The sequence below is a fragment of the Glycomyces rhizosphaerae genome, from assembly GCF_042647865.1.
GTDB lineage: Bacteria > Actinomycetota > Actinomycetes > Mycobacteriales > Micromonosporaceae > Glycomyces > Glycomyces rhizosphaerae.
Map to the genome: position 1 here is coordinate 114,484 of NZ_JBHRWO010000005.1, position 103,118 is coordinate 217,601.

The 103,118-nt window shown below is 68.8% G+C and carries 82 protein-coding genes, 4 tRNA genes and 2 pseudogenes (1 of these 88 running past the window's edge); 33 read left to right on the forward strand and 55 right to left on the reverse strand.

Going from position 1 to position 103,118, the window contains the following annotated elements:
- The 3 genes from ACFO8M_RS05125 to ACFO8M_RS05135 form a co-directional block, all read right to left on the reverse strand.
- On the reverse strand, positions 1-411 hold the beginning of the coding sequence (locus ACFO8M_RS05125) for a Gfo/Idh/MocA family protein (protein WP_387971463.1). Its footprint begins 744 nt before the window's first position; the window shows 411 of its 1,155 coding nt (coding positions 1-411); the start codon lies at positions 409-411; the stop codon falls past the left edge of the window.
- A gap of 220 nt (positions 412-631) precedes the next feature.
- A complete protein-coding gene (locus ACFO8M_RS05130) occupies positions 632-997 on the reverse strand; it encodes a hypothetical protein (RefSeq protein WP_387971692.1) in 366 nt (121 codons plus the stop codon).
- Entirely contained in the window at positions 994-3,528 is a 2,535-nt protein-coding gene (locus ACFO8M_RS05135) for an SseB family protein (protein ID WP_387971466.1), read from the reverse strand. The genes ACFO8M_RS05130 and ACFO8M_RS05135 overlap by 4 nt, the downstream gene beginning before the upstream one ends.
- A gap of 249 nt (positions 3,529-3,777) precedes the next feature.
- Between ACFO8M_RS05135 and ACFO8M_RS05140 the strand changes: the two genes are divergently transcribed.
- From ACFO8M_RS05140 to ACFO8M_RS05180, 9 genes are all read left to right on the forward strand, one after another.
- Entirely contained in the window at positions 3,778-4,875 is a 1,098-nt protein-coding gene (locus ACFO8M_RS05140; RefSeq protein ID WP_387971469.1) for a S8 family serine peptidase, read from the forward strand.
- Positions 4,872-5,636: an endonuclease III gene (gene nth / locus ACFO8M_RS05145; RefSeq protein ID WP_387971472.1), complete on the forward strand. Its 765-nt coding sequence runs from the start codon at positions 4,872-4,874 to the stop codon at positions 5,634-5,636. Before ACFO8M_RS05140 ends, nth begins: the two co-directional genes overlap by 4 nt.
- On the forward strand, positions 5,633-6,193 hold the full coding sequence (locus ACFO8M_RS05150) for a TlpA family protein disulfide reductase (protein ID WP_387971475.1): 561 nt from the start codon (positions 5,633-5,635) through the stop codon (positions 6,191-6,193). The genes nth and ACFO8M_RS05150 overlap by 4 nt, the downstream gene beginning before the upstream one ends.
- Complete coding sequence (locus ACFO8M_RS05155) at positions 6,190-6,849, forward strand: NUDIX hydrolase (RefSeq protein WP_387971478.1); 660 nt, start codon at positions 6,190-6,192, stop codon at positions 6,847-6,849. Before ACFO8M_RS05150 ends, ACFO8M_RS05155 begins: the two co-directional genes overlap by 4 nt.
- 24 nt (positions 6,850-6,873) lie before the next feature.
- Positions 6,874-8,070: a MarP family serine protease gene (locus ACFO8M_RS05160; RefSeq protein WP_387971480.1), complete on the forward strand. Its 1,197-nt coding sequence runs from the start codon at positions 6,874-6,876 to the stop codon at positions 8,068-8,070.
- A gap of 306 nt (positions 8,071-8,376) precedes the next feature.
- Positions 8,377-9,054 (forward strand): Crp/Fnr family transcriptional regulator, encoded by a 678-nt coding sequence (locus tag ACFO8M_RS05165; protein WP_026924818.1) that lies wholly within the window; start codon positions 8,377-8,379, stop codon positions 9,052-9,054.
- 165 nt (positions 9,055-9,219) lie between these two features.
- A complete protein-coding gene (locus ACFO8M_RS05170; protein WP_387971484.1) occupies positions 9,220-9,501 on the forward strand; it encodes a F0F1 ATP synthase subunit epsilon in 282 nt (93 codons plus the stop codon).
- A gap of 2 nt (positions 9,502-9,503) precedes the next feature.
- Positions 9,504-9,941, forward strand: a complete 438-nt coding sequence (locus ACFO8M_RS05175; protein WP_387971487.1) for a DUF2550 domain-containing protein — start codon at positions 9,504-9,506, stop codon at positions 9,939-9,941.
- Positions 9,942-10,062: 121 nt separating this feature from the next.
- Positions 10,063-11,316, forward strand: a complete 1,254-nt coding sequence (locus ACFO8M_RS05180) for a serine hydrolase domain-containing protein (protein ID WP_387971490.1) — start codon at positions 10,063-10,065, stop codon at positions 11,314-11,316.
- A 48-nt stretch (positions 11,317-11,364) separates the two neighbouring features.
- Here the strand turns inward: ACFO8M_RS05180 and ACFO8M_RS05185 are convergent, their stop codons facing one another.
- The 9 genes from ACFO8M_RS05185 to ACFO8M_RS05225 form a co-directional block, all read right to left on the reverse strand.
- Positions 11,365-12,873, reverse strand: coding sequence for an alkaline phosphatase D family protein (locus ACFO8M_RS05185; RefSeq protein WP_387971493.1), 1,509 nt, complete (start codon positions 12,871-12,873; stop codon positions 11,365-11,367).
- A 168-nt stretch (positions 12,874-13,041) separates the two neighbouring features.
- Positions 13,042-13,236: a helix-turn-helix transcriptional regulator gene (locus ACFO8M_RS05190; RefSeq protein ID WP_205324374.1), complete on the reverse strand. Its 195-nt coding sequence runs from the start codon at positions 13,234-13,236 to the stop codon at positions 13,042-13,044.
- 37 nt (positions 13,237-13,273) lie between these two features.
- Complete coding sequence (locus tag ACFO8M_RS05195; protein WP_387971496.1) at positions 13,274-14,125, reverse strand: ABC transporter permease; 852 nt, start codon at positions 14,123-14,125, stop codon at positions 13,274-13,276.
- Positions 14,122-15,039, reverse strand: coding sequence for an ABC transporter ATP-binding protein (locus ACFO8M_RS05200; RefSeq protein WP_387971499.1), 918 nt, complete (start codon positions 15,037-15,039; stop codon positions 14,122-14,124). Before ACFO8M_RS05200 ends, ACFO8M_RS05195 begins: the two co-directional genes overlap by 4 nt.
- 120 nt (positions 15,040-15,159) lie before the next feature.
- Complete coding sequence (locus ACFO8M_RS05205; protein ID WP_387971502.1) at positions 15,160-16,188, reverse strand: ABC transporter permease subunit; 1,029 nt, start codon at positions 16,186-16,188, stop codon at positions 15,160-15,162.
- The gene (locus ACFO8M_RS05210) at positions 16,185-17,210 is read right to left on the reverse strand and encodes an ABC transporter permease (protein WP_387971695.1); all 1,026 of its coding nucleotides are present in this window, start codon (positions 17,208-17,210) and stop codon (positions 16,185-16,187) included. The genes ACFO8M_RS05205 and ACFO8M_RS05210 overlap by 4 nt, the downstream gene beginning before the upstream one ends.
- A 16-nt stretch (positions 17,211-17,226) precedes the next feature.
- Positions 17,227-18,750: a sugar ABC transporter ATP-binding protein gene (locus ACFO8M_RS05215; RefSeq protein ID WP_387971506.1), complete on the reverse strand. Its 1,524-nt coding sequence runs from the start codon at positions 18,748-18,750 to the stop codon at positions 17,227-17,229.
- A gap of 93 nt (positions 18,751-18,843) precedes the next feature.
- Complete coding sequence (locus ACFO8M_RS05220) at positions 18,844-19,833, reverse strand: ABC transporter substrate-binding protein (RefSeq protein ID WP_387971509.1); 990 nt, start codon at positions 19,831-19,833, stop codon at positions 18,844-18,846.
- A gap of 168 nt (positions 19,834-20,001) precedes the next feature.
- Positions 20,002-20,583 carry a cob(I)yrinic acid a,c-diamide adenosyltransferase gene (locus tag ACFO8M_RS05225; RefSeq protein WP_387971512.1) on the reverse strand — a complete coding sequence of 194 codons (582 nt, stop codon included), beginning with the start codon at positions 20,581-20,583 and terminating at the stop codon, positions 20,002-20,004.
- A gap of 24 nt (positions 20,584-20,607) precedes the next feature.
- On the opposite strand from ACFO8M_RS05225, the pseudogene ACFO8M_RS05230 reads away from it, so the two are divergent.
- Positions 20,608-21,450 (forward strand): annotated as a pseudogene (locus ACFO8M_RS05230) (3-hydroxyacyl-CoA dehydrogenase family protein); the annotation flags it as partial.
- A 75-nt stretch (positions 21,451-21,525) separates the two neighbouring features.
- On the opposite strand, the gene ACFO8M_RS05235 reads toward ACFO8M_RS05230, so the two are convergent.
- The 7 genes from ACFO8M_RS05235 to ACFO8M_RS05265 all read right to left on the reverse strand — a co-directional run bounded on the left by ACFO8M_RS05235 (position 21,526) and on the right by ACFO8M_RS05265 (position 25,725).
- A complete protein-coding gene (locus ACFO8M_RS05235) occupies positions 21,526-21,945 on the reverse strand; it encodes a MaoC/PaaZ C-terminal domain-containing protein (RefSeq protein ID WP_387971515.1) in 420 nt (139 codons plus the stop codon).
- A complete protein-coding gene (locus ACFO8M_RS05240; protein ID WP_387971518.1) occupies positions 21,942-22,310 on the reverse strand; it encodes an FAS1-like dehydratase domain-containing protein in 369 nt (122 codons plus the stop codon). The genes ACFO8M_RS05235 and ACFO8M_RS05240 overlap by 4 nt, the downstream gene beginning before the upstream one ends.
- Positions 22,311-22,357: 47 nt before the next feature.
- Positions 22,358-22,528 carry a 50S ribosomal protein L33 gene (gene rpmG / locus ACFO8M_RS05245; protein ID WP_387971698.1) on the reverse strand — a complete coding sequence of 57 codons (171 nt, stop codon included), beginning with the start codon at positions 22,526-22,528 and terminating at the stop codon, positions 22,358-22,360.
- A 98-nt stretch (positions 22,529-22,626) separates the two neighbouring features.
- A tRNA-Met gene (locus ACFO8M_RS05250) sits at positions 22,627-22,698 on the reverse strand.
- Positions 22,699-22,788: 90 nt separating this feature from the next.
- A tRNA-Thr gene (locus ACFO8M_RS05255) sits at positions 22,789-22,861 on the reverse strand.
- Positions 22,862-22,959: 98 nt separating this feature from the next.
- Positions 22,960-25,470, reverse strand: coding sequence for an EAL domain-containing protein (locus ACFO8M_RS05260; RefSeq protein ID WP_387971521.1), 2,511 nt, complete (start codon positions 25,468-25,470; stop codon positions 22,960-22,962).
- 33 nt (positions 25,471-25,503) lie between these two features.
- Positions 25,504-25,725 (reverse strand): hypothetical protein, encoded by a 222-nt coding sequence (locus ACFO8M_RS05265; protein WP_387971524.1) that lies wholly within the window; start codon positions 25,723-25,725, stop codon positions 25,504-25,506.
- 273 nt (positions 25,726-25,998) lie between these two features.
- On the opposite strand from ACFO8M_RS05265, the gene ACFO8M_RS05270 reads away from it, so the two are divergent.
- Complete coding sequence (locus ACFO8M_RS05270) at positions 25,999-26,994, forward strand: biliverdin-producing heme oxygenase (RefSeq protein WP_387971527.1); 996 nt, start codon at positions 25,999-26,001, stop codon at positions 26,992-26,994.
- Positions 26,995-27,192: 198 nt separating this feature from the next.
- A complete protein-coding gene (locus tag ACFO8M_RS05275) occupies positions 27,193-27,975 on the forward strand; it encodes a M23 family metallopeptidase (protein ID WP_387971530.1) in 783 nt (260 codons plus the stop codon).
- On the opposite strand, the gene pcrA is transcribed toward ACFO8M_RS05275, so the two are convergent.
- The 4 genes from pcrA to ACFO8M_RS05295 all read right to left on the reverse strand — a co-directional run bounded on the left by pcrA (position 27,972) and on the right by ACFO8M_RS05295 (position 33,434).
- Positions 27,972-30,200, reverse strand: coding sequence for a DNA helicase PcrA (gene pcrA / locus ACFO8M_RS05280; protein ID WP_387971533.1), 2,229 nt, complete (start codon positions 30,198-30,200; stop codon positions 27,972-27,974). The genes ACFO8M_RS05275 and pcrA overlap by 4 nt on opposite strands.
- A 76-nt stretch (positions 30,201-30,276) precedes the next feature.
- Complete coding sequence (locus tag ACFO8M_RS05285; RefSeq protein WP_363526824.1) at positions 30,277-30,555, reverse strand: chorismate mutase; 279 nt, start codon at positions 30,553-30,555, stop codon at positions 30,277-30,279.
- Positions 30,556-30,795: 240 nt separating this feature from the next.
- Positions 30,796-31,896, reverse strand: a complete 1,101-nt coding sequence (locus ACFO8M_RS05290; protein ID WP_387971536.1) for a thioester domain-containing protein — start codon at positions 31,894-31,896, stop codon at positions 30,796-30,798.
- Between the two features lie 428 nt (positions 31,897-32,324).
- Positions 32,325-33,434, reverse strand: a complete 1,110-nt coding sequence (locus ACFO8M_RS05295; protein ID WP_387971539.1) for a Cys-Gln thioester bond-forming surface protein — start codon at positions 33,432-33,434, stop codon at positions 32,325-32,327.
- A gap of 238 nt (positions 33,435-33,672) precedes the next feature.
- On the opposite strand from ACFO8M_RS05295, the gene ACFO8M_RS05300 reads away from it, so the two are divergent.
- Positions 33,673-34,923, forward strand: coding sequence for a phosphatidylserine decarboxylase (locus ACFO8M_RS05300; protein WP_387971542.1), 1,251 nt, complete (start codon positions 33,673-33,675; stop codon positions 34,921-34,923).
- Here the strand turns inward: ACFO8M_RS05300 and ACFO8M_RS05305 are convergent.
- The 3 genes and pseudogenes from ACFO8M_RS05305 to guaA all read right to left on the reverse strand — a co-directional run bounded on the left by ACFO8M_RS05305 (position 34,920) and on the right by guaA (position 38,512).
- A complete protein-coding gene (locus ACFO8M_RS05305) occupies positions 34,920-35,837 on the reverse strand; it encodes an NUDIX hydrolase (RefSeq protein ID WP_387971544.1) in 918 nt (305 codons plus the stop codon). The two genes, ACFO8M_RS05300 and ACFO8M_RS05305, sit on opposite strands and share 4 nt — an antisense overlap.
- Before the next feature lie 149 nt (positions 35,838-35,986).
- Positions 35,987-36,874: pseudogene (locus ACFO8M_RS05310) on the reverse strand (RNA-guided endonuclease InsQ/TnpB family protein); the annotation flags it as partial.
- Between the two features lie 66 nt (positions 36,875-36,940).
- Positions 36,941-38,512 carry a glutamine-hydrolyzing GMP synthase gene (gene guaA, locus ACFO8M_RS05315; RefSeq protein WP_387971547.1) on the reverse strand — a complete coding sequence of 524 codons (1,572 nt, stop codon included), beginning with the start codon at positions 38,510-38,512 and terminating at the stop codon, positions 36,941-36,943.
- 57 nt (positions 38,513-38,569) lie between these two features.
- On the opposite strand from guaA, the gene ACFO8M_RS05320 reads away from it, so the two are divergent.
- Positions 38,570-40,648 (forward strand): FUSC family protein, encoded by a 2,079-nt coding sequence (locus ACFO8M_RS05320; RefSeq protein ID WP_387971550.1) that lies wholly within the window; start codon positions 38,570-38,572, stop codon positions 40,646-40,648.
- On the opposite strand, the gene ACFO8M_RS05325 is transcribed toward ACFO8M_RS05320, so the two are convergent.
- From ACFO8M_RS05325 to ACFO8M_RS05335, 3 genes are all read right to left on the reverse strand, one after another.
- Entirely contained in the window at positions 40,645-40,941 is a 297-nt protein-coding gene (locus ACFO8M_RS05325; protein ID WP_387971553.1) for a hypothetical protein, read from the reverse strand. The two genes, ACFO8M_RS05320 and ACFO8M_RS05325, sit on opposite strands and share 4 nt — an antisense overlap.
- Positions 40,942-40,945: 4 nt before the next feature.
- Positions 40,946-41,731: a Bax inhibitor-1/YccA family protein gene (locus ACFO8M_RS05330; RefSeq protein ID WP_387971556.1), complete on the reverse strand. Its 786-nt coding sequence runs from the start codon at positions 41,729-41,731 to the stop codon at positions 40,946-40,948.
- Between the two features lie 153 nt (positions 41,732-41,884).
- Positions 41,885-43,615 carry a bifunctional metallophosphatase/5'-nucleotidase gene (locus ACFO8M_RS05335; RefSeq protein ID WP_387971558.1) on the reverse strand — a complete coding sequence of 577 codons (1,731 nt, stop codon included), beginning with the start codon at positions 43,613-43,615 and terminating at the stop codon, positions 41,885-41,887.
- Positions 43,616-43,997: 382 nt separating this feature from the next.
- On the opposite strand from ACFO8M_RS05335, the gene ACFO8M_RS05340 reads away from it, so the two are divergent.
- Positions 43,998-45,194, forward strand: a complete 1,197-nt coding sequence (locus tag ACFO8M_RS05340; RefSeq protein WP_387971561.1) for an acyl-CoA dehydrogenase family protein — start codon at positions 43,998-44,000, stop codon at positions 45,192-45,194.
- A 75-nt stretch (positions 45,195-45,269) separates the two neighbouring features.
- Here the strand turns inward: ACFO8M_RS05340 and ACFO8M_RS05345 are convergent, their stop codons facing one another.
- The 6 genes from ACFO8M_RS05345 to ACFO8M_RS05370 all read right to left on the reverse strand — a co-directional run bounded on the left by ACFO8M_RS05345 (position 45,270) and on the right by ACFO8M_RS05370 (position 49,508).
- Positions 45,270-45,863, reverse strand: coding sequence for a GAF domain-containing protein (locus ACFO8M_RS05345; RefSeq protein ID WP_387971564.1), 594 nt, complete (start codon positions 45,861-45,863; stop codon positions 45,270-45,272).
- Between the two features lie 11 nt (positions 45,864-45,874).
- Positions 45,875-46,474 carry a GTP-binding protein gene (locus ACFO8M_RS05350; protein ID WP_387971567.1) on the reverse strand — a complete coding sequence of 200 codons (600 nt, stop codon included), beginning with the start codon at positions 46,472-46,474 and terminating at the stop codon, positions 45,875-45,877.
- Positions 46,452-46,823 (reverse strand): DUF742 domain-containing protein, encoded by a 372-nt coding sequence (locus tag ACFO8M_RS05355; RefSeq protein WP_387971570.1) that lies wholly within the window; start codon positions 46,821-46,823, stop codon positions 46,452-46,454. Before ACFO8M_RS05355 ends, ACFO8M_RS05350 begins: the two co-directional genes overlap by 23 nt.
- Positions 46,823-47,272, reverse strand: a complete 450-nt coding sequence (locus ACFO8M_RS05360) for a roadblock/LC7 domain-containing protein (protein WP_387971573.1) — start codon at positions 47,270-47,272, stop codon at positions 46,823-46,825. Before ACFO8M_RS05360 ends, ACFO8M_RS05355 begins: the two co-directional genes overlap by 1 nt.
- Positions 47,272-49,062, reverse strand: coding sequence for an ATP-binding protein (locus ACFO8M_RS05365; protein ID WP_387971576.1), 1,791 nt, complete (start codon positions 49,060-49,062; stop codon positions 47,272-47,274). Before ACFO8M_RS05365 ends, ACFO8M_RS05360 begins: the two co-directional genes overlap by 1 nt.
- Positions 49,063-49,425: 363 nt before the next feature.
- Positions 49,426-49,508 (reverse strand) — tRNA-Leu (locus ACFO8M_RS05370).
- A 405-nt stretch (positions 49,509-49,913) separates the two neighbouring features.
- Between ACFO8M_RS05370 and ACFO8M_RS05375 the strand changes: the two genes are divergently transcribed.
- The 3 genes from ACFO8M_RS05375 (at position 49,914) to ACFO8M_RS05385 (ending at position 53,024) form a co-directional block, all read left to right on the forward strand.
- Positions 49,914-51,557 (forward strand): HNH endonuclease signature motif containing protein, encoded by a 1,644-nt coding sequence (locus ACFO8M_RS05375; protein WP_387971579.1) that lies wholly within the window; start codon positions 49,914-49,916, stop codon positions 51,555-51,557.
- 189 nt (positions 51,558-51,746) lie between these two features.
- Positions 51,747-52,502, forward strand: a complete 756-nt coding sequence (locus tag ACFO8M_RS05380) for a DinB family protein (protein WP_387971582.1) — start codon at positions 51,747-51,749, stop codon at positions 52,500-52,502.
- Positions 52,503-52,652: 150 nt separating this feature from the next.
- On the forward strand, positions 52,653-53,024 hold the full coding sequence (locus tag ACFO8M_RS05385) for a hypothetical protein (RefSeq protein ID WP_387971585.1): 372 nt from the start codon (positions 52,653-52,655) through the stop codon (positions 53,022-53,024).
- Positions 53,025-53,056: 32 nt separating this feature from the next.
- Here the strand turns inward: ACFO8M_RS05385 and ACFO8M_RS05390 are convergent, their stop codons facing one another.
- From ACFO8M_RS05390 to ACFO8M_RS05455, 14 genes are all read right to left on the reverse strand, one after another.
- Positions 53,057-53,578, reverse strand: a complete 522-nt coding sequence (locus tag ACFO8M_RS05390; RefSeq protein ID WP_387971588.1) for a hypothetical protein — start codon at positions 53,576-53,578, stop codon at positions 53,057-53,059.
- Between the two features lie 115 nt (positions 53,579-53,693).
- A complete protein-coding gene (locus ACFO8M_RS05395) occupies positions 53,694-54,728 on the reverse strand; it encodes an ABC transporter ATP-binding protein (protein ID WP_387971700.1) in 1,035 nt (344 codons plus the stop codon).
- A 5-nt stretch (positions 54,729-54,733) separates the two neighbouring features.
- Positions 54,734-55,861, reverse strand: coding sequence for an ABC transporter ATP-binding protein (locus ACFO8M_RS05400; RefSeq protein WP_387971591.1), 1,128 nt, complete (start codon positions 55,859-55,861; stop codon positions 54,734-54,736).
- A gap of 17 nt (positions 55,862-55,878) precedes the next feature.
- Positions 55,879-56,790: an ABC transporter permease gene (locus tag ACFO8M_RS05405; RefSeq protein WP_387971594.1), complete on the reverse strand. Its 912-nt coding sequence runs from the start codon at positions 56,788-56,790 to the stop codon at positions 55,879-55,881.
- Positions 56,783-57,808 carry an ABC transporter permease gene (locus tag ACFO8M_RS05410; protein WP_387971596.1) on the reverse strand — a complete coding sequence of 342 codons (1,026 nt, stop codon included), beginning with the start codon at positions 57,806-57,808 and terminating at the stop codon, positions 56,783-56,785. The genes ACFO8M_RS05405 and ACFO8M_RS05410 overlap by 8 nt, the downstream gene beginning before the upstream one ends.
- A gap of 197 nt (positions 57,809-58,005) precedes the next feature.
- Positions 58,006-59,739, reverse strand: coding sequence for an ABC transporter family substrate-binding protein (locus tag ACFO8M_RS05415; protein WP_387971599.1), 1,734 nt, complete (start codon positions 59,737-59,739; stop codon positions 58,006-58,008).
- A 525-nt stretch (positions 59,740-60,264) separates the two neighbouring features.
- Positions 60,265-61,965: an ABC transporter substrate-binding protein gene (locus ACFO8M_RS05420; protein WP_387971602.1), complete on the reverse strand. Its 1,701-nt coding sequence runs from the start codon at positions 61,963-61,965 to the stop codon at positions 60,265-60,267.
- A gap of 329 nt (positions 61,966-62,294) precedes the next feature.
- The gene (locus ACFO8M_RS05425) at positions 62,295-64,013 is read right to left on the reverse strand and encodes an ABC transporter substrate-binding protein (protein WP_387971604.1); all 1,719 of its coding nucleotides are present in this window, start codon (positions 64,011-64,013) and stop codon (positions 62,295-62,297) included.
- A gap of 254 nt (positions 64,014-64,267) precedes the next feature.
- A complete protein-coding gene (locus tag ACFO8M_RS05430; RefSeq protein WP_387971607.1) occupies positions 64,268-65,950 on the reverse strand; it encodes an ABC transporter family substrate-binding protein in 1,683 nt (560 codons plus the stop codon).
- Positions 65,951-66,068: 118 nt separating this feature from the next.
- Complete coding sequence (locus ACFO8M_RS05435) at positions 66,069-68,033, reverse strand: HelD family protein (RefSeq protein WP_387971703.1); 1,965 nt, start codon at positions 68,031-68,033, stop codon at positions 66,069-66,071.
- Positions 68,034-68,192: 159 nt separating this feature from the next.
- On the reverse strand, positions 68,193-68,705 hold the full coding sequence (locus ACFO8M_RS05440) for a hypothetical protein (RefSeq protein ID WP_387971609.1): 513 nt from the start codon (positions 68,703-68,705) through the stop codon (positions 68,193-68,195).
- 136 nt (positions 68,706-68,841) lie between these two features.
- A complete protein-coding gene (locus ACFO8M_RS05445) occupies positions 68,842-69,132 on the reverse strand; it encodes a GNAT family N-acetyltransferase (protein ID WP_387971612.1) in 291 nt (96 codons plus the stop codon).
- A gap of 18 nt (positions 69,133-69,150) precedes the next feature.
- The gene (locus ACFO8M_RS05450; RefSeq protein ID WP_387971615.1) at positions 69,151-70,638 is read right to left on the reverse strand and encodes an MFS transporter; all 1,488 of its coding nucleotides are present in this window, start codon (positions 70,636-70,638) and stop codon (positions 69,151-69,153) included.
- Positions 70,625-71,281 carry an LppX_LprAFG lipoprotein gene (locus ACFO8M_RS05455; RefSeq protein WP_387971618.1) on the reverse strand — a complete coding sequence of 219 codons (657 nt, stop codon included), beginning with the start codon at positions 71,279-71,281 and terminating at the stop codon, positions 70,625-70,627. The genes ACFO8M_RS05450 and ACFO8M_RS05455 overlap by 14 nt, the downstream gene beginning before the upstream one ends.
- Before the next feature lie 170 nt (positions 71,282-71,451).
- On the opposite strand from ACFO8M_RS05455, the gene ACFO8M_RS05460 reads away from it, so the two are divergent.
- The 9 genes from ACFO8M_RS05460 (at position 71,452) to ACFO8M_RS05500 (ending at position 86,919) form a co-directional block, all read left to right on the forward strand.
- Complete coding sequence (locus ACFO8M_RS05460) at positions 71,452-71,769, forward strand: DUF3817 domain-containing protein (RefSeq protein ID WP_387971621.1); 318 nt, start codon at positions 71,452-71,454, stop codon at positions 71,767-71,769.
- 195 nt (positions 71,770-71,964) lie between these two features.
- Complete coding sequence (locus ACFO8M_RS05465) at positions 71,965-72,414, forward strand: hypothetical protein (protein ID WP_387971624.1); 450 nt, start codon at positions 71,965-71,967, stop codon at positions 72,412-72,414.
- A 114-nt stretch (positions 72,415-72,528) separates the two neighbouring features.
- The gene (locus tag ACFO8M_RS05470) at positions 72,529-75,348 is read left to right on the forward strand and encodes a CHAT domain-containing protein (RefSeq protein WP_387971626.1); all 2,820 of its coding nucleotides are present in this window, start codon (positions 72,529-72,531) and stop codon (positions 75,346-75,348) included.
- A 1-nt stretch (position 75,349) separates the two neighbouring features.
- Positions 75,350-80,713 carry a CHAT domain-containing protein gene (locus tag ACFO8M_RS05475; protein WP_387971629.1) on the forward strand — a complete coding sequence of 1,788 codons (5,364 nt, stop codon included), beginning with the start codon at positions 75,350-75,352 and terminating at the stop codon, positions 80,711-80,713.
- Positions 80,710-81,159 (forward strand): hypothetical protein, encoded by a 450-nt coding sequence (locus tag ACFO8M_RS05480; protein ID WP_387971632.1) that lies wholly within the window; start codon positions 80,710-80,712, stop codon positions 81,157-81,159. Before ACFO8M_RS05475 ends, ACFO8M_RS05480 begins: the two co-directional genes overlap by 4 nt.
- Before the next feature lie 19 nt (positions 81,160-81,178).
- The gene (locus ACFO8M_RS05485) at positions 81,179-81,739 is read left to right on the forward strand and encodes a nucleotide exchange factor GrpE (protein ID WP_387971635.1); all 561 of its coding nucleotides are present in this window, start codon (positions 81,179-81,181) and stop codon (positions 81,737-81,739) included.
- Complete coding sequence (locus ACFO8M_RS05490) at positions 81,736-83,862, forward strand: Hsp70 family protein (RefSeq protein WP_387971638.1); 2,127 nt, start codon at positions 81,736-81,738, stop codon at positions 83,860-83,862. Before ACFO8M_RS05485 ends, ACFO8M_RS05490 begins: the two co-directional genes overlap by 4 nt.
- An 8-nt stretch (positions 83,863-83,870) precedes the next feature.
- Positions 83,871-85,568 (forward strand): Hsp70 family protein, encoded by a 1,698-nt coding sequence (locus ACFO8M_RS05495; RefSeq protein ID WP_387971641.1) that lies wholly within the window; start codon positions 83,871-83,873, stop codon positions 85,566-85,568.
- A 157-nt stretch (positions 85,569-85,725) separates the two neighbouring features.
- The gene (locus ACFO8M_RS05500) at positions 85,726-86,919 is read left to right on the forward strand and encodes an IS481 family transposase (protein ID WP_387971644.1); all 1,194 of its coding nucleotides are present in this window, start codon (positions 85,726-85,728) and stop codon (positions 86,917-86,919) included.
- 60 nt (positions 86,920-86,979) lie between these two features.
- On the opposite strand, the gene ACFO8M_RS05505 is transcribed toward ACFO8M_RS05500, so the two are convergent.
- Positions 86,980-87,052 (reverse strand) — tRNA-Arg (locus tag ACFO8M_RS05505).
- A gap of 362 nt (positions 87,053-87,414) precedes the next feature.
- Here ACFO8M_RS05505 and ACFO8M_RS05510 point away from each other — a divergent pair.
- Both ACFO8M_RS05510 and ACFO8M_RS05515 read left to right on the forward strand, forming a co-directional pair.
- The gene (locus ACFO8M_RS05510) at positions 87,415-89,787 is read left to right on the forward strand and encodes a ribonucleoside-diphosphate reductase subunit alpha (RefSeq protein WP_387971647.1); all 2,373 of its coding nucleotides are present in this window, start codon (positions 87,415-87,417) and stop codon (positions 89,785-89,787) included.
- Between the two features lie 111 nt (positions 89,788-89,898).
- On the forward strand, positions 89,899-90,894 hold the full coding sequence (locus ACFO8M_RS05515) for a ribonucleotide-diphosphate reductase subunit beta (protein WP_387971651.1): 996 nt from the start codon (positions 89,899-89,901) through the stop codon (positions 90,892-90,894).
- A 91-nt stretch (positions 90,895-90,985) separates the two neighbouring features.
- Here ACFO8M_RS05515 and ACFO8M_RS05520 read toward each other — a convergent pair whose 3' ends face one another.
- Positions 90,986-92,857, reverse strand: coding sequence for a serine/threonine-protein kinase (locus tag ACFO8M_RS05520; protein ID WP_387971654.1), 1,872 nt, complete (start codon positions 92,855-92,857; stop codon positions 90,986-90,988).
- 505 nt (positions 92,858-93,362) lie between these two features.
- Positions 93,363-96,749, reverse strand: a complete 3,387-nt coding sequence (locus tag ACFO8M_RS05525; RefSeq protein ID WP_449267467.1) for an adenylate/guanylate cyclase domain-containing protein — start codon at positions 96,747-96,749, stop codon at positions 93,363-93,365.
- A gap of 759 nt (positions 96,750-97,508) precedes the next feature.
- Here ACFO8M_RS05525 and ACFO8M_RS05530 point away from each other — a divergent pair.
- The 3 genes from ACFO8M_RS05530 to ACFO8M_RS05540 all read left to right on the forward strand — a co-directional run bounded on the left by ACFO8M_RS05530 (position 97,509) and on the right by ACFO8M_RS05540 (position 99,404).
- Complete coding sequence (locus ACFO8M_RS05530) at positions 97,509-98,075, forward strand: hypothetical protein (protein WP_387971660.1); 567 nt, start codon at positions 97,509-97,511, stop codon at positions 98,073-98,075.
- Positions 98,076-98,544: 469 nt separating this feature from the next.
- Complete coding sequence (locus ACFO8M_RS05535; RefSeq protein WP_387971663.1) at positions 98,545-99,093, forward strand: hypothetical protein; 549 nt, start codon at positions 98,545-98,547, stop codon at positions 99,091-99,093.
- Between the two features lie 98 nt (positions 99,094-99,191).
- Entirely contained in the window at positions 99,192-99,404 is a 213-nt protein-coding gene (locus ACFO8M_RS05540; RefSeq protein ID WP_387971665.1) for a hypothetical protein, read from the forward strand.
- A 55-nt stretch (positions 99,405-99,459) separates the two neighbouring features.
- Here the strand turns inward: ACFO8M_RS05540 and ACFO8M_RS05545 are convergent, their stop codons facing one another.
- From ACFO8M_RS05545 to ACFO8M_RS05555, 3 genes are all read right to left on the reverse strand, one after another.
- A complete protein-coding gene (locus ACFO8M_RS05545; RefSeq protein WP_387971667.1) occupies positions 99,460-100,581 on the reverse strand; it encodes a GuaB3 family IMP dehydrogenase-related protein in 1,122 nt (373 codons plus the stop codon).
- A 23-nt stretch (positions 100,582-100,604) separates the two neighbouring features.
- Positions 100,605-102,095: an IMP dehydrogenase gene (gene guaB / locus ACFO8M_RS05550; RefSeq protein ID WP_387971706.1), complete on the reverse strand. Its 1,491-nt coding sequence runs from the start codon at positions 102,093-102,095 to the stop codon at positions 100,605-100,607.
- A 230-nt stretch (positions 102,096-102,325) separates the two neighbouring features.
- Positions 102,326-102,517 (reverse strand): hypothetical protein, encoded by a 192-nt coding sequence (locus ACFO8M_RS05555; RefSeq protein WP_387971670.1) that lies wholly within the window; start codon positions 102,515-102,517, stop codon positions 102,326-102,328.
- Positions 102,518-102,674: 157 nt separating this feature from the next.
- On the opposite strand from ACFO8M_RS05555, the gene ACFO8M_RS05560 reads away from it, so the two are divergent.
- A complete protein-coding gene (locus tag ACFO8M_RS05560) occupies positions 102,675-103,046 on the forward strand; it encodes a DUF5319 family protein (RefSeq protein ID WP_387971673.1) in 372 nt (123 codons plus the stop codon).
- The last annotated feature ends 72 nt before the right edge of the window (positions 103,047-103,118 follow it).

Below are 103,118 nucleotides of genomic sequence, written 5' to 3' on the forward strand. Positions count from 1 at the left end.
GTTCTTGACGCCGGCGTCGCGCGCGGCGCGGGCCAGGCCCAGGGCGTCGTCGAGGTTCGTGGCGATGGGCTTCTCGGTGTACACGTGCTTGCCGGCCTTGATGGCGGCGTTGACGGCGGCGAGGCGGTGCTGGGTGGTGAGGGCGTCGAAGTAGACGTCGATCTTGTCGTCGCCCAGGGCCTCGTCAAGGCTGGTGGTGTACTTGTCCAGACCGTGGCGGCCGGCGATCTCGGCGAGCTTGTCGGCGCTGCGGCCGACCAGGGTGAGCTCGGGCCAGATCACGCTGCCGTCGGCGCGCTCCACGCCGCCCTGCTCGCGGATGGCGAGAAGGGAGCGCACGAGGTGCTGCCGGTAGCCCATGCGACCGGTCACCCCGTTGAGGGCGATGCCGACGGTGATTCTCTCTGCCATAGGGATGTGCTCCAGACCTTGCCAGGTAACGGCTCCGCAAGCGTTCACCGAAAGGCGACAGGCAAACGCTTTCTTAGTTTCCTGAACTATACATCAAACGACACCTATGTGAAAGCGGTCTCCTGACAGATTTCTCCGAACGATCATTTCCCGTTCGGAGGCTTGCGGAACGCGCAATGAAAAAGCCCCGACCGCGCGGTCGGGGCTCAATCACGTCGTTCTAGAGGTACTGCTCGCTGATGTCGGTGACCTCTTCAGCGGGTGCCCAGATCTGGTACACGCCGTTGTCGTAGGGCTCGAGTCCGAGCGAGCGGGCCACGTCGCTGCGCCCGCCGCGGTACTCCAGGCGCAGCCATTCGCCGGAGGAGCCGAGCACCAGGAACGGCTCGCCCCGCCAGGTGGCGACGGTCCGCACGTAGAAGAAGTCCTCGAGCTCGCCGATCGGCACGCCGCGCCGGAACCGGCCGTCGGCGACCTCGACGAAGCCGTCGCCGCCCGTGGGCGAGTAGAGCCGCACGTGGGCCCCGTCCGGGCTGGAGTCGTATTCGGCGCCCTTCCAGCGGGCGATGTAGCCGTCGCGCATCAGGCGTCCTTCCATTCGCGGTCGCGGTGGTCCAGGACGTGGGCCGCGCGTTCCTCGGGCTTGGGCCGCACCAGGTCGTAGTGGCCGTCGGCGTCGCCCCAGGCCTCGCCCAGCGCGCTGTCGTAGCCGGGGGCCGCGTCGTAGCCGTAGGCCTCGCCCATCGGGCCGCTCGGCGGCGGCGCGTCGCTGGAGGGCCCGGCCGGCAGCGCCGGCGTCGAAGGCGCCTCGATGGCCGCCGGTCCACCCTCGGCGAACGCTTGCGGAGCCGTAAATCCGCTCAAGTACGCGCCGTCGATCGGGGACCATTCGCGCGTGTCCGAGTCGTAGAGCGCGATCTCGGTGACCTCGCCGCGCGAGTCGATCCGCAGGATCTTCGCGCCGTGCGGCAGCCGCACGGAGTCGACCTTGTGCTCGGGGATGCGCTCGTCGCCTTCGGAGGGCGCGAAGCCGTCGCCGCGGAACGGGCCGGGCTCGACGACGGTGCCGCCGCGCGACTCGGCCGTCGCGAAGTCGTTGCCGCCGATGGCGGTCGGGTACAGGTCGGTGCGGTAGCCGATCCAGCGGAGCACGTGCACCGAGTCGTCGGCGGGGTTGAACTCCTCGCTCAAGCGGAGGAGCCCGAGCGCGAGGTACAGCTGCGCGGGCGTCCGCAGGTGGTCCACGGCCTCGGCGGGGTGGATGAAGCCGCCGACGCGGTCGTAGCCGCGTTCGAGGTAGAACGGCACCTGGTGGTGCGGGATGGTCTTCTGCCACAGGATCGGCTGCACGCGGTGCGACGGCGAGGCCGCGCGCGCGGCGGCGGCCTGGCGCTTCTCCATCTCGGTCGCGAACGTGAGCAGGTCCTTCGCCTCGGCCCACTTGAGGAGCGGCTCGATCTCGGGACCGGACATGTTGGCGCCGACCGAGGTGCCGGGGTTGACGTAGAGCGCGTAGTCCTGCGCGGGCCAGTGCTGGATGAGCCAGCCGAAGGGCACCGTGGTGTGCGGGGTGTCCTCTCCCGCGCGCTCGGCCATCCGCTCGAGCGTGGTGTAGACCGTGATCCCGATGATGCCGTCGACGATGTCGCTGGCCCAGCGGAACGAGGGGTCGCCGACCCGCAGGTGCGCGGCGGCGGGGTCCCCGACCGGGAGGATCACGCTGGCGCACAGCAGGGTCTGGAGGAACGCGGCGGTGTCGCCGGTGGACGCGGCCTCGGCCAGGAGCGGCTCGGCGTCGTCGCCGGTGAGCTCCGTCGGCCGCGCCTGCGATTGCGACTGCGGCTGCGCGCTCGGCTGCGGTTCGTCGGCCGGGCGGCGGCCGAAGGCGCTCGACATGGACGCGAACGACTCGGCGGACCGCGGCGGCTCGGAGCCGAAGGGGTCGCTGCCGAAGGCGTCGTCGCCGTTGAACGAGTCGGCCTTGCCGGGAGCGCCGAACGGGTCGTTCTGCGGACCGAACGAGTTCGGGCTCGCGAACGAATCGGCGTTGCCGGCGGGCGCGGCGTTCCCGAAGGACTCGCCGCCGAAGGACTGCCCGGCCGGGAACGGTTCCGGCGTGGCGGCCGGCGGCGCGGGTGCGCGCGTCGGCAGCGTCGTCGGGTCCGGCTGCTGGTCGCGCAGCCAGTCGGGTGCGTCGGGCCACTGGTCCTGCTGGTTCTGCCACTGCGGGTCGGCCGGGAACGCGGCTTCCTGCGGCGCGGGCGGGCTCGGCGGCTGCGAGAAGTGCTGCGGCTGGGACCCCACGTCGCGCGGCTGCGAGCCGAGGCCCCTGGACTGCGAGCCGAAGCCCGGCGGCCGGGACTGGTACGACTCGGGCTCGGGCGGCGGCTGCGAGGCGAACGAGTGACCGTTGAACGGGTCGGCCTCGGCCGCTTCGGGATCGCGCGGCGGCTGGCGCAGCGGGAGTCCCGCCTGGGTGGTACCGCCGACGGTGGACTGCTGGCCGGAGGAGCCGTTCAGACTCGAGGAGCCGTTGAGGTCCGAGGAGCGGCGCGGCGCGGGCGGCACCTCGGGCACCGGCGGGGCGGGGGGCATGAAGCTCCCCTGCCGCGGCTCGGGTGCGGGCGCCATCGGGTTCGCGAACGGGTCGGATTGCGCCACAGAAGAGAAGGTGTCGTTCTGCTGCTGCCCGTATGGGTCAGGAGCGGGTTCCGGTTCAGGTGCCGGGTCGGCCGGAACGGTCGTCATGCCCTGCGCGACCTGGGAGACGAACCAGGCCGGGAGGTAGCCCTCGATCGGCAGACCGGGGTTGACGGCGAGCCACCACTCCTCGTCGGGCCACGACTCGGCGAGCGACGCGAAGGACACGCGGCGGGACGCGCCGGCGTTGTCGCGCAAGCACACCTGCAGAGCGGCCTCGGAAGTGAAGGCGAGAATATGGGTGCGGTCGTCGGTGGTCCAGGTGGCCCAAGTGTCGGCGCCAGAGCTGCTCGCGTCCTCATAGGACAGTGGGAGGACGAGTTCGATCTGCGCCAGGATGCGGAAGTATCCGTCCTGGTCCTCGGCCCGCAGTGCCTCCCGGAGTCGGTGCTCGATCTCGTTACTGGGTTCCCACATCGATCCCACTCAGCCCTTCCCCCCTACCGGTCTTGGATGGGGCGGTGTCGAGCGAACGCGGCGTCCCCTCGCGATCGTCACCGTAACGCGAGGGCGTTGTCAAGTTTCCGTCAGTAGGGCGAGAATAACGAATTCATAAAGGAGAACGTGTGTCATTCCCACGCTGTGGGCATGCCCCTGTGTAACGATCCGGTTCTCATGGGGGACCGCTCTGCACGATACGTTCTCGCCTGCTTGTGCTCGACGCTGTTGGCGCTCTTGCTCTCCGCGCACACGGGCCGCGCCTCCGCGCCCGTCGCCTGGCACCTCTCCGCCGTCGCCGCTCCCGAGGCCTGGCCGACGGCCACCGGCGAGGGCGTCACCGTCGCCGTCGTCGACTCGGGAGTGGACGCCGACCATCCCGATCTCGAGGACGCCGTGCTGCCGGGCCGCAGCTACGTCGACGTCGACCCCGGCGCCGAGCCGCGGCTCCTCGTCCTCGGCTCCGATCCCGGCCCGGTCTACGAGCGGGCCTTCGGCCAGGCCGACCCGGTCGGCCACGGCACCGCCGTCGCCGGGCTCATCGCCGGGCGCGCCGACTCCCTTCACCCCGGGGTCGCCCCCGACGCCGCGATCCTGCCGATCCGCGTCCTCGACGACGAGAACCGCTACCACGATTCGGCGATGGTCGGCGCGGCCGTCGAATGGGCCGTCGACAACGGCGCCGACGTCGTGAACCTCTCCCTCGGCGGCCACTACGACTCCGCGCGGTTCGCCGAGGCCATCGCCTACGCCGAACGCCATGACGTGCTCATCGTGGCCTGCACCGGGAACCAGCACAGGGACGGGCCGAGCGAGGACGTCTGGTTCCCCGCCCGCATGCCCGAGGTGCTCGCCGTGACCGGTTCCGACCAGCGCGGCGAGCGCTGGAGGACCGCCGTCACCGGCGAGGCGACCGATCTCGCCGCGCCGGGCGCGAACCTGACCGCGCTCAAGGCCGGCGGCGGGTACAAGACCGTGACCGGCACGTCGTTCGCCTCGGCGGTCGTCTCGGGCGCGGCGGCCGTGGTGCGCTCGGCGCACCCGGAGTGGACCGCCGACCAGGTCCGCCGGGCGCTCACCGAGACGGCCGTCGCCGCTGACCCGGACCTCGGCGAAGGGATTCTCGACGTCGCGGCCGCGGTCGAGGCCGACGTGTCGCCGCGGTCGGCCGAGGAGTCGGAGGCCGAGGTCTCACCGGTCTGGAGCGCGGTCGCGACCGCCGCCGGTGGCGGCCTGATCGGCATGTCCGCGCTGCTCCTGCGCGGCGGGCGCGGCAATCGGGGAAGCAGCGGTTTGCCGGGCCGCCCGCGTACCATGGCCGGGTGACCGCCGCCGACGCCCGGAAGGGCACAGAAAGCGAGCTGGCGAAGAAGCGCCGGGCCCGCGTGATCGACCGCCTTCTCGCCGCGGCCCACCCGGACGCCCACTGCGAGCTCGACTACGGCAACCCGCTCGAACTCGCGATCGCCACGATCCTCTCGGCGCAGTGCACCGATGTGCGGGTCAACCTGACCACCCCGGCGCTCTTCAAGCGGTACCGCGACGCCGCCGACTACGCCGAGGCGAACCCCGAGGACGTCGAGGCGATCATCCGTCCGACGGGCTTCTACCGCAACAAGACCAAGTCGATCATCGGCCTCGGCAAGGCCCTGGTCGAGCACCACGGCGGCAGGCTCCCCGAGGACATGGACTCCCTCGTGAAGCTCCCGGGCATCGGCCGCAAGACGGCGAACGTCATTCGCGGCAACGCCTTCGGCGTACCGGGCATCACCGTCGACACGCACATGATCCGCATCACGAACCGCCTCGGCCTGGTCGACGGCAACGACCCCGTGAAACTGGAGTTCCAGCTCCAGAAGCTCGTCGAGCCCCGCGAGTGGACCATGTTCTCGCACCGGATCATCTTCCACGGCCGCCGCGTCTGCATCGCCCGCAAACCCGCGTGCGGGGCCTGCACGCTCGCCGCGCATTGCCCGTCCTACGGCGAGGGCCCGACGGACCCGGCCGAGGCCGCGAAGCTTCTCAAGGGCGACAACGTGGACGAGCTCATTCGTCTCGCGGGCATCGAACACGCGGTGGGCGCGTGAAGCGGGTCCTGACCGCCGCGGCGGCACTGTTCTTCTCGGCCGCCTGCACGGCCGAGTCCCCCGAGCCCGGCGTCGCCTCCGCGGACGCGGGCGAACCGACCTGGTCGGTCGCGTGCGCCTCGGGCTCGGCCCCGATCGACGGGGTCGGCGACCTCGAACTCGACTGCCTCGGCGACGAAGCGGCCACCGCTGTCGGCGCGGGCGACAAGCCGCTCGTCATCGTCCTGTGGGCCAGCTGGTGCGTGCCGTGCCAGGCCGAAGCCCCTGAGGTCGAGGCCTTCTACCAAGCGCACGGCAACGCGGTGGACGTCCTCGGCGTCGACACCGCCGACACGCGGGACCAGGGCCGCTGGTTCGCCGAGGAGTTCGCCATGACCTTTCCCTCCGTCTCCGATCCCGAAGAGGCGATCCGCATCGGCCTCGGCGTCCCGGCCCTGCCCGGCGTCGCGTTCGTGAACCCGGACGGCACGGTCGCCGAGCTCGTCGTCGAACCGGGCGTCACCGCCGAGAGCCTCACCGCGGCCGCCGAATCGGCGTTCGGAATGGAGCTGTCGTGACGCCCGATCCCCGCCCCGACTGGTGGCGCCCGCTGATGAAGGCCGCGGCGGAAGCCGAGCCGCCCAAGGTCATGCGCGTCATCGCCGACCACTTCCACCCGCACGCCGAGGAGAACGCCCGCTCGGCCTCGGTCCTGGTGCTCCTCCGGGACGACCCCGACGACGGCCCCTCGGTCCTGCTGCAGCAGCGGGCCGCGACGCTGCGCAACCATCCCGGCGAGGTCGCCTTCCCCGGCGGCGCCGCCGACCCCGGCGATGCCGACGCGGTGGCGACGGCGCTGCGCGAGGCCGCCGAGGAACTCGCGGTCGAACCCGACTCGGTCGCGGTCGGCGGCACCCTGCCGGCGCTGTGGATCCCGGTCTCGGGCTTCGCGGTCACCCCGGTCCTCGCACTGTGGACGAGGCCGCACCTGGTCGCGCCGCAGGCGGCCTCCGAAGTCGCTGCGGCCCACCAGGTCCCGCTGCCGCTGCTGGCCGATCCGGACTCGCGCGGCATGGTCACCTACCCTTCGGGCCGCGCCGGACCGGGCTTCCAGGTCACGGGCGTACCCCTGATTTGGGGCTTCACCGCCGGGGTACTGTCGTGGCTCCTGGACCTGGGCGGCTGGGCCCGCCCGTGGGACACCGGCCGGACGATGGAGCTCGAGAAGCACTGAGGGGCATCCAGAAAGAGGTGGCGTATGGAGCCGACCACTGCGGGACTCCTCGTGGACGTCGTCATCGTGCTGCTGGCGCTCCTGTTCGCGATCAACGGTTACCGCGAGGGGTTCATCGCCTCCGCGACCACTTTCCTGGGCTTCCTCGGCGGGGCGCTCATCGGGATCCAGATCGCGCCGTTCGCCGCCGACTTCTACACCGAGGCGCTCGCGAAGCTCATCGCCGCGCTCGTGGTCGTCTTCGCGCTCTCTTTGGGCGGCATGGCCCTCGCGACCTCCCTCGGCTACAAGCTCCGCAAACGCCTGCGCTCCAACGGCTCCAAGCGCATCGACCATCTCGCCGGCCCGGTGGTCTCGGTGGCCGCCGTGCTGCTCGTGACCTGGGTCGCCGCCGCACCGCTGGCGAACTCCTCGATGCCCGCGGTCGCCTCGGCGATCCGCAACTCCAGTCTCGTGAGCGGCATCGACGAGTACATGCCGGAGGCCGTGAAGGGCGTCTACGAGTCGATGCGGGAGTCCTTGAACACCTCGGGGATGCCCGACGTCTTCTCCGGGCTCGACCCGACCGAGGCCCGCTCGGTAGAGGCGCCCGACCCCGAACTCGCCGCCTCCGGAGTCGTCCAGAACGCGGAGGACTCGGTGCTCAAGGTGCACGGTTCGGCGCCGTCCTGCGACCGGCAGATCGAGGGCTCGAGCTTCGTCTACGAGGACGACCTCGTGGTGACGAACGCGCACGTCGTGGCCGGCACCGATGACGTGCAGGTCGAATCGGACGGCGACCTGCTCGACGCCGACGTGATCGTGTTCGAGCCCGAGAAGGACCTGGCGATCCTGTCGGTCCCGGGCCTGGACGCCGAGCCCCTGCCGCTGCAGGGCGAGACGGCGGGCTCGGGCGACGACGCGATCGTCCTGGGCTATCCGGCCGGCGGCCCGTACACCGCGACCGCCGCTCGCGTGCGCGAGGCGCGGGTGGTCACGGGCCCCGACATCTACGACGACGGGACCGTGACGCGCGAGGTCTACCAGCTGTACGCGCACATCATCGGCGGCAATTCGGGCGGTCCGCTGCTCAACCCGAACGGCGAGGTGATCGGGGTCATCTTCGCCGCCGCGGTGGACGATCCGGAGACCGGCTACGCGCTGACGATGGACGAGTCGGCGCCTGTCCTGGACGCCGGGAGGACCGCTTCGGACCCCGTCGGCACGGGATCGTGCACGTGACCTTGTGGGTTCCTGTGGGATTACGCCATTGCCTGGTACTGGGCGTGGCGTCACAATGCGGGTAGGCTGTACCGGTCGCTGTCGACGCTTTCCGTTTTCCGGAACGTAACTCCAGCTGAGACGGCGTGGTGAGTCTCTCGGGGTGACGCTCGGAACGGACGGAACGCATTCATTCGGATACGAATGTCGATTTCGGCTTCCAAGGTGCGCATGTGGATTTACGGGGGTCTCGCTCCCGCAATGCGGACAAGAGGCATAGACTCAGTACTTGCACTAGCGGTGCGTTGAAGAAAGGTGCGAACGGGTATGGAAGATGTATTGGCCAGGGCCGCCCTGTTCAAGGGGGTCGACCCCGAAGCTGTCGAGTCACTCATCAAAGAGATGGAGTACGTCGACGTCAACAAGGGCCAGACCGTCTTCACGGAGAACGAACCGGGTGACAGTCTGTACATCGTCATGTCCGGGAAGGTGAAGCTCGGGCGCCGCTCCGCCGACGGCCGCCAGAACCTGATCGCGGTCATGGGCCCGTCCGACATGGTCGGCGAGCTCGCGCTGTTCGACCCCGGACCCCGCACCGCCACCGCCACCGCTCTGACCGACACCCGCATGGCCCGCCTCTCGAAGACGGCCCTGCGCCCTTGGCTGGCGAACCGACCCGAGATCGCCGAGCAGCTCCTGCGCGTCATAGCGCGCCGGCTTCGCCGCACGAACGACTCGATGGCGGACCTCATCTTCACCGACGTGCCCGGTCGCGTCGCGAAGGCCCTGCTGCACATGGCGAGCCGCTTCGGCACCCGTGACGGCGGCGTCCTGCGCGTCACCCACGACCTCACGCAGGAGGAGCTGGCCCAGCTCGTCGGCGCTTCGCGCGAGACTGTGAACAAGGCGCTTGCCGATTTCGCCGGGCGCGGTTGGCTGCGTCTGGACGGCAAGAGCGTGATCATCATGGACCCCGAGCGTTTGGCTCGGCGCGCCCGCGTGTAACACGCAAGGATGACTCTGAAGGCCCCCGGCTCTGCCGGGGGCCTTCGTCCTTTTCCCAGCAAGTGCGGGTGATCACCCGGGCCTCCGCCCTTGGGCGATTCGACGTTCGCGCCCGCGTCCGTCTAGACTTCCCGTAATCATCCCGGAGTCTGCTGAAGGAGCGTTGTGGCAGGGCAACTGAACGTCGAAGTGGTAGCAGTCGACTCGAAGGTGTGGTCCGGTGCGGCCAAGGCCGTGTACGCGCGCACCACTGAGGGCGAACTGGGCATCCTCCCCGGACACCAGCCGCTGCTGGGCGAGCTGAAGATCGACAGCACCGTACGGGTGCAGCCGGTCGACGGCGGCGAACTGGCCTGGCAGATCGAGGGCGGCTTCCTGTCGGTGACTACCGACGGGGCCACCATCCTCGCCGAGACCGCCGAGGCGGTCGCCCCCGCTTCGGCATAGCCATGCTGAAGGCACTGCTCGTCGTCGCCGCACTGGCGGCGGCCGTCGCGGTGTTCTTGGTGCTGACCTACGTCCGGCGCTCCTTCGTGTCCCGTTCGGGCTCGGTGGCCATGGCCGCCCGGCTCTCCCGGCACATGGAGGGGCGCGGCTGGGCACCCGGTTTCGCGGTGTACGAGAGCGGCACGCTGCGCTGGTACCGGATGTTCTCGCTGGCGTTCGGGCCGCGCTACCTGCTCTCGCGCCATGACCTCCAGGTCTCGGAGCGCCGCAAGCCGGTCGGTCCGGAGGCCCAGATCTTCCCCCCGGAAGTCGCGATCCTGCGCTGCAAGAGCGCCGCGGGCGAAGTCGAGCTCGCGATGACCACTTCGGCGGTCACCGGCTTCCTCTCCTGGCTCGAAGCGGCCCCGCCCGGGGCCGAGTTCTACTCGGGCCGGGACTAGAACGAAACGCCTCCTCCGTCGATCGGAGGAGGCGTCGTCGTTTCCGGTCCTCCTTGCGGCCCATGCGCAGTTCCGCCGTTTCGGGGTGGACTCGCCCGGTATCGACCTATAGCGTCGGGACATGGGCAAACACCTCCCGATCGCGGGCGCTCTCGCGCTCGCGATCATCGCGATCCCTTCCACCGCAACCGCACAACCCTCCACCGCAGGCCTCGACGAGGACCTGCTCGACCAGAAGCTCAACGCGCTCTACGAGGTCGCCGACCACTCCATCGTGGCCGACGTCCGCCTCGGCGACGACACCTGGTCCGAGGCCGTCGGCACGCGCGAGATCGACGGCGGCGGCGGCAACGTCGACGAGGACGACCGCGTCCGCATCGCCAGCCTCACCAAGTCGATGGTCGCCGCGAGCCTGCTCCAACTCCAGTCCGAAGGCGAGGTCGACCTCGACCGGCCCCTCAGCGACTACCTCCCCGGGCTCCTCCCCTACGAGGAGGAGCCGACGATCCGGCAGGTCATGCAGCACACCAGCGGCCTGTTCGACTACTTCTACTACCTGTACGTCTCGCTGTGGCAGGAAGGCGACCTCGCCGACGTCCGCGCGAACTACCGGACCCATTACAGCCCTGAGGAACTCATCGAGATCGGCACGCAGGACCCGCTCCTGTTCGCGCCCGGCACGGACTGGTCGTACTCCAACACCGGCTACATGGCGCTCGGCCTGCTCGTCGAGGAGCTCACCGGCGACGAGCTGCACGAGGTGCTCGACGACCGCATCTTCGACCCGGCCGACCTGGGCGACACGTACCTGCCGAAGGACGACACCTCCGGCATCAGGGGCGCGAATCCCGTGCCGTACCTGACCACCGGCGACCCGGCGGACCCGTACTTCGACACGACGAAGCTCTCGAACAACCAGATGTGGGCGGCGGGCGGCGTCATGTCCACCATGGGCGACGTGAACGACTTCTACGACGCCCTGACGGACGGCACGCTCCTCGACGAGGCGCAGCTGACCGAGATGCGCCGGTACACCGACACCGGCCAGGGCTACCAGTACGGTCTCGGCCTCATGGGACTCACCGTCGGGTGCCCCGGCGACCCCGAGGAGGTCTTCATCGGCCACACCGGCGGCGGCCTGGGCCACCAGACCTACTCGTTCCACTCGCTCGACGGCGAGACGCAGACGACGTTCACGTGGAACATCGACGACCGGCACAGCGCCGCCGACCCGGCCGAACTGGACTGGGCGATCGCCGGACTCCTCATCGCGGGCCTGTGCGGCGAGGACATCGGCGAGCGGCCCGAGGAGCCCGCGCTGCGCTCGCAGCAGCCGGCCGTTCCCCCGATCGCGGACCTGCTGCTCCGCGGCTGATCCACCGAAAAGGCCCGCGGGAGTCGCCTCCCGCGGGCCTTCGCGGTCTTAGACGACCGGTTCGAGGGCCTTGCTGAACAGCACGGCGCCGTCGAGGTCCTTGAGCGACACCGTGAACGTCTCAGTCTCGGCGTCGATGTCGACCTCGCCGAAGAACTGGTAGCCCTGCGCCGGAGACGTGTTCGCCGCCGGAGGCGCCTTGACGAACACCGCCTCGGGTCCGAAGGTCGCGTCGAGTCTGTTGGGCCCGAAGCCGCCCGCGTTCAGCGGCCCGGACACGAACTCCCAGAACGGGTCGAAGTCCTGGAACGTCGCCCGCTCGGGGCTGTAGTGGTGCGCCGCGGTGTAGTGCACGTCCGCGGTCAGCCACACCATGTTCCTCACGCCCTCGCTCTTGCAGTACGAGAGCAGGTTCGCGATCTCCGTCTCGCGGCCGCCGGGAGCGCCGCCAGTGCCGTTCGAGACGCCTTCCTGCGCACCGGTGCCGTCGCCCACGATCAGGCCGATCGGCAGGTCCGCCGCGATCGCCTTCCACGTCGCGTTGGAGCGGCGCAGCTCCCGCTTGAGCCACGCGAGTTGGGCGGCTCCGAGGATCTCGCCGGGCGCCGTGTCGGCGTCCGGGTTGGCGCTCTTGAAGGTCCGCATGTCGAGCACGAACACCTCCAGCAGCGGGCCGTACGAGATCTTGCGGTAGATCCGGCCTTCCGCATCGGTCGCGCCGAAACCGCCCGGCGTGTACTCGGCGAAGGCCTGGCGGGCCCTGGCGGCGAGGACGTCGACGTTCTTCTCGGTGTACTGCGGCAGGTCGAGGATCTCGCCGGGGTACCAGTTGTTGACGACCTCGTGGTCGTCCCACTGGTTCACCATCGGCACCCGCGCGAGGTACGCGCGGAGGTTCTCGTCGAGCAGGTTGTACTTGAACTGGCCGCGATACTCGTCCAGGGTCTCGGCGACCTTGAGCTTCTCGTCGGCGAGGGTGTTCTTCCACGTCGTGCCGTCCGGCAGCGCCACGGACTCGACGAGCGGGCCGTCCGAGTAGACGAAGTCGCCCGAGCAGAGGAAGAAGTCCGGTTCGGCGTCGGCCATGGCCTGGAAGATCCGGTAGCCGCCGAAGTCGGGGTTGATGCCCCAGCCCTGCCCGGCGAGGTCACCGGACCACTGGAACTTGACGTCCTTCGGTTCGCATGCGGCCGTGGTGAACGAGCCTTCGAGCGCCTCGGACTGCTGCTCGCCCTCGGCCTGGATCCGGTAGTGGTACCGCTGGCCGGGGCGCAGGCCCTGGAGCTTCACCTTCCCGGTGAAGTCGGTGGCCTCGGTGAGCGCCGGGCCGTCGATGCGGCGGGCGTGCTTGAAGTCCGGGCGCGTCGCGAGCTCCACGCGCATCTGCGAGCCGCGGTCGGCGCGCGTCCACAGGATCGCGCCGCGGTCGCTGACGTCGCCGGACTGGACGCCGTGGGTGAGCTGGGGGCGTGAGGAGGCGTACGAGATCCCGGGAGTCCCGAGAAGGATCGCACTGCCGGCCCCGGCGGCCAGCAGCCGCCGACGAGCAATCTGCACTGTTGTCTCCAATGAACCGTGGGGATGGAGTGAACTGTCCTCACCCTCCCAGCCGAGGACGACTTGAAGGTATCGCAAAGGTGAACAAAGAGGACCCGCGCTCGGGTCGGCCAGAGGCCGTGGTGTTGCCGGAGCGCGGGACCCGTGTTGCCGGAATGAAGTTCGAGTTCACGCGCCGATGCGCGGGAAGGGCTTGGTGGAGAAGACGACTTCCACCGGGACTTCGAAGTACTCGGCGAGCTTCAGCGCCAGATGGAGACTCGGCGAGTACTCGCCGCGTTCGAGGTAGCCGACCGTCTGGTAGTGGACGCCGAGCGCGTCGGCCAGCTGCCGCCTGGAGACGCCGCGTTCGGCGCGCAGCATCGCGATCCGGTTGTAGACCTCGTCTCCGGCCACGGCCCTAACCCCACTGCCTCTGCATCTCGGCGCGGCGCTCGGCCACCGCCGAACCCGACTCCCGCTGCGCCATCCGCCGCAGCAGCTTCGGCGCCAGCGCCATCGAGACGACGGCCCACAGCGCGAGCACGGCGAACATCATAAGCGTCCGCCACGAGCCGCCGATCTCCACCGCCGCCATCGAATCCGGCAGCAGCGAGTGCCGCATCCCCAGGCCCATCCAGTACATCGGGAAGATCTGCCCGATCCCCTGGAGCCAGCCGGGGAGCGCGGTGATCGGGTAGAAGATCCCCGAGATCGCCACCGAGCCCATCACCGGGAGCATCACGAGCCCCATGTTCTTGGGGTTGTTGATGGCCGCGCCGAGCACGGCCCCCAGCGGGAGGGTCGTCACGATGCCCATGAGGACGACTGCGAGGAACAGCAGCCACCGGTCGGGTGAGTCGAATTCGAGGCCCTCGAACAGGATCAGGCCGGCCGCGAGCATCACCACGACGGTGGCGACGACGAACAGCGCGGTCGAGACCACATGGCCCACCAGGTAACCGGTCATGCCGCCGGGCATCGACTTGGCGCGCAGGAGGGTGCCGTTGGTGCGGTCCATCGAGAGGGTGCCGACGATGCCCATGATGCCGCCGAAGACGACGTTCATGCCGATGAGGCTCGGCATGTTCATGGAGCCCAAGGAGACCGGGGCCCCTTCGAATTCGGCGCCGCGCATGAAGAACAGGACGCCGATGGCGATGGCCATGGGCATCAGGTAGCCCATAAGGTCGCTGATGGTGGTCAGGGAGATGCGGGTCTCGATGAGCCCGCGCTTCCATCCGGTCTTGTACGCGTGCAGGGTGGTGTTCACGCCGTGACCTCCTTAAAGGCATCGACGGCCGTCTCGGCTTCGCCGGCTTCGAATTTCGCGACGAGGGTCAGGTACGCGTCCTCCAGGCTGGCCCGGTGGACTTCCAGGTCGGTGACCGTCCCGTTGTCGGTGGCGAGCAGTTGGCGGACGAAGTCGGTCGCGTCGTCGGTGGCGTGGATCTGCAGCCGGCCGTCCTGGATCCATTTGACCTCGGCGGTGGTGGCCGCGGATCGGGCGAGCTTGTCGGGCGAGCCGTCGGCGATGATGCGGCCTCCGGCGAGGATCAGGATGCGCTCGGCGAGCTTCTCGGCTTCGTCGAGGTCGTGCGTGGTCAGGAGGATCGTGGTGCCGTTGAGGTCGGTGAGCCGGTGGATCAGCTCGTGGAACTCGCGCCTGGCGTGCGGGTCGAAGCCGGTGGTCGGCTCGTCCAGGAACAGCAGCGCCGGGCGGCCGATGATGCCGAGGGCCACGTCGAGGCGGCGGCGCTGGCCGCCCGAGAGCGTCTGGACCCGCTGTCCGGCTTGGGGGGTGAGGCCGACCAGGCCGAGCAGCTCGTCGGCGTCCCACGGCTCCGCGAAGGGCTTGTAGTACTCGCCGAAGTGCTGCAGCAGTTCGCGGACCCGCCATTTGCCGTTGTCGCGCCATTCCTGGAGGACGACGCCGAGTCCGGCCCGCCAGCGTTCGTCGCCGTGCTCGGGGTCGACGCCGAGCACCTCGACCTCGCCGCCGCTGCGGGCGCGGAAGCCTTCGAGGATTTCGATCGTGGTGGTCTTGCCGGCGCCGTTGGGGCCGAGCAGGGCGGTGACGCCGCCGGGCTCGATCTCGAGGTCGAGTCCGGTGAGCACGGCCTTGCTGCCGTAGCTCATCCGTAGGTCGGTCACGGCGATCGCGGGCCCGTCAGGGGGGTGTCCCATCTTCTTCTCCGTCGCAGAAGTTCATTCATTGATAGCAGAGATACTACATCCTGCCGAAGGAGTACGCAACGAGGGCCGCCGACCAGCAGGTCGACGGCCCTCGCGGTGCGAAGAGTGAAGCTAGGTGCGCCGCTTCTCGCCCGAGCGGGCGAGCACGCGCTGCAGGAGGATGAACGCGAGCAGGAGGATGCCCATCACGATCCGCGCCCACCACGAGGAGAGGTTCCCCTGGAAGGCGATGAGCGTGTTGAGCATGCCCCAGACCATGACGCCCGCGACGGTGCCGAGGACGAACCCGGCCCCGCCGGTGAGCAGCGTCCCGCCGATGACCACGGCGGCGATCGCGTCGAGTTCGGCGCCCACGTTCGCGAGCGGGTTGGCGCTCTTGGTCGCGAACGCGGCCAGCACGCCGGCCAGGGCCGCGCAGAACCCGCTGATCGCGTACACGCCGATCTTGGTGCGCGCCACCGGAAGGCCCATCAGCAGAGCGGACTGCTCGGAGCCGCCGATGGCGTACACGCCGCGCCCGAAGCGCGTGTAGTGCAGCACCACGAACGACACGATGACCACCGCGAACGCGACGAACGACAGGTTCGGCAGCCAGAAGCCGCCGTCGCGGATCTTGCCGACGTCCACGGCGTGGACCATGCCCCACTGCCAGAAGTCGACCTCGCGCATGGACACGTCGGTGTCGGAGATCTGGAGGGTCAGGCCCCGGAACAGGAAGAGCCCCACCAGGGTCGCGATGAACGGCTGGACGTTGAAGTAGTGGATCACCGCGCCGATGAGCAGGCCCCAGCCCGTCCCGAAGGCGAGGACCAGGGCGACCGCGAGCGGCGCGCCGATCCCTGCGTCGACGGTGAGCCAGGCGCAGGCCATGGTCGAGAACGCCATCACCGAGCCGACCGAGAGGTCGATGCCGCCCGAGAGGATCACGAAGGTCATGCCGAGGGCGATGATCAGGAGCGGGGCGTTGTCGATGAACAGCTTGGCGATGACCTGCGGGCTGTCGAACTTCGGATAGTTCGCGATCCCGCCGACGTACAGCGCGATCAGGAGCGCGACGGTGGCGCCGATCGGGATGTACCGGGTGAGGCCGTCGAAGAGCGTCGAGCGCGCGGGGCGCTCGGTCAGCGTTTGCGTGCTCATTTCGCCAGGACCTCCTCGGCGGGGGCGGGCGCCGGCGTCGCCGGTTTCCGCTTGAACGGCTTCAGGATCCAGGCCCGGAACTCGGGGCTCTGGAGCAGCGCCACGATGAAGACCACGATGGCCTTGGCCGTGAACTGCCACTGGCTGGAGAGGCCGATGTTGATGATGGTGTCCTCGAGGACCTCGATGATGACGACGCCGATCGTGGTGCCCAGCAGGTAGAACCGGCCGCCGAGCAGGGCGGTGCCGCCGATGACGACGGCGAGGATCGCGTCGAGCTCGATCCACAGGCCGCCGTTGTTGGCGTCGGCGCTGCCGAGGTTGGACGCGCCGATGAGGCCGGCGAGCCCCGCGCACAGGCCGCACACGAGGTACACCAGGACGGTGATGCCCTTGGAGCGGATGCCCGCGAGGCGGCTGGCCTCGGGGTTGCCGCCGACCGATTCGAGCAGCATGCCCAATGCGGTGCGGCGCGTGAGCAGCGCGAGCGCCAGGAGCGCGAGGGCGGCGATCCAGATCGGCAGCGGGATCGTGAGGAACGAGCCGCGTCCGAGTTCGGTGAACGGACTGGAGTCGTCGACCTTCGGGATCTGGCCGCCGGTGATGAGCTGCGCGATGCCGCGCCCGGCGATCATGAGGATCAAGGTGGCGACGATCGGCTGGATGCCGAAGTACGCCACCATGGTCCCGTTCCACGCGCCGATGACGGCGGTGACCACGAGTGCGAGGGCGATCGCGGAGAAGATCAGGCTGCCCGCGGACTGGTCGGGGGCGTCGATGATCATCTGGCAGGCGATGGCCGCGCCGATCGCGTACACGGCGCCGACCGACAGGTCGATGCCCTTGGTGGCGATGACGAGCGTCATGCCGAGTGCGATCAGCAGCAGCGGCGCGGAGCGGCGCAGGATGTTGACGAACGCGCCGCCGAGGCGGCCGTCGTTGACGTTCGGCACGATGAAGTCGATGCCGGTGGCGATGATGTTGACGACGAGCAGCGCCACCAGGATCAGCACCGGCCACATGAGGCGCTTCGCGTAGCTATTCACTGCTGTGCCCTCCTGCCACGATGGTGTCGACGATGCGTTCGGTGGTCATGTCGGCCTCGGATTCGAGCACGGCGATGAGTTCCCGGTCGCGCAGGACGGCGATCCGGTCGGACAGGCGCGTGACCTCGTCGAGTTCGGCCGAGACGAACAGGACGGCCATGCCGTCCGCGGAGAGCTCGGCGACGAGCTTCTGGATGTCGGCCTTGGCGCCGACGTCGATGCCGCGGGTCGGCTCGTCGAGGATGAGCAGCTTCGGTTCGATGAGCATCCAGCGGGCCAGGAGGACCTTCTGCTGGTTGCCGCCCGAGAGGTTCTTGACGGGCATGTCGGGGTTCGCCGGGCGGATGTCGAGCTTCTCGATGAACTCGGCGACGAGCTTGTCGCGGCGGGCCACCGGAATGGACCGGGCCCATCCGCGCGAGGCCTGCATCGCCAGGATCATGTTCTCCGCGACGGTGAGATCCCCTACGAGCCCTTCGGTCTTGCGGTTCTCCGGGCAGTACGCGATGCCGCGCGCGGCGGCCGTGCGCGGGTTGTGGCCGCCCGTCTTCGCGCCTTCGAAGCGCAGCTCACCGGAGTCGGCGCGGTCGGCGCCGGCGATGAGCCGGACGGTCTCGGTGCGCCCGGACCCGAGCAGCCCGGCCAGGCCGACGACTTCGCCGCGGCGGACCGAGAGGTCGTACGGGGCGATGGAGCCCTTGCGGCCCAAGCCGACGGCTTCGATCAGCGGTTCCTCGTCCCCCACGTGGTGCGCGGCGGCGGTGCGTTCGATCTGCTCCAGGGTGGCGGCCTCGCGCCCGAGCATGTGCCCGATGAGCGCGTTCTGCGGGAGTTCCGCGGTGGGCCATTCGCCGACGAGCGTCCCGTTGCGCAGCACCGTCATCCGGTCGCAGATCTCGTAGACCTGGTCGAGGAAGTGGGAGATGAACACCATCGCGGTGCCCTTGGCGGCCAGCCGGCGCATGACGCCGAGGAGGACGGCCACCTCGTCGCGGTCGAGCGAGGAGGTCGGCTCGTCGAGGATGAGGACCTTCGCCTCGATGTCGACGGCCCGGGCGATCGCGACCAGCTGCTGCATGGCGATCGAGTAGGAGGACAGCGGCGCGGCGACGTTGAGGTCGATTCCGATGTCGTCCAGGAGCGCCTTCGCCTTGCGGCGCATGGCGCGGAAGTTGATGAACGGGCCGACGCGCGGTTCGCGCCCGGCGAAGAGGTTCTCGGCCACCGACAGGTTGTCGGTGAGGTTGACCTCCTGGTAGACCGTGGAGATGCCGGCGGCCTGGGCCGCTCCCGGGGAATGGAAGCGAACGCTCTTCCCGTCGAGCAGGATATCGCCGGCGTCCGGAGTGTGGACGCCCGTCAGAACCTTGATCAGCGTGGACTTACCGGCGCCGTTCTCCCCCATGACGGCGTGGATCTCTCCTGGCCTGAGGGTGAAGTCCACGCCGTCGAGGGCGCGGACACCGGTGAAGTCCTTCCTGATCCCGGTCATCTGGACGATCGGGTCGTCAGACATGGGATTCGACCTTCGCTGTGGGGTTGGTGCACTGCGGGATTGGAAGCGTCCGGGCGGACTTGGCGGCCCGCCCGGACGAAAAGGTGATATCGATTAGAACTGGCGGTTCGGGAGCTCGGCCTCGAACTGGGTGGCGTCGAAGACGCCCTCCTCGACCGGGGTGAACTTCTCGACCTCGTCGCCGTTCACGACCGACTCGACGACCTCCATGAGCTGGTCGCCGAAGACCGGGTTGCACTCGACGATGTAGTTGAGCTTCCCGGCGACGCCGGCCTCGAAGCCGGCCTTGGAGCCGTCAACGATGATGATCTGGATGTCCTTGCCCGGGACCTTGCCGGCCTCTTCGATGGCCTGAATCGCGCCGAGGCCCATCTCGTCGTTGTGGGCGTAGAGCAGGTCGATGCCGTCAAGACCGTGGGTGGTGATGAAGGTTTCCATGACCGCCTTGCCCTCTTCGGCGGTGAAGTTGCCCGACTGGGAGTCGACGATCTCGTAGTTCAGGCCTTCGGAGTCGAGGACCTCGAAGAACCCGGCCTTGCGGTCGTTGGCGGGAGCGGAACCGGTCGTGCCCTGGAGCTCGAGGATCTTGGTGCCGTCGGCGTCCGCGGCGAACGTCTCGGCGGCCCAGGCGCCGGCCTTGCGGCCTTCCTCGGCGAAGTCCGAGCCCAGACGGGTCACGTAGAGGTCCTCGTCAGCGGCCTCGACGCCGCGGTCGGCCAGGATGACCGGAATGCCGGCGTCCTCGGCTTCCTGCAGCACGTCGGTCCAACCGGTCTCCACCACCGGTGCCAGGACGATGGCGTCCACCTGCTGGGTGATGAAGTCGCGGACCGCGGAGATCTGCGTTTCCTGTTCCTGCTGCCCGTCGACGAACTTCAGCGTGTGGCCGGCGGCCTCGGCCGCGGCCTTCACCGAGTCGGAGTTGGCGGTGCGCCAAGCGGATTCGGCACCGACCTGGGCGAAGCCGATGACGAGGCCGTTGCCGGACCCGCCGTCGCCGCTGTCGTCACCGCCGCCGCCGCAGGCAGTCAGACCGAAGAGGAGCGCGCCGGCGCCGATGCCGGCCAGAGCTTTTTTGAACACTTTGGGGGTCGCCTTTCAAAGGTGCGGATATGAGGGTTTTCGATATTTGCGAGATCGCATGTTACCGATCATATCCTCACCTGTGTTATCGGTCTCGTCAAGGAAAGCCCACCATAACGCCGTAACGATTTCACAACACGCTGGTTACGACCCAGCTTGGCAACCGCTTCACAATTGCGAGGCGCCGGGCTTCCACAGCACGTCGCCGCCCGGATTCGCCTTGCGCGCCAGCACGAACAGCAGGTCGGAGAGCCGGTTGAGGTAGGTGACCGGCGCGGCGTGCGTCGTTTCGGGCTCCGCGTCGAGGAGCGCCCACACCGAGCGCTCGGCCCGCCGCGCGACAGTGCACGCCTGGTGCAGCAGCGCCGCCCCGGGCGTGCCGCCGCGCAGGATGAACGAGCGGAGCGCCTCGAGGTCGGCGTTGCACTCGTCGATCCAGCCCTCCAGACGGGTCACGTACGACTCGTCGATGCGCAGAGGCGGATACTTGGGACTCTCGGACACCGGGGTCGAAAGGTCGGCGCCGACGTCGAACAGGTCGTTCTGGACCGCGAGCAGGATCTCCCGCTCGCGCTCGCCGATCTCCCCCGTCTGGAGGGCGAGTGCCGCGCCGATGACCGCGTTCGTCTCGTCCACGTCCCCGTAGGCCGCGAGCCGGACATGCGTCTTGGGGACGCGTGAGAAGTCGGCGAGACCGGTCGTGCCGTCGTCGCCCGTCTTCGTATAAATCCTGGTGAGATTGACCGCCATGCACCGACCATATAGCCTCGCCCCATGGCAAAAGTCACGGTAATCGGTTCGGGACTCATGGGTTCCGGGATCGCGCAGGTCACGAGCCTGGGCGGTTGGGACGTCACGTTGATCGACACTGACGCGAGCGCGCTCGAACGCGCTCAGGCGGCGATTCGGAGCTCACTTGACCGCTTCGTCGCCAAGGAGAAGGTCACCGCCGAGGACGCCGAAGCGGCGCAGGCCCGGATCACGGTGGCCACCGACATCGAAGCTGCGGCCGGCTCCAAGATCGCCGTCGAGGCCGTCTTCGAGCGCCTCGCGGTGAAGCAGGAGGTGTTCCGGAAGCTCTCGGCGGTCTGCTCCCCCGAGACCGTCCTCGCGACGAACACCTCGGCCATCCCGATCACGGAGATCGCCGCTGCCGCAACGCATCCCGAACGCGTGGTCGGCACCCACTTCTTCTCGCCGGTCCCGATGATGAAGCTCTGCGAGCTCGTGCGCGGCATCCACACCAGCGACGAGGCCCTCGACACCGCCCGCCGCTTCGCCGAGACGGCCGGCAAGACCTGCGTGGTCGTCAACCGCGATGTCGCCGGCTTCGCCACCACACGGCTCATCTGCGCCCTCGTGAACGAGGCCGCCCGGCTCGTGGAGGACGGCGTGATCTCCGCCGAGGACCTCGACACCGCCTGCCGGCTCGGCTTCGGCCACCCGATGGGCCCGCTCGCGACCGCCGACCTCACCGGCATCGACGTGATCACCCACGCGACCGAGAACATCTACGAGGACACGGCCGACCCGCAGTTCTTCCCGCCCGCACTGCTGCGCCGCCTCGTCGCCGCGGGCGAGATCGGCCGCAAGAGCGGCAAGGGATTCTTCGACTACACGGAGTTATCCACAGGCCTGTGGATAACCGAAGACGGCGCGGACCCGCAGGTCCGCGCCGTTTTCCGTAAGTCTTTACTTCGCGACGAGCGTCGCACGCGCCGGAGCGAGCACCTTCTCACCGGCGCTGCTGACGGTCATCGCCAGCTCGACCGAGACGTCGTCGAGCTTGCGCACCTTGCCTTCGACTTCGATCTGGGCTCCGCCTTCGGCGGGCACGATCACGGGCTTGGCGAAGCGGGCGGAGAACTCAGTGAGGCGGGCGTCGATCCCGGCGTTCGCGACCCATTCGAGCACGGCGCGGGAGACCAGGCCCATCGTGTACATGCCGTGGGCGATCACGTCGGGCAACCCGGCGGCCTTCGCGGCGGCCTCGTCCTGGTGGATCGGGTTCTGGTCCCCGGAGGCATCGGCGTAGGCGACGAGGTCGGCGCGCGTGACGGGGAAGGCCACGCTGAACACGGTCTCGCCGACGGCCAGTTCGCTCAGGCTCATGCGGGGTCTCCAGCGACGAACAGCGTGGTCCACACCTCGGCGGCGACACCCTCGGCGTCGGTCACTTCGGTGCGCAGGGCGAGGAGGTCGTTCCCGGCGACGGTCTTGATCGACTCGATCTGCACGGTGCACGCCACTTCGGCGCCCGACCGCAGCTCGCGGTGGTACGCGAAACGCTGCTCGCGGTGCAGGACGCGGCTCCAGTCGAGCCCGAAGTCGGGATCGTCGATGAGCCGCTCCGCCGCGGGCAGCGTGAGCGAGATCAAGAAGGTAGGCGGAACAGCACCGGTGTCGTCGAGGCCGAGGGCCTGGGCGAAACGGGTCACCGACTCAGCGGTGATCGTCACCGGGGGTGTGGTCGGCAAGGACCGGCCTACATACGAAGCGTTGAGCACGTGCTGCTTGCGAAGGACTAGCGGGTCTCTTTGTGGACTCGCGAAACCTTGCAACGCGGGCAGTACTTCTTGAGCTCGAGCCGGTCGGGGTGGTTCCGCCGGTTCTTCTTCGTGATGTAGTTGCGCTCCTTGCACTCCACGCACGCCATGGTGATCTTCGGGCGGACGTCAGTAGCCTTGGCCACGATGAGTGCCTTCCTCTAACTCGGCCCGCCGGTTTGCGGACCGTTACTTGAACAGAAAAAACGTCGACCAGCATATCTCGGTGGTCGACGCTGAACAAAAGTAGCGATGGGCAGGATCGAACTGCCGACACAACGATTATGAGTCGTTTGCTCTACCACTGAGCTACACCGCCGTGCGCTCACTGCCGCCAGATGGCTCTGCGATATCCACAGACCTGTGAGCAGTACAGCACCTCGCTGAAGTCTAGCTCGAAGTGCTTCCGAGCCCCCATGCGGAATCGAACCGCAGACCTTCTCCTTACCATGGAGACGCTCTACCGACTGAGCTATAGGGGCGATCGCGAGGCTTCCCTCGCGGCCTTGACAAGAGTACATGACGAGCCGCCCAGAACGAACGCGGGGCCTGCCTTGCGGTGCGGGCCACAGCCTTGGCGCTAGACGACCCGCAGGCGGGTGCGGCCCTGGCCACCGGGCTGGTTGTCGAGCCATGCGGCGAAGCGGTCGGCCGGCAGCGGGCGCGAGAAGTAGTAGCCCTGACCGGCCTCGCAGTGGAGCTCGCGGAGCTGCTCCACGGTCTGGTGGGCCTCGATGCCCTCGGCGACGACGTCGATCGCGAAGTGCCGGGCGAGGCCCAGGACCGCCTCCACGATCGCGCGGTCGTCGGCGTCGGTGGCCATGCCCTGCACGAACCGCAGGTCGATCTTGATCTCCTGGACCGGGAGGCGGCGCAGGTACGCCAGCGAGGAGTACCCGGTGCCGAAGTCGTCCACCGAGAGCCTCACGCCCATCTCGTGGAGCCGGTCGAGCGCGGGGGTGAGCCGCGGCTCGCCCGAGACCACGTCGTCCTCGGTGATCTCGAACGTCAACCGGTCGGCCGGGACCCCGTGCCGCTCCAGGAAGGCGGCGACCTTGTCGGGGAAGTCGGCGTCCGCGAGCGTGCGCGGCGAGAGGTTCACCGCCATCGGCAGCGGCCCGTCATCGCCGGCCCATTCGGCCGAGAGCCGCAGCGCCTCGTCCAGGACCATCTCGGTGAGCTGACCGAGCTGACCGGTGGACCCGGCGATCGGGATGAACTCCTCGGGTGCGACCGGTCCGAACGTCGGGTGCGGCCAGCGCACGAGCGCTTCAGCGCCGAGCACCGCCCCGGAATCGAGCCGGACCTTCGGCTGGAAGTGCACCTCGAGCTGGCCTCGGTCGAGGGCCCTGCGCAGGTCGGCGGCGAGGCCGATGCGTCGCAGGCTCTCGGATTCGAGGCCGGAGTGGTACAGCTGCACGCCGTCGGCGGCGTTCTTGGCCTGCCGGGTCGCGGCGTCGGCCCTTTTCAGCAGCTCGTCGGCGTCCGCCGCGAAGTCGGGGTGCGTGACCACACCTGCAGCGGCGGAGAGGCTCACGGCGACGCCGCCGACCTCGAACGGCCCATGGACCGCGGCCCGGAGCCGCCGGGCGGTCTCGAGGGCCGCGTCGGTGGAGGCGAGCCGGGTCTGGAGGATGAACTCGTCGGAGTCGATGCGGCCGAGGAAGGACGCGGGGGGCGCGTGTTCTTTGAGCCGTCGGGCGAACTCGACGAGGATGGTGTCGCCGGCTTCGTGACCGAGGGCGTCGTTGAATTCGTGCAGTGCGTCCACATCGAACATCATGAGCGCGACAACTTCACCGGGGACGGTGATGGAGAGGGCCTCCTGGAGGGCCTCGAGCGAGCGGCGGCGGCTCGGGAGGCCGGTGAGCGGGTCGTGGTAGGCGTCGTAGCGGAGCTGGTCGACCAGGCGCGAATTGTCGACGGCGATGCTCACGTGCGCGGCGACGGTCTCCAGCAGTTGCAGGTCGACGGGGAGGAAGTGCGACATCTCGCCACCGATCCGGTCGGCCACGGAGAGGCAGCCGTAGACGTCGTCTCCCGAGTGGAGCGGGACGAGCATGGCGTTGCGGACGCCTGCTGCGGCGAGCACGCCGCGGTGCTCGGCGCTGCCGGTCTTGGGGGTGATGAGCAGTGGGGCTTTGGCGCTGATCACCTCGCGTTGCAGCGCTTCGGGGATGGGGTCGAGGTCGGTGAGCCCCTTGTCGTCCACAGAGGAGGCGAGGCGGATCTCGGGGTATCGGCCGTCGGCCGGAACCCAGACGGTGGCGGACTCGGCCGCGAGGATTTCCCGGAGGCGCCCGAGGGTGGCGTCGATGAGGCGGTTGGAGCGGACCGAGTCGGCGACGAGCTGCGTGAAGTTGTTGAGCTCGTTGAGAATGTGGCGCTGCCGGCGCAGTTTCATGTAGCTCGCGGCGAGGGCCACGATCGTGAGCAGCAGGAAGATGATCGGAATCCACGCCCAGGGGGTGGCTTCCAGGAGGATGAGGAAGATCAGGCCGACGCAGGCGGCCATGATCGGCCCGGCAAGGGTGACGGTGAAGCCTGACCAGGCCCGGACGACGCTGCTCCATCCGTTGAGCACCAGCATGAGCGCGGAGATGAGGACCGTGGTGGCCAATCCCGCGAAGACGACGGCGCCGACGATGACCAGCCAGGTCAGCGGGTCATTCGCGCTGCCGATGCCGATGAGCTGCACGAAGGCCGCCGAGAGGCCCGCGCCGAAGGGCGAGAGCCCGATGTTGAACAGCGACTTGAGCGGTCCGACCGAGGTGCGGAAGTAGCGCCCGCCGTAGAACAGCGCGGACGAGAGCAGCCGCACCACGATGACCCAGTACGGCGGCAGGTAGAACAGTGCCAGGACGAGCGGAATGTCGGCCAGGTTGAAGGAGATGCGGTGTCCGCGGACGTCCTGCTGCACCAGGAGGTTCTGGGCGAGTACGAACGCGGCCAGGAAGCACGCGAGCTGGCCCAGCGGGACCGTCTCGGGCAGCCCGAAGGCACCGAGCATCACCGCGACGGCCGCGAAGACCGCCCCGGTCAGGGCCCACGGAAGGACCCTGAACAGGAGTTTGAACCGTTCACGGACCATCAGCGGACCCTACAAGGACCGGCCGAGGGGCCGTCAGGTGATCTCGCTCGAGTTGCCCTGGATCGTGAACTGGGCGGCGGTGATCTCGCTGGAGTTGCCGGGGTTGGCGGTGATCTCGCTGGAGTTGCCGGGGTTGGCGGTGATCTCGCTGGAGTTCGCCGGGCTGGCGGTTGCGGCGCCGGCGGCGATGCCGACCGCGATGAGGCCCGCAGCCATGGCAGCGCCGAGCCGCTTGAAGAGTCTGACCGGTTTCACGAGGCCTCCCGTGAGGTGTGGGAATGTGCTGTCAAGGGGACCAGATGAGCCCATGGTGCCACAGTCGGCTCGCCCTGGGGAAGGCTTGCGACCGTGATTCTCGTGCTCTTTCTGGTTCAGTCGTACGGGTGAGTACGGCTCATCTCATTGTCTCCGATGCTCTGAGGACGTTCGCTGACGGGTCCGTCGTTCGCATGCCTGGCCCTGCTCGATCCTGTAGGTTAGGCTCGCCTTACTCAAGAATACGATCGTTGTTCGATAAGGAATGCGCACATGCCTGCAGAAACCGCCGCGAATGGACCGGCCGACGCCGGGACGGCCCTCTTCTCGGCCCGGATCCGGGAAGCCTCCTGGTCGCGCCATCAAGGGCTCGACCCGTCGGCCGACCCGGACGCAGCGAAGGCACCTGGCGTGTTCGACCGTCTCTTCGACGGTTCGCTGAGTGTGGACGACTACACGCGCTGGCACGCCCAGCAGTACTTCGTCTACGAGGCGATCGAGGCCGCGGCCGTGCGCTTCGCGGACGACCCGGTGGCGGGGCCGTTCGTGTTCCCCGAGCTCGCGCGCGTGCCCGCGATCGAGGCGGACCTGAAGTTCCTCATGGGTCCGAAGTGGCGCTCCGGGATCGAGCCGCTCCCGGCGACGAAGGCCTACGTGGACCGGATCGACGAGGTCAGCGCCGACTGGCCCGGCGGCTACATCGCCCACGCGTACACCCGCTACCTCGGCGACCTCTCGGGCGGCCAGGCCTTCGGCAAGGCGGCCCGCAGGAACTTCGGTTTCGAAGACGATGGCGCGTCCTTCTACGTGTTCGCGGACATCAAGAGCCCCAAGGTCTTCAAGGAGGAGTACCGCGCCCGCCTCGACGCGGTCGACCTGCCCGAGGCCGACAAGGTCCGCGTCATCGAGGAGATCCTCCTCGCCTACGACCACAACGGCGCGGTCCTCGACGCCCTCGGCAAAGTCTTGGGCCGCAACCCCTTCGAGCCCAAAGTGATCGCCGCGATCTGCCACCACATGAACACCGACCACGCGGCCGACACGCTCGTGATCTGCCAGGGTGTGGGCGGCCAGAGCGGCGCCGAGACGGCCCGCATGACCGGCTTCGACGGCGACGGCGCCGATTTCGCCGCGGTCGTGGACGGCACCGAGGTCCCGATCCGAGTCGACTGGGCCGCGCCGCTCTCCGAGCGCGCCGAGGTCCGACCCGAGATCGTGCGCCTCTTCACCGAATCCAAAAGTTCACTTAGCCTCGGCGACGCTCGCTAGCCGTAAATGTGCACAGCCGCGTAACCACTACCTTCCGGGATCGTCCTGATCGCCGCGACACGCCGGGCGGTGATGAATCTCGCCCGCCCGACGTTCGCGGGGCTACCGTGTGGCGATTGCCAAGCCCACGGCCGGCCCCCCAGAACTGACCCAGTTCCAAGCGCCGCCGATGGACACCGCCACGATCTCGGAGTGTCAATGTCCGATTCCGGACCGGTAGCCGCCTCAGCAATCAGGCGTCACGCCGCCCGGCCGCACCGCACGAGGGGCCAGCACCGCGCCTCGTGGGCCGCAGAACTCTCCCCGCTGCTGGCGGGGACCCAACGCCGCTACACCGCCGTCGTCGGCTCGGCCGTCGCCGGAGCGTCCATCGTCGCCATGGCGACCGGCGCCGGACTCCCTTCAGAGGAGCGGGAACCGGGGACCTCCCGCGCGGTAGCCGACATCGCCGCACTCGCCTCCGAGGCCAACGCCCCGGTGACCGTCGCCGACGGCGAGGCTCCTGTCGGCGCCGCCCCGATCGGGACCGCCACCGCTGACGAGGTCGCGCGGACTGAGCGGACCTCCCCGGTCACCGGGCAGGACGCGCAGATCGAGTGGACGCCGATGCTCGACGACATCACCATCACGTCCCTGTTCGGACAACGCTGGGGCCGCAACCACAACGGGGTCGACTTCGACGCCGAGACGGGCGACCCGGTGTACGCCGCCTACCCGGGCACGGTCACGCACGCCGGGTGGGAGACGGGTTTCGGGAACCTCGTGATCATCGACCACGGCGACGGCATCGAGACCTACTACGCCCACAACTCCGAAGTGCTGGTGAGCGAAGGGGACTGGGTCGACGCGGGCAGCCGGATCGCGAACGCGGGCAACACCGGCCGCTCCTTCGGCTCCCACGTCCACTTCGAGGTGCACGTGAACGGCGAGCCGGTCGAGCCCTTGAGCTACCTGTCGGAAGTAGGGCTCGACCTGCGCTAGATCTTCGAGATCGGTGCGAGCCTCAGGATCACCCATTTGGGTTCGCCGTCGCCGAAGTCGATGCGGGCCTGGGCCCTCGGGCCGGAGCCCTTGAGTTCGACGACGCGGCCGAGTCCCCACTTGTCGTGCGTGACCCGGTCCCCCACATCGAGGGACGGGATGTCGGCGGCGCTGCGCATCACGATCGGCGAGCCGAAGTTCGCCGCGGTCTTCGACTTCACGACGCGGGGCGGCGGCGCCGACTCGCTCCATTCGATGAGGTCGCCGGGGATCTCGGAAAGGAACCGGCTGGCGGCGTAGTACTGGGGCTGCCCGAAGATGTTGCGGGTTCCCGCGCGCGTCAGGTGCAGGTGCTTGCGCGCCCGCGTGAGCCCCACATAGGCGAGCCGCCGCTCCTCCTCCATGTCGCCGGGCTTGTTCATGGACCGCTCGTGCGGGAACAGGCCGTCGTCGAGTCCGGTGAGGAACACCGTGTCGAACTCCAGGCCCTTCGCGGTGTGCAGGGTCATGAGCGTGACGACCCCGCCCTCTTCGGCCTCGGGGTCCGGGATCGAGTCGGCGTCGGAGACGAGCGCGACGTGCTCCAGGAACGAAGGCACGTCGGCGACGAGGTCGGCTTCGTCGTCGTCGGTCGTGCCGCGCACGACCTGCTCGGTGAACTCGTGGGCGACCGCGACGAGCTCCTGCAGGTTCTCCACGCGGCCTTCGTCGCGCGGGTCGTTCGACTGCTTGAGGCCTTCGAGGTACCCGGTGTCGGCGATGAGCTTGTCGAGCACTTCCTCGGGCGGCGCGGTCTTGGCGAGTTCCGTTGCCTCGTCGAGGATCTCGCAGAACCGCTTGATCCCGGTGCGGGCCCTCCCCGAGACCCCGGGGGCTTCGTCGATGCGGTGCAGCGCCGCCGGGAACGACAGCCGCAGCCTGGCCGCGAGCGCTTCGACCTCGGCCACGGCCCGGTCCCCCACGCCGCGCTTGGGCACGTTGACCACGCGCATCGCCGAGACCGTGTCGTCCGGGTTCGCGGTGAGCTTGAGGTACGCGAGCATGTCGCGGACCTCCTTGCGCTCGTAGAAGCGCACGCCGCCGACGACCTTGTACGGGATGCCGCGGCGCACGAAGACCTCTTCGAACGCACGGGACTGGGCGTTGGTGCGGTAGAAGATCGCGGAGTCGCCGAAGCTCGTGTCCCCGGAGTCGACCAGCTCGTCGATCCGGCCCGCGACCCACGCGGCCTCATCGTGCTCGTTGTCGCCGGTGTGCCCGAGGATGCGACCGCCGGGGCCCTCGTCGCTCCACAGTCGCTTCTCGCGGCCGCGCTCGGTGTTGTTGCGGATGACCCCGTTCGCGGCGTCGAGGATCGTCTGGGTCGAGCGGTAGTTCTGCTCGAGCAGGATCGTCTTGGCGTCCGGGAAGTCCCGCTCGAACTCGATGATGTTGCGGATGGTCGCGCCGCGGAACGCGTAGATCGACTGGTCGGCGTCGCCGACCACGCACAGCTCGGCCCGGTCGTCGCCGGTGCCCACGAGCTCGCGCACGAGGGTGTACTGGGCGTGGTTGGTGTCCTGGTACTCGTCGACCATGACGTGCCGGAACCGCAGCCGGTAGGACTTCGCGACGTCCGGGAACTGCTGGAACAGTTGCACGGTGGACCCGATGATGTCGTCGAAGTCGACGGCCTGGGCCAGGCGCAGGCGCTCGGTGTACTGCGCGTAGACGTCGGCGACCAGCTTCGTGCGGGCGTCGTCGGCGCTCGCGGCGGCCTTCTCAGGCCCGATGAGCTCGTTCTTGAGCCGCGAGATCTCGGCGGCGAACCAGCGCGGCGACTGCTTCTTGGAGTCGAGGCCGAGGTCCTTGACGATCTGGGTCAGGAGCCGGCGCGCGTCGTCGGTGTCGTAGATCGTGAAGCTCGACTTCCAGCCGAGGCGGTGCGCCTCGCGGCGCAGGATCCGCAGGCACGCGGAGTGGAAGGTGAGCACCCACATGGCCCGCGACCGCGGGCCGATGAGGCCGTCGACGCGTTCGCGCATCTCGGCGGCGGCCTTATTGGTGAAGGTGATGGCGAGGATCTCGCCGGGATGGGCGCCGCGCTCGGCCAGGAGGTGGCCGATGCGGTGGGTGAGGACACGGGTCTTCCCCGAACCCGCTCCCGCGACGATGAGCAGCGGAGACCCGGCATGCTCGACGGCTTGGCGTTGCGGTTCGTTGAGGCCGGTCAGAAGGTCGTTCATCGAGATCAATTATGCCGCGCCGGGTGTGACAGTTTTTTCAAGGTGGAGCACGGCGCGGCTGGCGATCTGAAGCCCGTTAGAGCGGTCCTCTGCCCGAGCGGAGGACCAGCATCGCGATCTGGATGCCGTCGTCGCCGAGGGCCGCGCGGTACTTCTCGAGGATGGCGCGCTCGCGGTCCAGGACCAGGCGGGTGCCGCCGTTGGCCATGCGGATCTCGCCGATGCGTTTGGAGACTTCGGCGCGGCGCTGCCACAGGCGGATGATCTCGGCGTCGAGCGCGTCGATCTCCGTGCGGAGCTCCTGCAGTTCTTCAGGGGCGGCGTCGTTCGGAAGTGCAGTGGTGCTGGCGGTCATCAGGGCTTCTCCTTAGAGCGATGATTATCGAACTCCGGGCGGTAGCCCTGGGCGTGAAAAAAGCCCCGGGCTGTTCGCCCGGGGCCTGTAGGTCTGTGTTCAGCGCGAAGACCTACGGCTCGGACGGTTCCGGCCGTAGTAAAAGTAAAATCGCGCGCTCTGAGTCACGCGGCAAGTATGCCACACGCCCGCCGGTCAGACCAGCGGGCGTGTGGCGGTTATCGCAGTATTCGGGTGTTGTTAAGCGTCCGAGCCCCAGTCCGCGCGGGCGGCGGCGCGGCGGCGCATGAGCACCATCGCGACGATGCCGGCGAGCAGGACCGCGCCGCCGACGGAGGCGACGGTCGTCAGGCTGGCACCGGTGGTGGGCAGCTGCGGCTTCGGGGATTCGCTGGGAACCTCTTCGACCGCGATGTCGAACTCGATCTCGGCGTTGTACTCGGAGGTGTGCTTCTCGGCGAGGATGAGGCGCTGGCCCTCGACGTCGGCGCCTTCGCCGTCGACCGGCACGAAGGTGCGGCCGGCGGGGGTGGTCCAGATGATCGTGTCGGTGACGAGCTTGACCGTGGCGGTCTCGGCCTTGTCGAACTTCACGTAGAACTGCTGGCCGTCGGTGAAGGAGGTGACCTCGTCGCCGTTCTCGTCGACGATGGTCGCACCCTCGGGCTGCGAGAAGGTGATCTCGTCGAAGTTGGTGCCGACGGTGAAGGGCCCGACGGTGGTGCCTTCGGTCTTGGCCTCGGCGTCGTCGACCTCGAAGTAGGGCTCGAAGTCGGGCTCGTCGATGGGCTCGGAGTTCGCGATCAGGTAGTCCTGGACGCCCTGGACGGCCACGTCCGCGTTGTCGGCGGAGTCGAGGACCCAGCCGTCGGTCAGGGACCAGATGGCGGACTGGGTGCCGGCGTAGGCGACCTGGTCGGCGGAGAAGCCTTCGAGGTCTTCGCCGGCGACACCGGCGGCTTCGAGCAGCTCGGCGGCGTTGTCGCCGTTGTAGCCGTTGACGAGGACGCCGAGGACCATCGGGAGGTCTTCGACCGGGATGTCCTCCCAGGGGCGCTCTTCGTGGATCAGGTCCTGCTCGAGGCCGACCTGAAGCTGGATGCAGTAGACGGTGCGGGTCTCACCGTCGGCGAGTTCGAGGCCGATCATGGTGGCCTCGGGGCTCTGCGAGCCCTCGGGGGTGTCCCCGTTGAGGCGGATGCCTTCCTCGAGGGTCACATTGCCCGCGGCGCTGATGCCGGCGTCTTCGCCGTCCTGCGCTTGCGCGGCGGTGACGCCGGTGAGGCCGAGGGCGACGCCCGCGGCAGCGGCCATCGTCCCTTTCAGGGCTTTGGTCATCATTGGTTGAAGTCCCTTTGCTTTTCCGAGGGATTGACACGTTGACTCTTCATGCGACACGTTAGCGGCCCCCTGCCGGTTGCATCCGGCGGGCGGGATTCCGAAATTGCCGATTCTTCTGCGCCGCAACACAAAAGGCGCGTCCCCTCGGGAACGCGCCTCTATAACGATTAGGCATCGGCCACGCCGTGTACAAAGCACGGTGACGCGGCGCGACTGGAGTGACCAGAGTGGCCGGGACCGGAGGGGATCGCTGCTAGCCAAATTTATGGCTCGCAAGCGTCGCCAAGACCGGTCCCGGCCGACCATGCTCCGGGCCTTGCATTGAACCGAGGAGCGCGCCCGGGTCCGGACCGTTCGACGTGGTCCAGGACGCTCCTGCGGTAGCGGGCGCCTGCCATCGGCAAGCGGGCGCCCGCGTCCTTCAGGTCTTAGTGATCAGTCGCCTTGCGGCGCTTGCTCGCCACGATCACGGTCATGCCGCCCATGAGGAGCGCCAGGCCTGCCGCGAAGGCGATGCTCAGGCTCGTACCGGTGGTCGGGAGCTGCGGCTTGGGCGTCTCGCCGCTCTCGGGTGCGTTGAGGGCGAAGCGCCATTCGGCGGGGATCTCGCCTTCGCGCGCCTCGGCGAGGATCAGCTTCTGCGACTCGCCGGACGTGACCGCGTTGGCCGCGTCGCCCGTGAGCGATTCGTCGGTGGTGGCCAGGAAGACTCGACCGACCGGGAGATCGTATGCGGCGGTGCCGGAGACGGTGACCTCCCTCGCGTCCTCGTCGAGGACGATCCAGAACTCCTCGCCGTCGTCGAGGGTCTCGACTTCGTCGCCGCCCTCGGTCTCGAGGCGGCCGCCTTCGGCGCCCAGCGTCACGGGTCCGGCGCTGGAGCGGATCGTGTACGGCCCGAACCGGCCGTCCTCAAAGGTCGCGGACTCCTCGCCCTCGAGGTCCACGGTGAGCTCCGAGGGGTCCGGGACGCGCCCGGTCTCCTCGGTGAGGTGGTCGTAGATCGCGAGCACGGCCTCGTCCTCGCCGTTGTTGCCGCCCTTGACCGGGTTGTCCTCCAACAGGTCCCAGCCGTCGGTGAAGTGCCACACGGCGGCCTGCGTGCCCACGTAGGCGACCTCGGCCACCTCGGTGTCGGTCCAGTCGGGGTTCACTTCGCCGCCGGAGGCCTCGATGAGCTCCTCCGCGCCGACGTTCGGGTAGCCGTTGAGCAGGACCCAGCGGACCTCTTCGAGGTTCGCGACCCCGGACTCCTCCCAGTGGCCTTCGGCGTAGGGGCTCTCGGTGTCGAGCGGAGTGCGGATGTCGATGCAGTAGACGACGAGCGTCTCCTCACCGCCGTGCGGCTTGAGCCCGAGGATGTTGGCCCACACGTCGTAGCGGTCCTCGCCGAAGCGCCCGCGCAGCTCCAGGCCCGGGGCGGTGACGATGTCGCCGGAGACCGGCTCGGGCTCCTCGGCGTGGGCCGGGGCGCCCGCGAGCACTGCCAGAAGCGCGGCGGTCGCCGTGAGCGGAGTGCGGATCGTCTTGAGTCTCATCGTGGTTCGGTCCTCCTGGGAGCGGACTTGAGGTGTTTGGTCTTGAGTGGAGTGCCGGGTCGACCTGACAAGAGGGAAAACGAAAGGACCCGGAGTGACGGCGCGGCCACTCCGCCGAACGATGTGAAGAACCCGCCGAAAGTACGAGCCCAAAACAGGGCAAGGGTCGCGTCTCACCATCGAGGCAACACGCGAGCGCGACCCGGACCGCGCAGCACGGCGCTCTATAGTCGGAGTCATGCCGATCTCGAAAGCCGCCGCTCGCGGCATCACCGACGAATTCGCTCGCCGGAGGGGCCCCAAGACCGGCCTGGTCGTGGGCGCGACCTGGGGGAACCCGGTGCTGACGGCCGCGCTCGAGGCGCTCATGCCCGCCGACCGGCTCACCGTCGTCGCCGATCCGGTCTCCATTGAGGACCTGAAGCTCTCGCTCACCGCCGAGGGCTCCTGGACCGCCAAGAACGTCACCGCCGTCGCATCGCTCGCCGAGGCCGAACCGGCCGAAGAGGTCATGCTGGCCTCGCCCGTCACCGTCGAGGCGGAGGCCTTCATCGACGACATCGCACTGCTGCGCGAGAAGGTGACGCCCGGCGGCGTGCTCTCCTTCGCCGCGACCCTCACCGCCCCGGCCCGCGAGGAGATCGCCGAACTCGTGGCCGAGTACGGGATCGGCACCGACCTCATCGTCCGGTCCTTCCCGCCCGTGCGGATCCACAAGCTCCGCATCGGATCCGCCGCGGAGCACGAAGGCGGGCCGCGCGCGATCGCCCCCGCCGAAGACCTGGCGCCCGCCTGGCGCGCCTCCTCGGTCGCCGTCACGCCTCGCATGCACCTCGACTCGAACGGCGTGATCGCCGCCGGACTGCTCCTCGGAACCGCTTGGGCCGCAAAGAAGATCCGGCCCTCCTCGAAGGCCTGGGTGCTGCCCGCGCTCGCCGCCGTCCCGGTCGCCGCGTTCTTCCGCGACCCGCAGCGCGATGCGGACCTGCGCGGCGAGGACGACGAGCCCGAAGCGGTGCTCGCGGCCTCCGACGGGCGCATCATGGCCGTCGAGACGGTCGTGGACGAGCGCTTCGGCGCCGCCATCGGCACCGCCGGCGCCGAATGGCTGCGCATCAGCGCGTACCTCTCGGTCACCGACGTGCACATCAACCGCGCCCCGGTCGCCGGAGAAGTCGTCGACGTGTTCACCGAACGCGGCGGCTACTCGAAGGTGAGCGCGCCCGAAGCCGAGCACAACGCCGCCTGCTACACGGTCCTGTCGACCCCGCGCGGACGCGTCGTCGTCGCCCAGCGCACCGGCGCGCTCCTGCGCCGCATCGTCAACCGCACCAAGCCGGGAGCGGCCCTCGCCAAGGGCGAACGCTACGGCCTCATCAGGTTCGGCTCCCGCACTGACGTGTACCTGCCCGCGGGCGCCGCCGAAGCCGCGGTCGTCCCCGGCGAGATGATCCGCGCCGGAGAGACCGTAGTCGCCAGATGGCGTTAGGCCTGAGCGGCCAGATTCTTCAGGTCGACGACTTGGAGGGCGTCCTCGACGGCCGCCGACAGCGGCAGGTCGTCGAGCGCTTCCGCTTCCCACCAACGCGATTCGCTGGTGGAGCCGCCCGCTGCCTCGACCACGACCGCGGCGGACGGGTCCGGCACGGTGGCCGAGTAGATCGCGCGCACGCCGTGCCAGTCGAGCGGGTACCCCTCGGGGCCGATCGCGCGGCGGTGCCGGAACGACGTGACGTTGAGGAGCTCGCCGACCAGGGCCTCCTGGCCGGTCTCCTCATAGATCTCGCGGGAGACGGCCGATCGCGGCGCCTCACCGAAGTCCACGCCGCCGCCGGGCAGGTGCCAGGTGCCGCCGCCGGGATAGCCCTCGGCGATCCGGGCGAGCAGGATGCGGCCGTCGCCGTCGGCGACGACCCCGTACGCGCCGAAGCGCTGGCCCCTTCTGCGTCGGCCCTTCTTGGCCTTCGCGGGCGGGACGGGCCGAGTCTCCTGGGGGGCCTTGTCGACGCGCCCGGCGAGCCGGTCGTCGGCGAGGTCGAGGCAGGCGGAGACGAACGGTGAATGGGATTCGGCGGCCGCGCGGGCCGGTTCGACCCATTCGGCGGTTTCGCCTTCGAAGTCCCCGTCGGGGCCGCTGGAGACCGTGGCGGCGTAGATGATCGCGTTGGTGTGGACGCCCCGCCTGGCGACGGCGACCGCTTCGAGCGGTGCACCGACGGCGACGTCGTAGCCGGTGTGCTCGCCGACCAGGCGGCCGGCGGCCCGTTTCGGAGGCTCGCCGTGGTCGAGCACGCCGCCCGGCAGATGCCAGGGGCCTACTTCCCGTCCGCGGGTCCTTCTCGTCAGCAGGACCCGGCCGTTCTCGTCACGGACCTCCCCGTACGCAGCTATCCGGAATTGCATCCCTCAACTGTACGGCTTGACCTCCTCACCGCCATGTATGGCGGAGATCCCGGCTTGCGGTCCGCGCATGTCGGACCGTCTACGGGTGGGTTCCTGGTTCAACGCCCACAGCCCGGGCTCCCGGGTCTTACGCAGGCTCCGCAGGCGTTTTACGTGTCCGGCAGACCCTCGGCCACAAGACGCTTTCCTTCACGTCTGATATTGATCTCAGCGTTTGCATCCCGGTCGTGACACGCGCCGCACGGACACGCCCATCTCCGCATCGTGAGCTCCTCCAGCCCTTTCGGACCAGTCAAGGCTCCGCATGTAGAGCAGAGGCGCGTGGAAGGAAAATACCGGTCAATTCGCGCGAATGTCCGGCCCGCTCGGATGGCTTTGGATTCGAGCCGGGTCAGGAACATGCCCCACGCGGCGTCCTGGACCGATTTCGCGGCGCGACCTCGGCCGAGTCCTTTCACGTTGAGGTCTTCGACATAGAGGGCTTGGTTTTCGCCCACCAACGCGTTGACCTGCCTGTCGATCCAGTCCGATCTGGATTGCTTGATCCTTTCGTGGATCAGCGCGAGTTTGAGCCGTGCCTTGTTCTGATTGGCCGAGCCCTTCGCCTTCCGTGAGAAGGCCCGTTGCGACTTTCTCAACTTTCGTTCGAGGCGTCGGAAGAACCGCGGGTTCTCGATCACCCGCCCACCGCGCAGCACTGCGAAATCCTTCAACCCCAGATCGATCCCGGTCTCGGCCGTCGGGTCACTGAGCGGTTCCAATGCCTCGACAGCGTCGTCGACAGCCACGACAAAACTCGCGTAGTACCTGCCTGTCGAGGTCTTAATTACTGTCACGCTCGACGGGTCCGCGGGCAGTTCCCTGGACCAGGCGACTTTCAGATCCCCAACCTTCGCCAAATACAATCGGCCGCTCGGCCGCAGCGCGAATCCGCGCCGCGTAAACCGGGCTGTCTGCGTCCCGGCCCGCCGTTTGAACCGCGGCGGCCCCACCCGAGGCCCAGCGCGCTTGCCCGACACCGAATCGAAGAAGTTCTGATAGGCCGCATGGCAGTCCGGTCATCACCGGGTCACGCGCTCCCCCAAAGCAACAGGGAAGCGTGCTCAGCGGATCGGCTGATCAGCGAGTCCTAATTCCCATTCGATGGTGCCCGGCGGCTTGCTGGTGACGTCGAGCACCACGCGGTTGACGTCGGCGACCTCGTTGGTGATGCGCGTGGAGATCTTCGCGAGCAGTTCGTAGGGCAGGCGCGACCAGTCGGCGGTCATGGCGTCCTCGGAGGAGACCGGACGCAACACGATCGGGTGGCCGTAGGTGCGGCCGTCGCCCTGGACGCCGACACTGCGCACGTCAGCGAGGAGTACCACGGGGAACTGCCACACGGAGCGGTCGAGACCGGCGGCGGTCAGTTCGGCGCGGGCGATCGCGTCGGCGGCCTTCAGCAGGTCGAGTCGCTCGCGGGTGATCTCGCCGACGATGCGGATGCCGAGGCCGGGCCCGGGGAACGGGTGGCGCCAGACCATCGCCTCGGGCAGGCCGAGCTCGAGGCCGATCGCGCGGACCTCGTCCTTGAAGAGGGTCCGCAGCGGCTCGATGAGCGCGAACTGGAGGTCGTCGGGGAGGCCGCCGACATTGTGGTGGCTCTTGATGTTCGCGGTGCCGGTGCCGCCGCCGGACTCGACGACGTCCGGGTACAGGGTGCCCTGGACGAGGAAGTCGATGCCCTGCTCTTCGGCGATCTCGCGTGCGGCGGCCTCGAAGGTGCGGATGAACTCGCGGCCGATGATCTTGCGCTTCTCCTCGGGGTCCGTGACGCCCTTGAGGGCGGTGAGGAACTGCTCCGAGACGTCCACGGCGCGCACGTCGATGCCGGTGAGCTGCGCGTAGTCCTTCTCGACCTGCTCGGCCTCGCCGGCCCGCAGGAGGCCGTGGTCGACGAACACGCAGGTGAGCTGGTCGCCGATGGCGCGGTGCACGAGCGCCGCGGCCACGGAGGAGTCCACGCCGCCGGAGAGGGCGCACAGGACGCGCTTGTCGCCGACCTGCTCGCGGATGGCGGCGACCTGCTCGTCGATGATCGCCGAGTTCGTCCAGTTCGGCTTGATCTCGGCGATGTCGTGCAGGAAGTGGCGGATGACGGCCTGGCCGTGCGGGGTGTGGGCGACCTCGGGGTGGTACTGGACGCCGGCGAGGCGCAGTTCGAGGTTCTCGAACGCGGCCACGGGGGCGCCGTTGGTGCGGGCGACGACCTCGAACCCGGCGGGGGCCTCGGTGACGGAGTCGCCGTGGCTCATCCACACCGACTGGTGGTCCGGGAGGCCCGCGAGGAGCTTCGAGGCGCACACGACGTCGAGCTCGGTGCCGCCGTACTCGGAGAGGCCGGTCTTGGCGACGGTGCCGCCGAGCGCGTTGGCCATGGCCTGGAAGCCGTAGCAGATGCCGAGCACCGGCACACCGGCCTCGAACAGGGCCTTGTCCACCTGAGGGGCGCCTTCGGCGTACACGCTCGAAGGACCGCCCGAGAGGATGATCGCGGCCGGCTCCTTGGCGAGCATCTCGCTCGCGGGCATCGAAGAGGGCACGATCTCCGAGTAGACGTTCGCTTCGCGAACGCGCCGCGCAATGAGCTGCGCGTACTGCGCACCGAAGTCGACCACCAGCACCGTTTGTCGCATGCCACCAGCGTAACCGGTAGTCGGCCTCACACACGAAGGCGCGGCTACCCTGATGACGTGCTCAACCCTGGCGTCGCCGAATCCTTCCGCCGGGTCGGCCGGGACCTGCGGTCTTGGACCCCCGGTGAGGCCGCGCCCGTGCTCGCGGCGCGCGCCGCCTGCGGCATCGCCGTCGCGATGGCCGCCGTCGCCCTCCTCGACCACCCTTCCTGGGGCCAGGCCGCGATCATGGGCGCCTGGCTCGGCGGGGTCGCGATGCTCACCCCCGGCACCCGCACCGGCCCGTCGCTGCCGCTCGTGGTGGGCGCGGCCGGGGCGCTCGGGGTCGCGCTCGGCTCGATCGACAATCCGGCGATCCTCATCGCCGCGTCGGCCGCCTATGCGTTCACACTCACGTTCATCGGCTCGGTCACACACGTCGCCGGCGTCACCTTCACCGTCTCCGGCATCATGTTCTTCCTCGCCGACCACCTCACGGCGGGCGCCGGCGTCCTGTTCGCGGCGCTCGCGGTCGCGGCGGGCGGCGCGGTCCAGGCCGCGATGGCACTCCTGCCGCCGTACTACCGGTGGGCCGAGGACCGGCGGACCCTCGCCGACGCCTGGCTCGCCCTGGCCGCCGAAGCGGACGCGCTCGCCGCGGACCCCGACGCGCCGTTCCGCACCGAGCCGCTGTTCGAGGCCGCGCAGGAACTCGACCGCCGCCGGGTCCTGCCCGCGGCGATCCTGGAGGCCCGCCGCCAGATCTACGCGATCTCGACCGCGATCGGCCGCACCGCCTCCGCCCGCGCCCGCGCCGACGCCCAAGACCGCGGCACCGTCGAGTTCTACTCCGAGGCGCTCGAACTCGCCGCGCGGCTCCTCAACCACTTCGCCGAGCAGATCACCGCCCGCAATCCGGCCGAACTCGACTGGGACGCACTGCTGGACGGCCTCTCGCAGAACCCGATGGCCACCAGTACGGGCACGATGCCGACCGAGATCGGCGGGCTCCTGCGCACCCTCCACGAGACCGGCGGTTTCGCCGAGCGCATCACCGCCGGCGGCGAGGACGTGATCGCCGACCCCGCGCTCAAGCACGCCACGAGCACCGCCCGGCAGGCGATCGGCCAGCTCCGGGCCCGCCTGCACCGGCACGACCCGGTGATCCACCACGCGCTGCGCCGCGCCGGGGTCATCGCGCTCGCGATGACGATCGGCCTGGCCTGGCCCACCGACCACGGCTACTGGATCCCGCTCACCGCCTGGCTGGTGCTGCAGGCGGACTTCTCGGGGACGCTGACCCGCGGCGTCACCCGCGCCGTCGGCACCACGGGCGGCGTCGTGCTCGCTTCGCTGCTGGGGTTGCTGCTGCCGCAGGATCAGTTGTGGCTCAGCCTGATCGTGCTCGCGTTCGCGCTCACCGCGTATCTGACGCGGCCGGTCTCGATGCTGGTCTTCGCGGCGGCGGTCTCGGGGTTCACGGTGTTCCAGATCGACCTCTCGGGCGAAAGCCCGATCCTCGCCGCGTTCGACAGGGGCGCTTGCACCCTGGTCGGCGCCGCGCTCGCGATCGGCTTCTACACGCTGGTGCCCACGTGGCAGACCCGGCGCCTCGGCGACCTGCTCGGGGACCTGGTCGACGCCTACCGCGACTACGCCCGGCTCTCCCTGGACCGCCAGGCGCACCCGGCGGACTACGACCGGAAGGTCATGCACGCCGCGATCGACCAGATCCGGGCCCGCCGCGCCGCGCTCACGAGCGCCGCGGACCAGGCGAAGGCCGAACCGGTCGCCGGACCGGGTCCGCTCTCGGCGGACGTGCACGGCGCGGAGGCCGCATTGTCAAGGGCGGCAAGGGCTCTGGTCGCGGTGAACGCGACGCTGGGCCGTGACGAGCAGGCGAAGGGGCTCGCGGGCGTCGACACGTTCGCGGACGCCCTCGACACCGCGTACCTGCGGCTGGCGGCGCTGGCCAGGAACGCGGCCCCGCCGCGCGGCATCGACTTGAGCCAAGCGGTGAACCGCCTCGACCTGCGCCTCGCCGCGGTCGAGGACCGCGACACGCGCACGCGCCGCAGCGTCCTGCGCTGGGAGGCCGACAACCTCGTGGAGGCCCTCGACGACGCGGCCCTGGTCATGGCCGCCTGGAACGACTAGAAGAGCACGGCTCTCGCCTTGGCGATGGCCTCTGCGGCGGCTTCACGCTGAGCCTCGGTGAGCGGCGCTTCGAGCAGGTCGAGCCCGATCACCTGCAGCTGGTCGGGCAGCTGCATGTCGTTGGGCAGGCGCGGGACACGACGCCGCGGCTGACCCTCGGCGTCGGCCGCGAGGTCGGCGAGGGCCTGGACGAGGGCGTGCATCGCGTCGGCCTGGGAAGACCAGCGAGCGGGCGACCAGTGGCGCGTGCCTTCGACGACACGCCCGATCGCCCGCTCGAGTTCAGTGCTCAATCTGCTAGTCGCCCTGGAAGTAGGAGAGCAGGCGAAGGAGGTTCCAGTACAGGAAGATGAGGCCGGCGGTGAGGCCGAACGCCCCCGCCCAGGCGTACTTCTTCGGGGCGCCGTTCTGCGCCGAGTACTCGATCATGTCGAAGTCGAGGATGAACGAGAACGCGGCCCACAGTGTGATGCCGATGGCGATGATCCACTGGAGCGCCGAGACCGACTCGCCGGGAGCGGCGAACAGGCCCAGGTTCACTCCGAACGCGCCCACGACGAGGTTGACCATCGAGAGGGCGAAGATGCCGATGCCCGCACCGACGATGACTTTGGTGAACATCGGGGAGTTCTTCAGGATGCGGAACTTGAAGAGCGCGAGCATCGCGCCGAACACGAGCACGGTCGCGAGGAGGGCGTTCACGACGATGCCGTCCGACCGCTGCTCGAAGACCGCCGAGACTCCGCCGAGAAGCAGGCCCTGGCCGATCGCATAAGCGAAGGCGACGAACGGGTTCGTCACCGGCTTGAACATCGAGAAGATCATGATGCCGAGGCCGACGACCATGCCGACCGTGCCGAGCATCATCGCGGTGCCGATCGCGGCGGAGTCGTTGTTCGCGATGCCGTCGGCGACCATCGAATAGGTGAGGATCGCAGCCACGAAGGTCGCTCCGACCAGGGCGACGGTGCGGACGATGACGTCGTCGACCCGCATGGTCTCGGCCTGCGGAGCCTGGGTCATCTGTCCGTAAGGCCCGTACGCGGCACCCATGTGCTGCTGGTTGTACTGGGTCTTCACCATGTTTCGAAGGGATGAGTTCCTGCTCTGCATTGCCATGACCTGCGGTCCTCCGTTGGAAGTTCAAGGGTGTTCCCAGACTATCCGGTCACCGCTGTAAACACGACACAGCGGCAGAGCATTCCCTGCTCTGCCGCTGTGAATGTACTCAGATACCTAAGAGATCACTGTGACCCGGCCGAGCTCCGGCGCCTCGAGCGGGGCCGCCTGGGTCCCGAACTCGGCGAGGTAGTCCTCGAACGCGTCCACATCGAGCGCGCCGAAGAGACGGTTCGTGCCGGCCTTGAAGGCCGTGAACGAGTCGCCGCCGTCGGCGAGGAACGAGTTGACCGTGACCCGGTAGGTCTGGTCGGCCACGATCGGCTCGCCGTTGAGCTTCAGCGAGTCGGCGACGATCTGGTCGGTCCCGGTCTTCGTCTTGTCCCATGTGTACGTGAAGCCCTCGGAGACCTGGAGCTGCAGCGTCGTCGAACGGGCCGCGCTCGGCAGCTGCTGCCGCAGCGCCTCGAGGAGCTGCGCGCCGGTCAGGTCGAGCGTCACCACGTAGTTCGCGAACGGCTGGACCTCGAAGACCTCTTTGTACGTGACCTCGCCGGGCGTCCCTGCGCTGTGGATCAGGTCCTGCCGGACGCCGCCGGGGTTCATCAGGGCGATCTGGGCCCCTCCGGTGTCCGCGCCCGCCGTGCTCCACAGCTGCGCGTCGGCGATGAGGCTCCCGAGCGGGAACTCCTCGGCGCGGGTCGCACCGCGCTTGATGTCCTCGGCGATGTAGCAGATGAGGCGGTTCGCGACCTCGTCGTAGCCCTCGCCGGTATAGGACTCGATGATGTCGGACTGATCACTGTCGGGGTCGACGTCGCGGGTGACCACGGTGTTCGAACCGGTCACCGACGAGCGAACGATGTCCTTGGTGCGCTTGTCATACGTCGCGTCGATCTCGGTGAACACGCGGCCGTACGAAGAGGCCGAGGTGACCATGCGCGGGTTCCCGGCCGGGTCGGGCACCGAGCAGACGTACTCGTTGTGGGTGTGGCCGGTGACCAGGATGTCCACGAGCGGGGTCATGGTCTCGGCGATGTCCACGATCGGGCCGGACATGCCGATCCCGGCGCCGTCGAGGGACTCGCAGTCGTGGCCGGTGTCCTCGGCGACGGGGACACCGCCTTCGTGCAGGAGCACCACGATCGAGTTGACGCCCTGGCGCCGCAGTTCCTTCGCGTACCGGTTCGCGGTCTCGACCTCGTCGAGGAAGTCAAGGCCCTCGATGCCGGCCTGGGAGACGATGTCGCCCGTGCCCTCGAGCGTCATGCCGATGAAGCCGACCTTGACGCCGCGGCCGAAGTCCTTGACCCAGTACGGGTCGAGGACGGGCTCGCCCGTGGCCTCGTCGACGACGTTCGCGCCGAGGTAGGGGAAGTCGGCGCCCTCGAAGTCCTCGTCGCCCTCGATGATGCGGTTGAGTTCGTCGAAGCCGGCGTCGAACTCGTGGTTGCCGACCGAGGAGACCTCGACGCCCATGGCGTTGAGCGCCTCGATCGTCGGCTCGTCGTCGTACACGGCCGACAGGAACGGGCTGGCCCCGATGAGGTCGCCCGCGGCCACCGTGGTCGAGTAGCGCTCGCCCTCGCGGGCCTGCTCGAGGTGGGTCGCGAGGTATTCGGCGCCGCCCGCGGGGACGTTCACGCCGTCCACCGGGTACGTGTCGGAGGCGCTGGCCTCGACGTGGCCGTGGAAGTCGTTGAGCGCGAGCAGCTGAAGGTCGACGTCGCGATTGCCGTGGTGCTGACCGGCATTGGCCGACCAGGCGCCGACGGCGAGCGAGGTCGCGGCCAGCGCGGCGGCGCCGACGACGGCCACCGCGCGGCGCTTGCGTCTGATGGTGAACATGGCTCTCCGTGGGGGGTCGATGGGTGACGGGCCGAGGTTGCCCCATGCTGATCCAATCATGGGACGATTGCCGCCGAGTCAACGCAGCATAACGGCTTCACAAAGGCCCGGCAACGCCCTGGGCGCGACACGCCATTAACACACGGCAATCGTCCGCACACCCTCACTCCCGCGATTCGGGACGGTTTGAAACTGTTGCGGCCCAACAAGTCGTTACATTCGCGATACAGCGCTATGTCCACAATTCCATCTCTTGCCCCACGCGATAGCGGTTGCTACAGTCACTGCGAGAACATTTCGCATATACAGCTTGTCACTTGGTGGGGACCGCCCCCGGCAACAGCGGTCTACGACGAGCCAGAGGCCCACAGGGGGTAACCCGTTGACGACCGGCTACTTCACGAACAACCAGCACGATGCCCTCAGAGCCGAGGTCAGGGACTTCGCCGAACGCGAAGTCCGCCCGCGCATCCCCGAAATGGAAACCCAGAAGACCGTCCACGGTGAGCTCTCCAGGCTCATCGCCCGCCAGCGCTGGCTCGGCGTGACCATCCCCGAGGAGTACGGCGGGATGGGCATGGGGCACTTGGCGAAGACGATCATCATCGAGGAGCTCGCCCGAGTCTCCGGCGCCATGGGCGCCATGGTTCAGGCGTCGCAGCTCGGTGTCGCCAAGATCCTCCACTTCGGCTCGGACGAGCAGAAGAAGACCTGGCTGCCCAAAGTCGCCGACGGCGACTGCCTCCCCACCATCGCCGTCACCGAATCCGCCTCCGGCGGCCACGTGCTCGGCATGCGGGCCAGGGCGATCCGGGACGGTGACGACTACATCCTCAACGGCCACAAGGTCTTCGTCGGCAACAGCCATGTCGGCGACGTCCACGGAGTCGTGGTGCGGACCGGCTTGGGCCCCAAGGGGCTCACGGCGTTCCTGGTGGAGTCCGACCGACCGGGCTTCGCGCTGGCCCCGCAGCAGTCCACGATGGGCCTGCACGGGTTCAGCTTCGGAGAGCTCCTGTTCGAGAACTGCCGCGTGCCCGCGGCGAACCGGCTCGGCGAGGAGGGCGACGGCCTGTCGGTCGCGTACTCCTCTTCGATCCTGTACGGCCGCTCGAACCTGACGGCCGTGTCGCTCGGCATCCACCAGGCGATCCTCGACGCGACGGTCGAGTACGCCTCGCAGCGGGAGCTGTACGGCAGGCCGATCGCGGAGCTGGACAACATCAAGCAGAAGATCGGGCAGATCACCTCCCGGTTGATGACCGCCCGGATCACCGCCTACCACGCGGTGCACCTGCTCGACGAGGGCAAGCCGTGCGACATCGAGCTGATGAACGCCAAGCTCGTCAACGTCGAGTCCGCTTTGGACTCGGCTCGGGAGGCGATGGAGATCCACGCGGCCATCGGCCTCACCACCGAGCGGCCCATCGAGCGGTTCCTGCGCGACGCGTACCACATCTTCGCGCCCGCAGGCACTTCCGACGTGCAGCGCCTGCGGCTGGCCGAAGCGGCGATGGGACGGGCCAAGGGCCAGTGGTCCGAGCGCATCGTCAAGGGCGAGGCCGTCAAGGTGCATTAGCGCGCGAAATCCGGAGGATCGGCCGGTACCTCGCGCAAAGTTTGAGGAGGCTGCTTTCGCGGCCTCCTCTTTCACTCACCCCTGCAGCGGGTCGTCGGGCCGCTCGGCCGCGTTGCGCTCCCGGATGCGGTCCATCACCTTGGCCGCCATGCCCTTGATGATCTCCAGGCCCGGACGGCCCCAGTCGTGGGTCTCCGTGTCGACGACGCACACCGTCCCCAAGGTGTTCCCGTCGTCGTCGATCAGCGGCGCCCCCAGATAGGAGCGGATCCCGATCTTGTCGACCACCGGGTTCCCCGCGAACCGCGGGTAGTCGCACACGTCCCCCAGGACGAGTGCCTTGCCGCGCACCACGACATGCGGGCAGTAGCCGTGGTCGCGGTCCATCTCCCGGCCCACCTCGGGAGCTTCGGAGGCCCCCGCGATCGCCTGGCTGGCCGTGTCCGGGGCCGGGGCCGCCAAGCCCGCGAAGTACTGGTGCTCCTCGTCGATGAAGTTCACCATCGCGTAAGGCGCGCCGGTGAGCTCGGTCAGCTCCTTCGCGAGCGAGTCGAACTCGGGGTCGGGCAGGTTGCCGATCCCGAGGTCGCGCAGGCGCTTGGCCCGCTCTGTTGCACCCGGGTCGTCGGGTGTGATCGTGAGTCGGAACTCGTTCTCGGGACTGGACATGCTGGGCTCCTTTACCGGACGCTGGAAGCAGCGGCCGACATCAGGTGCTTGGTCAAGGTGACCAGCACCAACGTTGCGGAACGTGGATCGCGTGCATCGCAGCAGACGACCGGGATATTCGGTTTGAGGTCCAGGGCGGACCGGACTTCCTCCGGCTCGTAGTGGTAGCCGGTCTCGAACTCGTTGACCGCCACGATGAACGACGTGCCGCGCCGCTCGAAGAAGTCGAGCGCCGGGAAGCAGTCCTCCAGGCGCCGCGTGTCCGCCAGCACCACCGCGCCGAAGGCCCCGTCCGACAGCTCGTTCCACATGAACCAGAACCGGTCCTGGCCGGGCGTGCCGAACAGGTACAGGATGTGCTGCGCGTCGAGCGTGATCCGTCCGAAGTCCAAGGCGACCGTGGTGGTCGTCTTGTCCCCCACGCCCGTCAGGTCGTCCGTGCCGATCGAGGCCATCGTGATGGTCTCCTCGGTGCTCAGCGGCTCGATCTCCGAGACCGCCCCGACGAAGGTGGTCTTGCCGACCCCGAAGCCCCCGGCGACGAGCAGCTTGATGGCGGTGGGCAGGGCTGGTTGTGCGGGCGATCGGTCAGAGTCGCCGTTGTAGGCCATTGAGGAGTGCCTCCAATACGGTTTTGTCAGTGGGGTCCACGGCGGGGTCGGGAGCGTGGGTGATGATCGCTCCGCAGTCGACGAGGTCGGACAGCAAGACCTTGATGACCATCGCCGGCAGCCGCATGTGCGCCGAGACCTCGGCGACCGAGATCGGCTCCCGGCACAGCAGCAGCGTCTCGGCGTGCTCGGGCTCCAGCTGCCCCGTCCGCATCTGCCCGGTCGACCGGACCAGCGACAGCAGGTCCAGCTTCTTCGTCGCCACGGTGCGGCCGTTCGAGACGGTGTAGGGCCGCACCAGCGGCCCCGCATCGTCGTCGAGCAGCGGATGATGCTCGAAGTCGGACATCAGCCGACCAGTTCACCGTTCGGCGGGACGGCACCGTTCACGGCGGCGGCCCTGCGCACGGGCGTCTCCAGGTACGGGCGAACGCTCTTGACCAGAATTGACATCTCGTAGCCGAGCACGCCCGCGTCCGCGTCACGGCCCGCCGCGACGGCCAGGACCGCGCCCTGGCCCGCCGTCGAGACGAACAGCAGCGTGTCGTCAAGCTCCGCCACCACCTGGCGGACGCCGGCGGACGAACCGAACTGGACGCCCGCGCTGCGCGCCAGCGAGAACATGCCCGAGGCGATCGCCGAAAGTTGGTCCGCCTGGTCGACGCCCATGCCGGTGAAGGCCTTCTTGATGCCGTCCGAAGACAGCAGGAGGGCGCTGCGGGTGTGCGGGACCTTCCGCACCAGGCCGGCCAGCAGCCAGCTCAGATCCGATTGCGCGCCTGCCTCATCGCCTGCCATTAGAACTCCTCATTCCTGTACGGGGAAACGGAACCATCTGATGCGGGGATCTGCGGACCGGTGTCCGCGCGCTGCTGGCCCTGTTGGAATGCCTTCATCAAGCCCGGGTCGTGGCCCGTCTCCGAACCGCGCGAGCCGTACTGCGGCATGTCGCGCAACTGCGGGGCCAGATGCGACTGCTTCGTGCGCTTCGGCAGCTCCGGACGGCCGTCGGCCGCATGGCGGCCCTCGTCGACCGCCTGCAGCTCGGCCGTCACCGGCAGGGCGCCGGTGTCGACACGGGTCGTGCCATAGCCGTTCATAGGGGCGTCCATGCGCGGCACCGAACTGCCGTAGTGGCCCGAACCCGCTGTGGGCAAGGGGCGCAGCTGCACTGCGGGCAGCTGCGGCGCTGGCGGCGTGGCCGCGCCCGGGTCGCGGACCGGCATCGCCTGCGGAGGCGGCGGCGCCAGGAGCTCCCTCGGCGCCGGGACCTTCGGCGCGGCGGGCGTCTCGTCGCCCAGGAGCACCTCGGGGACCACCAGGATCGCCTGCGTGCCACCGAAGATGTTGGACTGCAACTGCACGGTCAACTCGTGGCGGTGCGCCAGCGAGGAGACGACGTACAAGCCGATGCGGCCGTCCGCCAGCAGCTCGTCCAAGTCGACCTTGTCCGGCGTCGCCAGCATCGTGTTGAACCGCTCGCGCTCATGGGCTTCCATGCCCAGACCGCGGTCCTCGACCTCCACGGCCAGGCCCGTGCGCACCCGCTCCACGCGGATGAGCACCTGCGTGTTCGGCGCCGAGAACGTCGTCGCGTTCTCCACCAGCTCCGCGACCAGGTGGATGATGTCCGCGACCGCGTGGCCCTTCAGCGTCCCGTCGATGGGCCGCACCAGCTTCACGCGCGCGTACTGCTCCACCTCGGCGACGGCGCTTCGCAGCGCCTCATAGACGTTGACCGGACGCGACCACTGCCGGTGCGAGGTCGCACCGCCCAGGACCGCGAGGTTCTCCGCGTGGCGGCGAATGCGCGTCGCCAAGTGGTCGACCGAGAACAGGCCCTTGAGCAGATCGGGGTCCTCGACCTGGTTCTCCAGCTCGTCGAGCTGCTCGATCTCCCTGTGCACCAGCGACTGCAGCCGCCGGGCCAGGTTCACGAAGATCCCGACGCGCGAGTTCACGCTCACCGCGTCGATCGGACCGGAAGTCAGCATCGGCTGCGGCACCCGCGCCGGGGCCTGAGCCTGGGTCTGGGCCTGGGCCTGGATCTGGGGCGCGGCGGGCCGCATGCCGCGGGCCGCGACGGCCTCGGCGGCCGCCCGCAGATGCCGGGCCTCAGCGGCCAGGAAGCGAAGGGCCTCATAGGTGGTCGCGGTGCTCGCGGCCGGGTTGGGCAGCGGGACGGACCAGCGCTGGTCGGCGGGAAGGTCGCGCTGCAGGTCGTCCAAGACCTGCCAGACCTTGTAGTGGGTCTCGACCGTGGCCCGACGGACCGCGAGGATCTCGCGGCCGAGGTCGGCGTCGGTCTTGGTGACGGCGCTGGCGGCCAGGTAGGCCACGAGGGCGACCAGGACCACGGCGGAGCCGAGCACCGCCGGGAGCATCCATGCTGGACGGTCGGTCGAGAGTTGCGTCAAGACGAGCACTACCACCGCGCCGAGCACTGTGGCGGTGGCGAGCGGCAGCAGCGCAATGCGGAGCAGTCGGCTCTTGAGTTGGGCGCCAGGCTCTTCAACTGCGAAGGAGCCGGAGTGTGGGGGTCCTGTGGGCTGGAACGTCTGGGTTGTGGACCGAGGTGTTTCGGGCATCGCCATCCTCACGACACTGGCCAATCGGCTTCCGCGATACCGGGAAGTGACAAAGTCGGTGCAGCAGAAGGGAAAGCCATGTCCCCACCGGCTGGTTCGACAGAATGGTATCAGCGCTCGCCTCCCTGGATAGCACGACTGCCCTGTGCAGTCAACCTGTCGATGCAGCCGGCAACGAGGTCGAAACCTGGTGTGGACAGACCTCATTGGGCAGGTCAGAAGGCACATGAACACGGAGCGTGAGCAGTTTGGGCGAACGGCGGGCCCATCACCCGTTCGAGAGGCGGTGCCCGGAATGCGAGGAACACCACTCTAGGACCGGACGGCCCCACTCCGTCCGATCCCCTTGGGCCGCAGCAGCCGTGCCCGAGACGGGATTTGAACCCGCAAGTCTCACGACGGCCGGTTTTAAGCCGACTGTGTCTACCAGATTCCACCACTCGGGCCCGTATGCTGCCACGCTAGCGGGAAACCGGCCGGGATGGTCCCCCCAAGTTCACGCACTGTGGTCACTACCTCCGGAAACAGGGAAGTGTCGTGATCCCGACAGTACCGGGTTGGTTTACCTTGCGGTTCAGGCTGCAGCGGCAAAAAGGTGGCCGGTTGCCTTGTCGCACTTCGACTTTCGGATGACTGTGCACAAGGTTCATTCGGCGGCGACAAAATGGTGGTTGGGTGATGTCGTCGCACTTCGGCTTTTGGGCTTGTCGGCGCTGGCGGCGGCGGCCATTCCGAGTCTACTTTATACATATATTCATCCGTTTGAGTGATGACACCAGCCCTCAAACCAGTCATCATTGACATATAACAGTCAGTCGAACAATCGGATATCTCCCCAGGGGGTGAGCAGGATGAAAGCCATTGATACGGACAGAGACTCACAAGCCGCCGCCCTGCGATCCGAGATCGAATCCATTGCCGCCGAATCCCGTGCCCGCGATGCCCGCGCCCTCCAGGCAGTTATCGCCTATACCAGTGCAGGCCACCACAAAGTCTGCGACGGCTTCTCCGGGATCCGCGACTGGATCATGGAATGCTTCGACTTCACCGTCAATGACGCGGGCCAGATGGCCTCCATTGCCCGACTGTCCCCCAAGTTCAAGCACCTCTCTTCTGCCGCCCTCTCCGGGGCCGCGCGCATCGATGCCATCGCGTACGCCATGCGTCGCCTTGAGAGGGAAGGCTTGGCCGTGTACTCCCGGGTTCCCTACCCCGCCCCGGTCGAGTCCCCCTATGGCGCAGCGCTTTGTGAGACTCCCGAAGAGGTGATCAGGGAGTACTGCATCCACTCCACTCGCTCCGAGCTGTCATCTCACCTGGACCGCATCTGCACCGAGCTCTTCGACGCGCAGGCGATCCTCGACGAGCTGAGCCAGCAGTCCCTTGCCTGGCTGGAAGTGAACCAGCGCCCTGATGGCATGTGGGACATCGAAGGTCTGCTCACCGATGACACCGGGAAGCTCATCAGCAACGCGCTGAAGACCGCAGTACCCCCGTCTCGCCAAGAAGAGGCGGACGATGACGGCCTTCTCCCCCGCGTCTCCGGTCGTAATGCAGAAGCGTTGCACCAGATGGTCGCCGCCTATGGCACCGACCCTTCGGCTCCCAAGCGGCACGGCCACAATGCCACGCTGAACCTCACCTGCGACCTGGAGACCCTGCGCGGTGACGAGACCGGGCGGCTGCCGATGCTGGACGGCAAGCCCGTCTCCGTCTCCAAGGCCCGCCTTCTTGCCTGCGAGGCCGGTGTCATTCCCTCGGTGTTCGACTACAGCACTGGTGAGGCCATTGAACTGGGCCGGGCGAAGCGCCTTCCCAATGTGGCCCTTCGCCACAAGCTGGAGCTCGAGCAGCCCGAGGGTTGCATCTGGTCCGGCTGCCGTGCTCCGATCTCCTGGACCGAGGCGCACCACGTGGCCCACTGGGCGGATGGCGGGGCGACCAGCGCGGAAAACCTGATCCTCCTCTGCCGGTTCCACCACGGCAGGATCCACACGGGCAAATGGGACATCAAGAAGACCGGCCCCGGTAGGGCGGAGATCCGCCACCTTCGCAGTGGCTGCACTGATCAGGATTGGGAGTCAGACCTCCTCAAGGACTTGCCGAACGGGCATGACACCTCGGAATGGTCTCCCACCTATCGACGAGAGCTGACCGACTATGCCGCCTGGTACGCCCAGCAGAGCATGGAAGCCACGATCATCAAGACCCGAGAGAAATTCCGGAAGGTAGAGGCGGCAGTGCCCTCCGAACCGGTGGTGCTCCGGGAAGACCCGGGCGATCCTCCCTTCTTAACCTGCCCTCAGCGGGCGACTGCTGAGGGGAGCGCGGGTCAAGGCCAGCGCAGCCCGATTCCCAAGGGGGACCGGGCCCCTCAACATGTCCAGGGTCGGAAAGAGACCTGGGGAGCGCCCTTCACGCCATTCGGGAAACCCCGCCCGCCGGCCGCAGCGCTACAGAGGAAGGAGAACACCTCTTTGTCGCTGCCCGTTTGAAGCAGGGCCCGGTCAGCCCAGGAACCCGACGTCAGATCCCTCGACATCCAGACCTCTTTTTCGCTGCCTGCCTGAACCCGGGCCCATGGAGACCCGCCGCTGTCGGTGCCAGTCAATACACTCACCCCACACTCACCGGCCAAGCGCGACATCGGTCTCGCCGCGGCCGTCCAGCTAGGAGGAGCGGCCATGGCGCATTTCAATCGGTCCGAAGCACTGCAGGGTGCGACTTTCAACGGAGTGAACCTGCGGGGCGCCCGGTTCGTCGAGTCCGACCTCTCCGGTGTCGTGATGCGCGGGGTCGAGATCCGGGACGCGGACATTGATGCGCCTTGGATCTTCGAAGGCGGTGGCTTCCGCGTCAACGGAGTCGATGTGACCGCCTTCGTCGAGGCCGAATTGAACCGCCGCTTTCCCGGCCGTGCCGAGCGCCGGGCCGAGGGCCCGGAGGGCCTTCGCGCCGCTTGGGCGAAGATCGAGCGCACCTGGGCTGCGACCCTTGCGCGAGTCGCGGCGATGCCGGCCGACACGGTCGACGTTTCCGTGGACGGCGAGTGGTCGTTCGCCCAGACGCTGCGGCACTTGGTCTTCGCCACGGACTTGTGGCTGGGCCGAACGGTCCTGGAGATCGAACAGCCCTTCCACGCGATCGGACAACCGGATGCGGGCACCGAGGACCATCCCGGCCTCGATCGCTCGCCGTCGACCGACGGTCCGACGTACGCCGAGGTCCTTGATGCACGGGCGGACCGCGTCGCGATGGTGCGCGACTTCCTCGCCACCGCCACGTCCGACGGGCTGGCCGCGGCACGCCGGAACCCGCATGGCTCCGATCACCCGGAGACCACGCTCTCCTGCCTGCACACGATCCTCGAGGAGGAGTGGGAGCACCACCGCTTCGCCGTGCGCGACCTCGACGCGATTGCCGCCGAGGCCGACGCGTGAGCATGCCGCCCTGACGCCCGAGTGGCTTCGCGGGCCCGCTATCGGCTTTCCGACATCGGGCCCATTTCCCGTACGCCCCACCCGTTCCGCTGCCAGCATGAAGCGGCAATGCCATCAATGTGCATTGTAGAACTACAACGAGGTGGTCAAATGCGACGAATTCTGGCCAGCGCAGCAGCTGCCCTGGCGATCAGTGCGGCTTGGGCCGCTCCCGCCGCTGCGGAATCGGTTGAGGCCGAGGTGCCGGTGGCTCAAGCAGCCGAGGACTCCGAAAGCGTGTACTGCAGCGCGATGTTCAGCGTGCCGACCGTGGTGCGCGAGTATCCGAGCGCGACCGCGGGGCAGATCGGCTCGGAGATCCCGGCGGGGACCTGGGTCGACGGGGCCTGGTGCGCACCGTTCACCGACGGCGGGAAGCACACGACCTGCGGATCCTGGTCGAAGGTCTGGGTCGCCGTGGACTGGAACGACACGTGGGGCTTCGCCCACGTCGGCTGCCTCCAGACCTACTACGTCGACTGAGCGAGTCGTCTGCAGACCGGGCCGCGGGGCTCTCAGCCGCGGTCCGGTTTTGCTTTGCGGGTGGACTTGGCGGCGTAGTAGACGGCCTCGCACAGGTCGTCGACATCGTCGTCGTCGCGCCAGTCCTCGAAGTCGGCGACGAAGACCATCTTCGCCTCCACCTGCGGGTCGGCCTTGAGCAGCTTGAGGATCCGCCTCCACTCGGCCAGGTTCGGGTGGTCGTAGGCCGTGCAGGCTGCAGCCGGTTGGAGCAGCCGGATCGCCTGTTCCAAGGCCCCCTGGTACACCTGGTACGACTTCGAGCCGCCCTTGTGGCGGAGGACCGTCGCCATCACGGCCGCCGGAAGCGGGTGCTCCCCCACGTTCTTCAAGCCGAAGACCAGCTCCCCGGAGACGTCGTAGATCCCGAGCCCGTACGCCGCCGGGAGCTTCCAGCCCGGGAGGTCGGCGATGAGACGTTCCCGCACGGCGGCGATCTTCTCCGGGGTCTCCCACCGGTTACCGAACTCGTCGAGCAAGGCGGTCACGGTCGATTCGTCTTTCGCTGAACTCATGTCGGCAGTCTCGCACCGAGGAGCCCCGGCGCGCGAACCGATAACGGGGAAGGAGACGGGGCCGCCCCGCCTCATCCGTGAAGGACTCGGCGGGACGGCCCCGGCACGCGTATTGCTAGACCAGCTGCTTCGGCTCGGCGTAGTGGCAGGCCGCGCGGGTCAGGCCCGCGTGGTCGGAGCGCAGGAGCGGCTCCACGTCGATGCACTTGGACTGCTGCGACTCCCCGAGCTCCTTGAACAGCGGGCAGCGGGTGCGGAAGCGGCAGCCCGAAGGCGGGTTCGACGGGCTGGGCACGTCGCCCTGGAGGACGATGCGCTCACGGGTCCGCTCCTTGCGCGGGTCCGGGAGCGGGATCGCCGACATGAGGGCCTGCGTGTACGGGTGGGCCGGACCGGCGAAGAGCTGGTCGGTGGTGCCCTCCTCCACGATCTTGCCCAAGTACATGACCGCGACCTTGTCCGCGATGTGCCGCACCACCGAAAGGTCGTGCGAGACGAAGAGGTACGACAGCCCCAGCTCGTCCTGCAGGTCCTCCAGCAGGTTGATGACGCCGGCCTGGATCGAGACGTCCAGGGCCGACACCGGCTCGTCGAGCATGAGCACCCGCGGCTGCAGTGCGAGCGCGCGGGCGATGCCGATGCGCTGGCGCTGACCGCCGGAGAACTCGTGCGGGTACCGGTTGCGGTGCTCAGGGTTCAAGCCGACGATCTCGATCAGGCTGTTCACCCGGTCGCGGCCGCCGTTCTTGAACATGTTGTGCACGCGCAAAGGCTCGGCGATGATCTCGAAGACCGTCATGCGAGGGTCCAGCGAGGCCATCGGGTCCTGGAACACCAGCTGGAGGTCCCGGCGGATCGGCCGCATCTGGTTGCGCGACAGCTTGGTCAGGTCCCGGCCCTCATAGAGGATCTCGCCGGAGGTCGGCGAGATGAGGTTCATCATCAGTCGCGCGGTCGTGGACTTGCCGCAACCGGACTCGCCGACGAGCGCGAGCGTCTCGGTCTGGCCGATCTCCAGGCTCACGCCCGAGACGGCGTGGACCGCGCCGACCTTGCGCCGGAGGATCCCCTTGGAGCGCACGGGGAACTCCTTGACCAGGTTCTTCCCGGCGATGACCGGGTTCGCCGCGGTCTGCGGAGTGTCGAGCATGGCGTTCACTTGTCCTCCTCTTCGTGGAGCGCGGCGGCCTCGGCTTCAGCGGCTTCGACTTCCGCTTCGACGGACAGGTCGGTGGCCACGGGCGCGAACACGTCGTCGGGGGCCTTGCCCTCGAGTTGGTCCTGGAAGTGGCAGGCGGAGACGTGCCCGGACGAGTTGACCGGCAGCAGATCCGGCTCGACTTCCGAGCAGATGTCCTGGTGCATGGGGCAGCGCGGACGGAACGGGCAGCCCGGCGGCAGGTTGAGCATCGACGGAGGCGTGCCGTGGACGGGGGTGAGGCGGTGGCCCCGCGACTCGTCCATGCGCGGCAGCGAACCGATCAGGCCCAAGGTGTAGGGCATGCGCGGCTCGTAGAAGATCTCGTCGACCGTGCCCTGCTCGACCGGCTTGCCCGCGTACATGACGAGGACGTCGTCGGTGTGTCCGGCGATCACGCCCAGGTCGTGGGTGATGAGGATGAGCGCGGCGTTGACCTCTTCGCGGGCCTTCTCCAGGGCCTCGAGGACCTGGGCCTGGACCGTGACGTCGAGGGCCGTGGTGGGCTCGTCGGCGATGATGACGTCCGGGTTGTTCGCCATGGCGATGGCGATGACCACGCGCTGGCGCATACCGCCGGAGAGCTCGTGCGGGTAGGCGTCGACCCGCTGCTGCGGGTTCGGGATGCCGACCGAGTCGAGCAGGTCGATGCAGCGCTTGCGGGCCTCGGCCTTGTTCACGTCCGGGTAGTGGACGCGGATGGCCTCGGCCAGCTGGAAGCCGACCGTGTAGACCGGGTTGAGGCTGGTCAGCGGGTCCTGGAAGATCATGGAGATCTTCTTGCCGCGGATGCGGGAGAGTTCGGCGTCGCCGAGGCCGAGGAGTTCTTCGCCCTCGAGCTTGGCGGAGCCGGTGATCTGGGCGTTCTTGGGCAGGAGGCCCATGATCGCCATGGAGGTCACCGACTTGCCGGAGCCCGACTCGCCGACGATGCCGAGGCTCTGGCCCCGGCGCAGGTCGTAAGAGACGCCGCGGACGGCGTGCACGAGCCCGTCCTCGGTCGGGAACGCGACGTTGAGGTCCTTGACCTCGAGGACGCTGTCGCCCTTGGATCCGGTGGAGCGCTTGGCTCCGTTGGAGCTCACTGAGATGTTCGACAACGCTATCGCCTCACCATCGTCTGCCGCGGGTCCATCGCGTCGCGCAGGCCGTCACCGATGAAGTTGATGGTGAGCGCGATGAGAATGATCATGAGACCCGGGATGTAGAACAGGAACCAGTGCTCGTTGAAGGCCGACGCGCCCGCCGCCTCGATGAGGAGGCCCAGGGACGTGTCGGGGCTCTGGATGCCCAGACCGAGGAAGGACAGGGTCGTCTCCGACAGGATCGCGAAGGCGACCTGCAGGGTCGCCGAGACGATGATGACGCTCATCGTGTTCGGGATCAGGTGCTTGACGATGATGTGCCAGTCCGAGCCCCCCGCGGAGCGGGCGGCCTCGATGAACTCCTTCTCCCTCAGGGAGAGCACTTCGGCGCGCACGGCGCGGGCGATCGAGGTCCAGCCGAAGATCGCGAGGATGAACGCCATGTGGTACCAGCGCACGCTCGTGTCGATGGCGCCCGCGAGGGCACCGGTGATGACCAGGAACGGGATCACGAACATGATGTCGAGGAAGCGCATCATGATCGAGTCGACCCAGCCGCGGTAGAACCCGGCGACGGCGCCGTAGAGCGCGCCGATGACCGTGGAGCCGACGGCCACGACGAGGGCGACGTTCAGGGACTGCTTGGTCGCCTGCATCATCGCGCCGAGCATGTCGCGCCCGGCCTTGTCGGTGCCGAAGGGGTGGTCCAGGCTCGGGGCGGCCCACGAGGGGATCTCCGCGTGGATCTTGTAGTCCCACTTCCACAGGAACGGCCCGAGGTAGGCGAACAGCACGACGAGGATGAAGATCACGATGCTGACGACCGCGGCGCGGTGGCGGAAGAAGCGGCGGCCCACCATTTCCCACTGGCCGCGTTCCTTGGTGGTGATGACCTCGGCTTCGAGGCGGGGCGATGACGAGTTACTCATAGCGGATCCTCGGGTCGAGCACGCCGTACAGGATGTCGGAGATCAGCACGCCGATCAGGACGACGATGCCGGAGATGAGCACATAGGCCATGACGACGAAGGTGTCGCCGGCGTTGATGGCGTCCAGGGAGTACACGCCCAGGCCGCGCCAGCCGAAGATGCTCTCGGTGACCATCGCGCCGCCCATGGCGCCGGACAGGGCGAGAGGGGCGAAGGTCGCGACCGGGACGAGCGCGGTCCGCAGGGCGTGGCGCCGCATGACGGTGCGGTTGCGGACGCCCTTGGCTCGGGCGAGGCGCACGTAGTCGGAGTTCATGACCTCGAGCATGCTGGCGCGCTGGTACCGCGAGATCGCGGCGTAGCCGCCGAGCATGAGCACCAGGGTCGGCACGATGAGGTAGGGCAGGGAGTTCAAGAAGACTTCCCAGCCGTTCCCTCGGAAGCCGGTGCTGCCGGAGCCGTAGGTCTGGAAGAGCGTGAAGCCGATGATCTTGTTCAGCTGCACCGCGCCTTCCTTGAACAGCGAACCGAGCCAGAAGATCGGCATGGCGAGGAACAGGAAGCCCAGGAAGGTCAGGGTGTAGTCGGTGCGCGAATACTGCTTGACCGCGCTGACGACACCGGCGAGAATGGCGATGCCGATGGACGCGAGCGTCGCGAACAGGACCAGCCGGAGGGTGATCCAGAATCGGGTGGAGATCTCGTAGCCGATGTCCATCGCGGAGCCCTCGATGGAGGGGCCCCATTTGCCTTGGAGGAGGCCGATGTCGCCGTTGGTGTCACCGATGCCGGTGAGCCAGATCCAATAGCGTTCGGGGATGGACCGGTCGTAGTACAGCGACTCCTCTAGGGCGTCGATGGTCGACTGGGGTACCGGCTCGCCGGTGGATTGGGAGATCTCGAAGACCATGTCCTGGACGGGGTCGTTGGCGACGTCGACCAGGACAAAGCACAAGATGGTAGCGCCCAATAGCACTGGGATCATCAGCAAGGTGCGCCGGATTATGAATACAACCATAATGCCTCGTTCACGGTTTCTCTGGTGTGGACCGGTTCGCCTGCCGACCGGTCCGGCCGCGTCGTGACGCGGCTTCTCCTACGGCTCACTGACTCCCCGTTCTGCGGCCGGGTCGGTGAGCGCCTGGCACTCTTCCAAATTCACTGCACTGCCCGTTCGCGGGGCGCCTGCGGCCTCGCGTGGGCTTCTCCTCGGATTCACTCAGCAGCGACACCCCATTCTGCGAGGTTGTACGCGGCTCGCTGCTGCGAAGCCCAATTGTCGCGGACGTTGACCAACCTATCGGAGACCATGACGGCGACCGGTGTGTCCACGATAGGCAGGGAGTAGGCGTCCTGGACGACGCGCGTCATGGCCGCGTTGGCGCGCTCGGCCGCGTCGTCGTAGTCGAGGGTGCCGTTGACTTCGGCGATGAGCGCGTCGAGCGCGGGGTCTTCGAGCGAGCCGAAGTTCGAGCCGGAGCCGGTCTCCCAGTACTGGGAGGAGGCGCCGACGAACAGCGGGTCGGAGCTCCAGCCGAAGTCGATCATGTCGAAGTCGCCTTCGCCGAGGACGGTGCCCAGGTCGGCGTCGGGGAGCGACTTGAGTTCGACGTTGATGCCGAGGTCGGCGAGGTTGGCCTGGGCGAGTTCGCCGGTGATCCGGCGGTTCTCTTTGGACTCGGAGTACCGGAAGTTCAGCTCGACGACCTTGCCGTCGGGGTTGGTGAGCAGGCCGTCGGCGCTCCACTCGTAGCCGGCCTCGGCGAGGAGCCTGCGGGCCATCTCGATGTCGCCGGTGCCCTGGCCGAGGGCCGCGTAGTGGTCGGTGTAGTACTCGGAGCTGTTGCGGAAGAGGTGGTTGCCCTTGCGCTCGATGTCGGACTGCACGTAGGCGTAGGTGCGCGCGATGATGTTCTCGACGTCGATCGCGGTGAACACGGCCTGGCGCAGCACCGGGTCGGAGAGGAACTCGTTCTTCGTGTTCAGGTCGATGTGCTCCCAGGACGGGCCGCCCGCGACCGCGTAGGAGATGCCGTCGGCGCTCTCGAGCTGGGTGATGGCCTCGGCGGTGACCGAGAACGGGGAGGCGCCGTCGATCTCGCCGTTGCGCAGTGCGGTGACGATGTTGTCGAGGCCGTCGATGACCCGGAAGGTGACCTTGTCGAGGGTCACCTCGGTGTCTCCGGCCCAGTCGTCGTTGGGGCCGTATATGACGTACTCGCCGGCCTTGGCGTCATCGATCTTGAACGGACCGGTGGACCAGGTGGGCACCGTGGCGGAGAAGTAGTCCTCGGCGGCCTTCATGTCCACGGGGTCGTTCTGCCAGTCGAAGCCCTGCGCCTCAGCCACGTGGGCGGGCTCGGAGAGCACTTCCTCGTACTGCCACTCCGCGGAGTGGTAGGTGTCCTTGTAGGTCACGGTGACCTCGGAGCCGTCGCCGGTGATCGATTCGACCTGCGAGCCGCGGGTGGTGTTGGCGGGGTCGCAGCCTTCGCAGAGCGCGGCGTCGCCGGAGGTCGCGTACCAGTGGTAGATGAAGTCGTCGACGGTGATGTCGGTGCCGTCGCCCCAGTTCGCGCCGGCCTGGAGCCGGTATTCGACGGTGACGGGGTCCTCTTTGACGAGTTCGGGCGCGGAGGCGAAGACGCCTTCGTTGACGATGAAGTCGCCGTTGGGGTCGAACTGGCCGGTGTAGGGCCACAGGCCCACGAGCGCCATGCTCACGTACGCGTTGTTGCCCTCGGAGGTGTTCTGGTTCCAGGTGCCCCACGATCCGTCGAGGGCCCAGGTGATCTCGCCGCCTTCGGCCCGCTCGCCGGCGTTGCAGCCGGCGGGGTCGGTGAGGCAGGCGTCCAGGCTGGACCTGGAGACGTCGTTCTTTCCGCAACCCGCGAGCACCAGGGTGGTGCAGGCGAAGGCGGCGACGGCCGCCGTGTGGTGTCGCTTCATGGTTCCTCTCGAAGGTTTGCGCCGCCGGCCTTGGGCGGGGAGGGCACCGTGGTGGGTTCGGTGACTTCCCGGGCCGTGCCGCGGGGCTCGCTCGCTCGGCCTGATCGCGGGATCGGTCGCGGGCGCGCGGGCCGCCTGGCCTGGCAGGTCGGGTGACGCGAGGTACAGCCTTCCACGGGAATCCCGCGTTTCGAATGACCGAACACGAGATGAGCTTCGTTCGTTATGTTCCCGTGATGTTCATTCCCTGAATGGCGGTGAAACGTGGAAGATTCACTGTCTGCCAGCCGAATCGATGACTTGCAGGCGCCGCCGGGGAGGGCGTTTCCGCATCGGCCCGTCGCACGCGGCGTGGCTCGCCGGGGGGCGTGGAGGGTCGGTCGCGACACTGCGGCCGGGTGCGGAGAGGGGGTCAGCCGAGAGGTGTCGACGGTCGTTCATGTGGGGGCGACGCCGTCGAAATCTGCGACCGAGAAGCAGGGAAGCGGCGAGGCCCGAAGGCCCCGCCGCTTCACTCAGTGGGCCTTAGACGGTCTTCCACTCGTTCACGTTGAAGATCGGTCCGCCCTGGCTGTTGCCGTTGCCGACGATCCCCTCGATGAGGTTCTTGTTCCAGATGATGCCCTGGGGCTCATCGAAGATCGGCAGGGTCAGCGCCAGCGGCACGACGATGGCCTCGACCTCGTTGGCGAACCCGGCCGCCTCATCGGTGTCCGAGGTGGACTTGATCTTCGCGATCGCGGCGTCGACCTCCGGGAAGGAGTACGAGCCGTAGTTGACGCCGGTCTCGAAGTACTGGTTCGGCGCGGCGACGAACGCCGGGCTGCCGGACCAGCCGAAGATGACCAGGTCGAAGTCGCCCTCGGAGAGCACGGTGCCGAGCTCGCCGTCGGGGATGGCGACGATGTCGACGGTGATGCCGATGAGCGCCAGCTGAGCCTGGGCCAGTTCGGCGATCGTGGTGCGGGTGGCGTCGCCCTCGCCGTAGCGGAAGACCAGGTTCGGGACGGCGGTGCCGTCCTTGGTCAGGGCCTGGCCCTCGGCGGCACCGGTGTAGCCGGCTTCGGTGAGGATCGCGGCGGCGGCGGCGGTGTCGCCGGAGCCCTGCTTGGTCGCGGTGATGTGGTCGACGAAGTACTTGCTCTTCTGCCCGAAGAAGTGGTTCAGGCGGACCGAGACCTCGGTGTCGGGGAAGACGCGCGCAACGGCGTCGGGGACGTTGATGGCGGTGAAGATCGCCTGGCGCAGGGCCACGTCCTTGAGCGCTTCGGTGTTGAGGTTGGTGTCGATGTGGAGCCAGACGCCGCCCTCGTAGATCTCCTGCCCGAGGTTCGGGTCCTCGGCGGCCTTGTCGAACTGCTCCTGGTCGAACTCGCTCGGCCAGGCGCCGGCGATGGTGCCCTGGCGGAGCTCGGTGACGACCGCCTCGGTGCCCTCGACGACGGTCATGGTGACCGTCTTGACGGTGGGCTTGACCGAGCCGTTGAACTTGTCGTTGATCTCGTACTTGATGAACTCGCCCATCTTGAAGTCGACGGGCTTGTAGGGGCCGGTCACGACGTCGATGAGGTTCGCCTCGGTCCAGGCGATGGCCTCGCCCATGACGGCCGGGTCGGTCGCCCAGGTCGCGAAGCCCTCGGCCTCGATGACGTGCGAAGGCAGGTACACGGTGGGGCTGTACAGCCACTCGGGGTCGAGGTAGTCCGGGATGAAGGTGACGACGATGACGCCCTCGGACGGGGACTCGATCGAGGCGATGTTGGGGCCGTAGCTGGTGGAGGCGGGGAGCGCCTTGGTCTGGTCGGCGTGCTCCTCCTTGCCGGAGATGCTGTACCACTGGAAGATGAAGTCCTCCACGCGGATCGGGTTGCCGTCCGACCACTGGGCGTTCTCCTGCAGGGTGTACTGGACCTGCAGCGGGGCTTCGCTGATGATCTCGGCGCCCGCGAAGACCGCGTCGTTGAGGTGGTACTCGCCGTTCTCGTCCCAGTCGCCGGAGGCGTTGCCGTCGAGGCCGAAGCGCATCGGGTACATGGCCTGGTGGCCGTACGAGTTGTTGCCCGCCTGGGTGTTCTCGTTCCAGGATTCCCAGGCCGAGGGGATGGCCCAGGTGAGCTCCGTGGCGCCGGAACCGCCGTTGCCTTCGTTGCCACCGCAGGCGGCGAGGGTGAAGGCGGCCGTGCCGCCGATGGTCAGGCCGCCGAGAGCTCTACGGGTCAGAGCCATGAGTGTTCTCCTCCAGGTATCGATGCCGAGGGCCCTTCGCGGGGGTGCGAAGGCGCCGGTGCCTCGCGTCCGAGTGAACGGGAATGGGGAAGGCCGCAAAGCCCTCAGCCGTGTTGTGTCAAACACTGGCACAGACGTGAGCGGATTGACATGGCCGAGGCACCAACTGGAGTTTATTCGTGATGTATTCGTGACTTTGCATCTGAGAGCGGTGCTGAGAAAGGACCGTGGGGCCGATATGGCATCGGCCCCACGGGGGAATTCAGTGAATTATCAGGACGGATGGTGCCGAACTCGCTACGGCTTCATCCGTTCTCGGGTGGAGGGTTCTAGCCCTCCTCGCCGGCCGTCCATTCCACGAGGTTGTAGATCGGGCCGAGCTGGGCCTGGCCGTTGGTCTTGATGTTGCCGACCATCGTGGTGTTGTAGGCGTGCGACAGGGGGCTGCTGTAGATCGGCAGCGTGTACGCGGCGTCCAAGACGATCTTCGAGATCTGGTTCGCGTATTCGGCGGCCTCGTCGAGTTCGAGCGTGGAGTTGACCTGGACGATGAGTTCGTCGACCGCCGGGTCGGAGAACTTGCCGTAGTTCGAGGACGAGTCGGAGCCGAAGAACTGCTGCGGGGAGCTGGTGAAGGCGGGGTTGCCCACCCAGCTGAAGATGCAGGAGTCCCACTCACCCGCTTCGATCTTCGAGAACAGCTCGTCGCCGACGGCGCCGTTGAGGGTGACCTCCCAGCCGATCTCGGCGGCGTAGGCCTGGAGGAGCGCGGCGGTGTCGTTGCGGACGACGTTGTCGGCCGAGAACAGGAAGTCGGTCTTGACGACCTCGCCGTCGGGGTTGACGAGCTTGTTGTCGCCGTCCCAGGTGTACCCGGCCGTCGTCAGGATCGCCTTGGCCGCTTCGGCGTCACCGGAGCCGTAGCCCAGTTCGGTGGTGTAGTCGACGTAGTACGGGCTCTCCTCGGTGAAGAAGTGGTTGCCCTTCCACGGCACCGGAATGCCCTGGAACATCTTCTCGGTGATGTCGGCGACGTTGATCAGCGTGAACCACGCCTTGCGGAGCGCGATGTCCTTGAAAGGCGCCGAGTTCATGTTGACGTCGATGTGCGACCAGGTCGCGCCCGAGTACGTCTCGTACTTCATCGCCGGGTCCTCGTCGAGCTTGGAGAGGATCTCGACGTCGAAGTCGCTGGGGGCCGAACCCGCGACGGTCTGCTGGCGCATCTCGGTGACGATCGCCTCGAGCCCGTCGACCATCTGCATGGTGAGCTTCTTGAAGACCGGCTTCTTCGAGCCCTGGTAGTGCTCGTTCTGCTCGTAGATGACGTACTCGCCGAGCTTGTAGTCCGTCGGCTTGTACGGGCCGAGGCCCACCGGGGACAGGTCGTTGTTGAAGAACAGGATCGCGTCGCCCATGGCCTCGGGGTCGGTGGCCCAGGCGGCGAAGCCGTTCTCCTCGGCCACGTGGCTCGGCAGGTAGACGCCGCCGACGAAGGCCCATTCGGCGGTGCTGTAACCGGCCTTGTGGGTGTAGATGATCGAGCCGTCCGCGTCCTGCGTGATCGACTCGATGCTGGCGCCCCAGTCGGTGTTGGTCGGGGTGGCCTTCTCCTGGTTCGCGTGCTCGGGCAGGCCCGACAGCGAGTGCCACAGGAAGATGAAGTCCTCCAGGCGGACCGGCTTGCCGTCCGACCACTTGACGCCTTCCTTCAGGAGGACCTTGACCGTCAGCGGCTCCTCGGCGACGATCTCCGGCGGGCCGTCGAAGAGGTTGTCGTCGTAGAAGACCTTGCCTTCGGGGTCGAAGTCGTAGCCGGCGTTGCCGCCGCCGCCCCCGACCGGGTTCATCGGGGCGGTCGCCTCGTTGCACGAGGTGGTGTTGCCGAGGGCGGTGGTCTGGTTCCACGCCTCCCAGGGCCAGGAGACGGCCCAGGTGAGATCTTCGTTCTGCTGGCCGCCTTCTTCATTGCCACCGCAGGCGGCCAGCATGAGGGCGGAGGATCCGCCGATGGTGAGGCCGCCGAGTGCTCTACGAGTCAGAGCCATGAGTGTTCTCCTCCATAGGGTGTTCGGCCGAGGGGGATCGCCCGATGCGGGCCGCGGGGAGGCGTCGATGCCGGTCCGGGGTCGCGGGGGTCGCGGAGGGGCCAGGCGGCCGCTCGGCAGTGCTCCGTCACACGTTAGCCGGGACACAGGGGCGAACGGAACGCATCGGTACGAAGTTGGCGGATCATTGTTACCCGACCGATACGCAAACGGGGGCGGTCCGAACGGACCGCCCCCGTGCCGAGCCCAGTTCCCTACGCGGGCTTCCAAGCCTGGATGTTCCACATCGGGCCGACCTGGCTGTTGCCGTTGGCCACGATCCCGTCGAGCGTGCCGTTGTTGTACAGGGTCGACTGCGGCTCATCGAAGATCGGCAGCGTGAACGCCTGCGGCACGACCAACCTCTCCACGTCGTTCGCGAACGCCGCCGACTCGGCGATGTCGGTCGTCGAGCGCACCTTCGCGATCGCCTCGTCCAGCCCGTCGAGCGTGTAGCCGCCGAAGTTCGAGGCCGAGTCCGAACCGAAGTACTGCTGCGGCGCGGTCGTGAACGCCGGCGTGCCCGACCAGCCGTAGATGACCAGATCGAAAGCGCCCTCGGAGAGCACGGGGCCCAGCTGGCCGTCGGGGATCGCCTCGAGCGTCACGTCGATGCCGATCTCGGCCAGATAGGACTGCACGAGTTCACCTGCGAGCGTGCGGGTCGCGTCGCCCTCGCCGTAGCGGAAGGTGAGCGTGACCGGATCGCCGCCGGGCGTCATGAGCGTGTCCCCGGTCGTGTAGCCCGCACCTTCGAGCAGCGCGTTGGCCGCGGCGACGTCGCCCGAGCCCTGCACCGGGTTGGACGCGGCCAGCGCGTCCTCGAAGAACTCCGACTGCTCGTTGAAGAAGTGGTTGGTGCGAGCCGTGACCTCGGTGTCCGGGTAGGCCTTCGCGATGATGTCCGCGTTGTCGATCGCGGCGAAAACCGCCTGGCGCAGCACCGCATCGGAGAGGAACTCGTTCCTCGCGTTCGTGTCGATGTGGAGCCAGATCGAGCCCTCGTAGACCTCGGTCGTGATCGCCGAGTCGCCGGAGACCTTGTCGAGCTCCTCCTGGCTGAACTCCGAGGGCCAGGCCCCGTCGATCGAGCCCTGCCGCAACTCGGTGACGATCGCCTCGGTGCCTTCGACGACCTTCATCGTCAGCTTCGTGAAGGGCGGGTCGGCCGAGCCCTGGTAGTTCTCGTTGGGCTCGAAGGTGACGTAGTCGCCGGCGACCCCGTCGGTGGGCATGTACGGGCCGGTCCCCCAGGTCGGGGGGTTGTCCGCGAACCAGGTGGCGCTGGCGCCCATGACGGCCGGGTCGGTCTTCCATTCGGCGAAGCCGTTGGCCTCGGCGATGTGGGCCGGGTACATCGGCGACTGGAAGTACTGCCACTCCGGGTCGAGATAGCCGTCCACATAAGTCATGGTGACGACGTCGCCCTCCTGCACGATGGAGGCGACGTTCGCGCCCCAGTCGGTGGTGGCGGGAATGCACTGGGTCTGGTCGCACTTCGCGGCGTCCCCCGACATCTGGTACCAGATGTACGTGAAGTCGTCGGCGTCGAACGGCTCGCCGTCGGACCACTGGGCGTTCTCGTTGAGCGTGTACGCGACGGTCATCGGTGATTCGCTCGTGAGCTCCGGGGCCTTGGCCAGGAGGGCGTCGTTGAAGACCCAGTTGGCGTCCTGGTCGAAGTCGCCGAGGACGGTCGCGCCCGGGGACAGGGCCTGGTGGACGTACGAGTTGTTGCCGTCGGCCGTGTTCTCGTTCCACGACTCCCAACCCGAGCTGACCGCCCAGGTGACGTCGGTGTCGCCGCCGCCCGAGTCGTCACCGCAGGCGCCGAGTGCCGCGGCGGCGAGTACGGCCGTTCCGGCGAGGGCGCTGGCCCTCGCTTGTGCAGGTCGCATATGACCATCCCCCCGTGTGTGATGCCACTGTGGGTCGCATGGACCCGCAACTGAATCATCGTTACACCTGGAAGGGCAGGTTTCGGGATATTTCTGCACAAAGGACGGGCGGGGTCCGTCAGGCCTCCATCTCGTGCGGAAGCGCCCGGGCGTGGACAACGGTGAGGCGTGAGACGGCTCGCGTCAGGGCGACATAGAGGTGGCGGAGGCCGACGCCTTCGATGGTGGCGCCTCCGGTGGCGGGGGCTTCGATGATCTCGGCCGGTTCGACGACGATGACGTGGTCGTATTCGAGGCCCTTGGCGAGGCTCGCGGCGACGAGTTCGACCCGGTCGGTCCCTTCCAACATGGGCCGCAGGGAGTCGGCCCGGTCGTCGGCGGCGATGACGCCGACGAGGCCTTCCTCGGCGAGGGCCTTCTCGACGGCTTCGCGAACGCCCGCTTCGAGGTCGGTGGTCTCGATCCGGTCGAGGGAGCCGTCGGAGCGGATGGAGCGGGCGGGCGCGACGTCGACGCCCAGGTGCGGGAGGACACGGTTGGCGAGTTCGATGATGACGGCCGGGACGCGGAAGCCGGTGGTCAGCTCGGTGTGCTCGACCTGGTCCTTCCCCAAGTGGCGCATCTGGTCGGCCCATGAGGTCGCGGCCCATGGCGTGGTGCCCTGGGCGAGGTCGCCGAGGACGGTCACCGAGCCTTTGCCGGAGCGGCGGGCGATGACCCGGCACTGCATCGGGGAGAGGTCCTGGGCTTCGTCGATCACGATGTGACCGAAGGACTCCGAGGGTTCGCGGAGTTTCATGTGGGACTCGATCTCGTCGGAGATGAGCAGGTCGCCCGCGGTGGGCTTGGCGGGTTTCCCGGCCAGGAGGGCGGCCTCGTCCTCGGTGAGGATGCCGCGGGTGGCGTCGGCGCGGAAGGCGGCGTCGCCGTAGAGCTTCTTCATGACGGTCTTGGTGTTGAGCTTGGGCCACACGGCGTCGAGGAAGGCCTGGACCGCGGGGGCGCGCTTGAGTTTGGTGGCCCATTTGCCGTCCGGGGAGTGGCCGGAGCGGATCTCGGCCTGGCGGCGCGCGCCTTGCACGATGGCGTCCTCGACGGCTTTTCGTCCGGCGGTGTAGGTGCGGGTGTGTTTGCGGGCGTTGGTGACGGCCTCGTCGAGGTACCGGAGGCCGAGCCGCCAGCGCCAGCCGCCGTCGGCGATGAGGAGGCCTTCGTCGGGGGTGATGCCGCCGTCGGCGGCGGTGCCGACGTGGCCCCAGACGGCGCGTTCGCAGACGAGGGCCATGCGGGCGTCGTGTTTGACGAGCGCGGCTTCGTGGGTGTCGGTGGCCGTGGCGGTGTGGGCGCCGGTGAGCTGCTGGACGGTGACCTGCCAGACGGAGGATTCGCCGAGGGTGGGGAGGACGCCGGAGATGTAGGAGAGGAACCCTTCGTTGGGGCCGACGACCAGCACGCCGGCCTTGTCGAGTTTCTCGGTGTAGTTGTAGAGGAGCCAGGCGGCGCGGTGGAGGCCGACGGCGGTCTTGCCGGTGCCGGGGGCGCCTTGGACGCAGAGGTTCGCGGCGGCTTCGCGGCGGATGAGTTCGTCCTGCTCGGGCTGGATGGTGGCGACGATGTCGCGCATCGGGCCGGTGCGGGGGCGTTCGATCTCGGCGGTGAGGATGTCGGAGGCGACCTCTTCGCCGAGGAGGAGGTTCTCGTCTTCGAAGCCGGTGATGCGGGCGCCTTGGAAGCCGAAGCGGCGGCGTTTGGCGACGTCTTTGCGGTCGTGGGCGGAGGCGCGGTAGTACTGCTCGGAGAGCGGGGCGCGCCAGTCGAGGACGAGCGGGTCGTTGCGCTCGTCGCGGATGTGGCGGCGGCCGATGTGGAAGTCCTCGCCGTCGTCCATCCAGATGCGGCCGAAGAAGAGTGCGATGTCGCGGTCGGTCAGGTCGGCGAGGCGCGGCACGGTGTAGTTGGCCATGACCCAGCCGAAGTGCTGGTCGATGCCGACGTCGCCGATGCCGAGGTTCTTCCCGGACTCGTCGACTTCGCCGGCGTAGGTGCGGTGGATGGCCTCGGTGGTGGCGCGCATGGCGGCCATGAGGCCTCGGGCGTGTTCGTGGTGGGCGAGTTCGGCTTGGAGTTCGGCTTCTGACACAGGGGACTCCCGGTGGATTTGTCAGACGGTTCTCGTTCGCGCAAGGCGCAGAGCAGACGAACCGTCGAGCTTACCGAGACTTGACCTGCGGCTGCAATTGATTTATCGCATGGCGAGGGCCTTGACCTCGGCGAGGCGGCCGTCGTCGCGGTGGAGGACCCAGCCGCCGCCGGGCGGGACGAGGTCGGGGCCTTCGAGCGGGAGGGTGAGGTCGTAGCCGGAGAGGTCGTGGCCGTCGCGGGCGGCGACGGCGACGAGGAGTGCGGTGAGGACGACGCCTTCGGCGCAGACGACGGTGGTGCGGCGGGGGTCGGGGAGGGTGCGGATCGCTTTGGCGGCCAACCAGATCGCGGTGTGGGCGGCGCCGGGGAGCTTCGGGGTCTGCGCGCTGAGGTCTTCGGAGGTCGTGACGCGGAGGTCGAGGCGGCTGGCGAGGGGCGCGAGGGTGTCGGCGCAGGCGCGGCCGGGCCCGCTGAGCAGGGTCGTGGGGTTGTAGAGCTGCAGGAAGTCGGCGAGGGCCCAGGCGCGGCGGGACTGCGCGTCGGTCAGCGGGGCCGGTTCGGCGGTGGGGTGGGCGACGTGGCGCAGGAGGATGAGCGCGGACAGCATCAGCATCCCCCGTTCGCTCGGGAACGGGACGAGGGGCGGGTCACGGCAACCGGGAGACGCATATTGAAGATGCTTCAACCCTAAGTGAACAGCAGTTGAACTCGGAAATGTCGCGCAGGTGAACAGTCCGCGGCAGTGCTGCCTAAAGCTGGTAGCGGAGGTCCTCGTATTCCGCGTGCTTCTGCATCCAGCGGTCGACGAACGGGCAGGTCGGGTACGCCTTCGCGTTCTTCTTCCGCAGGTCGTCGAGGGCGTGCTGCACGAGCCGGTCGCCCCAGCCCTGGCCGCGCAGCGAGCGGTCCACTTCGGTGTGCGGCAGGACGACGAAGTCCTCGCGGGTCAGGTACTCCAGGTAGCCGAGCACCGCGCCGTCGGCGTCTTGCAGCTCGTACCGGTGCTCGTCGACGTTGTCGACCACAGAAAGATCCGCCATGAGGCAACAGTATCCAGTTCAGGCCCCGGTCAGCGAGGATCTGCGGGCTCGCACACGTCCGGGAATAAGCAGGGAGACGAGTGCGGCGGCGGCGCAGATGCAGGCGGTGGCGGTGAAGACCTCGGCGTACTGGGTGGCGAGGGCGGCGTCGAGGGCCTTGAGGTAGTCGGCTTGGAGGGCGAGGAATTCGGCTTCGGGGATCCCGAACGGCAGGGGCGTGTCGAGGTCGGCGGTGGCCTCTTGGAAGCGGTGGAGGCTCCAGGAGGTGAGGGCGGCGACGCCGATGAGCATGCCCATCATGCGGGCGACGACGACCGCGGCGGAGGCGGTGCCGTGGCTGTCCTCGGGGGTGGTGCGGAGCGCGGCCGATGAGAGCGGGGCGATGGTGATGCCGAGGGCGGCCCCGGCGAGGGCGAGCCCGGGTTCGATGTCGGGCACCGTCTTGCCGATCCAGAAGTAGGCGGCGGCCGCGGCGGCGAACCCGATGACGGCGGGGAGGCGTTCGCCGAAGCGCGAGGCGAGGAACCCGCCGGCCAAAGCGCCCACCGGGAGCCCGACCAGGAACCACATCAGCAGGATCGCGCCGCCCGCGGAGTCGAGGCCGAGGAGGGTCTGGGCGAGGAGCTGGACGTCGACGAGGGTGACCATGAGGACGGCCCCGGCGGCGAGGCTCGCGACGAGGCCGGCGGCGAACGGGCGCCGGAGGACGCCGGCCGGGTCGAGGAGGCGCACCGGGGAACGCCACTGCTGCAAGGCGAAAGCGACGAGCACGACGGCCCCGGCGATCACCGTCGGGACGCCCCAAGACGGCAGGACGGCATTCTCCGGTTCAGGGTTGTAGAGCCCGACCGTGAACAGCCCCAAGGCGAGCGCCAGCAGCAGGCCGCCGACGAAGTCGACGCGCGCGGCGTCGCGGCGCGGTTCGGTCCTGGGAAGCGCGTAGTGGATGGCCAGCGCGGCGAGGAGCGCGAGCGGCAGGTTGATCCAGAAGATCCCGCGCCAGCCGACGAGGGCCGCGACGGCGGCGCCGAAGAGCGGCCCGATGACGGCCCCGAGTTCCTGTGCGGCGCCGACCCAACCGAGGACGGCCGCGCGTCGGCGGGCCGCGAAGAGGTCGGCGGCGAGGGCCATGGTGACGGGGAGCAGCGCCCCGCCGGCGAGCCCTTGGAGCGCCCGCCCGGCGACGAGCGGCACCAGCTCTTGGGCGGTGGCGCTGATGACCGAGCCGACGGCGAAGGCGGCCAGGCACGCGTAGATGATGGCCTTGCGCCCGAACCGGTCCGAGAGCCTTCCGAGCAGCGGCATCCCGGCCGTGTAGCCGAGGAGGTAACCGGTCACGAGGGGTGTGGCCCGCTCCAGGTGGTTGACGGGGATCTGGAGCTCGCCGATCATGTCGACGAGCACCGACACCAGCACGTAGGCGTCGATCGACCCGATGAGGACGGCGGCCCCCGCCGCGCCGATCGCGACCCGCTTGCGGATCGGACCGGCCTCAGGGGGCTTCAATCGTCACCGTCTCGTCGTAGTCCGACAAGAGCAGTGTCACCGTCGCATCTCCTTGGGAGAACTCGGCTTTGACCACGTGCGCGGTCTCCTGGTCGAACCAGACCGTGGCGGCGTTCCAGTCGCCTTCGGCGGGGATCAGGGCCGCGAAGGCGGCCGGATCGAACTCGACCGAGTACCGGTAGGTCTCGACCCCGTCAACGGTCTCGGTGTCCTGCGCTTCCGCGGAGTCGACGGCGTTCAGCAATGCGGCGATCCCTGAGTCGGGGTCGAGCAGCAGCGTCGGGTCGTAGGGCAGCATCTCGTCGCCGACGGGGATCTGCTGGAACCCGCCCGTGGGGCCTTTGACCCAGGCGTCCTCGCCGATGATCACGTACTCGGCTTCGATGTCCATGCCGAACGCGGTGAGGGTGCCGGTGCCCTCGGCGGAGCCGTCCGAGGTGACCACCCCGTCGGCGGCCTTCACGTTGAGCCCGGGCACGTCGCCGTCGACCGCGAGGTCGAACCGCACGTTCTCGACCTCGCTCATGGCGGTGGCGGCGTCGGGCAGCATCTCGTCGGAGGCGGGGAGATCCTCGCCGCCGGAGCAGGCGGCGACCGCGAGCAGGGCGAGACCGGCGGTGAGGACGAGGGGTATCGATCGCATGGCCCGATCCTATGCCGCCGGGGCCTGCGTGGCAGGTCTCGTACCGCTGACGTTCACAGGGGGCGTTGCGCTCACGCGGTGTTAGGGTCGGCCGCAGGAAACCCCCAGACCACCCGCACCACCCGGTGCCACCCCGCCGTCGAAAGACAGCGCTGTTGAAAGGAATCTCCGTGCTCGCGAATCCCGTGTTCCGCTACCGCATGCTGACCTTGGCCGAGGGCTGGTCGTTCGTGCTGCTGCTCGTCTTCGGCTCGCTCCTGAGCCGCATCTCGGACATCGATCTCGTGATGCCGCTGGGGATGCTGCACGGCGTGCTGTTCGTGCTCCTGGTCCTCGGGACCTTCCTGATCCGCCGCCGCCTCGATTGGGGCTTCGGTACCACGCTCGTCGCCCTCGTCTGCTCGGTGATCCCCTTGGCGCCGTTCTTCTTCCACCACGCCAAGAAGGACGAGTTCCTCGACGCCGAACGCGCCGCGCAGCCCGCTTAGCCCGGGGAAACCCACCGCCATTCACAGGGGTGTCACCAGTGCGCCCCTGAAACTCTGGCGTTATCGAGAACCATTGCTGCCATGCAATCCCCGGTACTGCGAACAATTGCCCGAAAATCGATGTGCGGCACCGATTGCGGGTCTGGGATAACATGAATCGATCCTTCGTCGCTGCCGTCGAACACTGGAGCCCGAATGTCGATTTCCCCCCTTCGCGCCGAGTTGCTGCTGTCCCCGGAATTGCCTGTCAAGGTGGAATCCCAATGGGTCGAGGCGCTGCGCGGGAATGGATTCGAGACCGAGGTTCACCGGCCCCTGGGGCATCGCTCCCCGGCGGTGTTCGACTGGGTGCTGCTGTTGTCGATTCCGCTGCATGCGTTCTTGTCGACCCTGGGCAGCGAGGCCATGCACGACCTGTTCCAGGGGCTGAGGAACCGGGCCCGCGAGCGTGGCGGGGCCGAGTCGAAGCCGTTGGTCTTGGAGGACTCGGAGCGCGAACTGCGGATCGTCCTGGAACCGGATCTGCCGCTCGAGGCGTTCAAGCGACTCTTCGAAATCGACCTTGACGGGTTCGGGACCGGTCCCCTGCATTACGACCACAATCGTCGGGACTGGAGATCGGTGTCGGACGAAGCCGGGGAATGATCGTCGATGTTGCAGAGTGTCGCGCTCAAAAGGGCCCGGAACGCCGGAGTCCGGGGTGCGAAAGCCCTTGACGAAAATGATCTTGCGAGGGCGGAGAAGGCATTCTCCTCGGCGGTGAAGAAGACCGCGAAACGCCTCGGGAAAGACCCCGGTTTCGACGCGGTCGCCTCGGCCGGCCGCGTCGGGCTGGGCCGGGTCTGCCTGGCGCAGAGCGAGCCCCAGGCCGCCGACCGGTGGTTCGGGGAGGTCCAGCGCCTGTGGCCGACGGACTGGCGGGGCTTCTATTGGTCGGGTTGCGCCGCCGCGCACGGTGGACGATTCGACCAGGCCGAGTGGTGTTTCACCGCCGCCATCACCCGCGGCGCCCCGCAGGGCCGCGCCCACATCCAGCGGGCCTACGTGCACGCCCGGACCGGCCGCGACGCCCTCGCCCTCGCCGACCTGCACTCCGCCGCCCAGCAGTGGCCGCTGACCGCCGCTGTGCGCGAGTTCGCCGCGGTCGTCGCACTGCGCGCCGGGCAGCTCCCGCAAGCGGACTGGCACGCCTCCGCGCTGTCCACCCCGGTCGCCTCGGCCGTGCGCGGCGCCATCGCCCACCGCCGCGGCGATGCCCGCTCAGCCCTCGATGAACACGAGAAGGCCCTCGAAGGCGGACTCGCCGACCCGGCGATCCTGCTCCAGCACGGCGCCGCCGCCTACCGGGTCGGCGACTTCGACCGCGCCGCCGTCTCATGGTCGCGAGCCCCCGGCGGGGAAGGACCCGCCGCGACGGCCCGCCACGCGCGGGCGGTCGCCCGGCTCCGGGCAGGCGACCTCACTGCCGCGATTCCCGACCTCGAAGCCGCCGCCGAGCAGGGCTTCGCAGTCCCCCTCGAAGCCGTCCGGCTGCACGCCGCGGCCGCCGCCATCGCGGCCGGGGAGACCGAGGAGGCCGCCCTCCACCTCAAAGCCGGCGCGGGCGAGCGCAGCGCGGTCTTCCTCGGCCTGCTCGACTTCGAGGCGGGCGAGACCGAGGCCGCGGCGGCGGCCTGGCGGCAGTCCCCGGGCGACCCGATCGCGCGGCTCGGCCTGGCCCTGATAGCGCTGCGCGCGGGCGAAGACGCCTCGGCGGAACTCGAGGGGCTGATGGATTCCGCACTGCCCGAAGCGATCTGGCGCGCCGCGTACCGTGCCGCGGGCGCCCTGCACGCCCGCGGCGGCGACTGGGAGTCCGCGCGCGACGCGTTCGAGGCCTCCATCGCGGGGATCTCCGCCGACATCGTCGCCCACGACGACGCCTTCGGCGAATGCCTGTACCGGACCGGGCACTTCGAAGATCTCCTGAGCCGACCCGAGAACCCCTGGCACATCGCGGCGCTGGCGCGGCTCGATCCCGACGCGGACCTGCCGCTCGGGGCGGGCCCGGCCGCCCGCGAGGCCGCGTTCGGCCTGCGCCAGGCCGCCTACGGGGCCGCCGCCGAGGGGGCATGGGAGCGGGCCGCGAAGCTGCTGCACCGCAGCGATTCCGGAGGTGAGCCCGGGCCTGCGACCCTGGTCATCGACACCGTGGTCTCGGCGCTCGGCGGCCGCCGCCGAGACGCGCTCGACCGCCTGGCCGCGACCGAAAGGCCGGCGGGGGCCCGCCTCGCCCACACCCGCGCGCTCATCCTCCTTCACGGCGCGGACGACGCCGACCTGGCCGAGCGCTGCATCGCCGCGTGGGCGCCGCTGCTGGAGGACGAGGACTACTGGGACCGGTGGGGCAGGGCCGCGGCCCGCCGCTACGGGTGCGCCGTGCCCAAGCGCGCCCTGGAGGACATGCGCGGCAGGCTGCGCCGTCTGATCGAGGATGCCGCCCTGCGCGCGGGCGCGACCGGATCCGTCGACCTCATGGTCCGCGAACAGGCCGCGACCGCGCTGCTGGCCGAGCTGGGGGGCCTGCCGATCGGCGGCGGCGTCCGGATCTCCTGCGGCCCCATGCGCATCGCCGAGCTCGGCCTGGAGCGCCGGTTGAGCGAGTTCGTCCTGGAGCACGAGTTCGAGTCGACCGGCGACCCCCTGATCCAGTTCTCCCACATCGGCCTCGGCCTCGCCCGTGCAAGCGCCGAGCAGCCCGCCGAGGCGCTGAAGCTCGCACTCGACACCCGCTGCCCCGACTGCCGTGCCCGCCACGGCGGCCGTGCCAGGGGCGGCGGCGACAGGCCCCTGCTGTGCGACGCCGACTGCCCCGAGTTCGACCGGCGCAACCCCGCTCTCGCCGCACTCCCCGACAAGCGCGAGGAACTGTCCGACATGGCCGGTGCGCTCGCCGCGGACGCGCTGCTGGACCTCGCCATGTCCGCGGTCGCCAAGCGGCCCATGGATGTCCAGGAGGCGACGACCAGGTGGCGGCACGCCCTCGCCCACGCCGAACGCAACGGCGAGCGCGCGTCGGTGATCGAGCCGATGGCCGCGACCGCGCTCGGCCGCGCCGAGACCCTCACCCGCCGCCGGGACCTGGACGGCGGCATCGAACTGCTCGATGCCGTCCTGAAGCTGCTGCGCGGCGACGACCGACCCCATCACGACCGGATCGTCACCCGGCTGTCGTACCTGTACGGGCAGCGAGGTGTACAGCGCGCCAACGACGGCCAGGACCGCTCCGCCCGCCGCGACCTCGAACGGGCCGTCGCGCTCGCCCCGCATCAGATCGCGCCCCGCCGCAATCTCGGTGTGATGCTGCAGAACGGGGCCGCGAAGCGGCTCAACCTCGACAGCACGATCCCCCCGAGCGCCGCGGACATGCTCGAAGCGATCGACCTCCTGGCCGGCTCGTCCGAACAGTTCCAGGCCGGGTTGCGCATCCAGCCGAACCACCCCGAGCTGCGCACCCGGTTGGCCGAGTCCCAGAAGCTCCATTCGCTCATCTCCGCCATCCTCAGCGGCGACGTCCGCCGCATCAGAAGGAGCCTGTGACGTGGCCGAGTTCGAGGAACTGCGGATCCGGGCGCGCCCCATCGGCGGCGGCCGGCACCTGGTGGTGGCGGCGGGGGCCGCGAGCGGCGCGGCCGTCATCCGCGTCGGCGACGAACCGGCCCGGCTGCGCAGCGAACTCCACGACCTGGTCGACATCAAACTGCACCGGGCCCCGCGCAAGGGCGTCAACGTCGCCGAGCGGCTGCGCGTCCTCGGCCGCGAGGTGTTCCACGTGCTCTTCGGCACCGGGCTGCAGGAGCAGCTCAAGGGGGTCCTCACCGAGACCCACAGCCTCCGGCTCCGCTTCGACCTGCCGCCGGACCTCTCCGAGCTGCCGGTCGAGACGCTGTGCACGCCACCGGACTGGCCCGGCCAGAGCCTCGCGCTCGACGCCAACCGCTCCCTGGTGCGAACCGTCCCCGGCATCGCGTCGAAGGAGCGGTTCCCCCACCCCGACGACAGCCCCGAGCAGATCCACATCCTCATCGCCACCGCCTCCCCCGAAGGGCTCGACCCGATCGGCGCCGACGCCGAGATCAAGGCCGCCCGCGACCGCTGGAGCTGGGTGACCACCCAAACCGATATCTGCCGGGGCGCCACCCGCGAACACATCAAGAAGTGGGTCGGCCGCCAGACCGGCCCTGCCGCGGTGCTGCTGATCGCCCACGGCGACTGGGACGCCGCCCGCGGCGACGGCGTGGTCTACCTCCAGACCGAGGACGGCGCGATCGACCCGGTCGACAGCCAACTGCTGTCCGGCATCCTCGTGGGCGCCCGGAAACTGCGCTTGGTGATGCTCAATCTCTGCCACGGCGCCGACTCCCGCGGCGACGAGATGTTCGCGGGACTCGCCCAGTCGCTCATCAGCCGCGGCGTCCCGGCCGTCGTCGGCATGAACGGCCTCGTCAGCGACGAAGCGGCCCGCAAGATCGGCCCGGTGCTGCTGGAGCGGATCAGCCTGAACGAGACCCTCGACGAAGCGGTCACCACCGCCCGCCAGCTCGTCCCGCCCGACTCCATCGAATGGGCCACCCTGAACCTGTTCTGCAACGAGCAGTTCGGGCACTCCTGGCTGTTCAAAGCTCCGGAGGTGCAGGAGGAGGACGGCGACTCCGCCGATCCGCTGCGCGACGGCCAGCGCTCCCTCGACAAGGTGCGGCGCCCCAAGGGCAACATTCCAGTGGAGACGCTGCTCCGCGCCGCGAAATACCTGCGGTCCACCCAGCAGTGGGAGCCGCTCCAGAACGTGACCTCCCGGTACTCCAACGTCGAGCTGCGCCGGCTCCTGGCCGAGGCCGAGTTCGAGATCGCCTGGCCCGAACTGGTCGAGCTCTGCAAGGTGCTTGCGGCCGCGGGCGATCCGACAGAGGCCGCGGACCGCCTGCGCACCATCGCCGACCAGCTTCCCGCGGTCGTCGACGACCTGATGGCGGAGCAGTGCGAGCGACTGGCCTCATTGGATGCTCTGATGACGCAGGCGAAACGGGCCGCGGCGGACGGGGACTGGACCGGAGCGGCGGACGCCTACCGGCAGGTCCTGGAGGCGACCGAACGGGCCGACTTTCGTGGCGCCGTTGCACTCCTGCTCACCGCCGAGGAGGAGGCGGAGCTCGCCGAGCGGTACGCCGCCGCGCTGGCCCACCGGCGGGCGCGGCGATGGGAGCAGGCCCGTGAGGAGTACCGGCGGATCGTCGCGCGCCGCGAGGCGTACCGGGACGCGGACCAGTGTCTGCACTATGTGGAGGGTCGGATCGCCGAGACCGCCGCGGACTGGGGTGCGGCGGCGGCGGCGTTCGAGGCGTGCGGCGAGTACGTCGGAGCGCCGATGCGGGCCGCCCACGCGAAGGGGCGCGAGGCGGTCGAGGCCGGGGACTGGGCCGGGGCGTGCCGGTTCTTCGCCGAGGCGGGGCCGGATGCCGAGACATGGCTGCTGTACGCCGGGGCAAGGGACGCAGAGGCATCCGAGGATTGGACCACTGCCGCCGAGCATCTGTCCGAACTCGACGGTTTCGAGGACGCCGCCCAGAGAACGTTGCTCGTCGCCGGCCACCTGGCCGCCGAATCCGAGGATTGGCGCGAAGCCGTAGCCTGCTTCACCAAGGTGCCCGAACTCGACCCGCCGCTGGATTCGGCGCGGGAGCAGTTGTACAGCGCGGCGCTCGCCGCCGAGGAATCCGGGGAGTGGGCCCGGGCCGCCGCCGACTTCGCGGCCCTGCCGACCGACTACCTCGATGCGGCCCAGCGTCTTCCCTACTGCGCGGCAAGGGAGGCGGAGGACGCCGCGGACTGGGGCGGCGCCGCCGGGCATTACCGGGAGACGGCGCATCGGGATGCGGCGGACCGGCTCGGGTACGCCACGGGTCGCCTGAGCGAGATCGCCGCCGAATGGCACAAGGCGGTCAAATCCTATGAGCCCCTGCCGAAGCGGCTGCTGGACGTCGCCGATCGGCTCCACTACGCCCGCGGCCGCGACGCTGACGAGATCGGCGAGTGGGCCGATGTCATCTCCGGGTTCGGGGAGTTGCCCGACAGCTTCGAATCAGGCGAGGTCGGGCGGCGTCGCCGCTTCGCCCGAGGCTCGCTCGCAGCGGCTGACGCAGACTGGGAGTCGGTGCTCGCGCTGCTTCGCGATGCCCCTGACGACGAGCGGGATATGGAAGTCGGCGACCTTCGCTGCCTCGCAAGGGGAATGTTGGCGGAAGAAGCCGGCAGTTGGGCGCAGGCCGCAGATATCTACTGCTCCTGCTCTAACCTCAACGACCCGACTTTCGGTTCGCGCATCAACTACGCCACGTTGCGAGACCTTGAAATCAAGGGTCACTGGTGGGACGTGATCGAAATCGCCTCCTCTCTCCCGCCGGACTATCGCGATACCGCGCAGCGCCGCCGCTATGCGGCCACCTGCATCGCCGTCCACGAGGAGGACTGGGACAAGGCGCTCGAACTGACCGCCGAGCTGCCCGAGGACTTCGCCGACTCGCTCACCCTGTCGCGCTATGCCAGACTGCGCCGGGCCGCCGCCGAGGAGCGGTGGGGCGAAGTCGTCGAACTTGCGGAGGAACTCGGCGACCACGCCGACACGCTCGTCCACTCCCCCTATGCGTACGGGCGCATCGCCGAGGACGCCGGGAACTGGGACGAGGCGGCCAAGGCGTTCCGTTGCTGCCCCGGCCACGCCGACGCCGATGCCCGTGCGGCCCATGCCGAAGCGCGCTGCCTGGAGCAGGCCGGGAAGTGGTCGGCCGCGATACTGGCGTACGAGGCGGCCGGAGCCGTCCTGGGCGGCGACGCGGCCCGACTGGAGCACCTGCGGCGGCTGTGCGCGGCGTTCCCCTGGGCCGAGGGCATCGCCGCCGCGACCCTCGCGGGAGACCCGATCGCCTTGGAGCGCAGCAGTTTCCCGTACCTGGCACTTCGGAACGCGGGCATCACCCCGGCCTCCTCCACCAAGGACGTCGCCGATGCCGCGTTCACACTCATGCAGCGCGGCGGTTGGGGCGAACAGGCCCGCATCGCGTGGGACGAGTTGCGCTACACCGAGCAGCGGCTGGTGCTGGACGTGCAGCTGTACTGGCTGCGCGAGCCCCAACGACTCAACGACGCCCTGACCGGGATGGATTTCGCGACGTCCTCTGATCCTCTTGCGGCCCTGTGCGAGAAGCTGCCAGAGGACGCGCCGCTGTTCGCACTGCTGTCGGGCTCGCGGACGGAGGCGATCGCCGCCTGGCGGTCCCGCCTGGTCGCCGATCCCGCCGACATGCGCAACGCGCACTGCCTCGCGGTCGCATGCCACTGGCTGGCGCAGCGTCTGGAGGAGACCGGCGCCTGGGAGCAGTCCGAGGCGACGTGGCGGACGGCGCTGGCGTGCTGGGCGGCGGTCATCAACGACGACGGCTTCTGGGTGGGCTGGCGGCAGTCGCGCGCGGCCCGCTACGACCACGCGGTGACCCCGGCCGACTCGAACCGGTTGCGGGCGCGACTGGGCCAGCACCTGGTCGACGTGCTGGCGCGGACGGCCGAGCGTCACGCGGACAACGGCCATCCCCGGCCGGCGGCGCGCAACCGGGCGCTCATCGACCTGTTCGAGTCCGAAATGGAGGCGACCCGGTGCTTGAAGGAGGCCGGGGGCCTGCCGCTCGACGAGGACCGGACACTGTCGTGCGGGCCGACCTATCTGGAGATCGCAGGGCTGCAAGAGGAGTTCGGGCGATTCATCGCCCGGTCCGAGCCGGACCCGGAGCCCGCCGACCCGGGGAAGCCCACGGCGGTCGACGGCGCACTGCTGCGGCGGCTGCGCTGGACGTTCTCGGAGTTGTCGGTCCCGTTCATGGCGTTCGAGCGCCACCGCTTCGAGGCCTCGCTGGCCGCCCTTCCGGACTACTACCGGGCCCCGCGCTCGGCGATGCCCCCCGACTGCGTCGGACCGGACGCGGCCGCGCATCCGGATGCCTGCGAACGGTGCCGGGTCTTCCTGGCGCGCAACCCCGCATACGCGCACCTGCCGCAGCGCCAAGAGCGACTGCGACACGACGCGGTCGATCTGGCGGTGCGAGTCCACATGTCGATCGCGCACGGGCTGCTGTCGGCGGGCCGCCTGGACGACGCGATAGTGCGGCTGCGGAAGGCGATCGAGACGGCGGGGGCCGCGACCATGACGGTTCGCACCCGTCAGGCGTCCCTCTGGATGATCCTGGCGCGGGCCGACACCCTGGCCTCCTCGGCCACGAACACGCTGCGGCGCCTGCACGAGGCCGTCGAGCTGCTGGAGCGGGCGAGGACGATCGTGGGTCCGAGCGGGCGCAAGCAGATCGACCGGAGACTCGCGGACCTGCTGGTGGACCGGGCGGTTCTGCGGCGCGCGGCCGATCTCCGGGCGGACATCACGAAACCCCTGGCGGACCTGCGCAGGGCCTACCGGCTTCATCCGGAGTCGATCCGGATCATCGAGACCCTCGCGCGGGCGGTGCTGACAGCGGTCGACCGGTTCACCGATCAGGACACCGACGCGAAGTGGAAGCACCTGCGCGAAGCACTGGACCTGCTCGACCACGGACTGACCCACTTTCCCGGCAGCCTCCTGCTGGAGGCGGCCATGCGGGACATCCTCAACGAGGTGAAGAGCCTCAACCTGACGTCGCTGTCGGTGGAAGCGCTGGCGGACCTCGTGGAGCACTACGACGAGACGGAGGAGTCGCCGGAGTTCCTGGCGCGCAGGGCGAAGCGGCGCCTGGCGGCCGGCGATGCGACCGAGGCGATCGACGACCTGGTGCGGGCGGTGGCGGCCGGGCCGTCGCACGCCGGGCGCCGGACGGCCCTGCTGCAGGCGCTGGAGCGGCCGCCCGGCCGCGGAGAGGAGCACGAATGATCAGGGACCCCGACGCGGTCTGGAACGGGCCGTATCCGTACGAGGTGCTGGCGAAGGCCGGCATCGGGCCGGACTCGACGCGGGACGAGGTCGCGAACGCCTCGTTCAAGCTCATGACCCACCGCATGATGAACCCGGTCACGCAGAAGGCCTGGGACGAGCTGCGGGAGCTGCCGAAACGGCTGCTCGCCGACGCCCTGCTGTACGACGTCGACGCGGCCGCCGAGATCGAGCGCGCCCGGGCCTGGGTGCGGCGCGAGCACGCCGCCTCCGCCGAGATCGACACCGAACGGTACTGGTCCATGCCGCCGGACCTGCTCGCCACACTCGGCGACGACCTGCCCGAACTGGAGGCCGAGGCGCCCGGCGAGGTCGAACTCCCTCCCGAGGCCGAGGCGTTCCCGTCTCAGGGCCTCATCGACAGCCTGATCCGATTCGACCGATAGCGAGAGAACCAGGAGCCCCATGCCGAAGAGACCGACCTCCAACCGAAAGCCCTTGCGGCGCAAACAGGAGGAGCCGCAGCCGGACGGCGGGCAGCCGCGGACGCTGCGCGCGACGCTCGCGCAGAACCTGACCGACAACGCCCGCCTCCGGCTGGAACTGGAGCGGCAGCGGGAAGCCACCGAGGCACTCGCCAAGCAGCTCAACCGACTCGACATGGACCTGAGCCGGGCCGCCCGCACCGTCCTGGAGGCCGCCGACGCGCTGGCGCGGCTGCATGGGGCCGAGGCGGGCGACGTCGACGCCTACCGCGACAGCGTCCGCCGCACCATCGGCGCGCTCGCGCGGGGGCTGGAGCAGCACAGCGGGATCGAGATCATCGGCGCCGTCGGCGAGATCGCCGACCCGGCGACCCACAAGATCCTGGAGAGCCGGGACCATCCCGAGTTCCCCGTCGGCACCGTGCTCGGCGTCGCCGCACACGGCCTCAAATACCACGGGGAGGTCATCCAGACCTCCACCGTGATCGTCTCATCAGGACCGACCAGCCCGTCCGGAACGGTAGAGGGAGCAACCGAATGACCGCCATTGGCATCGATCTGGGCACGACGAACTCCGTGGTGGCGCGCGGCCGGGGCGCCCGCAAGGACGCGGCGGTGGTGAAGATCCACGGCAAGAGCGGCACGCCGTCCGTCGTGGGACTGCGGCGCCGGGGCGACAAGGAGGAGTTCCTGGTCGGCACCAACGCCCTCAACTTCGCCAAGCTCGACCCCCAGCACACCATCATGTCCGTCAAGCGGCTCATGGGCCGCGACTTCGCCGACCCGGCCGTCGAGCAGGCCCGCAGACGGCGCGCCTACACCATCAAGGCCGGGCCCGACGGCGACCCGCGGGCGCACGTCGTCATGGGCGACAAGGCCTACACGCCCATCGAGGTCTCCACGATGATCCTGCGGCACCTGCGGGACGGGGCCCGGGAGAAGATCGGCGAGGACATCGACTCCGCCGTCATCACCGTGCCCGCCTACTTCCAGGAGGCCCAGCGCGCCGCCACCCGCGAGGCCGGGGAGGCGGCCGGGATGGTCGTCAAGCGCATCATCGACGAGCCCACCGCCGCCGCCATCGCGTTCGGACTCGAATGGGAGAAGGGCGAGCAGCGCCGCGTCCTCGTCTACGACCTCGGCGGCGGCACCTTCGACATCTCCATCCTCAACGCCGTCCAGGACGACCAGGGCGAGAACCACTTCCAGGTCCTCGACTTCGTCGGCGACAACTGGCTCGGCGGGGACGACTTCGACATGCTCATCGTCGACCGGATCATCGACTGGGTGAAGCGCGAGGCCGGCATCGACCCCTCCAGCGACACCAAATTCCTGTACCTGGCCAAGGAGAAGGCCGAGGAGGCCAAACGGGACCTCACCGAGTCCGACGTCGCCGACATCATCATCCCGGCCGCGTTCCGCACCGCCGGCGGCGTCGGCGACATCGAGATGGCCCTGACCCGCGACGAGTTCGACGCGATGATCGAGCCGCTGATCGACAAGACCCTCAGCCTCGTCCGCAAAGCCCTGGAGCGGCAGGAGATCAGCGCCGGCGACGTCTCCGACGTGATCCTGGTCGGCGGATCAACCCTCGTCCCGAAGGTCGCCGCCTCCGTCGAGCGGCTGTTCGGCGCCGACAAGGTGCGCCGGCACATCGACCCGATGGACTGCGTCGCAATCGGCGCGGGCATCCTCGCCGACACGATGCGCGGCGTCGAATGCGCCGCGTGCGGGGCCGTCAACGACGAGTCCTCCCAGGCCTGCGACCAGTGCAACGCGAGCCTGACCAACGCGCGCGCGACCGGCGACACCCACGTCTACGACGTCACCGGCATGGCGCTGGGCGTCGCGGCCGTCAAGGGCGGCAACAAGGACGCGTTCGTCTCCATCATCCCGCGCGGCACCCCCTACCCGCTGAGCGAGCCCATGGTCGAGACGTTCGGCGCCACCGACGGCCGCCGCATCCTGGTCCCGGTGTACGAAGGGGACAGCCTGATCGCCAGCGAGAACCACGAGCAGGGCGTCATCGAATTCGACCTGCCCGAGGAAATCGACGAGAACACCCGCGTCCACGTGGGCTTCCTGTTCGACCGCAACCGCGAGCTTCAGGTCACCATCACCGTGCCGGGCACCGCCATCGAGAAGCGCACGACGCTCAAAGTGGACGCCGCGCGCACCAAGGCGCCGGTGCGGGCCGAGGTCGACGAGGACGACATCTCCTACCGCGAAGACCTGATCCTCACTTCGGAGGCCGCTCGCCACTTCGTGAGCACCTACGCGCAGTACCTCGACGCCTCGCAGACGCTGAAGATCGAGAACGACCTCAACCGGGCCGAGCAGACCCTCATGCTCTCCGACCCCGACGAATGCCGCCGCATGACCGACGTGCTCAACCGCGACATCCTCGGCGCCGGGCTCGCCACCCAGATGTTCCTCGCCGCGAGGGCCGCCAGCCAGGCCGGCCCCGAGGACGCGCAGCGCATCAACCGCTCCGTCGCGACCCTCCAGCGGGCGCACGCGGAGGGCCGCGCCAAGACCGTGCAGCAGCAGTCCCTCGCGCTCAACGCCATGCTCACCAAGGTGAGGCAGGAGTCGGCCGCGCACGGCGAGGTCGAGGACGCCGTCAACTACGACGGCATGCTCCGCCAGCTCGACGAGCCTTAGGAACGGCGGTGGCAGTGCGAGGCGAGGCGATGGTCAACGTGGGGGTGGACCTCGGCGGCACCGCCCTGCGCGCCGCCTTCGGCCCCGGCGGTGAGGCCGCCGGGGCCTGCGAGGTGCGCGGGTGGCGCTGGCCCTGGCTGCTGTGCGAGGCGCCGGGCCCGGCGGGGCTTCCGGTCGAGTTCCCGAGTCTCAAGAGCCGCTTGGGAATCGCCGCGTCGGTGCGGGTCGGCGACGAGACCCTCGACCCGGAAGGGGTGCTGGCCGCCGGGTTGCGGGAGATCCGCGACACGGCAGTGAAGGCGACCGGGGCTCGCTTGGGGCATACCGCGATCGGCGTCCCGGCCCGGTTCTCCTCCCGGCAGCGGGGGGCGCTCCTGCGGGCCGCCGAGGCGGCCGGACTGCCGCAGGTCAGCCTGGTCTCGGACTCGATCGCCCACGTCATCGCGCACGCGGGCACCGACACCACCGGCACCTACGCGGTGTTCGATATGGGGTACACCGGCTTCGAGATCGGACTGGTACGCGCCGTCAAGGGCCGCTATCGGGCCCTCGCCTACGACGGCGCCGCCGCTCCCGGCGGCGGCTTCTTCGACGCACGCACCGTCGCCTCACTGCTGGAGTTCCTGCTCGCGGGCTACGGGATCAGCCCGCGCGAGATGCTGCGCACCGAGGCGATGCGGCGCGAGCTGCGCGCCGCCGCCGAGGAGATCAAGGAGCGAAGCGCGGGCGGCGACGGGACCTTCGACGCCCGCTTCGGCCTGCGGCACGTGCCCATCCGGCTCTCGCAGGCGGTCTTCGGCAAGGAGATCGGTCGCTTCGCGGCCGGAGCGTTCGATCGCATCGCGTACCTGTTGGAGGAGGCCGGACTCCGCAATGCGGACGTGACGGCGCTCCTGCTGGCGGGCGGCAGCACCCGGATGCCGGTCGTGCGCGACTTCGCGGCCGCCACAGGCCTGACGGTGACCGAGGCCGAACCGGGGTCGCTGGAGACCGGAGCCTTGCGGTACGCGGCCCAGCTGGCGTCCCGCCCCTCGGTCGTGGCCGACGCGCCTCCCGAACCCGAGGCCGAGGAGATCCCGATGCCCGCGTCCGAGACGCCGCCGCTCCCCGGGCTGCTGCAGGCCCCAACGGCCCCAGAGGAGGACAGGACCGACGCCGGCGCGGCGGCGGCACGGCGGCTGCTGCGGCACGGCCGCCTGGACGACGCCGAGCGGGCGGCTCGCGAGGCGGTGAACGAGGCCGAGCAGGTGCTGCAGGAGGTCATCGCCGCCCGCAGCGGCGCCGTCCAGGACCCGGACCGGCCACCGAGCCTGTCGATCGACTCCGAACGCCTCCAGGCCCGCGCGCGGAGGTCCTTCAAGCAGGGCGAGTTCCAGGAGGCCATCCACGTCATGCACGTCGCCGCGGAGCGCGGCGGTCCCGAGGTCTTCGCCGAAATGATCCAGATGCACTGCGAAGCGGCCATGACGAACCCCACCATGGCGAACTTCAAACGGCAGGCGGCCTGGCTCAGGTGCGCCATCGGCCACGACGCCGGCAACGTCCGCCTGTTCGACCTGCTGGCCGAACGCTGTCTCCTCCACGCCGAGGCCCTGGTCCGCATCGGCAGAAAGACCGAGGCCAGGGCGACCGTCGAAGAAGCCCTCAAATGGAACCCCGACCACGACAAGGCAAGAGCCCTCGGAAGAGAACTCAAACCCCGCTAGGTCGCGCCCGGGACGGGGAAACGCGGAAGGCCGGAGCCCCGTACGGAACTCCGGCCTGACCTGCTGTTGCTGCTGTGCCCCCGGCAGTGTGTTGGTTCAGGACATAGGAAACCCATGTCTCGGGTCATAGGAAACTTTCCACGGTCTGATCTGGGGCATGTCGAAAGCCCGCCTGATCATCACCGCCGTCATCCTCGAAGGCCGCTCCCAAGCCAAGGTGGCCCAGGAGTACGGCGTCTCGAAAGGCTGGGTGTCCAAGCTCGTCGCCCGCTACCGCGCCGAGGGCGCCGCAGCGTTCGAGCCGCGCTCGCGGCGCCCCACGACCTCGCCGAAGGCCACCAGCACCGACACCGTCGCCCTGATCGTGGAACTGCGCGAGAAGCTCACTACCGTCGGCCTCGATGCCGGACCCCACACCATCGCCTGGCACCTGCAACAACACCACAAGATCACGGTCTCGCCCGCGACCATCAGCCGCTACCTGAAACAGGCGGGACTGGTGGCACCCGCCCCGAAGAAGCGCCCCCGCTCCTCCTACATCCGCTTCGAAGCCGCCATGCCCAACGAGTGCTGGCAGGCCGACTTCACCCACTACCGCCTCGCTGACGGATCCGATACCGAGATCCTCACCTGGCTCGACGACTGCACCCGCTACGCGCTCTCGGTCACCGCGCACGAGCGGGTCACCGGCCCGATCACCCAGGGCACCTTCCGCACCGCCTGCGAAGCCCACGGCGTCCCGGCCTCCACGCTCACCGACAACGGCCTGGTCTTCACCACCCGCCTCCTCGCCGGCGGCCGCGGCGGCAAGAACGCCCTCGAAACCGAACTCGCCCGACTCGGCGTCACCCAGAAGAACTCCCGGCCGAACCGCCCCACCACCTGCGGGAAAGTAGAACGCTTCCAACAGACGATGAAGAAACACCTCGCCGCGCAAGTCCCGCAACCGGCCACCCTCGACCAGCTCCAGGCACTCATCAACGCCTTCACCAGCGAATACAACGAGCGCCGGCCCCACCGGTCGCTCCCGCACCGAGCGACCCCCGCCGCGATCTACACCACCAGGCCCAAAGCCGCCCCCGGCGATGCTTGCGAGACTGCCGAACCAGGCCGGATCCGCACCGACACCGTCGACAAAGCCGGGTCGGTCACCCTGCGCCACAACGGGAAACTCCACCACATCGGCATCGGCCGCATCCACGAAGGCACCCGCGTCCTACTCATCGTCGAAGGCCTCCACATCCGCGTCATCAACGCCGCCACAGGCGCACTCCTCCGCGAACTCACCCTCGACCCCGACCGCGACTACCAACCCACCGGCCGACCCAAAGGCCCAACCAGACCTGCATAGCAAAACAGGCCGAACCTTTGCAGGTTCGACCTGTTTCCGATGTCCTGAGACATCACACTGTGCCCCCGGCAGGATTCGAACCTGCGACACCTGGTCCCGGAAACCAGTGCTCTATCCACTGAGCTACGGAGGCATGCCCGACTGAATGGGCCGCCACGATGCTACCAGTCCCCGCTCGACTTCCCGCAGCCGGTTTGGCCGGTGAGGATCACACCCGGGGGACTCCGGCGGTTTCGCGGGAGGAATGTCGGACGCCGCGTCTAGGCTGACCCTCGAAAACCCCCGAGCCTAGCGGACACGCTGGGGGTTCGGTGTTCGAAACACCGGAAGACCGCAACATCTTGGGGCGACCCCAAGGGCCGACCACTACATGTATGATTCTGCTCTGTCAGGTCGGTGCTGTCAGCTCCCGTTCCCACTGCGTGGGGAGGGCGGCGCCGCCGCGCCGCCAGAGCGATCCGCAGCAGATCGCGCCAAAGACGAGGGGATGCAGAGATGACCGGGCTCGCCACCACGCCATCCGTCACCACCACCGCACCGCAGCAGCGGGAACCCGAGCAGGGTCCCGCCGCCCGGATCGCCGAGCGCATCCGCGTCCACGCCGCGGGACTGCCCGACGTGGACGCCGAGCGGGTCATCGCCCAGATCGAGGCCGGCCTCTGGCCGGGCGCGACCGAGCAGGCCCTGCGCGAGCGGGCCGTCGAGATCACCTCGTCCACCGTCGCTTCCGAACCCACGTACTCCAAACTCGCCGCGAGGCTCCTCGCCGAGCACATCGCGGAGGAGACCGCGGGCGAGGGCGTCACCTCGTTCACGTCCTCGATCGCCGCCTGCAACGCGAACGGGCTGCTCTCCCCCGAGCTCGTCGCGTTCGTGAACGCCAACGGCGCGGCGCTGGACGCCGTGATCGACGAGGCCGCGGACGACCGCTTCGAGTACTTCGGTCTGCGCACCGTCTACGACCGCTACCTGCTGCGCCACCCCGAGCACCGCTCCGTGCTCGAACGGCCCCAGTACTTCATGCTCCGCGTCGCGTGCGGGCTGAGCCAGTCGGTCGAAGAGGCCGCCGAACTCTACCGCCTGCTGTCGACGCTCTCGTACCTGCCGTCGTCGCCGACGCTGTTCAACTCGGGCACCCGCCGCCCGCAGCTGTCCTCGTGCTTCCTGCTCGACTCGCCGAAGGACGAGCTCGACTCGATCTACGAGCGCTACAGCCAGGTCGCGCGGCTCTCCAAGTACGCCGGCGGCATCGGCATCGCGTGGTCGCGCGTCCGCTCCCGCGGCTCGCTCATCCGCGGCACCAACGGGCACTCGAACGGCATCGTGCCGTGGCTGCGGACCCTCGACTCGTCGGTCGCCGCGGTGAACCAGGGCGGCCGCCGCAAGGGCGCCGCGTGCGTGTACCTCGCGTCCTGGCACGCCGACATCGAGGAGTTCCTCGAGCTGCGCGACAACACCGGCGACACCGAGCGCCGCACCCACAACCTGAACCTCGCGAACTGGATCCCCGACGAGTTCATGCGCCGCGTCGAGGCCGACGCGCAGTGGTCGCTCTTCGACCCGAAGGAGACGCCCGAGCTGGTCGACCTGTGGGGCGACGACTTCGACGAGGCGTACCGGGCCGCCGAGGCCGCCGGGAAGGCCAAGAAGGCCGTCCCCGCGCGGGACCTGTACGGACGCATGATGCGGACGCTGGCGCAGACCGGCAACGGCTGGATCACCTTCTCCGACACCGCGAACCGGACCTCGAACCAGACCGCCCGCAAAGAGAACGTCATCCACCTCTCGAACCTGTGCACCGAGATCCTCGAGGTGACCAACGACTCCGAGACCGCCGTGTGCAACCTCGGTTCCGTGAACCTCGCCGAGCACTGCTCCACCGAGGGCTTCGACTTCGAGCGCCTGGAGAGCACGGTCCGCACGGCCGTGAAATTCCTCGACCGGACGATCGACCTCGGCTTCTACCCGACCGCGGAGGCCGAGAAGGCCAACCGCAAGTGGCGCCCGATCGGCTTGGGCTGCATGGGTCTCGCGGACGTGTTCTTCAAGCTGAAGCTCGCGTTCGACTCCGAGGAGGCGCTGGCGCTCTCGACCGCGATCAGCGAGCGCATCGCGATCGTGGCCTACGAGACCTCCGCGCGACTCGCCGCCGAGCTCGGGTCGCACCCGAACTTCACGGAGACCCGCGCCGCCGACGGCGTGCTCCACTTCGACCACTACGCGGACGCCCGGGTGACCCTGGGCGAGCGCTGGGACGCGGTGCGCGCCCAGATCGGCGAGCACGGCCTGCGCAACTCGCTCATGATCGCGATCGCGCCGACCGCGACGATCGCCTCGATCGCCGGCTGCGCCGAGTGCATCGAACCGGTGGTGTCCAACGTGTTCAAGCGCGAGACGCTCTCCGGTGAGTTCCTGCAGGTCAACCGCCACCTGATCGCCGAGCTCAAGGAGCGCGGCATCTGGAGCGAGCAGGTGCGCCAGGCGATCGTGGTCGCCGAGGGCTCGGTGCAGGGCATCGACGTGATCCCGGCCGACCTCCAGGAGCGGTACCGCACCGCTTGGGAGCTGCCGCAGAAGGCGCTCATCGACCTCGCGGCCGCGCGCACGCCGTTCATCGACCAGGCCCAGTCGCTCAACCTGTTCCAGGCCAGCCCGACCATCGGCAAGCTCTCGTCGATGTACCGCTACGCCTGGAAGGCCGGCCTGAAGACCACGTACTACCTGCGCAGCCGCCCGGCCACGCGCATCAACCAGACCACCGTGAGCGCCCCTGCGGCCCAGCAGGAGCAGCCCGCGGAGCTGGAGATCATCCCGGCCGACATCGCCTGCTCCCTGGAGAACCCGGAGAGCTGCGAGGCCTGCCAGTAAGACCAGCTGAGCCAATTGACGGCTCGCAAGCTTCGCCGAGACCGGCGGGGGCCTTCGGGTCCCCGCCCATCCCCTGTCCACCCCACACCGCCAACGAGAAAGGACCCGCCGATGCTGCTCGACCCGGGCATGAACCTGACCCTGCGACCGATGAAGTACCCGGACTTCTACGACCAGTATCGGGACGCCATCAAGAACACGTGGAGCGTCGAGGAGGTCGACCTCGGGTCCGACCTGACCGACCTGAACGCGTTCACGCCCCAGGAGCAGCACCTCATCCACCGCCTCGTGGCCTTCTTCGCCACCGGCGACACCATCGTCGCGAACAACCTGGTGCTCAACCTGTACCAGCACATCAACTCCCCCGAGGGCCGCCTGTACCTGTCGCGGCAGCTCTTCGAGGAGGCCGTGCACGTCCAGTTCTATCTGACGCTGCTCGACACCTACCTGCCCGACCAGGAGGAGCGCGCCAAGGCGTTCGACGCGGTCAACAACATCCCCTCGATCAAGCGCAAGGCCGACTTCTGCTTCAAGTGGATCGACTCGGCCTTCGACATGCAGGAGCTCAAGACCGCCGCGGACCGCCGCACGTTCCTGCTCAACCTCATCTGCTTCGCCGCGTGCATCGAGGGCCTGTTCTTCTACGGCGCCTTCGCGTACGTGTACTGGCTGCGCAGCCGGGGCCTGCTCGACGGGCTGGCCACCGGCACCAACTGGGTCTTCCGCGACGAGTCCTGCCACATGAACTTCGCGTTCAGCGTGGTCGACATCGTGCGCCAGGAGGAGCCCGAGCTGTTCGACGAGCAGATGCGCCAAGAGGTCACCGACATGATGGAGGAGGCCGTCGAGGCCGAGCTCCAGTTCGCCGAAGACCTCATCGGCGAAGGCATGCCCGGCATGACCGTCAAGGACATGAAGTCGTACCTGGAGTACGCCGCCGACCAGCGCCTCGTGCGCCTCGGCATGCCCAAGAAGTGGGGCTCGGAGAACCCGTTCCCGTTCATGGCGCTCCAGGACGTGCAAGAGCTGACGAACTTCTTCGAACGTCGCCCGACCGCCTACCAAGTGGCCGTGGAAGGCAAGGTCGACCTCGACGAGGAGTTCTGATCTGAAGCCGCGTCACGTCTCCCAGACGCGGTGAAGGGCCCGACGCCATTGGCGTCGGGCCCTTTCTTCGTCCGTGAATGTCGTTGCGACGCTAGCCGGCCCGGGCGAAGGTCGAGCCCTTGGCCTCGGTGCCGTTCTTGAGTTTGGCGACGCACTGGAACGTGCCGTCGCCGGGGAGGTGCACATCGGTGAGCCAGTCGATCGAGTCGCCGCCGATGAGCTGCGAGACCGGGCCGCCGTCGACTTGGCCGTCGACACAGGCGGCCTTGACCGTCGCGTCGGCCCGGGCGCCGTCGGCATCGGTCACGCCTTCGGGAAGCTGACCGGTCGCGTAGGCCTCCCACAGGTGGGCGCTGTCGCAGTTGGCGGAGGCGAACGACGCGTCGAAGCAGGCCGGCTCGGGAACGCAGCCGACGCCTTCGGCGGTCAGCTTGCACTCGCCCTGGTAGTCGGCGACCGCGGACTGGTCCGCGAGGTCGGGGGCGTCCTCGCGGTCGAAGAGCCAGATGCCGCCGGCGATGAGCAGGCCGATCACGACCAGGCCGGCCGCGCCCATGCCGATGAGGCGGCCCATGCCGGAGCCGGTGTCGCCGTCCTTGAGACGGCGCTCGCGGCGGGTCATGCCGGTCTCGTTGCGGGGCGCCGGGACCGGGAGGCGCGAGTCGTTGTCGTCACGGGATCCGCCGGAGGCGAAGGACTTCCACGCGGTGGTCTCGTTCCCGAATTCGCCCTCGGGAGCCGCGGGGCTCACCGGCGGGGTGATCGGAGCGATCGGGGGGCTCATGGGCGGGCTCGGCATTCGAGCGGACCGGTCAGGGGTGACCATGGGGGGCGCGAACGCCTGCGCCGCTTGCGGTTCGGGGGTGCGGCCGCGGCGCTTGCCCGGGGCCAGGCGAAGCGTCGAAGGCGCGTCGGGGAAGGCGCTCGGGTCGAGCTCGGCGTAGCCGGGAGGCGAGGTGCGGGCCTCCTCGCTCGGCGGCGAGGAGTACGCGCCGTAGACGCCGACGCCTTGGGGCGCAGGGGAAACCGGCGGCGGGTCGTCGGTGATGCGCGGGATGAGCCCGGTCGAGGCCTCCGGGATGCTCGCGAGGAACTCGCGGAACTCGACCGCGGTCGGGCGCCCGCCGGGGTTGTTGATGAGCGCCGTGCGGAGCATCTCTAGCAGGAGCGGCGATATACCGGGGATCGCCGGGATCGGCTGGTCGAACAGGGCCGCGACGTCGTTGATGTCGAGCACCCCGTCGGTGGGGAACCGCGGCGGCGTGCCGCTGAGCATCGTGTAGAGCGTGGCCGCGAGCGAGTAGACGTCGGCCGCGGGGCCGACCTCGCGCATCTGGAAGACCTCCAGCGGCGCGTACGCGGGCGTGGCCATGGTCGAGACGGGCTCGCCGGGGCGGGGCGCGGCGATGAGGCTGGAGAGGCCGAAGTCGGCGAGCACGGCGTGGCCGTGGTGGTCGACGAGGAGGTTCGCGGGCTTGACGTCGCGGTGGACGATGCCGGCCTCGTGCGCCGCGGCGAGGGCGTCGGCGATGCGGATGCCGATCTCGATGGTGCGGTGCGGCGGGATCGTCGTGTGGCGGTCGAGGAGGTCGGCCACGGTCCCGCGGCAGCGCTCCATGACGACGTACGGGTTCGCCTGGTGGGTGAGGCCCGCGGAGAGCAGCGTGACCACGCACGGGTGGTCGGAGAGGCGCCCGGCGGTCTGGACCTCGTGGCGGAAGCGCTCGCGCGCGGCGTCGTCGGTGAGCGGCCTGGCCTCGATCTTCACGGCGACTTCGGATCCGTCGTCGAATCGGGTGGCGCTGTAGACGGTTGAGTAGGCGCCGCGGTCGATCTCGCGGAAGCCCGTCAGGCGCTCGATGCCCTGGAGGAGGGCTTCCGGGTCGGCTTCGGGGGGTGTGACGGGGGTGGTCGGGGAGAGGTGGGAACCGGTTGGAGCACCGTAGGACGAGATGGTGTCCACTGTGATACAGCCTCCGTTCTCGGCGACGCGTGCGGGTATGAGCCGAACTGGCGTCGGGCCTGGTGCAGGTCGGTGCGCGGATCGACGACGATCAGCGCGAGGGTAGTTTCCGAACCTCGGTCTGCATGCTCGGGCCTGGGGGATCCGAGTCATGGGACCTTTGACGCATAACGTTACGGCAACGCGCCCACGATTCTGTATACCCCTGGACAAAGAGCCAGCGATAACTGGCCGAAAGGTTGATATGTCGCTTCCATAGGGCGAAGTGTCGGTGGCCCATAGTGAATGGATCCCCCGTGTGGCGCGCGGGAGGACGGGCGGTCCGACTGGAACGGGCCCCGTGCCGCGAGGCCCCGGCCCGATAGGGCCGCCCGTCCACCCGCTGCGTCTCCCCCACGAGATCAAGCATCGCAGCCGCGCCCGAACCCTCGGCGCACAGGAAGTGCGTCCTTTCGGGACCGCAGGGATCCGGGTTTCACGAGACCGCGTTTCACCAGACCATCCCTCAAGAGACCGTGGCGCTCTCGAGGTAGCCCTCGGCCCACGCGGTGGACTCCGGGTCCTCGCCGAAGGACTTCAGCGTGGCCTGCGCCCACTTGCGGGCCGCTTCGACCTGGCCGTCCTCGTCGAGGAGGCGGGCGTAGCGGGCCACGATGGCGCGGCGCGGACGGCCGAGCGACGGCTCGTCGTAGTGCGCCGCAAGGGGTTCGAGCATCCGCAGGGCATCAGCGCGGTCGCCCTTGGCGGCGCGCACGTCGGCCAGGAGCGCGGTGTTGGCCGCGCGGCCCGGTTCGAGCACGTCGTCGGTGACGAGCGCCAGCGCCTCTTCCGCGGCGGCCTCGGCGGTGGCCAGGTCCCCGAGTTCGAGGGCGCAGTGGCCTCTGAGGTTGTGCGCCAACGAGATCAGGAGCGGGTGGCCGGTCTTGGTGCCGTATTCCTCGGCGCCCTCGGCGAGGTCGAGGGCGTGGTCGAGCGCGCCGATCGAGCGGGCCGCGAGGGCCCGCACGTACTTGGCGAAGCCGCGGCCCCAGTCGTCGTCGATGCGCTCGAAGTCGCGGAAGGAGTTGCGCGCGGCGATGTCGGCGCCGGCCGGGTGGCCGAGGGACACTTGGGCGGCGGCACCGATGGCGCGCAGCAGGCCGACGGCGAACACGTCGCCTGAGCGCTCGCCGATCGGCATGAACACATCGGACAGTCGCTTCGCCTCGGTGAAGCGGCCGGCCATGAGGAGCGCGAACGCGGAGACGCCGCGCACCCAGGCCCGGCCGACCAGGTCCATTTGGCGCGCAAAGGCTTTCGCCGCTTCGCGGAGCACGTCGTCGGCGCCGTCGAAGTCGCCGCGGGCCACCAGGACCCACGCGCGGTGCTGGAGGGCCCAGGCGAGGCGCTTGTCGTCGCCGACGCCGAACGCGGTGTCGTAGGCGTCGAGGAAGCGGGTCTCGGCCTCGGACAGGTGCCCGGCGAGGAAGTCGAGCAGGCCGATGCGGCACTGCGCGTCGCAGCGCGGCCCGGCGAGGCCTTCACGGCGCGAGAGTGCAAGGGCCGCAGTCCAAGCGGTACGGGCGTCCTGAAGCTCGCCCTTGTAGCGGTGCAGGCGTCCGCGAAGGAGCAGCAGCTGCGCCACGAGTTCGGCTTCGTCCTCGGGGAAGTCGTCGCCGAAGAGGCGCCCGGACGGGTGCTCTTCGTGGTCGTCGCTGGGGACGATGAGGCCGATGTCGATGGCGAGGCCCTCGATCTCGGCTTCGGCCTCGACGGTGCGGCCGAGGCGGGTGAGGGCCCGGCCGCGCAGGAGGCGGTCGTCAGAGCTCAAGGGCGCCAAGCGTTCGACGCCGTTGAGGAGGGCGACGGCGCGCTCGGGCTCGGAGGCGTCCATGGCGCGGGCCGCCTGCTTGCGGACGGCTTCGACGGCGAGCGGGAGGACGTTCCAGACCTCGTCGAGCTTCTCGATCTCGACTTCCTTGGCGAGGGTGACGGCCTGCTCGGCGTGGAAGACCACGAGGTCGTCGGCGCTCTGGCCTTCGAGTTCGGTGTCGGCGGCCCAGCGGGCGATCTCGGCGTGCGCGTGGGCGGCGTCGGCTTTCCCGATGGGCGCGTATGCGGCTTGACGCAGGAGCGGCGTGACGAAGCGGTAGCCGCCGTAAGAGCGGCGACGCAGCATGCGGCGGTCGAGTAGCTCCTGCAGTGCCCGGTCGAACTCGCCGGGAACTTCCTTTTCGAGCAGCTGCGCGGCTTCGGGCGGTACGGCGTCGCCGAAGATCGAGGCGGCGCGCAGGAGGGCGCGGGCCGCGGTGGTGAGGGCGTCGATGCGGGCGCCGAGGACCTGCGCGAGGTCGCGGGAGAGCACGCGTCCGGTCAGCGAACCCGCCGCGAGGCGCCAGTTGTCGCCCTCGCCTGAGAGCAGTCCCTGCTCGGTGAGGAGCGTGACGAGCTCGGCGAGGTAGTACGGGTTGCCTTGGGCGAAACCGAGAAGGCGGTCCTCGTCGGGTTTGGGCATGCGCCCGCCGCCGAGGAACTCGCGAAGCAGCCGGGCCGCGTCGGCGCCGGTGAGCGGCGGGAGCGGGTGGACTTCGGCCTCGGAGATGCGGGTCAAGACCCCGGACGAGCGCGTGAGTTCGGGTCGCCCGTAGAGCAGCACGAGCACCGGGCCGTGGATCTTGGCGAGCGCGACGCCGAGGGCGTCGATGCCGTCCGCGGAAGCCGTGTGCAGGTCGTCGATGTTGAGGACGAGCGGGCTTTGCGTCGCCATGTGGGTGATGAGTTCGGCGACGGCTTCGGGGATCGTGTACGCGTCGGACTGCTGGCCGGTGAAGCCGCCGACGCGGTCGGTGGCGCCGGGGCGCCCGTGCCCGAGGAGGCCGAGCAGGAGGGTGATGTTGAGGCGGCATTCGCCGTGGTCGGCGTGCCCGTCGGCGATGCGGCGGAGTTTCGTCTCGGCGGTGGCCCGGTCGTCGTCGAAGCGCAGGCCGGCGGCCTTGCGAACCAGATCGGCGAGCGGCCCGAACCGACGACCCTCCCCGTAGGGAGCGACCCGCACGGTCAAGACTCGAGCACCACGCTCGGTGGCGACGGTCCGCACCTCTCGGGCGAAACGCGTCTTGCCCATGCCGGCTTCGGCGGTGTGGATGAGCACCAAGGGCTCACCGCGGTCGATGACGGCTTCGAGGCGACCGGAGACACGGCCGATCTCGGTGTCGCGGCCGATGAAGGAAGCGGTGTCCCCGAGACTGGCCCGCGTCCCAGGCTCATCCTCGAGACCGAGGAGCTGGAACACCTCGACGGGCTCACGCTTGCCCTTGAGGCGCACGGGGGTGAGGCGGCGCCAGACGGCGGCGTGCTTGGTGGCGCGCACCGTCTCCTCGCCGGCCCAGATGGTGCCGACGGAGGCGATCGCGCAGATGCGCGAGGCGGTGTTCACGGTGTCGCCGATGACCGTGTACTCGAGGTTCGCCTGCATGCCGGCGACGACGAGGCCGGAGCGCAGCCCAATGCGAAGTCCGATGGGAAGACCACCACCGGACTCGGCTTTGAGGAGACGACGCACCCGTTTCTGCATGGCCTGAGCGGCGCGGATGGCGCGCTCGGCATCGTCTTCATGCGACAAGGGCGCACCGAAGACGGCCATGAGCCCGTCGCCCATGAGCTTGTCGACATGCCCGCCGAACGCGTTGACCGCGGAAACACATTCCGCCAGCAAACGGTCGGTAACGGACGAAACCCGCTCAGGGTCAAGACTCTCGGACCACGTGGTGAAGTCGGAGAGGTCCGCGAACAGCACCGTGACATAGCGGCGCTCCGTTTGCGGAGCGGTCGCCTCAGGGGACAGCGGCGCACCGCAGTTATGGCAGTAGCGCGCGCCGGGCACGGTGGGCACGGAACAGAATGGGCAGGTCACAGCAGCACCAACGCCGGGGGCAGGGTGTGTTGTTCCCCACTCCTTGTGGGAATGGGGTGCTTCTTGCGCTTCACGCTCGCAAGGATACGTGGCCTAGCTGACAGATACCTGTGTGCAGAGGCACAAATACCCTAGAGGCGGACCAGCCGATCAGCCTAAAGGCGGACCCCGCCAGGCCCAAACCGGACGCCCCAGCAGAACCCACCGCCCCCGCCGACCCCGATAAAATCAGCGCAGCCGAGCCAACCCCTCAAGGCTCCAAAAACGAAAGCCCCGAATATGGTCTCGCACCCCTCCACGACGGCAGCCCTTCGCCCTCCTCCGCCGAACCAGCGGTCGACTCAGCTGCGACGAGAAGTACCCGCGGCGCAGGCGACCGGAAAGTCCGTGCGCGATCCGAGGCGGAAGCATCTTCGCGAGCGGCGGCGAGCGCGAACGGCGGTGCCGTACCGCCGCTTTTGGGCACACCCCGGCGACTGGACCGAGCTGGCGGAGCTCCTCGCCGACGACGCACGCCCAGCCCCGCCGGACCGGATTCACATCAGGAAGGTCGACCCGAGGTTGATCGTCTCTGGGAGGCACTTGATCGGCACCGGGGCCGTCCGCATCGTCGCGAACAAGAAACTGTTCGGCTGGGCACTCGCCTTGGAAACCTCTATCTGGTCCGCGCCGGCGGAAGACGGCAGCTCATCGTCGTGCGCTGGGCGATGGAGCCCGAGCCTGGAAGCACTTCACCGACCAGTTGCAGGAACAGGTGCAATGAAGCCAGCCCTTCCCCGTGCGCTGACCGTCCGCTACAACCGGACCTTCGGCGCTTGGCTCGTCGTCACCGGATCCGCGGCACTGCTCGCGGTCCTCATCTACGACCTGCTGTTCGAGTCCGGCAATTCGCTTCCGTTCGTGTTCCCGTACTTCGTCGCCTCGTATGCTCTCGCCACCGGAGTGATCGCCGTGCTCCGACCCACTTACTTCACCTACGACACCGAGACCGAACGCATCGAGACCCGCGCCTTGTCGGGTGTCCGCCGCGACTACCCGAGGCCCGGATACGACTGGATCGCCTACTCGACCGATCCGCTTCAAATCCGCGAAGTCGCCCCCGGCGGCCGCAGCCGCCCCATCTCGATCTCCCACCTCTTCGCGGACCCCGAGGACTGGGCCGAATTCCTCGACCACCTCCTCAGTCTCAGCACCGCCGATGCCGATCCTCCATTCGACTCTGACCACGAAAGCCCCTTATGCCCCCTGAACCCCTCTCCTCGGATGTCGCTTCGCCAAGCAGCTCGCCGCCCGAACCCCCGCGGCATCGCCTCACGGTCCGAATGAACCGCCGCAGGCACCTGTGGACCGCCGTCGTCTGTCTGCCCTTGGCTTGTGTCCTCCCGTGGTTCTTCCCGAACGACCTCGACCCGACGAATCAATTTCTCTCGGGCTTGCTCTTGGGCGTGCCTGGCGGACTCGCCGGCGGTAGCATCGCGCTCTTGATGCAAAAGGCCTATCTGACCTACGACGTGCGAACCCGAACCCTCCGCGGCCCCAGCCGCTGGAGGAACCTCACGAGCTATCCCCGCCGCGGCTACGACCGACTGGAGTTCTCACCGTATGACGCTCGGATTTACGAGGTTCGCACAGACGGAAAACGACGTCGGCTGATGTTCAGACGTTGGGTCGCAGACCAGGGCGACTGGAGGGCGCTCGTCGACCTCCTGCTCACGCAGCAAAATGCGCGAGCGACATCGGCCCCCGCCGGGCGGTCCAAGCACGACCACAAGCCTTCCACGACAGGGGATCCCGCGTGACCTCTCAGCGTCCACCGAGACCACCGCCGCTGCCAGCGCCGCGCGATCCTTCGTGGCGGGCGGTCCGGGTCAACCGGCGGCGGGCCCGCTGGTGGATCGGCATCGGCGCGTCGAGCGCCCCGGTCGGATACCTGGCGCTCTCGCACACGATCGAGCCCTCCTACTACCTTCCCTGGGCCCTAGTCCTGCTCGGCACGCCGAGTTGGCTTCTCCTGCTCGGATTCCTGCTGCTGCTCGAAGACCAATACTTCGAATACGACATCGACTCGTGCGCGATCAGGGGCAACGATCCGTGGGGCGCCGATATCGTGCGTCGCTGGCGCAGGGAGCGCGGTCATCCCTGGGACCGTGGCAAAGGCGCGTATCCGCAGATGGGTTTCATCCGGCTCGAGTACTCGGTCGCGCTCGCCGAGATCTACCAGGTCCGCGAGGACGGTTCCCGAGAGAAGCTGTGGATCAGGGCGAAGTGGGCTGAGCGCTCGGATTGGGAGGCGTTCGTGCGACATCTACAGCGCTTCGGGGCCGTGATCGACACCGCATCCTGAAACGAGCCGAGGCCCGGTCCCACTAACGCGGAGGGAGTGAGCACAGTGTCGATGTCAGGCATTACCGGGACCGAAACGGCGGCGAGATCGACCTGATCGTGGAGGAACGTCGGACCGGCGAGATCGCCGCGATCGAGATCAAGCTGTCCTCGACGCCGAATCGCAAGCACGCCAAGCACCTCATGTGGCTGAGGGACAAGATCGGGGACCGGTTCAAGCTGGGTCTGGTCGTCCACACCGGGGACAACACGCTGTCGCTCGGCGATCGGATCTGGGCGGTGCCAGTGTCCGCATTGTGGCGGTCCGACTGAACGAGCCGAGGCCCGGTGCCGCTTTCGCGGGGCCGGGCCTCGGGTGTCTTGATGCTTAAGTGGTGACCAGGCTGGCCTTCTGGAATTCCTTGACCGTGGTGTAGCCGGTCTTGGCCATGGCTCGGCGGAGGCCTCCGAAGAGGTTCTGGCTGCCGTCCGAGGAATTGCTGGGGCCGTAGAGGATCGCCTCGAGGTCGGGGACCTCGATGTCGCCGGAGTCGCCCGGGCGGAAGCGGCCGCGCGGGAGCTTCGGGTGCGAGGCGGCGGAGTGCCACCAGGCGCCGGCGGCCGGGGACTCGGCCGCGTCCGCGAGGATCGAGCCGAGCATGACCGCGTCGGCACCGCAGGCGATGGCCTTGGCGATCGCGCCCGAGTTGGTCATCTCGCCGTCGGCGATGAGGTGCACGTAGCGGCCACCGGTCTCGTCGAGGTAGTCGCGGCGAGCGGCCGCGGCCTCCACGACCGCGGAGGCCATCGGGACGTCGATGCCGAGGACGGTGTCCGTGGTGGACCAGTCGTCGGAGCCGACGCCGACGATGACACCGGCGGCGCCGGTGCGCATCAGGTGCATCGCGGTCTTGTAGTTGGTGGCCCCGCCCACGACGACGGGTACGTCGAGGTCGGCGATGAACTGCTTCAGGTTCAGGACGTCGCCGTTCGAGGAGACGTGCTCCGCGGAGACGATGGTGCCCTGGATGACCAGCAGGTCCACCCCGGCCTCGACCGCGAGCGGCCCGAGTTCGGCAGTGTGCTGCGGGCTCATCCGGAGGGCGGTCGTGACGCCGCCCGCTCGGATCTCGGCGATCCGCTCGGCGATGAGCTCTGGCTTCACCGGCTCCGCGTAGATCTCCTGGAGCCGCTCGATCGCGGTCTCCGCCGGCGTGTCCGCGAGTTCCTTGAGCAGCGAGCTCGGGTCGACGTAGCGGCACCACAGGCCCTCGGCGTTCAGTACGCCGAGACCGCCGAGGCGCCCCATCTCGATCACAGAAGCCGGGCTCATCGTCGCGTCGGACGGGTGCGCCACGGCAGGGATCTCGAACCGGTAGGCGTCGAGCTGCCATTCGGTGGAGACGTCGTCGATGTCCCGGGTCCGCCGGGTCGGCACGAGCGCCACTTCGGACAGCCGCCAGCCGCGCGCCACGATCTTGCCGGGGCCGATCTCGACCAATTCCCGCACAGTCACTCCTCCTACAGGCCCGACTACCGTGAGTGGTAGTTGGGTGCTTCCACGGTCATCTGGATGTCGTGCGGGTGGCTCTCTTTGAGACCCGCAGCGGTGATCCGGACCAGACGCCCGCGCTCATGCATCCCCTCGATGGTACCGGCTCCGGTGTAGCCCATCGCGATGCGCAGACCACCGACCAGCTGGTAGACCACCTGTGCGAGGGTGCCGCGGTAGGGCACCTGACCCTCGACGCCTTCGGGGACGAGCTTGTCGTTGGTGTCGACGCTCTCCTGGAAGTAGCGGTCCTTGGAGTAGGACTTCGCCTGGCCGCGGGTCTGCATGGCGCCCAGGGAGCCCATGCCGCGGTAGGACTTGAACTGCTTGCCGTTCATGTAGATCAGCTCGCCGGGGCTCTCGGCGCAGCCGGCGTACAGCTGTCCCATCATGACGGTGGAGGCGCCGGCGACGATGGCCTTGGCGATGTCGCCGGAGTGCTGGATGCCGCCGTCGGCGATGACCGGGATGCCGCGTTCGCGGGCGACCTTGACGGTGTCCATGATCGCCGAGATCTGAGGGGCGCCGACGCCCGAGACCACGCGGGTGGTGCAGATGGCGCCGGGGCCGACGCCGACCTTGATGCCGTCGACGCCGGCGTCGATCAGGGCGTTCGCGGCTTCGGCGGTGACGATGTTGCCGCCGACGATGTCGACCTTGTGGCCGAAGTCCTTGGAGATCAGCGAGATCATGTCGAGCACGCCGCGGGAGTGGCCGTGGGAGGAGTCGACGACGAGGAGGTCGACGCCGGCCTCGACGAGCTGCCCGGCGCGGGCGTACTGCTCTTCGCCGACGCCGATCGCGCCGCCGACGCGGAGGCGGCCGGAGTCGTCCTTGGAGGCGTTCGGGAACTCTTCTCGCTTGGCGAAGTCCTTGACGGTGATGAGGCCGCGGAGGAACCCGTCGCCGTCGACGATCGGGAGCTTCTCGATCTTGTGCTTCTTGAGCAGTTCGAGGGCCTCCTCCTGGGAGACGCCCTCGGATGCGGTGACCAGGTTGCGCGAGGTCATGACGTTCGCGACCTTGACGGACTGGTCGTTCTCGAAGCGCATGTCGCGGTTGGTGATGATGCCGACGAGCTTGCCGGTCTCATCGGTGACCGGGAGGCCGGAGATGCGGTACTTGCCGCAGAGCTTGTCGACCTGCTCCAGGGTGTCCTCGGGCGAACACGTGACCGGGTCGGCGACCATGCCGGACTCGGAGCGCTTGACGAGGTCGACCTGCTGGGCCTGCTCTTCGGCCGGGAGGTTGCGGTGCAGGATGCCGAGGCCGCCGAGGCGGGCCATGGCGATCGCCATGCGGGCTTCGGTGACGGTGTCCATGGCCGCGGTCAGGAGCGGCACCGAGATGCGGATGTTGCGGGTGAGCTGGGAGGACGTGTCGACCTCGTTCGGGACGACGTCGGATTCGCCCGGGAGCAGCAGCACGTCGTCGTAAGTCAGGCCGAGCGGGATGGCACCGACCGAGCCCATCGGCACTGTCGTGCCTCCGACCCGCTCACCGGATGCACCTTCGACCCCTTGATTTCCGAAATCCCCTGAGAACGCCATGCACCAACTGTAGTGCCGTAACCTGCGTCGCTCCGAAGCGCACACGTCCCCTTGAGGTGTGATTCGCAGCGGAAACACCGCGCATTCAGGGGATGACCGGACGGGCCCGGCGGCAGTGCCGACAGGCCCGTTACGGGTTTGACCGCTATGTCCTAGAAAATATCTTCGACTTCCTCGGCGGCGGTCTCGAAGGCGTCGGACTCCGACACGGCGTCCCAGGCGTCGGCGGCGCCGTCGCTGACGTCCTCCCAGACCTCGGTGGCGTCGATGTCGGTGACCGCATCGGCGACACCGTCCACCACGTCGTCGAAGATCTCTTCCACGTTCTCGCCCAGACCGTCCATGGCCGTCTCCTCATTAGTGCGGTTGACTTGCGGCCCATGCTAACGAGCGGGGCGCACGTTGTCACCGCACGCCCACGAGGCTGGCACGCATCCGGGAGGTACCGCCCCGCCCCGGAGGCGCCCGGCGCGGTCGGTCCCAAGGGTTAGGCTGGTAGACGTGTATGAGGAGCCACGCGACCCGTTCGCCGACGATCCCGACCACGCGGAGGCGCTCGCCCCGTTCGAACCCGAACTGGACGACGACGACCGCGCGGACCTCCTCGAAGACCTCCACGAACTGGAGTTGTTCGAGAAAGTCCTGCATCCGCAGGGATACCGCGGCGTCGTGGTCGACTGCGACGACTGCGACGAACCCCACTACTTCACCTGGGGCCTGCTCATGGCCAACCTGCGCGGCCTGCTCGAGGCCAACTGCGCGCAGGTCCACGAGCCCGCCTTCGACCCCGACCCGGCCCACTACGTGACCTGGGACTACGCCCGGGGGTTCTCGGACTGCTGGGTCAAGAACCAGGGCGAGGACGCCGCTTAGGCGCAATGCCGTTCAGTTAAGGGCTGGCGATGATGGCGATGTCGAGGGTGGCTTTGTAGGTTCGCCTGTTCA

Bases quoted from the DNA above. Each gene is read 5' to 3' on its own strand.
- ACFO8M_RS05165 (WP_026924818.1), top strand. From the start codon at position 8,377: ATGGAAGATGTATTGGCCAGGGCCGCCCTGTTCAAGGGGGTCGACCCC.
- ACFO8M_RS05300 (WP_387971542.1), top strand. From the start codon at position 33,673: ATGCCGATCTCGAAAGCCGCCGCTCGCGGCATCACCGACGAATTCGCT.
- ACFO8M_RS05270 (WP_387971527.1), top strand. From the start codon at position 25,999: ATGCCTGCAGAAACCGCCGCGAATGGACCGGCCGACGCCGGGACGGCC.
- guaA (WP_387971547.1), bottom strand. From the start codon at position 38,512: ATGCGACAAACGGTGCTGGTGGTCGACTTCGGTGCGCAGTACGCGCAG.
- ACFO8M_RS05480 (WP_387971632.1), top strand. From the start codon at position 80,710: ATGATCAGGGACCCCGACGCGGTCTGGAACGGGCCGTATCCGTACGAG.
- ACFO8M_RS05350 (WP_387971567.1), bottom strand. From the start codon at position 46,474: ATGGCCTACAACGGCGACTCTGACCGATCGCCCGCACAACCAGCCCTG.
- guaB (WP_387971706.1), bottom strand. From the start codon at position 102,095: ATGGGCTCGGTCGGTGCCATCCCGCTCGGCCTGACTTACGACGACGTG.
- ACFO8M_RS05530 (WP_387971660.1), top strand. From the start codon at position 97,509: ATGAAGCCAGCCCTTCCCCGTGCGCTGACCGTCCGCTACAACCGGACC.
- ACFO8M_RS05200 (WP_387971499.1), bottom strand. From the start codon at position 15,039: ATGGGACACCCCCCTGACGGGCCCGCGATCGCCGTGACCGACCTACGG.
- ACFO8M_RS05440 (WP_387971609.1), bottom strand. From the start codon at position 68,705: ATGCTGATGCTGTCCGCGCTCATCCTCCTGCGCCACGTCGCCCACCCC.
- ACFO8M_RS05275 (WP_387971530.1), top strand. From the start codon at position 27,193: ATGTCCGATTCCGGACCGGTAGCCGCCTCAGCAATCAGGCGTCACGCC.
- pcrA (WP_387971533.1), bottom strand. From the start codon at position 30,200: ATGAACGACCTTCTGACCGGCCTCAACGAACCGCAACGCCAAGCCGTC.
- ACFO8M_RS05205 (WP_387971502.1), bottom strand. From the start codon at position 16,188: ATGAGCACGCAAACGCTGACCGAGCGCCCCGCGCGCTCGACGCTCTTC.
- ACFO8M_RS05445 (WP_387971612.1), bottom strand. From the start codon at position 69,132: ATGGCGGATCTTTCTGTGGTCGACAACGTCGACGAGCACCGGTACGAG.
- ACFO8M_RS05235 (WP_387971515.1), bottom strand. From the start codon at position 21,945: ATGAGCCTGAGCGAACTGGCCGTCGGCGAGACCGTGTTCAGCGTGGCC.
- ACFO8M_RS05500 (WP_387971644.1), top strand. From the start codon at position 85,726: ATGTCGAAAGCCCGCCTGATCATCACCGCCGTCATCCTCGAAGGCCGC.
- ACFO8M_RS05360 (WP_387971573.1), bottom strand. From the start codon at position 47,272: ATGGCAGGCGATGAGGCAGGCGCGCAATCGGATCTGAGCTGGCTGCTG.
- ACFO8M_RS05380 (WP_387971582.1), top strand. From the start codon at position 51,747: ATGGCGCATTTCAATCGGTCCGAAGCACTGCAGGGTGCGACTTTCAAC.
- ACFO8M_RS05465 (WP_387971624.1), top strand. From the start codon at position 71,965: ATGTCGATTTCCCCCCTTCGCGCCGAGTTGCTGCTGTCCCCGGAATTG.
- ACFO8M_RS05420 (WP_387971602.1), bottom strand. From the start codon at position 61,965: ATGGCTCTGACCCGTAGAGCTCTCGGCGGCCTGACCATCGGCGGCACG.
- ACFO8M_RS05365 (WP_387971576.1), bottom strand. From the start codon at position 49,062: ATGCCCGAAACACCTCGGTCCACAACCCAGACGTTCCAGCCCACAGGA.
- ACFO8M_RS05355 (WP_387971570.1), bottom strand. From the start codon at position 46,823: ATGTCCGACTTCGAGCATCATCCGCTGCTCGACGACGATGCGGGGCCG.
- ACFO8M_RS05180 (WP_387971490.1), top strand. From the start codon at position 10,063: ATGGGCAAACACCTCCCGATCGCGGGCGCTCTCGCGCTCGCGATCATC.
- ACFO8M_RS05410 (WP_387971596.1), bottom strand. From the start codon at position 57,808: ATGGTTGTATTCATAATCCGGCGCACCTTGCTGATGATCCCAGTGCTA.
- ACFO8M_RS05190 (WP_205324374.1), bottom strand. From the start codon at position 13,236: ATGCTGCGCGCCGAACGCGGCGTCTCCAGGCGGCAGCTGGCCGACGCG.
- ACFO8M_RS05305 (WP_387971544.1), bottom strand. From the start codon at position 35,837: ATGCAATTCCGGATAGCTGCGTACGGGGAGGTCCGTGACGAGAACGGC.
- ACFO8M_RS05335 (WP_387971558.1), bottom strand. From the start codon at position 43,615: ATGTTCACCATCAGACGCAAGCGCCGCGCGGTGGCCGTCGTCGGCGCC.
- ACFO8M_RS05210 (WP_387971695.1), bottom strand. From the start codon at position 17,210: ATGTGGCCGGTGCTGATCCTGGTGGCGCTGCTCGTCGTCAACATCATC.
- ACFO8M_RS05415 (WP_387971599.1), bottom strand. From the start codon at position 59,739: ATGAAGCGACACCACACGGCGGCCGTCGCCGCCTTCGCCTGCACCACC.
- ACFO8M_RS05290 (WP_387971536.1), bottom strand. From the start codon at position 31,896: ATGATGACCAAAGCCCTGAAAGGGACGATGGCCGCTGCCGCGGGCGTC.
- ACFO8M_RS05425 (WP_387971604.1), bottom strand. From the start codon at position 64,013: ATGGCTCTGACTCGTAGAGCACTCGGCGGCCTCACCATCGGCGGATCC.
- ACFO8M_RS05555 (WP_387971670.1), bottom strand. From the start codon at position 102,517: ATGGACGGTCTGGGCGAGAACGTGGAAGAGATCTTCGACGACGTGGTG.
- ACFO8M_RS05385 (WP_387971585.1), top strand. From the start codon at position 52,653: ATGCGACGAATTCTGGCCAGCGCAGCAGCTGCCCTGGCGATCAGTGCG.
- ACFO8M_RS05295 (WP_387971539.1), bottom strand. From the start codon at position 33,434: ATGAGACTCAAGACGATCCGCACTCCGCTCACGGCGACCGCCGCGCTT.
- ACFO8M_RS05510 (WP_387971647.1), top strand. From the start codon at position 87,415: ATGACCGGGCTCGCCACCACGCCATCCGTCACCACCACCGCACCGCAG.
- ACFO8M_RS05455 (WP_387971618.1), bottom strand. From the start codon at position 71,281: ATGCGATCGATACCCCTCGTCCTCACCGCCGGTCTCGCCCTGCTCGCG.
- ACFO8M_RS05375 (WP_387971579.1), top strand. From the start codon at position 49,914: ATGAAAGCCATTGATACGGACAGAGACTCACAAGCCGCCGCCCTGCGA.
- ACFO8M_RS05260 (WP_387971521.1), bottom strand. From the start codon at position 25,470: ATGGTCCGTGAACGGTTCAAACTCCTGTTCAGGGTCCTTCCGTGGGCC.
- ACFO8M_RS05405 (WP_387971594.1), bottom strand. From the start codon at position 56,790: ATGAGTAACTCGTCATCGCCCCGCCTCGAAGCCGAGGTCATCACCACC.
- ACFO8M_RS05485 (WP_387971635.1), top strand. From the start codon at position 81,179: ATGCCGAAGAGACCGACCTCCAACCGAAAGCCCTTGCGGCGCAAACAG.
- ACFO8M_RS05515 (WP_387971651.1), top strand. From the start codon at position 89,899: ATGCTGCTCGACCCGGGCATGAACCTGACCCTGCGACCGATGAAGTAC.
- ACFO8M_RS05390 (WP_387971588.1), bottom strand. From the start codon at position 53,578: ATGAGTTCAGCGAAAGACGAATCGACCGTGACCGCCTTGCTCGACGAG.
- ACFO8M_RS05490 (WP_387971638.1), top strand. From the start codon at position 81,736: ATGACCGCCATTGGCATCGATCTGGGCACGACGAACTCCGTGGTGGCG.
- ACFO8M_RS05330 (WP_387971556.1), bottom strand. From the start codon at position 41,731: ATGGTGAAGACCCAGTACAACCAGCAGCACATGGGTGCCGCGTACGGG.
- ACFO8M_RS05160 (WP_387971480.1), top strand. From the start codon at position 6,874: ATGGAGCCGACCACTGCGGGACTCCTCGTGGACGTCGTCATCGTGCTG.
- ACFO8M_RS05225 (WP_387971512.1), bottom strand. From the start codon at position 20,583: ATGGCGGTCAATCTCACCAGGATTTATACGAAGACGGGCGACGACGGC.
- ACFO8M_RS05215 (WP_387971506.1), bottom strand. From the start codon at position 18,750: ATGTCTGACGACCCGATCGTCCAGATGACCGGGATCAGGAAGGACTTC.
- ACFO8M_RS05395 (WP_387971700.1), bottom strand. From the start codon at position 54,728: ATGCTCGACACTCCGCAGACCGCGGCGAACCCGGTCATCGCCGGGAAG.
- ACFO8M_RS05435 (WP_387971703.1), bottom strand. From the start codon at position 68,033: ATGGCCGCCATGCGCGCCACCACCGAGGCCATCCACCGCACCTACGCC.
- ACFO8M_RS05285 (WP_363526824.1), bottom strand. From the start codon at position 30,555: ATGACCGCCAGCACCACTGCACTTCCGAACGACGCCGCCCCTGAAGAA.
- ACFO8M_RS05430 (WP_387971607.1), bottom strand. From the start codon at position 65,950: ATGCGACCTGCACAAGCGAGGGCCAGCGCCCTCGCCGGAACGGCCGTA.
- ACFO8M_RS05175 (WP_387971487.1), top strand. From the start codon at position 9,504: ATGCTGAAGGCACTGCTCGTCGTCGCCGCACTGGCGGCGGCCGTCGCG.
- ACFO8M_RS05135 (WP_387971466.1), bottom strand. From the start codon at position 3,528: ATGTGGGAACCCAGTAACGAGATCGAGCACCGACTCCGGGAGGCACTG.
- ACFO8M_RS05345 (WP_387971564.1), bottom strand. From the start codon at position 45,863: ATGTCCAGTCCCGAGAACGAGTTCCGACTCACGATCACACCCGACGAC.